Origin of the sequence: Sediminibacillus massiliensis, from assembly GCF_900156915.1 — a bacterium.
GTDB classification, from domain to species: domain Bacteria; phylum Bacillota; class Bacilli; order Bacillales; family Amphibacillaceae; genus Sediminibacillus_A; species Sediminibacillus_A massiliensis.
In genome coordinates this window covers 3,971,267-4,086,609 of record NZ_LT732535.1, presented here as the reverse complement: position 1 = coordinate 4,086,609, position 115,343 = coordinate 3,971,267, and the positions used below count along the sequence as shown (strand labels likewise).

At 43.9% G+C, this 115,343-nt stretch carries 91 protein-coding genes, 1 tRNA gene, 1 other RNA gene, 5 pseudogenes and 2 riboswitches (2 of these 100 running past the window's edge); of the genes and pseudogenes, 33 read left to right on the top strand and 65 right to left on the bottom strand.

Annotated elements, in window-relative coordinates; genetic code table 11:
* Nucleotides 1-259, top strand: partial view of a DinB family protein gene (locus CZ434_RS20835; protein WP_077624877.1) — the final stretch only. 269 nt of this gene lie to the left of the window's left edge; 259 of the gene's 528 nt are visible here — the last part of the coding sequence; its start codon lies beyond the left edge, outside the window; it ends in the stop codon at nt 257-259.
* A gap of 98 nt (nt 260-357) precedes the next feature.
* Here the strand turns inward: CZ434_RS20835 and CZ434_RS20830 are convergent, their stop codons facing one another.
* Both CZ434_RS20830 and CZ434_RS20825 read right to left on the bottom strand, forming a co-directional pair.
* Nucleotides 358-3,018 (bottom strand): MMPL family transporter, encoded by a 2,661-nt coding sequence (locus CZ434_RS20830; protein WP_077624876.1) that lies wholly within the window; start codon nt 3,016-3,018, stop codon nt 358-360.
* Complete coding sequence (locus CZ434_RS20825) at nt 3,015-3,476, bottom strand: MarR family winged helix-turn-helix transcriptional regulator (protein ID WP_077624875.1); 462 nt, start codon at nt 3,474-3,476, stop codon at nt 3,015-3,017. Before CZ434_RS20825 ends, CZ434_RS20830 begins: the two co-directional genes overlap by 4 nt.
* Nucleotides 3,477-4,303: 827 nt before the next feature.
* On the opposite strand from CZ434_RS20825, the pseudogene CZ434_RS20820 reads away from it, so the two are divergent.
* A pseudogene (locus CZ434_RS20820) lies at nt 4,304-4,620 on the top strand (YibE/F family protein); the annotation flags it as partial.
* 42 nt (nt 4,621-4,662) lie between these two features.
* On the opposite strand, the gene CZ434_RS20815 reads toward CZ434_RS20820, so the two are convergent.
* A complete protein-coding gene (locus tag CZ434_RS20815) occupies nt 4,663-6,087 on the bottom strand; it encodes a YfcC family protein (protein ID WP_095742946.1) in 1,425 nt (474 codons plus the stop codon).
* Between the two features lie 129 nt (nt 6,088-6,216).
* Between CZ434_RS20815 and CZ434_RS20810 the strand changes: the two genes are divergently transcribed.
* A complete protein-coding gene (locus CZ434_RS20810) occupies nt 6,217-7,401 on the top strand; it encodes a M20 metallopeptidase family protein (protein WP_077624874.1) in 1,185 nt (394 codons plus the stop codon).
* A gap of 109 nt (nt 7,402-7,510) precedes the next feature.
* On the opposite strand, the gene uvsE is transcribed toward CZ434_RS20810, so the two are convergent.
* A complete protein-coding gene (uvsE, locus tag CZ434_RS20805; protein WP_077624873.1) occupies nt 7,511-8,464 on the bottom strand; it encodes a UV DNA damage repair endonuclease UvsE in 954 nt (317 codons plus the stop codon).
* Nucleotides 8,465-8,944: 480 nt separating this feature from the next.
* Nucleotides 8,945-9,070: pseudogene (locus CZ434_RS20800) on the bottom strand (VOC family protein); the annotation flags it as partial.
* Between the two features lie 219 nt (nt 9,071-9,289).
* Between CZ434_RS20800 and CZ434_RS20795 the strand changes: the two are divergent.
* The 3 genes from CZ434_RS20795 to CZ434_RS20785 all read left to right on the top strand — a co-directional run bounded on the left by CZ434_RS20795 (nt 9,290) and on the right by CZ434_RS20785 (nt 11,270).
* On the top strand, nt 9,290-9,580 hold the full coding sequence (locus tag CZ434_RS20795) for a VOC family protein (protein WP_245831042.1): 291 nt from the start codon (nt 9,290-9,292) through the stop codon (nt 9,578-9,580).
* Nucleotides 9,581-9,895: 315 nt separating this feature from the next.
* On the top strand, nt 9,896-10,642 hold the full coding sequence (locus tag CZ434_RS20790) for an SDR family oxidoreductase (protein WP_077624872.1): 747 nt from the start codon (nt 9,896-9,898) through the stop codon (nt 10,640-10,642).
* A 217-nt stretch (nt 10,643-10,859) separates the two neighbouring features.
* A complete protein-coding gene (locus tag CZ434_RS20785; RefSeq protein WP_077624871.1) occupies nt 10,860-11,270 on the top strand; it encodes a MerR family transcriptional regulator in 411 nt (136 codons plus the stop codon).
* Between the two features lie 175 nt (nt 11,271-11,445).
* On the opposite strand, the gene CZ434_RS20780 is transcribed toward CZ434_RS20785, so the two are convergent.
* The gene (locus CZ434_RS20780) at nt 11,446-12,078 is read right to left on the bottom strand and encodes a hypothetical protein (protein WP_077624870.1); all 633 of its coding nucleotides are present in this window, start codon (nt 12,076-12,078) and stop codon (nt 11,446-11,448) included.
* Between the two features lie 292 nt (nt 12,079-12,370).
* Between CZ434_RS20780 and CZ434_RS20775 the strand changes: the two genes are divergently transcribed.
* The gene (locus CZ434_RS20775; protein ID WP_077624869.1) at nt 12,371-12,637 is read left to right on the top strand and encodes a DUF1292 domain-containing protein; all 267 of its coding nucleotides are present in this window, start codon (nt 12,371-12,373) and stop codon (nt 12,635-12,637) included.
* 173 nt (nt 12,638-12,810) lie between these two features.
* On the opposite strand, the gene CZ434_RS20770 is transcribed toward CZ434_RS20775, so the two are convergent.
* The 4 genes from CZ434_RS20770 to smpB form a co-directional block, all read right to left on the bottom strand.
* Entirely contained in the window at nt 12,811-12,999 is a 189-nt protein-coding gene (locus CZ434_RS20770) for a hypothetical protein (protein ID WP_077624868.1), read from the bottom strand.
* Between the two features lie 138 nt (nt 13,000-13,137).
* Nucleotides 13,138-13,275 (bottom strand): hypothetical protein, encoded by a 138-nt coding sequence (locus CZ434_RS22340; protein WP_179107335.1) that lies wholly within the window; start codon nt 13,273-13,275, stop codon nt 13,138-13,140.
* A gap of 22 nt (nt 13,276-13,297) precedes the next feature.
* Nucleotides 13,298-13,658, bottom strand: a transfer-messenger RNA (tmRNA) gene (ssrA, locus tag CZ434_RS20765).
* Between the two features lie 122 nt (nt 13,659-13,780).
* Complete coding sequence (smpB, locus tag CZ434_RS20760; RefSeq protein ID WP_077624867.1) at nt 13,781-14,248, bottom strand: SsrA-binding protein SmpB; 468 nt, start codon at nt 14,246-14,248, stop codon at nt 13,781-13,783.
* 155 nt (nt 14,249-14,403) lie between these two features.
* Here smpB and CZ434_RS20755 point away from each other — a divergent pair, with 155 nt between their 5' ends.
* A complete protein-coding gene (locus CZ434_RS20755; RefSeq protein WP_084778749.1) occupies nt 14,404-15,270 on the top strand; it encodes a GNAT family N-acetyltransferase in 867 nt (288 codons plus the stop codon).
* Nucleotides 15,271-15,349: 79 nt separating this feature from the next.
* Complete coding sequence (locus tag CZ434_RS20750) at nt 15,350-15,616, top strand: hypothetical protein (protein ID WP_077624865.1); 267 nt, start codon at nt 15,350-15,352, stop codon at nt 15,614-15,616.
* A gap of 27 nt (nt 15,617-15,643) precedes the next feature.
* Here the strand turns inward: CZ434_RS20750 and rnr are convergent, their stop codons facing one another.
* From rnr to secG, 3 genes are all read right to left on the bottom strand, one after another.
* Nucleotides 15,644-17,938: a ribonuclease R gene (gene rnr, locus CZ434_RS20745; RefSeq protein WP_425442107.1), complete on the bottom strand. Its 2,295-nt coding sequence runs from the start codon at nt 17,936-17,938 to the stop codon at nt 15,644-15,646.
* Between the two features lie 68 nt (nt 17,939-18,006).
* The gene (locus CZ434_RS20740; RefSeq protein WP_077624863.1) at nt 18,007-18,750 is read right to left on the bottom strand and encodes an alpha/beta hydrolase; all 744 of its coding nucleotides are present in this window, start codon (nt 18,748-18,750) and stop codon (nt 18,007-18,009) included.
* Nucleotides 18,751-18,918: 168 nt separating this feature from the next.
* A complete protein-coding gene (secG, locus tag CZ434_RS20735) occupies nt 18,919-19,155 on the bottom strand; it encodes a preprotein translocase subunit SecG (protein WP_077624862.1) in 237 nt (78 codons plus the stop codon).
* Nucleotides 19,156-19,433: 278 nt separating this feature from the next.
* Here secG and CZ434_RS20730 point away from each other — a divergent pair, with 278 nt between their 5' ends.
* From CZ434_RS20730 to ptsP, 6 genes are all read left to right on the top strand, one after another.
* A complete protein-coding gene (locus CZ434_RS20730) occupies nt 19,434-20,384 on the top strand; it encodes an alpha/beta fold hydrolase (RefSeq protein WP_077624861.1) in 951 nt (316 codons plus the stop codon).
* A gap of 1,121 nt (nt 20,385-21,505) precedes the next feature.
* A complete protein-coding gene (locus CZ434_RS20725) occupies nt 21,506-22,252 on the top strand; it encodes a DeoR/GlpR family DNA-binding transcription regulator (protein ID WP_077624860.1) in 747 nt (248 codons plus the stop codon).
* A 3-nt stretch (nt 22,253-22,255) separates the two neighbouring features.
* Nucleotides 22,256-23,182 (top strand): 1-phosphofructokinase, encoded by a 927-nt coding sequence (gene pfkB / locus CZ434_RS20720; protein WP_077624859.1) that lies wholly within the window; start codon nt 22,256-22,258, stop codon nt 23,180-23,182.
* Between the two features lies 1 nt (nt 23,183).
* Nucleotides 23,184-25,079, top strand: coding sequence for a PTS fructose transporter subunit IIABC (locus CZ434_RS20715; RefSeq protein ID WP_077624858.1), 1,896 nt, complete (start codon nt 23,184-23,186; stop codon nt 25,077-25,079).
* Between the two features lie 63 nt (nt 25,080-25,142).
* Nucleotides 25,143-25,409, top strand: coding sequence for a phosphocarrier protein HPr (locus tag CZ434_RS20710; RefSeq protein WP_179107334.1), 267 nt, complete (start codon nt 25,143-25,145; stop codon nt 25,407-25,409).
* 5 nt (nt 25,410-25,414) lie between these two features.
* Entirely contained in the window at nt 25,415-27,130 is a 1,716-nt protein-coding gene (gene ptsP / locus CZ434_RS20705; protein WP_077624856.1) for a phosphoenolpyruvate--protein phosphotransferase, read from the top strand.
* Between the two features lie 108 nt (nt 27,131-27,238).
* Here the strand turns inward: ptsP and CZ434_RS20700 are convergent, their stop codons facing one another.
* Entirely contained in the window at nt 27,239-29,278 is a 2,040-nt protein-coding gene (locus CZ434_RS20700) for an iron ABC transporter permease (RefSeq protein WP_077624855.1), read from the bottom strand.
* A gap of 4 nt (nt 29,279-29,282) precedes the next feature.
* A complete protein-coding gene (locus CZ434_RS20695; RefSeq protein WP_077624854.1) occupies nt 29,283-30,284 on the bottom strand; it encodes an ABC transporter substrate-binding protein in 1,002 nt (333 codons plus the stop codon).
* 347 nt (nt 30,285-30,631) lie between these two features.
* Here CZ434_RS20695 and CZ434_RS20690 point away from each other — a divergent pair, with 347 nt between their 5' ends.
* A complete protein-coding gene (locus CZ434_RS20690) occupies nt 30,632-30,970 on the top strand; it encodes a PadR family transcriptional regulator (protein WP_077624853.1) in 339 nt (112 codons plus the stop codon).
* Nucleotide 30,971: 1 nt separating this feature from the next.
* Nucleotides 30,972-31,313 (top strand): DUF1048 domain-containing protein, encoded by a 342-nt coding sequence (locus tag CZ434_RS20685; protein WP_077624852.1) that lies wholly within the window; start codon nt 30,972-30,974, stop codon nt 31,311-31,313.
* Between the two features lie 362 nt (nt 31,314-31,675).
* Here the strand turns inward: CZ434_RS20685 and eno are convergent, their stop codons facing one another.
* The 10 genes from eno to metX form a co-directional block, all read right to left on the bottom strand.
* Nucleotides 31,676-32,962 (bottom strand): phosphopyruvate hydratase, encoded by a 1,287-nt coding sequence (eno, locus tag CZ434_RS20680; protein WP_077624851.1) that lies wholly within the window; start codon nt 32,960-32,962, stop codon nt 31,676-31,678.
* Between the two features lie 26 nt (nt 32,963-32,988).
* Nucleotides 32,989-34,527, bottom strand: coding sequence for a 2,3-bisphosphoglycerate-independent phosphoglycerate mutase (gpmI, locus tag CZ434_RS20675; RefSeq protein WP_077624850.1), 1,539 nt, complete (start codon nt 34,525-34,527; stop codon nt 32,989-32,991).
* Nucleotides 34,524-35,282 (bottom strand): triose-phosphate isomerase, encoded by a 759-nt coding sequence (tpiA, locus tag CZ434_RS20670; RefSeq protein ID WP_077624849.1) that lies wholly within the window; start codon nt 35,280-35,282, stop codon nt 34,524-34,526. Before tpiA ends, gpmI begins: the two co-directional genes overlap by 4 nt.
* A gap of 15 nt (nt 35,283-35,297) precedes the next feature.
* Complete coding sequence (locus CZ434_RS20665) at nt 35,298-36,479, bottom strand: phosphoglycerate kinase (RefSeq protein ID WP_077624848.1); 1,182 nt, start codon at nt 36,477-36,479, stop codon at nt 35,298-35,300.
* A 171-nt stretch (nt 36,480-36,650) separates the two neighbouring features.
* A complete protein-coding gene (gene gap, locus CZ434_RS20660) occupies nt 36,651-37,658 on the bottom strand; it encodes a type I glyceraldehyde-3-phosphate dehydrogenase (protein WP_077624847.1) in 1,008 nt (335 codons plus the stop codon).
* Nucleotides 37,659-37,701: 43 nt separating this feature from the next.
* Complete coding sequence (locus CZ434_RS20655) at nt 37,702-38,721, bottom strand: sugar-binding transcriptional regulator (protein WP_077624846.1); 1,020 nt, start codon at nt 38,719-38,721, stop codon at nt 37,702-37,704.
* 200 nt (nt 38,722-38,921) lie between these two features.
* The gene (locus tag CZ434_RS20650) at nt 38,922-39,167 is read right to left on the bottom strand and encodes a glutaredoxin family protein (RefSeq protein WP_342745723.1); all 246 of its coding nucleotides are present in this window, start codon (nt 39,165-39,167) and stop codon (nt 38,922-38,924) included.
* A 136-nt stretch (nt 39,168-39,303) separates the two neighbouring features.
* Nucleotides 39,304-40,539 carry a homoserine dehydrogenase gene (locus CZ434_RS20645; RefSeq protein ID WP_179107333.1) on the bottom strand — a complete coding sequence of 412 codons (1,236 nt, stop codon included), beginning with the start codon at nt 40,537-40,539 and terminating at the stop codon, nt 39,304-39,306.
* Nucleotides 40,540-40,713: 174 nt separating this feature from the next.
* Nucleotides 40,714-42,507, bottom strand: a complete 1,794-nt coding sequence (locus CZ434_RS20640) for a PLP-dependent aspartate aminotransferase family protein (protein WP_077624844.1) — start codon at nt 42,505-42,507, stop codon at nt 40,714-40,716.
* A gap of 101 nt (nt 42,508-42,608) precedes the next feature.
* Nucleotides 42,609-42,717, bottom strand: a riboswitch (SAM riboswitch).
* A 70-nt stretch (nt 42,718-42,787) separates the two neighbouring features.
* Nucleotides 42,788-43,882, bottom strand: a complete 1,095-nt coding sequence (gene metX / locus CZ434_RS20635; RefSeq protein WP_095742945.1) for a homoserine O-acetyltransferase MetX — start codon at nt 43,880-43,882, stop codon at nt 42,788-42,790.
* A gap of 87 nt (nt 43,883-43,969) precedes the next feature.
* A riboswitch (SAM riboswitch) is annotated at nt 43,970-44,075 on the bottom strand.
* Nucleotides 44,076-44,323: 248 nt separating this feature from the next.
* Between metX and CZ434_RS20630 the strand changes: the two genes are divergently transcribed.
* The 4 genes from CZ434_RS20630 to clpP all read left to right on the top strand — a co-directional run bounded on the left by CZ434_RS20630 (nt 44,324) and on the right by clpP (nt 47,197).
* Nucleotides 44,324-45,148 (top strand): manganese catalase, encoded by an 825-nt coding sequence (locus CZ434_RS20630; protein ID WP_077624842.1) that lies wholly within the window; start codon nt 44,324-44,326, stop codon nt 45,146-45,148.
* 699 nt (nt 45,149-45,847) lie between these two features.
* Nucleotides 45,848-46,015: an aspartyl-phosphate phosphatase Spo0E family protein gene (locus CZ434_RS20620; RefSeq protein WP_179107332.1), complete on the top strand. Its 168-nt coding sequence runs from the start codon at nt 45,848-45,850 to the stop codon at nt 46,013-46,015.
* 82 nt (nt 46,016-46,097) lie between these two features.
* A tRNA-Arg gene (locus tag CZ434_RS20615) sits at nt 46,098-46,173 on the top strand.
* Between the two features lie 436 nt (nt 46,174-46,609).
* Nucleotides 46,610-47,197, top strand: a complete 588-nt coding sequence (gene clpP, locus CZ434_RS20610; RefSeq protein ID WP_077624839.1) for an ATP-dependent Clp endopeptidase proteolytic subunit ClpP — start codon at nt 46,610-46,612, stop codon at nt 47,195-47,197.
* Nucleotides 47,198-47,239: 42 nt separating this feature from the next.
* Here clpP and CZ434_RS20605 read toward each other — a convergent pair whose 3' ends face one another.
* From CZ434_RS20605 to CZ434_RS20555, 11 genes are all read right to left on the bottom strand, one after another.
* Entirely contained in the window at nt 47,240-47,758 is a 519-nt protein-coding gene (locus CZ434_RS20605; protein WP_245831041.1) for an RDD family protein, read from the bottom strand.
* 12 nt (nt 47,759-47,770) lie between these two features.
* The gene (gene sppA / locus CZ434_RS20600; protein ID WP_077624838.1) at nt 47,771-48,769 is read right to left on the bottom strand and encodes a signal peptide peptidase SppA; all 999 of its coding nucleotides are present in this window, start codon (nt 48,767-48,769) and stop codon (nt 47,771-47,773) included.
* Between the two features lie 170 nt (nt 48,770-48,939).
* Nucleotides 48,940-49,200 (bottom strand): HPr family phosphocarrier protein, encoded by a 261-nt coding sequence (locus tag CZ434_RS20595; RefSeq protein WP_077624837.1) that lies wholly within the window; start codon nt 49,198-49,200, stop codon nt 48,940-48,942.
* A gap of 153 nt (nt 49,201-49,353) precedes the next feature.
* Nucleotides 49,354-50,301, bottom strand: a complete 948-nt coding sequence (gene whiA / locus CZ434_RS20590; RefSeq protein ID WP_077624836.1) for a DNA-binding protein WhiA — start codon at nt 50,299-50,301, stop codon at nt 49,354-49,356.
* Between the two features lie 31 nt (nt 50,302-50,332).
* Nucleotides 50,333-51,286 carry a gluconeogenesis factor YvcK family protein gene (locus CZ434_RS20585; protein WP_077624835.1) on the bottom strand — a complete coding sequence of 318 codons (954 nt, stop codon included), beginning with the start codon at nt 51,284-51,286 and terminating at the stop codon, nt 50,333-50,335.
* Between the two features lie 3 nt (nt 51,287-51,289).
* Complete coding sequence (gene rapZ, locus CZ434_RS20580; protein ID WP_077624834.1) at nt 51,290-52,177, bottom strand: RNase adapter RapZ; 888 nt, start codon at nt 52,175-52,177, stop codon at nt 51,290-51,292.
* Between the two features lie 80 nt (nt 52,178-52,257).
* Nucleotides 52,258-52,755 carry an NUDIX hydrolase gene (locus tag CZ434_RS20575; RefSeq protein WP_342745721.1) on the bottom strand — a complete coding sequence of 166 codons (498 nt, stop codon included), beginning with the start codon at nt 52,753-52,755 and terminating at the stop codon, nt 52,258-52,260.
* Nucleotides 52,756-53,013: 258 nt separating this feature from the next.
* Nucleotides 53,014-53,964, bottom strand: a complete 951-nt coding sequence (gene trxB / locus CZ434_RS20570; protein WP_077624833.1) for a thioredoxin-disulfide reductase — start codon at nt 53,962-53,964, stop codon at nt 53,014-53,016.
* Nucleotides 53,965-54,104: 140 nt separating this feature from the next.
* Nucleotides 54,105-55,118, bottom strand: a complete 1,014-nt coding sequence (locus CZ434_RS20565; protein WP_077624832.1) for a tetratricopeptide repeat protein — start codon at nt 55,116-55,118, stop codon at nt 54,105-54,107.
* A 211-nt stretch (nt 55,119-55,329) separates the two neighbouring features.
* Nucleotides 55,330-57,003 (bottom strand): acyl-CoA dehydrogenase family protein, encoded by a 1,674-nt coding sequence (locus CZ434_RS20560; protein WP_077624831.1) that lies wholly within the window; start codon nt 57,001-57,003, stop codon nt 55,330-55,332.
* A 13-nt stretch (nt 57,004-57,016) separates the two neighbouring features.
* A complete protein-coding gene (locus CZ434_RS20555) occupies nt 57,017-58,531 on the bottom strand; it encodes a class I adenylate-forming enzyme family protein (RefSeq protein ID WP_077624830.1) in 1,515 nt (504 codons plus the stop codon).
* 774 nt (nt 58,532-59,305) lie between these two features.
* Here CZ434_RS20555 and CZ434_RS21685 point away from each other — a divergent pair.
* A protein-coding gene (locus CZ434_RS21685; RefSeq protein ID WP_425442086.1) for an IS3 family transposase occupies nt 59,306-60,693 on the top strand; the annotation gives its coding sequence in 2 pieces (ribosomal slippage) (nt 59,306-59,759 and nt 59,759-60,693; 1,389 coding nt in all).
* Nucleotides 60,694-60,703: 10 nt separating this feature from the next.
* On the opposite strand, the pseudogene CZ434_RS20540 reads toward CZ434_RS21685, so the two are convergent.
* Nucleotides 60,704-60,961: pseudogene (locus CZ434_RS20540) on the bottom strand (phosphoenolpyruvate carboxykinase (ATP)); the annotation flags it as partial.
* A gap of 461 nt (nt 60,962-61,422) precedes the next feature.
* On the opposite strand from CZ434_RS20540, the pseudogene CZ434_RS22565 reads away from it, so the two are divergent.
* From CZ434_RS22565 to CZ434_RS20515, 3 genes and pseudogenes are all read left to right on the top strand, one after another.
* Nucleotides 61,423-62,606: pseudogene (locus CZ434_RS22565) on the top strand (IS3 family transposase); the annotation flags it as partial.
* Between the two features lie 493 nt (nt 62,607-63,099).
* Nucleotides 63,100-64,457, top strand: a protein-coding gene (locus CZ434_RS21680) for an IS3 family transposase (protein WP_095742943.1) whose coding sequence is annotated in 2 segments (ribosomal slippage) — nt 63,100-63,568 and nt 63,568-64,457 — 1,359 coding nt in all. Because the reading frame shifts where the segments join, the coding sequence is not laid out codon by codon here.
* Between the two features lie 446 nt (nt 64,458-64,903).
* Nucleotides 64,904-65,818 (top strand): ketopantoate reductase family protein, encoded by a 915-nt coding sequence (locus tag CZ434_RS20515; protein WP_077624825.1) that lies wholly within the window; start codon nt 64,904-64,906, stop codon nt 65,816-65,818.
* A 162-nt stretch (nt 65,819-65,980) separates the two neighbouring features.
* On the opposite strand, the gene CZ434_RS20510 is transcribed toward CZ434_RS20515, so the two are convergent.
* From CZ434_RS20510 to uvrB, 17 genes and pseudogenes are all read right to left on the bottom strand, one after another.
* Nucleotides 65,981-66,745: an HAAS domain-containing protein gene (locus CZ434_RS20510; protein ID WP_077624824.1), complete on the bottom strand. Its 765-nt coding sequence runs from the start codon at nt 66,743-66,745 to the stop codon at nt 65,981-65,983.
* Between the two features lie 4 nt (nt 66,746-66,749).
* Nucleotides 66,750-67,076, bottom strand: a complete 327-nt coding sequence (locus CZ434_RS20505; RefSeq protein WP_077624823.1) for a PadR family transcriptional regulator — start codon at nt 67,074-67,076, stop codon at nt 66,750-66,752.
* Between the two features lie 305 nt (nt 67,077-67,381).
* The gene (locus tag CZ434_RS20500; protein ID WP_077624822.1) at nt 67,382-69,043 is read right to left on the bottom strand and encodes a glycerol-3-phosphate dehydrogenase/oxidase; all 1,662 of its coding nucleotides are present in this window, start codon (nt 69,041-69,043) and stop codon (nt 67,382-67,384) included.
* Between the two features lie 141 nt (nt 69,044-69,184).
* On the bottom strand, nt 69,185-70,660 hold the full coding sequence (gene glpK / locus CZ434_RS20495; RefSeq protein ID WP_077625287.1) for a glycerol kinase GlpK: 1,476 nt from the start codon (nt 70,658-70,660) through the stop codon (nt 69,185-69,187).
* A gap of 625 nt (nt 70,661-71,285) precedes the next feature.
* Complete coding sequence (locus CZ434_RS20490) at nt 71,286-71,810, bottom strand: acyltransferase (RefSeq protein WP_077624821.1); 525 nt, start codon at nt 71,808-71,810, stop codon at nt 71,286-71,288.
* A gap of 4 nt (nt 71,811-71,814) precedes the next feature.
* A complete protein-coding gene (ppaX, locus tag CZ434_RS20485; protein ID WP_077624820.1) occupies nt 71,815-72,453 on the bottom strand; it encodes a pyrophosphatase PpaX in 639 nt (212 codons plus the stop codon).
* Nucleotides 72,428-73,387 (bottom strand): nucleoside recognition domain-containing protein, encoded by a 960-nt coding sequence (locus CZ434_RS20480; RefSeq protein WP_077624819.1) that lies wholly within the window; start codon nt 73,385-73,387, stop codon nt 72,428-72,430. The genes ppaX and CZ434_RS20480 overlap by 26 nt, the downstream gene beginning before the upstream one ends.
* 17 nt (nt 73,388-73,404) lie before the next feature.
* A complete protein-coding gene (gene lgt / locus CZ434_RS20475; protein ID WP_077624818.1) occupies nt 73,405-74,232 on the bottom strand; it encodes a prolipoprotein diacylglyceryl transferase in 828 nt (275 codons plus the stop codon).
* A 12-nt stretch (nt 74,233-74,244) separates the two neighbouring features.
* Nucleotides 74,245-75,183 (bottom strand): HPr(Ser) kinase/phosphatase, encoded by a 939-nt coding sequence (gene hprK / locus CZ434_RS20470; protein WP_077624817.1) that lies wholly within the window; start codon nt 75,181-75,183, stop codon nt 74,245-74,247.
* Nucleotides 75,184-75,343: 160 nt separating this feature from the next.
* On the bottom strand, nt 75,344-75,715 hold the full coding sequence (locus CZ434_RS20465) for a phage holin family protein (RefSeq protein WP_077624816.1): 372 nt from the start codon (nt 75,713-75,715) through the stop codon (nt 75,344-75,346).
* Nucleotides 75,716-75,910, bottom strand: a complete 195-nt coding sequence (locus CZ434_RS20460) for a PspC domain-containing protein (RefSeq protein WP_077624815.1) — start codon at nt 75,908-75,910, stop codon at nt 75,716-75,718. It abuts the gene before it with no gap.
* 3 nt (nt 75,911-75,913) lie between these two features.
* Complete coding sequence (locus CZ434_RS20455) at nt 75,914-77,005, bottom strand: DUF4097 family beta strand repeat-containing protein (protein WP_077624814.1); 1,092 nt, start codon at nt 77,003-77,005, stop codon at nt 75,914-75,916.
* 120 nt (nt 77,006-77,125) lie between these two features.
* Nucleotides 77,126-77,794: a bacillithiol biosynthesis deacetylase BshB2 gene (bshB2, locus tag CZ434_RS20450; RefSeq protein WP_077624813.1), complete on the bottom strand. Its 669-nt coding sequence runs from the start codon at nt 77,792-77,794 to the stop codon at nt 77,126-77,128.
* Nucleotides 77,795-77,812: 18 nt separating this feature from the next.
* Entirely contained in the window at nt 77,813-78,166 is a 354-nt protein-coding gene (locus CZ434_RS20445; protein WP_077624812.1) for a YojF family protein, read from the bottom strand.
* Between the two features lie 565 nt (nt 78,167-78,731).
* A pseudogene (locus tag CZ434_RS20440) lies at nt 78,732-79,505 on the bottom strand (excinuclease ABC subunit UvrA); the annotation flags it as partial.
* Between the two features lie 436 nt (nt 79,506-79,941).
* Nucleotides 79,942-82,821 carry an excinuclease ABC subunit UvrA gene (gene uvrA / locus CZ434_RS20435; RefSeq protein WP_077624810.1) on the bottom strand — a complete coding sequence of 960 codons (2,880 nt, stop codon included), beginning with the start codon at nt 82,819-82,821 and terminating at the stop codon, nt 79,942-79,944.
* 7 nt (nt 82,822-82,828) lie between these two features.
* Nucleotides 82,829-84,811: an excinuclease ABC subunit UvrB gene (uvrB, locus tag CZ434_RS20430; protein WP_077624809.1), complete on the bottom strand. Its 1,983-nt coding sequence runs from the start codon at nt 84,809-84,811 to the stop codon at nt 82,829-82,831.
* A gap of 284 nt (nt 84,812-85,095) precedes the next feature.
* Here uvrB and CZ434_RS20425 point away from each other — a divergent pair, with 284 nt between their 5' ends.
* Nucleotides 85,096-85,848, top strand: a complete 753-nt coding sequence (locus tag CZ434_RS20425) for a FixH family protein (RefSeq protein ID WP_077624808.1) — start codon at nt 85,096-85,098, stop codon at nt 85,846-85,848.
* Between the two features lie 171 nt (nt 85,849-86,019).
* Here CZ434_RS20425 and CZ434_RS20420 read toward each other — a convergent pair whose 3' ends face one another.
* The gene (locus tag CZ434_RS20420) at nt 86,020-86,316 is read right to left on the bottom strand and encodes a MerR family transcriptional regulator (protein WP_077624807.1); all 297 of its coding nucleotides are present in this window, start codon (nt 86,314-86,316) and stop codon (nt 86,020-86,022) included.
* A gap of 522 nt (nt 86,317-86,838) precedes the next feature.
* On the bottom strand, nt 86,839-88,425 hold the full coding sequence (locus CZ434_RS20410) for a peptide chain release factor 3 (RefSeq protein ID WP_077624805.1): 1,587 nt from the start codon (nt 88,423-88,425) through the stop codon (nt 86,839-86,841).
* A gap of 302 nt (nt 88,426-88,727) precedes the next feature.
* Here CZ434_RS20410 and CZ434_RS20400 point away from each other — a divergent pair, with 302 nt between their 5' ends.
* From CZ434_RS20400 to CZ434_RS20320, 5 genes are all read left to right on the top strand, one after another.
* Entirely contained in the window at nt 88,728-89,672 is a 945-nt protein-coding gene (locus CZ434_RS20400; RefSeq protein ID WP_077624803.1) for a carbohydrate kinase family protein, read from the top strand.
* A gap of 195 nt (nt 89,673-89,867) precedes the next feature.
* A complete protein-coding gene (locus CZ434_RS20395) occupies nt 89,868-93,074 on the top strand; it encodes a DEAD/DEAH box helicase (protein WP_077624802.1) in 3,207 nt (1,068 codons plus the stop codon).
* Between the two features lie 138 nt (nt 93,075-93,212).
* Nucleotides 93,213-94,040, top strand: a complete 828-nt coding sequence (locus CZ434_RS20390) for an alpha/beta fold hydrolase (RefSeq protein WP_245831039.1) — start codon at nt 93,213-93,215, stop codon at nt 94,038-94,040.
* Between the two features lie 263 nt (nt 94,041-94,303).
* On the top strand, nt 94,304-101,539 hold the full coding sequence (locus tag CZ434_RS21790) for a carboxypeptidase regulatory-like domain-containing protein (RefSeq protein WP_179107331.1): 7,236 nt from the start codon (nt 94,304-94,306) through the stop codon (nt 101,537-101,539).
* A gap of 495 nt (nt 101,540-102,034) precedes the next feature.
* Entirely contained in the window at nt 102,035-102,730 is a 696-nt protein-coding gene (locus CZ434_RS20320; protein ID WP_077624799.1) for a BMQ_0737 family morphogenetic spore coat protein, read from the top strand.
* 137 nt (nt 102,731-102,867) lie between these two features.
* Here the strand turns inward: CZ434_RS20320 and CZ434_RS20315 are convergent, their stop codons facing one another.
* The 7 genes from CZ434_RS20315 to CZ434_RS20285 all read right to left on the bottom strand — a co-directional run bounded on the left by CZ434_RS20315 (nt 102,868) and on the right by CZ434_RS20285 (nt 110,616).
* The gene (locus CZ434_RS20315; protein WP_077624798.1) at nt 102,868-104,058 is read right to left on the bottom strand and encodes a PDZ domain-containing protein; all 1,191 of its coding nucleotides are present in this window, start codon (nt 104,056-104,058) and stop codon (nt 102,868-102,870) included.
* A gap of 162 nt (nt 104,059-104,220) precedes the next feature.
* Complete coding sequence (locus CZ434_RS20310) at nt 104,221-105,723, bottom strand: S41 family peptidase (RefSeq protein ID WP_077624797.1); 1,503 nt, start codon at nt 105,721-105,723, stop codon at nt 104,221-104,223.
* 137 nt (nt 105,724-105,860) lie between these two features.
* The gene (locus tag CZ434_RS20305) at nt 105,861-107,345 is read right to left on the bottom strand and encodes a murein hydrolase activator EnvC family protein (protein ID WP_245831038.1); all 1,485 of its coding nucleotides are present in this window, start codon (nt 107,343-107,345) and stop codon (nt 105,861-105,863) included.
* 48 nt (nt 107,346-107,393) lie between these two features.
* Entirely contained in the window at nt 107,394-108,287 is an 894-nt protein-coding gene (ftsX, locus tag CZ434_RS20300) for a permease-like cell division protein FtsX (protein ID WP_077624795.1), read from the bottom strand.
* Complete coding sequence (gene ftsE, locus CZ434_RS20295) at nt 108,277-108,963, bottom strand: cell division ATP-binding protein FtsE (protein ID WP_077624794.1); 687 nt, start codon at nt 108,961-108,963, stop codon at nt 108,277-108,279. Before ftsE ends, ftsX begins: the two co-directional genes overlap by 11 nt.
* Nucleotides 108,964-109,301: 338 nt before the next feature.
* Nucleotides 109,302-109,706, bottom strand: coding sequence for a cytochrome c551 (gene cccB, locus CZ434_RS20290; protein ID WP_077624793.1), 405 nt, complete (start codon nt 109,704-109,706; stop codon nt 109,302-109,304).
* Nucleotides 109,707-109,749: 43 nt separating this feature from the next.
* On the bottom strand, nt 109,750-110,616 hold the full coding sequence (locus CZ434_RS20285) for a YitT family protein (RefSeq protein ID WP_077624792.1): 867 nt from the start codon (nt 110,614-110,616) through the stop codon (nt 109,750-109,752).
* 308 nt (nt 110,617-110,924) lie between these two features.
* Here CZ434_RS20285 and CZ434_RS20280 point away from each other — a divergent pair, with 308 nt between their 5' ends.
* Together CZ434_RS20280 and CZ434_RS20275 are read left to right on the top strand one after the other, a co-directional pair.
* Nucleotides 110,925-111,377, top strand: coding sequence for a VOC family protein (locus tag CZ434_RS20280; protein WP_077624791.1), 453 nt, complete (start codon nt 110,925-110,927; stop codon nt 111,375-111,377).
* 107 nt (nt 111,378-111,484) lie between these two features.
* A complete protein-coding gene (locus tag CZ434_RS20275; RefSeq protein ID WP_077624790.1) occupies nt 111,485-113,050 on the top strand; it encodes a phytoene desaturase family protein in 1,566 nt (521 codons plus the stop codon).
* Nucleotides 113,051-113,192: 142 nt separating this feature from the next.
* On the opposite strand, the gene prfB is transcribed toward CZ434_RS20275, so the two are convergent.
* Both prfB and secA read right to left on the bottom strand, forming a co-directional pair.
* Nucleotides 113,193-114,294, bottom strand: a protein-coding gene (prfB, locus tag CZ434_RS20270) for a peptide chain release factor 2 (RefSeq protein ID WP_143262150.1) whose coding sequence is annotated in 2 segments (ribosomal slippage) — nt 113,193-114,221 and nt 114,223-114,294 — 1,101 coding nt in all. Because the reading frame shifts where the segments join, the coding sequence is not laid out codon by codon here.
* 81 nt (nt 114,295-114,375) lie between these two features.
* Nucleotides 114,376-115,343, bottom strand: partial view of a preprotein translocase subunit SecA gene (gene secA / locus CZ434_RS20265; protein WP_077624789.1) — the 3' end only. The gene runs 1,546 nt beyond the window's last position; 968 of the gene's 2,514 nt are visible here — the last part of the coding sequence; its start codon lies off the right edge, out of view — the gene reads right to left on this strand; the stop codon is at nt 114,376-114,378.

The following is a 115,343-nucleotide window of genomic DNA, read 5'->3' as shown; positions in this document are numbered from 1 at the left end:
CATCGAGGAAAAGCTGCATGCTTTTAAAACGATAAGAGCCGAAAACCTTGTCAAACTACAATCGCTGATCAATTCTGATAAGAACACTTTAGAGAAGACAGGATTCCATCCAGCATTTGGCACAGTGAAAGTTCGTGAGTTGATTTCAACATGGGCGGTCCACGATTTAACGCATATCTCCCAGATCACCAGGATTTTCGCAGAAAGATACAGACAAGATGTTGGACCATGGAAAGAATATTTGGGCATATTAAAATGACAGGTTGTAATATCCTGACATAAAAACACCCCTGAAAGTTAGATATTCCACTCTAACTCTCAGGGGTTGGTACAAAAGATTTCTTTTTAATTAGTTTGTTACATTTCGCCTGTCTTATCTTTTTTTCTCGTGAATGGCCACCAGTTGCCTTCGCCCAATGTTACAACGATCGACGGGACAAGCAATGGCAGAATGACCAGACCGTATAGTAACAGACCGATGATGACGACAGATGCCACCTGCACTAATGTGAGTACGCCCGAGGGCATCATTGCCCCGAATGTTCCTGCCAGAATGATTGCAGCAGTGATAATGACTGTCCCCATTTTCGTCATGGCAGTCACCATCCCCTTGTCGATACCGGCTTTCACTTCTTCACTGAACCGATCAAGCAAGAAGATGGAGTAATCTATCCCCAATGCAACCAATATGACGAAACTAAAGAACGGAACGGCCCAACTGATACCGCTGTAATCCATTAAATTCACGAAAATCATTTCTGCTATGGAAATCGCGGTATAGTAGGTCAGCAACAGAGATGCAATCATATAGACCGGCATGATCATCGAACGGAAAAGTATGGTCAAAACGATAAACAAACCAACCATCATGATTACCATGGTTCTGGAAAGATCCGTTGTCGATAGTTCTTCCAAGTCTGCATTTGAGCTTGACACACCACCATAGGCAATTTCAGCATTTTCAAACGGCGTATCAATAATCTCGTTGTCCACAGCTTCCTTTATCTGTCTGACTGTATCAATTGCCTCTTCAGAGTAAGGATTAACTTCAAGTACGACATCCATGGTGATCCCTTCCCCATCGGCAAAAGAATAATTGTCAATGGATTGTCCAAAGTCTTCGTTCTCTAATGTTTCCTCTGGCAAGTAAATCCCGGTATCCCTGACTGTGGGACTTTCACTCATGTTATTTAATGTATCAGCAGCACTCGCCAATCCGTCAGATATTTCGGTAAGTCCGTTATTTGCACTTTCCACTCCTTCAGCAAGCTGATTAAGTGAGGATGTCAATTCGCCAACTTGTTCTTGTTGGCCAGCAAGCTGTGCATTTGCTTGTTCAAGTCCAGCTTGGACCTCACCTAATTGACCACTGATTGCCTGTAGCTGAGGCACCGCCTGTTGAACGTTACCGGTCTGCGAAAGCTGGGCAGTAGTACCCTGCAGTTGCTGGTTAATTTGGTCCAGTCCATTGGTCGCTTCTGATAAAGATCCGCCAGAACCGCTGCCGGCACCAGCCTGATCGGCAATTTGACTGAGTCCGTTCTGTACCTCGGTCAAACCACTCTGAACCTCTTTCATACCGTCCACTGCGTCATTTATACCATTAGATACTTCTCCGAGCTGGGAATCGATATATAAATCTTCTATTCTATCACCAGTAGGCTGGGTAATTGTCATAACAGAATCTACATTATCTACTTTTTCAATTGCCTTACTGATATTTTCTAAATACGGTATCGTCTCGGTGGTTGTCAACTCTTCATCCTCTTTTATAACCACCTTGACTGGAAAGGCTTTTCCTTCCCCAACTGCTTCACTGATTGCGTTTAATCCCTTGATCGATTTATAGTCACTGCTAATTTCCTCGGTGTTATCAAAGGAAACCTGTCCGTCATAAGTAAGCACGAATGGGACAGTGACAATTGCTGCGATAACAAGAAACAATACCGGCCGGGCAACAGAATTTCTGCCAAGGAAGTGCCAGAGCTTGTTGTTGCTGTGGGAAGCCACTTTTTTAGACGGCCAGAACAATTTCTCTCCCAGAGTGACCATGAAAAGTGGAAGCAGAGTAAACAAAATAAGAATCAGGATCCCCACCCCGACTGCTACACCGACCGCTGATTGGAATACAGCAAATTTTGCAAAGCCGATCGCTGCAAATCCGATCAACACGGCAATACCACTTATAAATAATGTTCTTCCCGCTGTGCGGTAAGCTGTTACAGTTGCTTCTACCTTATCATGCCCATTGGCGAGCTCTTCCCGAAATCTTGTTAAAAGAAGGATACAATAGTCCGTACCTATCCCAAACAAAATCGCAACCAAAAATGTCTGCGTAAAGGTCGAAATAGGGAAATCGACGTTTTCCACCAAAATCGCCAACAGCGATTGACTGATCAAATAGGTGAAACCTACTGTAATAAGCGGCACAAACGGAGTTATCAGTGAGCGGAACACTAGCAACAACAATCCTAAAATCAGCCCGATTGTTATAATTTCGGTTTTCTTCAAACCTTCTTTAGAACTATGGGCAAAGTCCTGATTGATGAGTGAAGAACCTGTAATATAAGCAGTAATATCGTCAGGAACAACCTCATAGATTTGGTCGGCAGTTTCCTCTATCTCTTCATCCGAACCCGAAACCGTTACTGGGATAAGGATCGTCTTCTCATCTTCGGACATAAGCTGTTCCCTTATATCCTCATCTTCAACAAATGGAGTTGTTACATCCTGAACTCCGTTAAATTCTTCGATCTCTCCGATCATATCTTCCAATTGTGTTTCCAAATCTTCATTCAATGTTTCGTCCAGGGTCACTACAACGCTGATCGTATTATCATCCAGGCCGGCATCCTCGAGGATTTGATTGGCCTGTGAGGAAGAAACATCAGATGGAAGCTGTGTTTGTCCTTTTTCATTTGCCAGCTCAGTCAAATTTGGAGCTGTCAAAGATAACGTAACTGTCAATGCCAATATTAAAACGGCAATCAACCATCTAAACTTAATGATAAATCTCATTCTCCGCTATCCCCTTTTTCGTTTAGCTTTTCTTTTACTATCAGAAGAATATCCATAAAGTTGTCTATTTTTTCTTCCTCGACATCATTCAGTAAATTTTCAATGATGTGATAGACAGCTTCGTCTATTTCCTTTATCACTTTTTCCCCTTCCGCTGAAAGTTTGACCAGCTTGGACCGTTTGTCTGCGGTCGCGGGGGGATTTTCCCATTCGACCAAACCTTTTTTCATCAGTTTCGTCAATCGGTTGGAAATCGCACTTTTATGAACGCCTTGCAATACGGCAAGGTTCCCTGGTGAGCTTGCGCCTTTTTTCTTTAGTATGTTCAGTAAATCTGTTTGCTCATTGGATAGATTCTGAAGGGAATCGAGGCTTACCTCTTTTCTGACAAGCTCCGTACCCGCTAGTAAAACGTCTCCGAACAGACTTACTGCTTGATGTAATTTCTTATCTCCCACTGCGCCACCTCTTTTCAAAAAAATAAGGTTTATATCTCTAAACTATTTTGCACGCTATTTAGTTTAGAGTACTAAACCATACTTTGTCAAACTTTACGTTGTACAAAGAGCTTGTAATAGAGCCTTATCAAAGAACTTATTACCTTTGCACAGTAAACATAAACTGCGACATAACTTCAGTTCACTTTCCCCATCCTGATTAAGTCGAGTGCTATACAACCGCTGCGGCAGAACACTTCGCTTTCCGCGGGCACGGCCTCAGCCTCCTCATCAGCAAAGTACGCTTCTTGCGGGGTCTTCGGACTCGTGGGACTGCGGTTACTCGCCCCATCGAAGACCTTTCGCTGTTCCTGCAGGAGTCTGCGTGTTCTGCCTTCGCTGTTTGGTATTTCTGCATTTTGGGTAGAAAAATATCTTTTAACACTTAAACTAGTATTTCTTCTTGCTTAAACAGAATGCCAATCCAAGCGGAGGAAAAATGCGAGACTCCTGTGGGAAAGGAACAGTCTGAAGATCCCGCAGGGGCGCTTTTTGCACCGAGGAAGCTGAAGCGTTCCCCACGGAAAGCGAGTATTTTTCCGCAGCGTCGGGTTAACACTCAATTAACATCAGAAGAAGAGAAATCTTCACAAAATAGAATTTTCGCTATGTCGCAGTTTGCCTCAATTGTGTATAAAAATACCTAAAATGATTCTGCGCGTATGATTCTATATGTACTAGTTGAGGTAATAAATCTTTGATAGTAGTTCGCTTTTTGTAGATAAATAAAAACTGTTTTTTATCAAACTAGGACATTTAAAACAGCCCGGTTAAGGAGGGATGCCTTTCCGGTGCGTGAAATATTAAGTCATACTCCTTCCATTTCCCGGAAAGCTTTGTTCACATCTGGAATGAATATCGGAAAAGATATCCTGGGCACCAGTGCCAACACCTTATTTTTCGCTTTCTTCGGCAGCTATCTAGGATTGCTTATCTGGTTCAAAGATTTAGAGTATTCACTCGGTGAAATCGTAAACTCGAAAGTTTTCAATGCTGAAATGATTACCATTCTTTGTGCAGATTTGGAGTTGCACTGGCAATTCCGATTACTGCTTGGATAACCGCTTCTTTCTTCCTAAAAACGAAAGAGAAAAATGAAGAGTAAAAGAGCGCTGGTCATCACGACCAGCGCTCTTATTTACCTGTTTTATACAGGACCCCAATTTATCAATACCCCAACACTGAGCATGATTACTGCTATTACTGTCCAGATTCCCAGCAAAGGAAGCATCCACCTTGCCCATTTAATCCATGGTACTCCGGCAACCGCCAGACTCGCCATTAATGGTCCTGATGTCGGAAAAATACTATTGGTGAAACCATCCCCGAACTGATAAGCCTGAACAGCAACCTGCCTGGTGATGCCGATCATATCTGCCAACGGAGACAGAATCGGCATGGCCATCATCGCCTGTCCACTTCCCGATGGGACAAGGAAATTCATGATTCCGTTGGCAACAAACATCCCCAAAGCTGCCAGGACAGGAGAAAGCCCTTCCAGAGGTACGGAAATGGCATGTACAAAAGTATCCAGTATTTCCGCGTTTTCCATGACAATTAATACCGCTCGTGCCACACCGACAATCAATGCACCGTATACCAGTTTTTGACAACCTTCCAAAAACGTCACGGCAATTTCGTTATAATTCATACCGGCAATGATTCCACAAACAATTCCTAAAATGATGAAAAAGGCCGCCATATGATTGATTGTCCATTTAAATTGTATTGTTGCAAAAATGAAGAATAATAGCCCGATTCCCACAAAACTTACAATCCATTTATGTCTGGCAGTAAAAGGCGCCTGCAGCTTATCTTGTTGAGAACTATCCTGATCCAACACCCCGACAAGACTTTTGGAAGGATCGTTCATAATTCTTTTTGCATAGCGCCATGTGTAAAGAATGGTGATTCCAACTATTACAACAAAAGCAATGATCCTGTATAACATACCGGAAAATAATGGAATGTCCGCAATCGATTGGGCGATTCCCACGGTATATGGATTGACGAAGCCAACATTGAAACCGGCAAATGTGGCTCCGAAGGTGATCGATACAGCCACAATCGCATCGAGTTTCAGCCCCCTCGCAATGATCAAGCCGATGGCAACAAACGGGATGATCGCGTTGGCTACTGCTCCGACAGCACCACCAATAGCAAATAATAAGGAAACAATTGCAATTAACCAGAATTCTTTTCCACGGGTTTTGTCGACAGCCCGGATAATCCCGCCTTTAATGGCTCCTGAACGTTCGACTACCTCGAATGCTCCACCCGCAAATAATACTAAAAAGATGATGCCTGCTGATTGGATCATTCCTTCCTGAAGTGCCAGAAAGATATCCATAAATCCTGCGGCACTGCCATCCACTTCACTAAATGTACCCGGAATTACCCGTTCTACATCGTCAACCACTTCCCTCTCGAATGAACCTGCCGGGACAAAATAAGTCGCAACGGCAGCGGCCAGTAGTACGAGAAAAAGGATTACGTAAGTATCTGGCATTTCCCACTTTCTTTTTGGATGTTTTTCTGGGACTTCAGATGTTTCTTTCAACTGTGATTCCATGTGTGTCAATTCCCCCTGGTTGATAAATTCTTTAGTCCCTGGTTGAAAGGAATAAAGTTATTGTCTAGTATAAGAGTAATTGCAAATTATTGCAAAATTCTATTTTTTACGACAAAAGTGGAGGGGAAAATGATTAACAACTTATTTGAAGAATTGAAACAACTAGAAGAAGAATTGATCACCATCCGACGGGACTTGCATATGCACCCGGAATTATCCAATGAGGAGAAACGTACTCCTGCATTTATCGCTGATCACCTCAAAAGTCTTGGCTTGGAAGTGAGAACCAATTTCGGCGGAAATGGGGTTGTCGGTTATCTTCGAGGGGAACAACCCGGAAAAACGATAGCATTGCGTGCAGATTTCGATGCATTGCCAATACAGGATGAAAAAAATGTCCCATATAAATCGACAGTTCCAGGAGTCGCCCATGCGTGTGGACACGATGTACACACAGCAGCATTGCTCGGAGTAGCCCGCGTGTTAAGCAGCAGGAAATCAACCCTTGCCGGAACGGTCGTTTTCATTCATCAATTTGCAGAAGAAGTTGCCCCAGGGGGAGCAAAAAGAATGATAGCCGACGGTTGTCTGGAAGGAGTTGACGCGGTATACGGCGCGCATGTCTGGTCGGAAAACCAAATCGGGGAAGTGCTGTTTAACGAAGGATATACGATGGCTGCAGCAGATACTTTCGAAATCACCATATCAGGCAGAGGCGGCCATGGCGCCATGCCGCACCTGGCGATTGATCCGGTGGTGGCTGCCAGTCAGCTGGTAATGAGCCTCCAGCAAATCGTCAGCCGCAATGTTGATCCTCTGAAAGCGGCAGTAGTCACAGTTGGTTCTTTACATAGCGGTCATGCCCTGAATGTCATACCCGACAGCGCCTCGGTAGGAGGAACAGTCAGGACGTATGACCCGGCAATCCGGGAGCTGGCAGAGAAAAAAATACGGGATGCCGTGAAAGCAGTTGAAATACATACCGGCGTCAAAGGGAGTATTGATTACGTATATGGGCACACCTCGTTGTATAACCATGCAGAGCCGACTCGACAGCTCAAACAATTAGCAGAGCAATATTTACCTGAAGTGTATGTCAAAAAGATGAATGCTTTCATGGGGGCCGAGGATTTTGCCTATTACCTCGAAGAAGTTCCAGGAACCTTTTTCTTCGTAGGAGGAAGAAATGAAGAATTGGATGCTGTTTATCCACACCATCATCCAAAGTTCGATGTGGATGAGAAAGCTATAAGCACGATAGGAAGGCTGTTTTTTCTTTCACTTTTAAATCATGGCGTGGTCTCGGCTGAATAAAAGAAGTAAAGTAAAGCGTGCTGGAAAACAACTTTCCTGGCACGCTTCTATAATTCCGTACTTCATTTATATAGGATTAAAATTATTACGTCTCTCATTACATCTGTCCCTATACCTCGATCGCCACTCCGTTAACCCTCTTATACCCTCGCACTTTCGCCAACTCATCAACAAGCTTCAAAGCCGCTTTGTCCTTCGCCTTTGCTTCAATCATGATGTCAGCTGATTCCCCATAGGCTTTTAATGCATGGATAAAATCGATCGCGAAATCCTTTTCTACATAATCCGCATGGGCCCTGTATAACTTTTCTGATTTAGGAGAAGACAAGTGGAACTTAGGCGGCTTGCCAGTGCCCTCCCATGTGGCAAAAATCCTGGGCAGCAACTTTTCATAAGCTCCCTCACCCGGATTAGCCCAGTGATGATGATAATCGAAAACAAAGGGAATCCCGTGCTTTTCACATACTTGCAAGGTTTCCTCTGCTGTGTAAGTTTTATCGTCGTTTTCAAGGGTTGTTTGCCGGAGAATATCTTTGCCGAGTTGAACAAAATTCCGGTCAAAGCGCTCGATTGCCTCCCGTTTATTACCATAGGCTCCTCCGACATGAATATTCATCGTTGCTTCCTTATGTAATCCCATCGCTTTCAGCATTTCATAATGATAGGTCATATCACCAATCGCGTTGGAAGTCACATGATCTTGAGGACTTGTGAATAATGTGAATTGATTAGGGTGAAAACTGACCCGTAATTCATTTTTTTGCACCATAGCACCGATTTCTTCAAAAAGATGCCGGAAAGGCGTAACAAAATCCCATCTGACTTCTGGATGGGTTGCTAGAGGCACAAGTGAAGAAGACATCCTGTAAATGTCAATCCCATGGGCAATATTGTAGTGTAGGGTCCGCATCGTATTGGTTAAGTTTTGCTCTGTAAGATGATATAGTTTTTCCTTCCTGCTGTTTTTGTCCAGCTTTTTCCAATTGGTGAACGTAAGTGTCCTGGAAGGCGATGCTTCCCATAAAGATAGTGCAGTTGAGACATAACCGAATCTGAGTATCATTATTTCACTCCAAGTTAACATTGTGGATGGTGATAGTATCTGTAACTTAATGGAAGCCATGCGAGGAATTGAGAGCAAAAAACTAAAGTACCGACATAGACCCTCATAATGGTTACAAACTATTTCCATAACACCTTCTACCCGTTTAGGCTTAATAGCAACCGTTCACTTGCAAGACACTTCTTCGTCGCTTGCAAATGCATTTAATCTATGTAGGAAATGGCATTATGAGTATTATAGTTAATGTATAATGAGAATATGAATTCATTGGATAAGAAGTTATTTTCATTCAAATAAGCTGCTTAGAGCACGTTCAACGAACGAGGCAGTAGAGTTAAAAAAGCGAAATTTTTTTAAAGGGGTAAAATATGAGAAAAATAACATTATCGAATGGAAATACAATTGAAGTCGAGTGCTTAAGTTGTGCTTTGACGGAGTGGATTGATTGATTCAGATGGAGGGGCAATATTTGAAACAGATCTTCATAATCAGCCATTTTTGATTAATATCGCCACCTAAAGTTCTAAAACCCAAGTTCTTGTAAAATGCTTTTGATCGATCAATATCCTTTACATTTAAACTTACAGAAAAAGCTCCCAGTTTCATCATGTCTCCTCCTAAAAAATAGATTAAATAAAACTTCTATTTTTTGTCGGTAATACCCTCCCCTGTTAATACAATATGTAATGTATTGCAATATTTTTATATGATTCGTAGATTCTTGTTGTAATTTGTTCCCTTTGACTAGAACCAAAGACAATTACTATGGATAATTGGAAATGATAAATTAACTAATACTGACAGTAAACAAAAAAGGAGCTTTCTATGATTAACAAAATTGGAAAAATAACTGTTTATGTAAATGATCAAGAACAAGCTAAAGACTTCTGGTTAAACAAAGTTGGATTTGTCTTAAAATTTGAACAAGCTATGGGAACAAACATATCATGGATTGAGGTTGGGCCGAGTGAAGACGAATACACCACTCTGGTTCTTTACTCGAAGTCAGCAATGGAAAAACAGAACCCTTCAGCTGTTGCTCCCCCTTCTATTCTCTTCAGCACAACTGATATAGAATCTGCTTCGAGAAAATGCAGCAAAATGGAGTGGAAGTAGATAAAATGCAAAGAATGCCATATGGCACAATGTTTTTATTTAAGGACCAAGACGGAAACAACTATCTATTGCGTGAAGATAAATAGTAATGTTCATCATAAAGAATTTTGCTAGTAAGAGCATGGTATGTTGAGAAGAGAATCCATGCCTATTTCCACATGCATTTCATTTATATTTGGTATCCTTTGTGGATACTTCCTTTAGTACCCCTCCATTAACTTTCAACTCTAGAACAAAAATTTACTTAAAACGCTTGCCTTATAGTTAACTCTAGGATTTAGAATAAAATCGTTAAGTTTGAAAGGAGGAAAATAAATGACAATTAAAAACAAAGTAATTGTAATTACAGGCGCAAGTTCAGGGATCGGAGAAGCTACAGCAAAACTGTTAGCTGATAAAGGAGCAAAAATTGTACTTGGCGCAAGACGTGAAGAGCGTTTAAAAGAATTAGCTACTGAAATCAAATCAAGTGGAGGCCAGGCGGTTTATCGCGCTACAGACGTTGTTAATCCTGATGATAGTCAGCAACTTGTCCAACTGGCTAAAGATACTTTCGGCGGTGTAGATGCAATCTTCTTGAATGCCGGGATTATGCCAAATTCACCACTTTCAGCATTGAAAACTGAAGAGTGGAACAGTATGGTTGATGTTAATATTAAAGGTGTATTGAATGGTATCGCTGCAGTATTGCCAACATTTACTTCACAAAAGCATGGACATATTATCACCACTTCTTCAGTAGCTGGACTTAAAGCTTACCCTGGTGGCGCTGTTTATGGTGCAACAAAGTGGGCGGTGCGTGATTTAATGGAAGTATTACGCATGGAATCTGCCCAAGAGGGCACCAACATTCGCACCGCGACTATTTATCCAGCAGCCATCAATACAGAATTGTTGGATACGATAACTGATGAAGATACTGCAGAAGGTATGACTGCTATGTACAAACAATTTGGGATTACGCCTGACCGAATTGCCAATGTTGTTGCGTTTGCCCTTGAACAGCCGGAAGATACGAATGTTAATGAATTTACAATTGGTCCAACAAATCAACCTTGGTAATATTTTCGCAATAACTCAGGCTGTCGGTAAGATATCGACAGCCTCTAAAATAATAAATAATGGACAAAATATAACTACATCATACCCGTCAGATACCAACAGTATTAAAGATACATTTCCTTAGTGGAGACTTTTGACGTTCAACAAAAACCATGATAAAATCCTCTCACAATAAGAGCTGACTCGAGGTCTATTTAATCGGAAAGGGAGATAAATGATGAAGACTTATTCTATCAGCGAAATAGCAAAAGAATTAAATCTTACCGTATATACCCTGCGCTACTATGACAAGGAGGGTCTCATGCCCTTTGTAGAACGGACAGATAACGGAACACGATTGTTTAAAGAATCCGATATAGACGCCTTAAAAATAATTGAATGTTTAAAATCCACCGGTATGCCTATTAAGGAAATTAAGAATTTCATTGATTGGTGTTCTGAAGGTGATTCTACGCTGGAACAAAGATATCACATGTTTATCGAACGAAAGCAAACTGTTGAAGCACAAATGGAAGAATTGAAAAAAACAATGGAGCTCATCGAGCACAAATGCTGGTATTACAAGACTGCTTTACATGCCGGCACGGAAGATGTTCATAAACAAGACAAGATAGAGATTATTAATTAATCTTCATTGGATGGGTAATATAGGTCTGCCACTAAATATGAGTATTACTCCACAATCCGGTCGTAAAAAATTAGCCCTGTTTAAAGGAAAGAACCTGATTGTGGAATAAAACTACAATAAAACTTAAACCAAGCAAGATACTTTGCACTAGTTGCTGAGCATCTTCAAATGCCCCTTACACCCCCTCTTTATTTCTTACATGCAAAATAGTCTTAGAGAACATAAGCAACAGTGAAGATGATGAAAGACTATATAAGTAGGACACAAACTGCCAGCCTTTTTCCTCACCAAAAAGTGACACCAGCATATGTTCATCCTCCAACATCGAGACATAAAGTGTACCACCATACCCGACTGCTCCGTTACTGGTTATCCAACTCATCAACAAGAAAAACACTGTGCATGCAATAATACCCCAAACAGGAAATTTTTTAGATGGAAATACTTTTTCCCCATAAAATGAAACTAGATAAACGATACACCAGAAAAAAAGAAGAAAAACAATCCAAAATACTCCGACTGATATTTTCAGACCGGGTATAAGTGTAATTATGGATGTAATGACCATTGTAATGGAAAGATAGCGATTATAAAGCCGCCTGTCATGTCTGTTGAAAAATGTAACATACAGCGCGAAAACAAGCAGTAATATCATCATAATTCCCACTGCGATCGTATGAGGCCGGGATTCATGCGGAGCCATTATACTGACAATACCAAAAAAAAGAGGAAAAAAATAAATGTGAAATGGATGGGGTCTTGTAAGTTCGTTAAATGCTGCTTTCTGTTGCTTCATTGTTTTGGCCATTCCCTCAACACCTTTTTCGTTATATATTATACACATATCATATGACTTGGTTTTGGTTTCGTATATAGGAAGATATGTTTCTAGACAACCGCAATCTATGTAAATTTACCAACTCCTGATTATGGAATTTCACTTATTGAAATCCTCTTTAAAAGATTGTTACTGTTATACGTAAGACATGCAAACCAGGTTTCATTTTCAAAAATGGCACATAGAACGTCAAATGCTTAGGAAGAATAAAGGCGGAGCTTATCCAACAATGTCTTTACAAAAGAAAGGAAGGGTAATGATAATGGAAGAAATCAAAGTAGGTGAAACTTTCACCATAAGTGATGAAACAAATGAGGATCAAACTGTTGAAGTTTTGGCAAAGGTCACCTTAGAAGGTACTGACTATGTGGCAGTCGGCTTTGCAGAAGATTTACAGAATGAAAACGAAGAAGATATAGATATCTTTTTCTTAAAGATAGACAATGAAGGTGATTTATCTGCGATTGACTCTGATGAGGAATTTGAAAAAGTATCAGAAGCGTTTGATGCAATAATAGAAGAAGACTAAAAAATTGATCCCCTGTTCCACAAAGCCAACAGGGGATTTTTTTCTGAGGGAGAGCAATATTCCTTTTATTTGTAAAAAGGATGTGTGGCGGATTCCAGCATGATTAATTATCGTTATACCCAATTTTTTTAAAAAAATCTGGCACATCGCCTTTTAACTGAAAAAAATCCCCATTATGAAACAACTTCAAATTTCAAGGTATTTCGTTTTACTGTTATATATTTACCTGTTGATTTATTCATTACTTGAGACACTTCCTTGGTATGTGTTATCTCAAGCCAATCATTTTGTATATCCACCAATAATTTTACTTCCACATCATTTTCTCCATATTTTAAACCACTATAATATAATTTCGTCATCGACAACTTTCCTTTCTAATTAGTCAAAACAATATTTCGGTTTTTTTCAACAACAGACTTACCGCATTGACAATAGATATCACACTGCTAATTACATTGCTATTTATAGGGTTAAATTAGAAGGTAAATGTTGACATGTCAATAAAATTCAAGTGCTAAAACAGATGCAATCAACACTTTATTTGCTATGTTATATCTTGTTTTCTCCACAAAAGCTGAACTGCTTATCTTTGTTGGAGAATTCAAAGTTTCTTCAAACAAACCTTCAAAAGACATTAAAAAACCACCAATTATGTATTGGTGGAGACGGTGGGAGTCGAACCCACGTCCAGAGATATCGGCACTCAGGCATCTACGAGCGTAGTTGGTATATTATCATTCGCTTCCTCTTCAGCCTACCAACAGGCTTCCGAGGAGCTAGTCTGATTAATCTCTTCTGCCATCCTCAGACGGTGGATGGACAGCGTAGCCCGCTTCATTTGAGACCCTTCATCTGCCACACGGGCGATGGCAGGAAGGATCCTTTAGGCTGCTTACGCAGCTGCTAAAGAGTAGTTGTTTTCTTTGCCAGTTATATTTAGGCGAATAACGTTTTACGAGTCGTAACCTCGACCCGCAGCCTGAGCTCGACCTATCCCTGTCGAATCCGTAACGTCCCCATGAAAAGTATCTCAGGGTCCAACGGAATTTATGATAGAATCAAGCACTATATTCTATAAAATTGTTGGGGTCTGTTGACCAGACAATTAACATTATAGCACATTTCATCGTTTTTTCAACCCTAGCCGCGGAATTTATCCTTAATGGCGCGGTCAATATCACGTTTGGCCTGCTTTTGTTTCAGGTCTTCACGCTTATCATATTTCTTTTTACCCCTGCCCAGTCCGATTAAAACTTTGGCAACACCATTCTTAATATAAATTTTCAGGGGTACAAGCGAATAACCTTGCTGCTGTGTCTCACCGATCAGCTTGTCTATCTCCTTGCGGTGGAGCAACAGCTTTCTTGTACGGGTCGGGTCGTGATTGAAACGATTGCCCTGCTCATACGGAGAAATATGCAAGTTGATCAAATAGGCTTCTCCCCTGTCAATCCGGGCGAAACTGTCTTTTAAATTCACTCTGCCCGCTCTTAATGATTTGATTTCCGTACCTTGCAGGACGATCCCTGCTTCATATGTTTCTTCTATGATGAAGTCATGGCTAGCTTTTCTGTTTTGTGCGATTGCATTGTTCTGACCTTTTGGCATAACGCTTTCCTCCTAATAATCCGTAAAGTTTATTTTATCAAAAACACCCAAGGATTCCAATTATCACGTGAATACCCCTTTTTAATATCCGTGCAAATTTCCCCGTTCTGTGAGAAAATATGAGCTGGAAATATATACAAGAAGGAGATAGTACGATGGAACAGGGGTTACTGCAAATAAGAAAACTCACAACCGATGACTGGGAAACTGTAAAACAGATGGAAACCAATATCGAAGATGATTATGTCTTGCATATATTCCCTCATTTAGTGGAATCAAGCAGCCAGGATGTATTTGGCATGTTTCATGAAAACAACCTGCTTGCGATTGCCGGCTATACGATTTTTCCAGGGGGATACGCAATGCTTGGACGCCTCCGCAGCAATAAAAAGTTCCTGTCCAAAGGTTTTGCGACAGATTTATTAGCCTACATTATTGAAGAGTTGAAAAAAAACCCTGATATAACTTGGGTTGGCGCCAACACAAACGTCGGCAACAAACCGGCCAGAAGGGTTTTGGAAAAACTGACACTGTCCCCCGTAACAACTCTTCATTCCATCCATGTCAAAAACAGACAGTTGGTTGGTGGCACATCAGGTGATTTGTGGCAGCCTGTCGAAAATACTGCAAAAAAGAGAGAACTGCTTGATTCAGTTACTCATAATGCTATAAACGTCTTTCCATATGAATGCTATTACCCGCTGCCATTCAAGCAAACACTTGTAACAGATGAATATCTGGAAGAATCGGCATTCTATCTAAGTCCTGACAAGCAGCGGTTTATGACAATCAGAAATGATCAAAAGCGCGATTGGTATGCACAGGTGAAATATTTCTGGGATGATCATTTTGAACAACCGGGCTTTTGGGAAACGGCCTTCCACTATGCTGATCGTCATCCGCTTCATCCAGCCGTGTGGATCGATTTCTCAGAAGAAGGGTTTAAGAAAATTCCCGATAAACAGGCTTTTGAACTTTCAGATCCATGGATCCTTTATGGAGATTGGATTGAACAAAAGTAATTCGGGGAAAATGATAATAGCTGCCAGCTTTCATTACTTTCGTAAGATAATAACACATCAAAGGTAGGGAGATGATCTTATGAGCAGTAATAACAAGCAATTCACCTTGAATTCCTTATATATTCCGCTGATTATCGCCATACCGGCGAATATCTTTTTCCTAATCAGGCTTCACTTCGGGCTGTTATACAGCTGGGGATGGGTTACTTTTGCAGTATTCACTCTGTTCTTGTTCATTACAGGCGGACTTTCTGTCAAAAAGCGTGAGCGCAAAGCGCAAATGTTAGGGTGGATTTATTTAATAGCTGCGGTAGTATTCCTTGTACTGGCCATTGTTATAGCCTAAAAAAAGTAGGTGCAGAAAATTCTGCGCCTACTTTTTCTTTTTCTTCTTTTTCGCTTTTGGATTGCTTTTCTTGCCAGGACCTTTGGAACCTTTTCCATTGGCTTTGCCATTTGCTTTGCCTTTACCTGGTTTGGCAGCCTTATGCTCTCGTTTGGCTGTAATGACTTTCGGGCGGTCTGGCGCAACTCTTTGCTTTCTCGGTTTCATCCCGACTATTTCAAAATCGACAACACGTTCATCGAGGTTGACGTTCACAACGCGCACCGTAATTTCGTCCCCAATGCGGAATATGTTACCGGTTCGTTCCCCGATCATGGCATATTGCCGCTCTTCAAAATGGTAGTAGTCATCGGTTAGATAACTGACATGGACAAGTCCTTCAATTGTATTCGGAAGTTCGACGAACAAGCCGAAGCCTGTGACAGAGCTGATGACACCATCGAATTCTTCTCCGATTTTATCTTGCATATATTCTGCTTTCTTCAAATCATCCGTTTCCCGCTCCGCATCTACTGCAGCACGCTCCATTTCGGAAGAATGCCTTGCTACTTCAGGCATCTTTTCTTTCCAATGGCTCCTTGTTTTGTCATCCAACTGTCCATTGATCAAATAAGTGCGGATCAATCGGTGTACGATCAAGTCAGGATACCTGCGGATCGGGGATGTAAAGTGTGTATAGAAATCAGTCGCCAATCCAAAGTGCCCGATGCTCTGCGGGTCATACTTAGCCTGCTGCATCGAACGTAACATCAATTTGGAAATAATCATCTCTTCCTGGGTTCCCTGGACTTCATCCAATACGCTCTGCAAGGCTTGTGGATGAATTTCATTAGAGGTTCCCTTCACCACATATCCCAAGTTGGCGATAAACTCGAAAAAGTGTTGGAGTTTATCCGGATTCGGGTCTTGGTGAATCCGGTGTATAAACGGAACGTCCATCCAATGGAAATGCTCGGCTACCGTTTCGTTGGCTGCCAGCATGAATTCTTCGATAAGTCGTTCTGCAACGGACCGTTCACGCAAGACTACATCGGCAGCTTTCCCTTCATTGTCAACCAATACTTGCGCTTCTTTGAAATCAAAATCGATCGCACCCCTGCCCATCCTTTTTCCGCGCAGAATTTGGGCAAGCTTTTCCATATCCTTGAACATAGGAACAAGCTCCTGGTAACGTTCCTTCAAATCCTGGTCTTCGTCAACCAGAATTTTGTTTACATCGTGATAGGTCATCCGTTCATTCGTTTTAATAACTGCCTGAAAAATCTCATGATTGACGACCGCGCCATTTCTATCGATTTCCATTTCACAGCCAAGTGTCAGACGGTCTACTTGTGGGTTCAAGGAACATATACCGTTTGAGAGTCTGTGAGGAATCATCGGGATTACCCTGTCGACAAGATAGACACTTGTTGCCCGTTCCATCGCTTCTTGATCGATAGGGGAATTTTCTTCGACATAATAACTGACATCAGCAATATAGACACCCAATTTATAATTTCCGTTGTCTAATTGCTTAACCGTGACGGCATCATCCAAATCTTTCGCATCTGCGCCGTCTATCGTGACAATCACTTCATCACGCAAATCGCGGCGGTTGGCAATCTCTTCTTCCCGGATGGTTTCCGGTGTATTCTCCGCCTGTTGAAGAACCTCATCAGGAAAGTCGACTTTAATGCCATGTTTATGGATGATGGAGATAATGTCGATTCCCGGATCATTCTTATGTCCGAGGATTTGAACGACTTCCCCTTCTGCACTCATTCTTCCTTCAGGGAATTTTGTGATTTTCACAATCACTTTATGGCCGTCTACCGCGCCTTTTGAAGCACTTTTCGGCACAAATATATCATTCGGAATCCGTTTATCGTCTGCAACGACAAAACCAAAATTGCCATTATCATCGTAAGTACCAACAAGTTCGGTCGTAGCCCTTTCCAAAATTCTGATGACGACGCCTTCCGGACGTTTGCCTTGTTCGTCTCTTCCTTCGATGCGGACTAAGACTCTATCATTGTTCATTGCTGATTGCAGATCTGAATGATTGATATACACATCGTCCTGATTTTCTTCATCGGGAATCAGAAACGCGAAACCCTTTGCGTGCATCTGAATCTTTCCGCGGATCAAGTTCATGCGCTCTGGTGGACCGTACCGGTTTTTCCTCGTCCGGACCAATTCACCGGCCTCTTCCAATTCATTCAGATTCTTCATAAGAATTTTAAACGAATCCGCATCCTGTAAATCAAGGATTTCCTCGATTTCCTGTACGGACAATGGCTTGGATGCATTGTCTTTGAAATAATCTATAATCTGTTGTTTCATTTCGGTTTCCAAATGCTCACCTTCCTTCATTATAATTTTGTCATTTTAATGTATAATCCTATTATGGCTTACGACCATGAAAGAGATTCTAAAAATTGATAAATGTCCTCATGGAGCTGGTCCTTCTCTTTGTCCAACGTTATGACATGGCCGGAATCCTCATACCATTTGATGTCCTTTTGATCTGATTCCACATTGTCATATATATAGGTGGCGCTGTCCGTGTTAATCATTCCGTCGTTTCTCGCCTGCACCACAAAAGCAGGTGCATATATATGATCAATATGGTCTTTAACTTCTGTAATTAAACCTCCAAGTCGCTGAAACATTTCAGCGGAGTTGTCCAAAAGGGCCTGTACTTCTGCTTCGATCGTCTCTTCATCTTTCTTTTCAAGTTGTTTGAATTCCTTTGAAAATGACTTAAAACCTTTCGTCAATTGGGTTTCATTGTCAAAGAACATCGGCGCGCACATCGGGATGATTGCTTTGATCGGCTGGGAATAGGCAAGCTTCAATCCGAGCACACCGCCTAAGGACAACCCTGCGACAGCAATTTCGTCATGCCCCAGTTCCTTCAGGTGCTGAACGGCAGCCTGCACATCCTCCCACCATTGATCTGGATTGGCTTTGATCAGTTCTTCCGGGGGCTGTCCATGTCCTCTGTAAATAGGCGCATGACATGTATAGCCTTTTTTCTGAAGGAATCTTCCGAGCATACGGACATCCGCTGAATGTCCTGTAAACCCATGTAGTAACAATACCGCACGGTCTCCTCCTTCAAACGTAAATGGTTCCGGCAATTTTATTTTCATGGTAGCTACATCTCCTCTTTCGATTAGGTGTTCATTCTATTTTTATCGTAACAAAGAAAGCACCTTTGTTACATATGATTAGATTTGATATTATGTATTCCCAATTTAGCTTTGTTTAAAATAAATAACCCCCTACCATGCTGCTGGTAAGGGATTATTAAAAGGGAATTAACCCTCTAACACGAATCCGACTATGAAGGTAAGAATGAAAAGAAGTACCGAAGCAACAATCGTCGCACGATGCAGTACCAAATCCATCCCGCGGGCCTTTTGTTTTCCAAACAGCTGCTCCGCTCCTCCGGAAATGGCACCGGAAAGTCCTGCACTTTTCCCTGATTGTAATAGTACTAAAACAATTAGTGCTATGGCATCAATAACTAATAATGTAACCGCAAGTCCATACATGCTGCGTACACCTCCTGATCGTGGAACTTTCCGTAAACGGGTGTAACAATTCCCACGGAAGATTATTGTTTAGCGTTGCGGCAATGCTGACCGGCCTGATAAACGATGGAAGCCGAATACACCGTCCTTGAAAACGCACAAATACATATTAGTAATGTAGCATATTTGTCCATATTTTAGCAAGTAAATGTTAGACGTTCCCTCCGTTAACTATTATAGTGAAAGTGACTGACAGAAAGCGTATTGAATGAATGGATAGATTAAAAGGAGTGAAGGAATTGGACAAGACTCACTTTTGGCTTGAAATGCCTGACAATCAGGAAGTTTTTATAAGAGAATGGAAGCCTGCTTCGGATGATATCCTTGCAGTTGTCCAGATTTCACATGGGATGGTCGAACATTCTGACAGATATGATGCTTTTGCATCCTTTCTCGCTGACAAGGGAATAGCTGTTTATGCCAATGATCATCGCGGACACGGGCTGACCGGGAAGAAACAAGGAACTATGGGGTTGTTTGCTCCACAGAGTGGGTTTGAAACTGCTGCAGAAGATTTACATCAGATCACCAAATACATAAAGGAACAACATACTGAAACTCCGATATTTTTATTGGGACACAGCATGGGATCGTTCCTTGCCAGAAGATATATCCAAAATCACAGCTCCTTCCTCGACGGAATCATCCTTTCCGGAACAGGAAGCCATCCTGGTCCGGTAACCATTCCAGCAAAATGGATCGCCCTTAGAGAGGCAGCAAGAAAAGGAATAAGCGAACCCTCGCCGTTGTTGAACAAACTGACATTCGGTTCCTTTAACAAACATACCGGCAGCAAGGAAACCGGTTTTGAGTGGCTTACAAGAGATAAGGAACAAATCCGCACATATGTAGACGATCCAATGACAGGGTTCACCCCCACGGCCAGTTTTTTTTATGATTTATTTTCCGGGTTCGATTTGATTGATAGGAGCGAGTATATCGACAATATTTCAAAATCGCTGCCTTTCCTATTCATTACAGGTACCAAGGATCCAGTCGGAAAAGAAACAAAAGGTGTTTTCAAAGTGATGGACCGGTATTACAAGCACGGCCTGACTAACATCATCGCCCGCTTTTACGAAGAAGGCCGCCATGAAATGCTGAATGAGACAAATAAAGAGGAAGTATATGAAGACATTCACCAGTGGATTAAACACACCCTCCATAAAAACTCTCCCAACAACGAGTAAAACTCGTTGTTTTTTTATTGCCTGTTTTGAAATTACAGTTGAGGGAAATTGTGAAATAGTGAAAACTGCCTCTCGTTCTGATTAAAATGAGTGGTATGACTTCGCTGCCGCAGAACACTTCGCTTTCCATGGGCACGGCCTCAGCCTCCTCATCAGCAAAAAGCGCTTCTTGCGGGGTTTTCGGACACGTGGGACTGCGATTACTCGCCCCATCGAAGACCTTTCGCTGTTCCCACAGGAGTCTGCGTGTTCTGCCTTCGCTGGTAGGAATTCTCTGAATTTTGATCGCGCATATTCCATTGTGGACATTTTGTGGGACCACTCTCGATTAACAAGAAAACCAATCTTAAGCGAAGGAAAAATGCGACACTACTTGAAAATAAATTCCAATTTTCTGCGTGAGATGTCAATGTATGGATGTCTTTTTCAAAATTCTCGTGGGTCCGTCAGGGAGTGCTGTTCCTGCAAGCAGTCACCGTGTTCTGCCTCTCGTTACGTAATGGTTTTTCTCCATTTTTGTTAGGGAGAACCCTGTTAGACACTTTTTAGGGCCACTTCTTATCTAATCAGAAAAAAATACCCAGCTGCGGAAAAATGCGAGACTCCTTGAAAATAAAGTTCGATTTTCTGCGTGCGGTGTAAATTCCCGGATGTCTTTTCAAAGTCCTGTGGGAAAGGAACAGTCTGAAGATCCCGCAGTGATGCGTCTGCGTCTTCTAGTATCGCTTCGTAGTAAGCTTCCTCGACGCATGGTTTTCGGTGGGACGAGTAATCGCAGTCCCAAGGGAGCAAAGGAGCCTACTCAAGTAGTACCCTAGCTGAAGCGTTCCCCACGGAAAGGGAGTATTTTTCCGCAGCGCTGGACTACCACTCAATCCGAAAAGGATGGTAGGAAGTGACATAAAAGTTATGTCGCAGTTTATATATTGCGTAAACAAGATCCTCTTACTTAACCAAATATATCGGAAACCAAAAATCCAGACGGCAGCCCTCCCCCAAAAATGTGTCAGTTTTTAAACAGGTCATGACCGTTTCTGAACGTTTTTGAAAGTTTATGATTGAAAACTGAAAGGGTTTCCGATATGATTTATATGTTTGGGTGAGACAAGGAGGTTGATTTCTTGCTGACACAAGAGCGCCATCAACTGATTTTACAACAGTTGGCTCAATACGGAACGGTTAAAATCAAAGAACTTATTTTGTTGACTGATGCCTCGGAATCTACCATTCGAAGAGACTTAAGCGAACTCGAAAACGCTGGGCAGCTGACAAGGATTCATGGCGGAGCCTCCACCATCAACACGATCAGTCATGAACTCAGTTTCCCGGAAAAATCGACCAAAAATCAAGTCGAAAAGATGGCTATCGCAAAAGCAGCAGCCTCGATGGTGGAAGATGAAGAATACATCTACCTTGATGCCGGAAGTACTACATACGAAATGATCCCTTATTTACAAAACAAAAAGATCGTTGTAGTGACAAACGGAATCACGCATATCGACGCGTTGAGCAATTATGAAATTACTACGTATCTAACAGGCGGTTATGTAAAACATAATACCAAGGCGTTAGTCGGACAAGGTGCAACAACCAGCATGGAAAGTTATCGGTTTGATAAATGCTTCCTCGGTGTCAATGGCGTTGATTTCAATTATGGATTCACCACGCCCGATCCAGAGGAATCTTTTATAAAGAAGACAGCCCTTCGTTACTCACAGAAAAGTTTTGCCCTGGCTGATTTCACAAAACTGAACAAAGTTTCCTTTTCCAAAATTGCTGACCTGGAAGATATGACACTCATTACAAATGAGACTGAGGATAACCGTTTATTACCTTATAAAAATTTATCTAATATAAAGGTTGTGTAACGAATGATTTATACTTGCACGTTGAATCCTTCCGTGGATTACGTCATCCATGTGGAGGATTTTCAGGCCGGCGGATTAAACCGCGGCACGAAAAGTTTCTATTATCCCGGAGGAAAAGGCATCAATGTTTCCAGAGTTCTCAACCGCTTGGAAATAACAAATACTGCTTTGGGCTTCTTGGGAGGGTTTACTGGAGACTACATCCAAAAAGAATTGGACAGTGAATCTATCAATCATCAATTTATCCAAGTTGACGGTACAACAAGAGTCAACATGAAGATGAAGTCTAATGAAGAAACGGAAATAAACGGACCAGGCCCCGCTATCTCTAAACAACAGCAGGAGCAGCTGCTCGAAAAAATCGGCGAACTGAAACAAGGTGACTTTTTAGTAGCGGCGGGCAGTGTACCCTCCACTATTTCCAGTGACTTTTATGTGAAAGCTGCTGAAATCTGCCAGCAAAATGGTGTTGAACTGGTTGCGGACACTTCCAGCGATGCTTTGAGAGAAATTGTCGGGAAAGAAGTATTCCTTGTAAAGCCAAATCACCATGAGCTAGGAGAGTTGTTTGATACAACAGTAGATTCCTTTGAAGATGCGGTTCATTACGCCAAGAAATTAAACGAGCAAGGTGCTAAACATGTCATCGTCTCAATGGGCGGAAACGGAGCTGTCTATGTCAGCAATGGCAAAGGCTTTCAAGCGAATGTCCCAGACGGTGTAGTGAAAAACACGGTCGGATCAGGTGATTCCATGGTGGCTGGTTTTCTCTCTGCCTACGTTAAAACCGGGGAACCGGAAGAAGCATTTCGTTACGCCGTTGCTTCGGGAAGCGCTACAGCTTTCAGCGATGATTTATGTCAAAAACAAGATGTCGATTCCCTTCTTGCAAATATTACAGTCAATCCATTAGATATAGGGAGGTATTAATTTGAACATTACAGACTTACTAAAGAAAGATACGATCATCCTTGATTTGCAGTCCACCTCCAAGTCTGAAGTGATCGATGAATTGGTTACAAAACTCGATGAGGCTGGTCGCCTTAATGACAAACAAGGTTATAAGCAAGCCATTTTGGATCGTGAATCTCAGAGTACTACCGGGATTGGGGAAGGGATTGCAATCCCCCACGCCAAAACGGCAGCCGTAAAAACACCTGCAATCGTTTTTGGGCGCTCTAAACAAGGCGTAGATTATGAAGCACTTGATGGGGCTCCTTCCCATTTATTCTTCATGATCGCTGCGTCGGAAGGTGCCAATCAGACTCACTTAGAGACATTGTCACGGCTTTCTACTTTTTTGATGGATAATAACTTTCGCCAAAAACTGGAAGCAGCAAACAGTGAAGAGGAAGTAATCGATATTATCAATGCCAAAGAGCAGGAAGAAAAAGAGGATGAACAAGAAGAACAATCCGACGGCTCAACAAGCATTCTGGCTGTTACTGGATGTCCAACCGGCATTGCCCATACGTACATGGCAGCAGATAAATTGAAAGAAACAGCAAAAGAAATGGGCGTTACCATCAAAGTAGAAACAAATGGCTCTGGCGGAGTCAAAAACCGCCTAACTAAAGAGGAAATCGAAGCAGCAGATGCGATCATCGTTGCAGCCGATACCAAAATCGAAACAGACCGTTTCCGCGGCAAACCGGTGATTCAGGTACCTGTCGGCAAAGCGATCCATAATCCGAAAGAGCTTCTGAATAAAGCAGTTAACAAAGATGCGCCTATTTTCGAGGGAGACAACCGATCCTCTTCAGACGACGAGTCCGGAGACAGCAAAGGCAGATCAGGCATTTACAAACACTTGATGAACGGTGTTTCCAACATGCTCCCATTCGTCGTGGGCGGTGGTATTCTCATCGCTATTTCATTCTTGTGGGGAATAAATTCAGCCGATCCAAACAGCGATGATTACAACCGGTTTGCGGAGATGCTGAATACCATTGGCGGCGGCAATGCTTTCTTCCTGATGGTGCCCGTTCTTGCCGGTTTCATTGCCTCCAGTATTGCTGAACGTCCTGGTTTTGCTCCGGGTATGATTGGTGGTTTAATAGCGATTACTTCAGGAGTCGAAGGTGCTGACGGCGGTTCAGGTTTTCTTGGCGGTTTGATTGCCGGTTTTCTTGCAGGTTACATTACGCTTGGTGTGAAAAAAGCATTGGAAGTGCTCCCTGCCGTTTTCGACGGGTTGAAAACCGTGTTGTTATACCCTGTATTTGCCATTGGTATTACTGGATTGATCATGTTGTTGGTCAATCCGCCGTTGACTACTATTTACACAGGCTTATCCAACTGGCTCGAAAGCTTGGGAGGGTCAAACCTCATCCTGCTTGGACTGCTGCTTGGCGGTATGATGGCCATCGACATGGGCGGTCCTATCAACAAAGCCGCTTATACATTTGGAATAGCTATGCTTGATGCAGGAAACTTTAACTTTATCGCCGCTATCATGGCTGGTGGAATGGTTCCACCGCTTGCGGTTGCTGTCGCGACGACTTTCTTCAAAAACAAGTTCACAAAACAAGAACGGGAAGCAGGTAAGTCTGCTTATGCGCTTGGCGCCTTTTTCATTACCGAGGGAGTAATTCCATTCGCGGCTGCAGATCCTGCCCGCGTGATTCCGTCTGTTGCAATCGGCTCTGCAATTGCAGGAGCCCTGACCATGTTGTTTGATATTGGACTAAGAGCCCCGCATGGTGGTATTGTAGTAGCTGGGCTTGTAGAAGGAAATCCGCTTCTTTACTTACTTGCGGTACTAATTGGAACAATAGTCAGTGCAATTCTGTTAGGATTCTTGAAAAAAGACCTTGAAACAGAGTAAAATATTATGTGGTGCATGCCCGTTTAACAAAAAATAAGGATTATTCAATAGGAGGATTTTATTATGGTAGAACAAACAATGACAATCACAGACGATACAGGAGTACACGCACGTCCGGCAACTGTATTGGTGAATAAAGCTGGTAACTTTGAGTCCGATGTGAAAGTAGAATACAACGGAAAATCTGTAAACTTGAAATCCATCATGGGTGTTATGTCTCTTGGAATCCCGAAAGATGCAGAAATCAAAATTACTGCAGAAGGTTCTGACGAAGAAGAAGCACTTAAAACAATCGTAGATACAGTCAAAAACGAAGGACTAGGAGAATAAAGCAAATGAGCAGTATAAATGGTATTGCAGCTTCCAGCGGTATCGCCATCGCCAAAGCATACAAACTGGAAGTCCCTGAGCTTACTTTCGATAAAGAAAAAGTCGATAATCCGGAAGCAGAAATCAAACGCTTGGACGATGCTCTGGAAATTTCGAAACAAGAGTTGGAGAAAATCAAAGAGAACGCCAGAAAATCACTTGGTGATGAGCATGCGGAGATTTTCTCCGCTCATTTGCTCGTTTTAAGCGATCCGGAAATGATCAACCCAATCAAGGACAAAATCAAATCCGAAAATGTCAACGCTGAATCTGCATTAGATGAAACAGCCAACATGTTCATCGATATGTTCAAAGCCATGGATAACGAATATATGAGAGAGCGCGCCGCAGATATCCAGGATGTCACAAAACGCGTCATGGCTCACTTACTTAATGTAACGTTCCCTGACCCTGCTTTGATCGATGAAGAAGTGGTCATTGTTGCAGAAGACTTAACACCGTCTGATACAGCACAACTTAACAAAAACTTTGTTAAAGGCTTTACGACCAACATCGGTGGCCGTACTTCCCACTCTGCCATCATGGCCAGATCCCTGGAAATACCCGCTGTAGTCGGTACGAAGAACATTACTTCAGAAGCTGACAAAGACGTTTTGGTGATTGTGGACGGTATCGACGGACAAGTCATCATCGACCCGAGTGAAGAGGAAATCAACACTTACAAACAAAAACAAGCAGAATTTGAAAAGCAAAAACAAGAATGGGCCAAATTGAAAGACGAGCCTACTACAACTTCTGACGGTGTTCATGTGGAATTAGTAGCGAATATCGGTACTCCTGAAGATGTTGAAGGTGTCATCAATAACGGCGGTGAAGGTGTCGGTCTTTACCGCACAGAATTCTTGTACATGGGCAAATCCGAGCTCCCTACTGAAGAGGAACAGTACGAAGCATATAAATCGGTCCTTGAACAAATGGGAGACAAACCGGTTGTCGTAAGAACACTGGACATCGGTGGAGACAAAGAGCTTTCTTATTTGGATTTACCAAAAGAACTAAACCCGTTCTTAGGTTTTCGTGCTATCCGTCTCTGCCTTGAAAGAGACGATATCTTCCGCGTACAGTTGCGCGCACTGTTACGTGCAAGCACTGCCGGAAATCTTAAAATCATGTTCCCGATGATTGCCACTCTTGACGAATTCCGTCAGGCGAAAGCAATTCTTCTAGAAGAGAAAGAAAACTTGATCAGCGAAGGCAAAGAAGTATCCGATGATATTGAAATTGGTATCATGGTCGAGATTCCTTCTACCGCAACAATTGCACGCCAATTCGCTAAAGAAGTAGACTTCTTTAGCATCGGTACAAACGATTTGATCCAGTACACAATGGCTGCAGACCGTATGAACGAACGTGTTTCATACTTGTACCAACCGTATAATCCGGCGATCTTGAATCTTGTCAATAACGTGATTGAAGCAGCACACGCTGAAGGCAAATGGGCCGGCATGTGCGGGGAAATGGCCGGCGATTCTATCGCTATTCCGATTCTTTTGGGTCTTGGACTGGACGAGTTCAGCATGAGCGCAACTTCCATCCTGCCAGCTCGTACACAGATTAGAGACCTATCCAAAGAAGAAATGGCATCATACAAAGATCAGCTTCTTTCCATGAATACCGCTGAAGAAGTTGAGCAATTCATTAAAGAAAAAACAAATCAATAAACAACAAAACTCCTGGAGCGTTTAATGCTTCAGGAGTTTTTCAATTCTATTCCTCTAAATCCCCTGTCCCCGAATCCATCCCCCTACTCAACGTCTCTTTCCACTTATTTAAGAGGAGGATATCTTGCTGGACTTATACATCAACCATAGAAAGTATGGTGCACCGATCAAGGCTACAAGAACGCCTGAAGGAATTTCTTTAGGCACAAGCAATGTCCTGCTTAATATATCAGCCAAAACGAGCAAAATGGCGCCAATCAAAGCAGAAGAAGGCAGCAAAAGCTTATGTCCGGGCCCAAGAAACATCCTGGCAGCATGCGGTGCAATCAACCCAATAAAACTTATCGTCCCCACTGCCGCAACACTTGCAGCAGCGACCATCGACGCAATCAATGCCATATAGAACCGGGTAAGCGTTACTTTCAATCCCAATCCCTTTGCTGTTTCATCTCCAAGAGCAAGTACATTCAAGTTCTTGGCCTGTATATATAAGATCGGCAAAAACAGAACCATCGGCCAGACCAAATACGTAAATAGCGAATTCCAGCTTTTCGCATACGTGCTTCCCGATAACCAGGTGAGAGCGGAAGCCACTGCCATATCTGCTTGGACAACCATGATTTGAATGATTGCTGATCCGAATGCGGACACCCCGATACCGAGCAATGCAAGTAAAGAAGGCTGAAAATTGGCCCGATAGGATAAAAGCATGACAACTAAAAAAGCAGCAATCGCACCGCTGAAAGCACCTAACGGAATGAATAGTGCAGGCAGACTGGAAAAAATGATCAACAATGCACCTACCCCTGCCCCAGATGTAATCCCGATCACCGAGGGGTCTGCCAACGGATTTCTTAATACTCCCTGAAAAACAAACCCACTTATTGCAAGCAATGCACCGCTAAATGCAGCAACAAGCAGCCTTGGCAGCCTGAGGTTGACGATCATATCCTGGAGGAACGAATTCCCGTCTCCAAAAACAGCCGCAAAGCTTTTTCCAATTTCGATGCCATAATTTCCTGTCGATGCACCGAGCACGAGCAATAAGGCTAGACATGAAATTAACAAAGGTAGAAAGTACTTTACCGAAAAAGGCAGCTTCAGGCTGCCGGCAAGTACTGCTGTATTTTTGGCCCCATATTGTCTGTTCTGTTTTTGCAAGACCAGCCAGACAAGCCATGGCGCCCCAATCAGTGCTGTAATCGCACCGACAGGAAGCTCGGAGAACGAAGGATCGATTATTCTGGCGAGGACATCTGCGCCGAGAAGGACATTTGCTCCCCAAATGAAAGATGCGATGAATAATGGGAGGTGCCGGCGAAAACCGATCAATTTAATCAGATGAGGTGCAATCAAACCGACAAATCCGATAGGCCCCACCACACTTACTGTTACGGCAGTCAAAAAAACGGCAATTATCACCGTAAAGAAACGCAGCCTATTGACATTCTGTCCTAGTGAAGATGCCACGTCCTCCCCCAGCCGGAATATGTCCAGCTGTCTGGCAAGCAGCATGACGGCAATGATACCAATTATAGTGAACGGCAGAGCAAACTGAACTCCACTCCAATTGTTCTGGACAAGGGTTCCTGAACCCCATAGAAACAATCCCGCTGTTTCATTTTCATAAAATATTTGCAAGATGGATGTAAAAGAGGAAAACATAATGGTTACAACCATTCCTGCCAGCACCATCCGGACTGGATCAGCAGAAGCTCCACCCGAAAGTCCATAAACCAAAAGTGCTGTGAGTACACCGCCGGCAAATGCCGCAAGCAAACCATTTCCCTGCAAAGAGGCAGGAAGAAACACAGCACTGCAAACCACAGCAAAGTAGGTCCCCGAATGGATGCCGAGAGTGCTGGCAGATGCCAGCGAATTTTTCGTAATGGTTTGCAGAATGGCACCGGAGACAGCCAGCGCACCACCTGCCAATATCCCGATTATCGCGCGTGGCAGCCTTAAATAACGAACGGTATGATGTTCCAGTATATCCCGCGGCGAAACAATAGCCTCGAAGACTACCTTTGCTGGCAGGTTAACGCTGCCCTGATTAATATGTATAAAGAGCAAAACAACTAAAAGGACGGTTCCAACCCCGAAGGTCAGAACCGCTTTCAGCCATATATGTTTGTCTGAATCATTCATTTTATCACTTCTCTTGTAATAACGCTTGTTTGATTTGTTCGGCAAATACTTCTGCTGACAATGGACCGCCAAATGTCCAAGTATCACCCGGAAGCTGGTAGGTTCTTCCTTCCTCGACAAATCCTAAGTTTTCCCAGGCTGGATTTCCCGCCAACTGGTTGCTGAAGATGTTGTCCTCTTCTTGAACGATATAGAAGAAATGGGCATCCTGGAAATTCTGAAGTGTTTCTACACTTGTTTCATCAAAGCCGTACACCTGGAATCCATCTGACTCATAAGCATTTTCCAGCCCGATATTTTCCATGATTTGGACCGCCATAGCATTATCCTTGAATAAACGGATGACAGGAGTATTTTCAGAACTGTAAGCTTGGGACAAAACAAAGGAATTGTTTTCAATCGACGCATCACTTATTTCCTGTTCCACTTCTGCATACGTTTCATCAAGACCGCTCAAGACTTGTTCTGCCTTCTCTTCTTTCCCGAAAAGCTTGGCCAGTTCATTGAAAGTTGTCGTCATTTCCTCATATTGATCGCCTTCTCCTTCAGCTGGATAAGGATTAAAAGCCAGTGTCGGGGCGATTTCTTTCAGACTGTCCATAATTGCTTCATGGCGGTAGCCCGCAGTGATGATTACATCGGGATTCAATTCAGCAATTGCTTCCAGGTTGGGCTCCTGGCGGGTACCAACATCTTTCACTTCTTCTGATAATTCCGGCTCAATATTGACCCAACTATGATAGCCTTCAATATCTGCCATTCCTACTGGCTGGATATCCAAAGCCAGCAAGTCTTCTCCATACACCCATTCCAGAACAACTACCCTTTCCGGTGTTTCTTCAAATGTTTGTTCCCCATAGGCATCTTTTACAGTGATAGATTGTGTATCACTTTCCTGGTTCTCACTGCCTTCAGTGTTATCTTCACCTGATTCACTCCCCGAATCACCGCAGGCAGCCAGGATTATAACCAAACTAAGACTGAATAATAACATGAGTTTCTTCATTGCTGTAAACCTCCTATTTTCACTTATATCAATGGCACAGCTAAGGGTATTGTTCTCTGCTTCTATGTACATTTCCTCCCTTGCCCTTACCGGAAATGATAATGAGAATCTTTATCATTTACATGTGTTATCCTACCTGAACTCCTGCTTTTTGTCAATTTCATTTTAAAACTATTTCGTCAATTATCACAGGCTATTAAGATTAGCAGTCTATAAGAAACTGAGTAAGCGTCTATCTGTTTAACATCTTGACATCCTCCACTATTATGTAATACTATATACCAGTAGTAAGTGTTGCAAAATACCGTAATGTTGAAAAATAGTAAAATACAAATGAGGGATAAAATGTGGAAACTAACAGAGAAATGCTGAAAGGAGTGCTTGAGGGCTGTGTTCTTGAGATTATCAGCCGGGGAGAAACTTACGGCTATGAAATCACTCAACAGCTGCGGGAACTTGGCTTCACTGATGTAGTGGAAGGGACAGTTTATACGATTACCATGCGGCTCGAGAAACACAATTTGGTGGATATTGAGAAGAAGCGATCCACTGTCGGGCCACCGAGAAAATTTTACACACTTAACGAAGCAGGTAGAAAACAACTTGAAATTTTCTGGAAAAAATGGGATTTCCTCTCAAGCAAATTGAACGAACTTAAAACAAAAGAAATTAAAAGGAGACGATAAAATGAGTTTTATGGAAAAAATCATCGGCAGTATATCTGATAAACGGGAATGGAAAGCGATGGAGGCTCGTGCGAAGGAACTTCCAACTGAATACTTCCACGCATACAAAGCTATTCAAAAATACATGTGGACCGCAGGCGGCCCCACCGACTGGAAGGATATCAGCCGTATCTTCAACGGCATTCTCGACCTTTTTGAGGAAGGCGCAGCGGAAGGCAGGAAAGTCACCGACCTTACAGGCGAGGATGTAGCCGCTTTTTGTGACGAACTTGTGAAGGATTCGAAGACATGGAAGGATAAATATCGTGCCAAATTGAACGAAATGATACGGGATAAACATTAAAGTCCTGGTTCCAAAACGAGCAAACTTAAATGAATATTCGTCTTACCTAGAAACGAAAAAATAATAATTAATGACGACTGAATGGTTGGTTTAAAACGTCAGTGCCTTCCCTTTTCAGTTATTCTTTTTATTCAGTAGTAAGTAATACAGAATATCGATATCACGAAGTAGTTATTGGCCAATAGCGCTCTAAGGTGCCGAACCGGTTTTTCCTTTAATGGAGGCGAGCCCTGATTACACCATTTTCTATAAAAAGGGAAAATATCAATCACGCATACAGGTACAAGAAGTTACGTTCAAATCACTTTTTATACCACAAAAAGGCGCCTCCTGATGGGGGCGCCTTTAAAATAATCATAACCTTATTTATTTAAGTTATAGAAAGAAGTAAGACCGCCGTAAACGCCAGTGCCTACTAATTCATCTTCAATGCGGAGAAGCTGGTTGTACTTAGCTACACGGTCAGTACGGGATGGAGCACCTGTTTTGATTTGCCCTGCATTTGTTGCAACAGCAATATCAGCAATAGTTGCATCCTCTGTTTCACCAGAACGGTGAGAAATAACAGCTGTATATCCAGCGCGTTTAGCCATTTCGATCGCTTCGAATGTTTCTGTAAGTGTACCGATTTGGTTCACTTTGACAAGGATGGAGTTACCGACACCTTGTTCAATACCTTGCTTCAAACGTTTTGTGTTTGTAACGAACAAGTCATCGCCGACAAGCTGTACTCTACCGCCTAAGCGTTCAGTAAGCTGTTTGTGGCCTTCCCAGTCGTTTTCATCAAGACCATCTTCGATAGAGATGATTGGGTATTTGTTGCACATTTCTTCAAACCAGTCAACCATTTCAGCTGAAGTACGCACAACGCCTTCGCCTTTAAGGTTGTATTTTCCATCTTCATAGAATTCGGAAGATGCTACGTCCATCGCAAGCTTAACTTCTTCATCAGGCTTGTAGCCGGCTTTTTCGATTGCTTCGATGATTGTTTGAAGGGCTTCTTCATTGGACTTCAAGTTTGGAGCGAAGCCACCCTCGTCACCGACACCAGTGTTGTAACCTTTTGATTTAAGCACACCTTTAAGGGCATGGAAAATTTCAGCTCCCATACGAAGTGCTTCACGGAAAGTAGGAGCGCCTACAGGCATGATCATGAATTCTTGAATATCCACGTTGTTGTCAGCGTGCTCTCCACCGTTAAGGATGTTCATCATTGGAGTTGGCAATGTTTTGGCATTGAATCCACCAAGGTATTTGTACAATGGTACACCAAGGTAATCTGCAGCAGCGTGGGCAACAGCCATGGAAACACCAAGAATAGCGTTAGCTCCCAATTTACCTTTGTTTTCTGTTCCATCTAATTCTAAAAGCAATTCATCGATGATAACTTGACGTGTTACATCAAGACCTAGAAGTTCTGGAGCAATGATTTCGTTCACGTTCTCAACTGCTTTTAGAACACCTTTTCCTAGATAGCGTTCTTTGTCACCGTCACGAAGTTCTACTGCTTCGTGTTCCCCAGTGGAAGCTCCACTTGGTACTAATGCAGAACCGAATGCTCCTGCTTCTGTAAACACTTCAACCTCTACTGTAGGGTTGCCGCGGGAATCAAGTACCTCACGAGCATAAACGTCTGTAATATATGGCATGAAAATTCTCTCCTTTATACCTGTTTTTATTTTTTAATTAAAGATCTTCCAGTCATTTCTTTCGGTTGCTCCAACTCAAGAAGTTCAAGCAATGTCGGTGATAAATCACCAAGGATACCGCCATCTCTCAATTCGATGCCTTCTTTGGTGACTATTACCGGAACCGGGTTGGTCGTATGGGCGGTCATTGGTTTGCCTTCCTCTGTCAACACTTCGTCAGAGTTGCCATGGTCCGCTGTAATAATGGCATGGCCGCCTTTTTCGATAATCTTATCGACTACTTTTCCAAGGCATTCATCAACGGCTTCGATTGCTTTGATTGTAGGTTCCAACATTCCGGAATGACCAACCATATCCGGATTGGCAAAGTTCAGGATGATTGCATTCTGATTGCCTTCATCCAACTCTTTCAATAAGGCATCCGTCACTTCGTATGCGCTCATCTCCGGTTTCAAATCATATGTGGCTACTTTCGGAGAATCGATCAGGATCCTCTTTTCACCAGGGAATTCTTTCTCACGGCCGCCGCTCATGAAGAACGTGACATGTGGATACTTTTCCGTTTCCGCAATACGGAGCTGGTTCAATCCGTTTTGAGAGAGTACCTCTCCCACTGTGTTGTCCAAGTTCACCGGCTCATATGCAACAAAACCGTCGACTGTTTCGCTGAACTGAGTTAACCCGACAAAATACAGGTTCTTCGGAACTTTATCCCCGCGCTCGAAATCACGGAAATCTTCATTTGCAAACGTACGGGAAATTTGAATGGCGCGATCAGGACGGAAGTTATAAAAGATGACAGCATCTTCGTCATCAATCGTCCCTTTAGCATTTCCATTCCCATCGACAATTACTGACGGGAGGACGAATTCGTCATAAATTTCATTTTCGTAGGAATCTTTGACGACTTCAAATGGACTCTTATATTTCGGTCCTTCTCCATATACCATCGCATCGTATGATTTTTTGACGCGATCCCAGCGCTTGTCTCTGTCCATGGAATAGTAACGGCCTGAGATCGTCGCGAACTCACCCACACCGTATTCTTCCATGATTTCTTCTGTTTGTCTGATATACTTTTCGGCAGATCTTTGGCCAACATCCCTGCCATCCAGAATACCGTGGACATAAACCTGTTCCAACCCTTTTGTGGAAGCAAGTTTCAATAAAGCAAAAAGATGTTCAATATGGCTGTGCACACCGCCATCTGACAACAAACCGAATACGTGCAATGCTTTATTGTTCTCTTTTGCATGGTTGACAGCATTTAGTAATGCTTTGTTTTCGAAAAAGTCGCCCTCGCGGATCGACATGTTCACTCTTGTCAAGCTTTGATACACAATCCGTCCGGCACCGATATTCAAGTGCCCAACCTCGGAGTTGCCCATCTGGCCTTCCGGAAGACCGACGGCTTCGCCTGAGGCAGTCAACTGTGAATGCGGATATTTATTGAAATAACGGTCAAAGTTCGGTGTATTCGCTTGTTTAACGGCATTTCCGAATTCCTCTTCCCGGTTGGCATAGCCATCCAGGATGATAAGAGCTGCTAACTTGTCTTGACTCATTTTGCACCAGCCTCCGCCAGTTTCAAGAAAGAGTCTGCTTCCAAGCTTGCTCCGCCTACCAATGCGCCATCAATGTCTGATTGAGCTAACAGCTCATCCACATTGGCCGGTTTTACACTTCCGCCGTATTGAATGCGGACAGCTTCGCCTGCATCTGTAGAAACAGTTTCTTTAACAACATTCCGAATGTGCGTACATACTTCATTCGCTTGCTCTGAAGTCGCTGTTTTGCCTGTTCCGATTGCCCAGATTGGCTCATAAGCAATGATAGTAGCTTTTACTTGATCATCACTTAAGCCTTCCAATGCTTTCTTCACTTGGTCTTCAACATGGCTCATTGTTTCATTGTTTTCGCGCTGTTCCAACGTCTCACCAACACACACGATAGGTGTAAGGTCATGGTTGAAAGCCGCGTGGACTTTTTTGTTGACCGTTTCGTCTGTCTCAGCGAACAATTCTCTTCGTTCAGAATGACCGAGAACGACATAAGTAACGCCTAAATCTTTCAGCATTACCGGGCTGACTTCACCAGTGAACGCCCCGTTCTCTTCAAAATGCATATTTTGTGCAGCAACTTTCAAATCAGTACCTTGTGCTTTTTCCACCAAAGCATGAAGGAATGGGTATGGTGCACAAACAACAGATTCTACTTGTTCACTGCTTGGTACGTTATTTTTTGTATCCTCTACAAATTGTGTAGCTTCTGAGAGGACTTTGTTCATTTTCCAGTTACCTGCAATTACTTTTTTACGCATGTTCTCACCTCTCCTTTATTTGTCGCTTAATGCATCGACGCCTGGAAGTACTTTTCCTTCCATGAATTCAAGTGATGCACCGCCGCCAGTGGATACGTGGTCCATTTGATCAGCATAACCGAACTTTTCGACAGCCGCTGCGGAGTCGCCGCCACCTATTACGGAATAACCATTCGTGTTAGCCATCGCTTCAGCTACCGCCTTAGTACCATTTGCAAAAGTATCCAACTCGAATACTCCCATTGGTCCGTTCCAGATGATCAACTTGGAATCAGCGATGATCTGGCTGTATTTCTCGCGGGTCTTCGGTCCGATATCCATACCTTCCCAATCAGAAGGGATGTTTTCGATATCAACCTCTTGCGTATTGGCATCATTGGAAAAATCATCACCGACAATGATATCTTCAGGCATGATCATATTGACGCCATTGTCTTTCGCTTTTTGCATGAATTCTTTGGCAAGATCGATTTTATCTTCTTCCAATAGAGATTGGCCGATTTCGAATCCTCTTGCCTTGATGAATGTATAAGCAAGTCCGCCGCCGATGATCAGGTTGTCTACTTTATCAAGAAGATGATCGATTACACCGATTTTATCTTTGACCTTTGCGCCGCCGATGATTGCGGTAAATGGACGCTCTGGATCAGATAATGCTTTGCCAAGGACATCTAATTCTTTTTGCATCAAGAATCCGGCTGCAGAAGGCAAGTGCTCGGCAATTCCGGCTGTTGAAGCATGGGCACGGTGAGCTGCTCCGAATGCATCATTGACATAGACATCAGCCATGTTGGCAAATTCTTTCGCCAATTCAGGATCATTTTTCTCTTCACCAGGGTTGAAACGCACGTTTTCAATAAGCAATACATCCCCGTCTGTTAATTGAGACAATGCTTCGTTAACTTCTTCCCCGTATACTTGATCTGTTTTGATGACTGTTTGGCCAAGCAAATCGCTTAAACGTTTTGCTACAGCATCTAGACGCAACTCTTCGACCACTTCACCTTTCGGACGTCCCAAATGGCTCGCAAGAATGACTCGTCCTCCTTGCTCGACAAGGTGCTTGATAGTCGGAAGTGCCGCTTTGATCCTAGTGTCGTCAGTGACTTCGCCGTCACTCATCGGCACGTTAAAGTCGACTCTGCAAAAGACCTTTTTCCCTTTCACATCGATGTCTTTAATCGTTTTTTTGTTCATTTGTGTCAGCCTCCTTACCTGTAATAAAGTTCCTTCATTAGTTTTCCCGTATGTATGGCACCTGTAACAGGAAAATACAGATTAAAGTGAAAAGAGGAAGGAGGACAATTCCCCCTCCCTGCTTATCAGATTACCATATTCATTTAACAGCCTGGTTCGGGCCTATTTCTATTAAAGTCCTTGGTTTTTAAGGAATACAGCCAAGTCTACACAACGAGTAGAGTAGCCCATTTCATTGTCATACCAAGTGATTACTTTCACCATGTTGTCTTCAAGCACCATAGTAGAAAGACCATCTACGATTGAAGAATGAGTGTTTCCTACGATATCTGTAGAAACCAATGGAAGCTCGCTGTATTGAAGTACACCTTTCAAGTCGCCTTCAGCAGCTTCTTTAAGAGCGCCATTAACTTCTTCAGCTGTTACGTTTTTGTCCAATTCTACTACCAAGTCAACGATAGATCCGTCTGGAGTTGGGACACGCATAGCCATACCATTCAATTTGCCTTCCAATTCAGGCAATACTAGGGAAACTGCTTTTGCAGCACCAGTAGTTGTAGGAATGATATTTTGAGCAGCCGCACGCGCACGACGGTAGTCTTTATGCGGTAAGTCAAGAATTTGCTGGTCGTTAGTGTAAGAGTGAACAGTAGTCATAAGACCGCGCTTGATACCGAATTTTTCGTTTAATACTTTAGCAGCTGGTGCTAGAGAGTTTGTTGTACAAGATGCGTTGGAAATGACATGGTGGCTTCCAGCATCATACTTATCTTCGTTAACACCCATTACCAATGTTAAGTCTTCGTTTTTAGCCGGTGCAGAGATAACTACTTTTTTCGCACCTGCATCCAAATGTTTCGCAGCATCGTCACGGTTTGTGAAACGTCCAGTAGACTCGATTACTACTTCTACGCCAAGATCTCCCCAACCAAGATTAGCAGGGTCGCGTTCAGACAATACTTGGATTTCTTTACCTGCAACAACAAGGTTTTCACCGTTTACAGATACTTCTTCTTCCAAGATTCCATGAACAGAGTCATATTTCAACAAGTGGGCAAGCATATTCGCATCAGTTAAATCGTTAACTGCTACTACCTCAACTTCATCATTTTTCAATGCTTGACGGAATACATTACGGCCGATACGTCCAAAACCATTAATACCAACTTTTACTGTCATCTAGAATTCCTCCTTGATTTTCATTTATATATAAAGGGATTGATTATTCCCTTATTAACTGTTTTGCTGCCCCTTCATCAGTTATCAGGACATTGCTTTTTCCTTGCTGGAAATAAGAAGTGATTGCTTGTGCCTTTGACTGGCCGCCTGCCACTGCGATGACACAATCGGTATTAGACAAATCTTCCAGTTGAAGCCCCACGGTTCTGACTTTGTGGATAACCTCCCCTGTTCTATTGAAATAATAACCAAATGCTTCACTGACAGCTTTTCCCTTGTTGATTTTCTCAATCACCTTTTGGGAAGCCTTTCTTCTTTTTGCCATCGTCAATGCTTCGCCTATGCCATGAATGACCACATTTGCTTCTTTGATCAAATGCATGATTTCTTTGACAGAAGGCTCGCCAATGATTGACTGATAGGATTCCTCGCTGAGCGGGTCCGGCACATACAGCAACCGGTATTCTCCGTTTGCTTTCCTGGCCATCTCTGCACAAATGGTATTGGCCTGATTCTCCACACGCTCTCCAAGTCCGCCCCGTGCCGGGACAAACATGCAATTCTTTGCGTTCTCTATCGGAGACATCATATCCGCTACCGCCGTCATCGACGTTCCACCGGTGACAGCAATTGTTTGTCCATCTTTCAGGATCGTACGCAAATACCCTATCACAGCTTTACCCATCTCTTGTTTTACCCAGTCAAGCTCGTCACTATTACCTGGAACAACTACAACATGGTCTAAATTTAATTTATCCTTTAAGGTTTGTTCTAAAACACTAAACCCGGAAACTTCCTTCATAAATTCTCCCAGCTGATGCAATACACTTTTCCCTTCCGGAGTCACATGCATACCTTTCGAAGTAATCCCCAGCATGCCATGTTGATTCAGAAAGTCTATTTCACTCCTGACCACCCTTTCAGCCATTTCGAGATTATCGGCAAGGCTTCTCCGGCCAATCGGTTCCATTAATTGGATAAAATGAAGGATTTTATACCTTCTCTGCATCACATCCAATAGATCCGGGAATAATTTTTTTTGTAGATCTATGAGCGCTCTCATACAATTACTCCTTTTTGCCATGCTTTGACAAGCCAAAATCTCGGCCAATTTCCAGGGTGATGTAAAATATGTATAGCAGGAAAGAGAAGGAAAGATTATCCTGGGTAAAAAATGTCCCAGGTAGACGTATTGTGTCCCAGTTATTCCAAAAAAATTCCTCTAACACAAGTAATTGTATCAGAAGCATTTCTTTCCCACAACTATTTCCTCTTACTTTTTATCTTTTCCTCCACCAGGCTGAGATTAATCTGACCATAGTCGACATCCTGGCCTTCCACAGCGACTACCGGAATCATCAACTGATATTCCTCCAGGAGCTGATCGTCTTGATAGATATCGACTTCTTCCAGCTCAAAGTCCTCTTCCATCCTCAATGCCTGCAACAACTCTTTAGCCTCGTCGCATAAAGGACAGTTTTCTTTAGTATATAAAGTGACAAGCACCATTGTGATAAAACCTCCCAACTTCTCTAAGGAAAGTACATCTTATTTTCCCATACTTTTGAGGTATGCAAAAGAAATAAGATCAGAATTGCCGATTTCCACAAAAAAAGAAAAGCCGCCGGCATTGGCCGGCAGCCTATCAAATGGAGACGAGGGCTGGTGTTGCACTTTGAGTTGGAAGACCTGCCAGCCGATATGCTTTTGTTTCAGGATATGTTTCCTTTAACACTTCTATCTGTTCCTCTGTAGCCGACAGTTGATAGCCGTACCACCCATCGATGTCTCCTTCGAATTTCCAATTGCTTGATACGTTTTTTCCTGCAAGGGAAGACTGCTGCGACAGGACAAACCATTGCTCTGCTCTTTGCTTGTCTCGAGACTTGAACTCTACTGCATCGTTCTGAATATTATCTTCCTTGTGCTGATAAATTTGTATTAAATCTTCTAAAATAGCACTGGCAGTTGGGTATGCCCCAGCTCCAGGACCTTGCAGTTTCACTTCCCCGACCAGATCTCCGTTTAAGTTGACAGCATTATCCACCCCGTCAACGGAATATAAAGGGTGGGAATCCGTGAGTGCCACTGGTTCAACCGAAGTCCATGCGCCCCCATCCGATGTCTCCAATAAAGCAAGATGCTTTATTTTCAATCCTGCCTGGTCCGCGGCAAGTATTTCTTTCAAACCTGTTTCTCTAATCCCCTTGACAGCGACTTGGTTCCAAGCAGGCTGTTTTTTAAAAAGCAAATCACTCAATACCATCAGTTTATAAAATGCATCGTAACCGTCCACGTCATTGGCGGGATCTGCTTCTGCATACCCCAGTTCCTGGGCCGCTTTGAGCGACTGCTCAAAACCGGTTTGGTTAGTCAATATGTCTGTCAGGATATAATTAGATGTACCATTCAGAATCGCTTCGATTTTTGTCATCGTGTTGACCTGAAGCAGCTGAGTAAGGGTGCCGATCAGCGGTATCCCTCCACCGACGCTTGCTTCGCACTTTAGCGATACATTGTGTCTTCTTGCTGCATCTCTAAGTTCATTACCTTTATGGGCAAGCATTTCTTTATTTGCAGTAATTACATGCAAACCCTTTTCTATCGCCTCGGTCAGGCATGTATAACCCGGTTCAACTCCGACAATAGCTTCGATAATCACATCCAGATCGGGAATATTCAAAATTTGCTGGTAATCAGACGTTATAACCACTTGATCAGCTACGTCACGCCGCTTTTGCTCATCTTTGACTAAAATGCCGGCCACCTCTATATTCCTACCTGTCAATTGTTTCAGTTTCTGTTGATGGGATTGAATGATTTCATATACACTGCTGCCCACTGTGCCGAAACCGAGCAGCGCTACTCTGATTGGTCTCATGTTTCCCCTCCCGACTCTTGTTGTCTCGTTTTTTCCTTCCATATGTAAGACCAGCCACAACGGACTGCTGATTGAGTCTGTAGCGGCCGGCCTTGTCTTCAAACAAGTCGTATATTAAACACCTTCTTACAGGTGTCGCTGATAATTGTTCGCTATTCAAAAATTTATGGTGATTTAGATTTCACAAGCGTATGTGGAAATCGTCCCGCGCAATCTTTGCGCCTCTTTATACGTGCATCGGTTATGGACAACTTGCAGCCCTGCTTCTCTCGCAATAGCAGCTGCTTCCTCTGAAACAACCCCTTCTTGGAGCCAGAAAATTTTCGGTCTTACTTCGGCTGCTTCTCTGGCAATCCCGATTGCCGCTTCCGGACTTCTGAATACCTGGACGATATCGATTTGTTCCGGGATACTCTTTAGATCAGGATAGGCTTTTTCACCGAGTATTTCCGTTTCTCTTGGGTTCACAGGAATTATTTTATAACCAAGGCGCTGCATTTTTCTTGCCAACCTATGGCTCGGTCTTGCTTCTTTCCCGCTTAATCCGACAATCGCCAGTGTTTTTTGTCTCGTTGTTTCCCGGCCATCTTGTTCTATTTTTTCATTTGGAGACTGAAGTGCCCAGCGGATAACCCCTTCGTCGTTAATAACAATCTCGTTGTCGTGTTCGTTGCCTTCTCCTGTCGCTTTGGCCAAGGCAGTATTCAGGTCATTGATGAGATCCCTGACAGATTCAATACCTACGGAAAGACGTACAAGTTCCTCTTTCACACCAGTTGCCGCCAATTCCTCGACTGAAAGCTGTTGGTGGGTGGTGGACGCAGGGTGAATAATCAATGATTTGGCATCCCCTACATTTGCCAGATGGGACCATAACGCCACATTGTTGATCAGTGTACGTCCTGCTTCTTTCCCGCCTTTAATACCGAAATTCACGATCGAACCATAACCGTTGTTCAAGACCTTGCCCCCCAAGTCGTGGGAAGGGTGGTTTTCAAGCCCAGGATAGGAAACCCATTCTACTGCCGGGTGATCTTGAAGGTATTCAGCTAGCTTCAAGGCATTTTCGTTATGTCTTTCCACACGCAAATGCAAGGTTTCAAGCCCTTGCAGCAGCATAAATGCATTAAACGGGCTTAAACTGGCTCCAAAGTCCCGAAGCAATTGGACGCGGACTTTCGTGCTGAAAGCCAATGTTCCGAAATCTATCGCATAACGGATGCCGTTATAACTTGGATCAGGCTCAGTGAATTGCGGGTATTTTTCCGAATTCCAGTTAAAACGCCCGCCATCGACAATCACCCCTCCAATCGACGTGCCGTGTCCACCGATCCACTTCGTTGCAGAATGAACAACGATATCCGCCCCTAGAGTAATCGGTTTGCACAAGTGAGGCGTCGCAAATGTGTTATCAATAATCAATGGCACACCCGCTTCATGCGCTATGCCGGCCACAGCTTCGACGTCCAGAACGTGCAGGCTCGGGTTACCGATGATTTCTCCGTAAACAGCTTTTGTTTTATCTGTAATCGCCGCTCTGAAATTCTCCGGTTCTGTCGGATCGACGAATTTCACTGTAATTCCATAGCGTGGCAAGGTCGTCGAGAACAAATTATATGTACCACCGTATAAATTGGTAGCAGCGACAATTTCGTCACCAGCTCCAGCAAGATTCAAGATTGACAGAGTGATAGCGGCCATACCGGATGATGTAGCAACCGCAGCTACCCCCTCTTCCAGAAGTGCCAGCCTTTTTTCGAACACATCTACAGTCGGGTTGCCGAGACGCGAATATATATTGCCTGGTTCATCCAAAGCGAATAAACGCTCGGCATGTTCCGTATCGTGAAAAACATAAGAAGTGGTCTGATAAATGGGTACCGCTCTGGAACCAGTAGTCGGATCAGGTGATTGACCACCATGAAGTGATAGCGTCTCTAAGTCGTAAGTATTGGTATTGTTAGTCATTTCTATATTCCTCCTTGGCATTTGCACAATTTAACTAAGGGAACCGGCACCCAATAAAAAAACCCTCTTCCTAAGAAGAGGGTTTTTATTAAAAATTCCTCCTCTTATCTGCCAGGATTTCTCCTGCAGGAATTAGCACCTTTTTGAGCGATCCTGCTCAATGGTTGCCGGGCATCTTAGGGCCAGTCCCTCCGCCTCTCTGGATAAGAGATTTGTTATTCAATTCGTGATTCGATAATTAATACTTTACTAATTTACACCCTATTTGTCAAAACATTTTTTATTTTCCAATAGAAGTGACACTGTCTTGGACGATATGCGCCCATTTTTCAAACTCGACCAAAAATCCATCATGACCGAAGCTCGTATCTATTTGATGATAACTCGCTTGTTTTCCTTCCTTCTGCAATTCCGTAACAAAATCATTCAAAGAAGAAGGCGGGAAAAGCAAGTCCCCGCTATAGCCGATTGCCGTAACAGGTGCTTTGATCAACCGGGCCGCTTCCTTCCAGCCATTTCTTTCCCGGCCGATGTCATGTGTATCCATCGCTTTCAATAGATAGAGGTAACTGTTCGCATCGAATCTTTTCGTCAACTTTTTCCCTTGATAATCCAGGTATGATTCCACTTCATAAGCAATTTCATCATGGAAACTGCCAGCGGGCGCCCGTTGTTTTCTGGAAAAGCGTTCATTGAACAAATCACCTGAACGGTAGGTGATCATGCCGACCATCCTGGCCAGACTGAGTCCGTTCTCCGGAATGGAATCACTTGAATAGTGGCCATTGTTCCAATTAGGGTCCCGCAGAATTGCAAGCCGGGCAATGTTGTTGAAAGCAATTGCGTAATCCGTCAAGTAAGGTGTCACCGCAATAGGTACAAGGCGGTCCATTCGATCCGGATACATGACTCCCCACTCCAATACTTGCATCCCACCAAGGGATCCACCGATAACCGTATCTAAATGATCGATACCGAATTTCTCCAGTGCCTGGTACTGGGCTTTCACCATATCCCTTACAGTAATGAACGGAAATTTGGACTGGTATTCCTCTCCAGTTGAAGGATTGGTGCTTTTTGGTCCTGTCGAGCCATTGCACCCTCCCAATACATTGAAAGAAATAACTTGGTATTTAGTTGTATCGATATATCCTCCTGATGCGATTAACCCTGACCAATAACCGGGATTTTCTTCGTTTCCGACAGCAATCTGGCTGCCAGTCAATGCATGGCAGACGAGAATCGCCGGTGCATCGGCAGATCCAACTCGTTCATAGGAAAGTCTAACATCCGGAAGGACAGTACCGGACTCCAAGGTCAAATCCCCGATTTCCACTTCACCGGTCTCTCTGTAAGCTGCAATCTCTGTTTTCATCTGACAGATCACCATCTTTCTAGCTTGTTGAAAAAATCCAATAAAAAAACCTCTCCAGAAGATAGAGAGGCAATTTGTATGCTCTTCGTCTTATCTTCCAAGCTTGCGCTTAGCAGGAATTGGCACCTTTTCAAGTAAACTTGATGGTTGCCGGGTTTCATCGGGCCAGTCCCTCCACCTCTCTAGATAAGGATATATTCAATTCATTAAATTGCGAATTTTGTTAACAAGAAGTCTAGCATGTAAACCTTCCCCTGTCAACTGGAAAAATATTGAGCTTTCTGACAAAAATAACCCCGGAATAGTTTGAATGTCATAAATACTGGGAAACCATAACTAGTCCCTGATAGTTCTACGGGCCCGTATAGAACAGGGATATTTTGATTCGAAAAGATTATAGACTCCAATTAAAAAATCTCAAAGAAAAGGTGGTTTTCTTAGATGTTTTTTCATAAAAAGGAACTTCAATTCCATGCGAAGCCAGACAAACCAGATCCAATGTTCGCTAAACATCTTCAAGAAATTCTAGGTGGACAGTTCGGTGAAATTTCTGTATCCATGCAATACTTATTCCAAGGCTGGAATACCCGAGGTAATGAAAAATACAAAGATTTAATCATGGACACCGGTACCGAGGAGATCGGACACGTGGAAATGATTGCCACCATGATTGCAAGACTGTTGGATAACGCTCCAATCAATGAACAAGAAAAAGCGGCAGAGGACCCTGTCATCGGTTCTATTCTCGGTGGAATGAATCCGCATCATGCGATTGTATCCGGATTGGGAGCTACACCTGAGAACAGTGCAGGAGTCCCATGGAGTGCAGGTTACATCGTAGCCAGCGGAAACTTGATGGCAGACATGCGCGCTAATTTGAATGCGGAATCCCAAGGACGTCTGCAAGTAGCAAGATTGTATGAAATGACAGACGACCGTGGCGTCAAAGACATGCTTTCCTTCCTACTGGCCAGGGATACCATGCACCAAAACCAGTGGATGGCAGCTCTTAAGGAACTGGAAGAAAAAGAAGGCGGAAATATTGTACCGACGACTGTACCAGATGAATGGGAAGCATTGGATTTCTCTCATAAACTATATAACTTCTCTGAAGGGGAAGACAGTTCCCGCGGCATCTGGGCTTCTGGCAATGCACCCGACGGCCATGACTTCCAATATGAAAGTACACCAGAAGGCTTTGGAGGAAAGCAAGAACTAAAACCGGCACCAACATATGTCCATGCCACACCTCCACTAGACAAGTAAATTTCCGAAAAAAGGTCCGGGCTGCCCCACAGCCCGGACCTTTTTTTGTTTTCAATTAAATATTGGACTTCGGAAATTAGGGAATGCTGTTCCACAAGAGTCTTAGGGTTCTGACATCGCCGGTAAAAGTTTTCTCTATTTTTTGTAGGGAGCACCTTGATCGACACATTGCAGGATCACTTCTCACCTATTCAGAAAACTATACCGAGCTTCGGAAAAATGCGAGACTCCTTGAAAATAAAGGTCAATTTTCTGCGTGCGGTGTATATTCAAGGAGGTCTTTTAAAAAGTCCTGTGGGAAAGGAACAGTCTGAAGACCCCGCAGTGATGCGCCTGCGTTATCTAGTATCGCTTCGTAGTAAGATTCCTCGGCGCATGGTTTTCGGTGGGACGAGTAATCGCAGTCCCAAGGGAGCAAAGGAGCCTACTCAAGTAGTACCCTGGCTGAAGCGTTCACCACGGAAAGCGAGTATTTTTCCGCAGCGCTGGATTACCACTCAATACAAAAAAGATGGGAGGAAGTCCCGTTAAATGAAGTTAGTTATGTCACAGTTTATATATAATGTGCAACAGCAAAGTTTAACAGGAAGAGCATTCCTGTTAAAAATACAGTATTATTTTTGACACATAATTGAAAGTTTTCCAACCATAAGAACGGGGAAGAGAGAAAATTGTACTTTAGTATACTGGAGGATGTTTATGGAAGAACTAAGGCTGTTAGAACAAAAGATAGAAAAGATTAGGCAAGAGATGTATGAGGCCTACGAAAAAGATCCAGACAACCAAGAGGTCCTCCATATCTCACAGGCACTTGACAAAGCGATCAATGACTTAAATACGATAAAAGTAAATTTAAAAAACACATGACTCATTCAAAATGTAAATCGAACAAAATTACCCCTTGCATTCCAACTGAGAAGAGGTTATAATAATCATTGCGTTTCAAGTTGCGCTCGTAGCTCAGTTGGATAGAGCGGTGGTTTCCGGTACCACGTCTGTCGGGGGTTCGAATCCCTCCGAGCGCGTTACTTCAAAACCTCCTGTATCTCGAATTACTCGATACAGGAGGTTTTTTTGTATCCCTCTTTTTGATATTCTGTTATTTTAATAGCAGGAAATTACACAGAAAAACAATCTATCTTGCTTTTAGCAGCCATCCTCTTTCTTCCGGTTTTGAGGATTTGCAATTCTTTTAGAAAATAGGAAAGAAAAGAAGGATTTATTCTATCAGATGTCAAAGAACACAGAGAAGGATAAACTTTTCACTTAACCGTAAGTACTAATGACGAACTAAAACATCCAAGGGTTTAATTATCAGGAAACAGGGAACGATGGAATTAGAATAAAAGGGTAATAAAGATAGTACATAATCAAATGGTTTGACCTTTATTGACCTTTTAGATAAGATAAAATTAGCCCTTGATGAAAGGGCATAAGAACCAACAAAGGAGGAAGTTTCCAATGAATTTAATACCAACAGTCATTGAACAGACTAACCGTGGAGAACGTGCATACGATATTTATTCCCGTCTATTGAAAGATCGCATCATTATGCTGGGGAGCGCCATTGATGATAATGTATCAAACACTATTGTCGCGCAGCTGTTATTCCTTGCTGCAGAAGATCCAGACAAAGATATTTCCTTATACATCAATTCACCGGGCGGATCGATTACAGCCGGTATGGCGATCTATGACACAATGCAGTTCATCAAGCCTAACGTTTCCACCATCTGTATAGGTATGGCAGCATCCATGGGAGCATTCTTGCTTGCTTCTGGGGAGCCGGGCAAACGTTATGCACTGCCGAATAGTGAAGTAATGATCCACCAACCTCTTGGTGGAACTCAAGGACAGGCTGCAGATATCGAAATTCATGCAAAACGAATCTTGGAAATGCGCAGCAAGTTGAACAAAATCCTTTCTGAGCGTACCGGCCAGCCACTTGAAGTTATCGAACGCGACACTGACCGCGATAACTTTATGGAAGCTGCCAAAGCGAAAGAATATGGTTTGATCGACAAAGTAATGGAGAAAAAGCCTGAATAATAACGATTAAAAAGGAAGCAGTTTTCGACTGCTTCCTTTTTTTTAATCAATATGGATTACCCGGGTTCCTGCGAACATATCATGTATGCCCTTCTTCTCGTCGGTGAAACCCACCACCGCATAAAGGAATACCATAAAAAATAGCACCCTATGTATGAACCTTCCCACTACCTCACGGAAAAACAAATCACTCCATTTCAGGGCTTTATGATCACTTCTGACAACTTTTAAGCCAAACAGCATTTTCCCTAATGTCTGATGGAAACGTTTGGTCATCAGCAGGAAGTAAACATAGAAGACAATAGAACCAAGTATGCCATTCAAAGTCCAGAATCCAATATCGATTATGTCTCCGCCGTTGACAAATTTCAGTGGAGTTAAGAGAATGCCGTTAATACTGAAAACGATGATCACATCTGTAAGATACGCCCAGAATCTCATCCAAAACCCAGCATAACGATGATCTTTTCTCACTGTGGAGTGTGCAGATGTGTCGATATCCGATTCGGAATTAATAACCTCTCGGGAGACTTGCTCATTCATTTCCTTGTCGTCTGTCATATCAGCACCTCCTTATCGAGTATATAAGTACATAGCCCGTGGACTATCAGATTCACGGATTAAATTAGCAAGACCAAACAACTCATGTTGCTCCATCCCTAAGAAGTTTTTGGCTGTGACACCTAAAAACTGATTGAATTGGAAATTGGAACGATACTGAATGACGCTTGCATTCTCGATATCCTGGTCTTCTTCCATCATGGCAATCGTATCGTCGAGTGTTCCCAGTTCATCCACCAGTCCATTTTCCTGAGCTTGTGCACCTGTATAAATCCGGCCATCGCCGAGTTCTCTTACTCTGCTTTCGTCCATACCGCGACCATCCACGATTACTTGGACAAAGTCTGCGTACATATCATCGACGATGGTTTGTAAAATTTCCTGCTCTTCTGCAGTCATTTCTCTTGAGCCGGACATGATATCTTTGAATTCGCCACTTTTTATCGTATTGAAATCTACTCCGTATTGATCAGCAAGCTCGGCATAGTTGATGCTTTCCATGATTACACCGATCGATCCGGTGATCGTAGCTGGATTCGCCACGATTTTATCTGCTGGCGCCGAAACATAATAACCGCCGGAAGCTGCAGTATTGCCCATTGATACATAGATTGGTTTGTCTGTTTCTTCTTTTACTTCGACGATTTTATCGTGTATTTCAGCACTTTCCACTACACCCCCGCCGGGAGAATTGACATTTAGGACGATACCTTTGATGCTATTATCTTCTCCGGCTTCTTCAATCATTTTCAAGAACCTCTGATGGTCGTAGCCTGAAGTATTCATCCAAGAATTGGTGCCTGTATCCTGAATTACCCCTTCCAGGCTCAATACGGCAATTCGCTGGGTCGGTGAACCTTCTTCTATGACCGTTTCATCAAATAACTCTTCACTTCCGCTGAACACGTCTTCAAAGTTAGTTGTTGCCACACTTGTAACTAATTGAAAGCCAATTGAAACTACCAGTAAAACGGCCGCAATCGCCAAGGCAATCCAACGTCGTCCATTCATACTTGTTCCCCTTTCTTTCTATCTGAGTTTGTATTTACCTAAAAAATGTTACATGATTGGGGATGAATTTTCCATACTTTCGGTAAAATTTTGGAAATGTTATTCAAGACACAAAAAAAAGCCTTCTTATCAGGAAGGCTTCATTCATGTCTTTCCGTATTCTTTACAGCCTAAGCACGTGCGGGTGTTACAAAGTCTGTCAGTTCCTTTATTGCTGCTTCTTCATCTCTCCCATCGACAATGATATTTATTTCTTCTCCTGTGGCGATCGCAAGGCTCATCAGTCCCATAATGCTCTTGGCATTGACGCGTCTGCCCTCTTTTTCTATAAATACGTCTGAATCAAATTGGTTGGCTTTTTGCACGAATTGTGCAGCAGGACGGGCCTGAAGTCCCGAAATCAATTCAATTGTCATTGACTTTTCTTTCATATTCCATCCACCTCTCACGCCCTCAAAAAGAAAGCGCTATCATTAAATGTTAAAAAAATACTCTCTTATTTTCAAGAGAGCTTAAACCTAAATCACTCGCTAAATGGTTCTGATTAGCAGTATTATAGCACACACTAATCGATAAAGAAACCTTTATTTTCCAACTGGGGTTCCCTGTCTTAATTTCTCTGCGAATTCGTCAATTTTACGCAGGCGGTGATTGATTCCAGACTTACTGATTTTTCCTGTGGAAACCAGTTCTCCAAGTTCCTTCAACGAAACTTCCTGATGCTGGACTCTCAACGCCGCTACCTCCTGTAACTTGTCCGGGAGAGCTTGCAAGCCTACTGTTTTATCTATAAATTTTATATTTTCCACTTGTCGGAAAGCCGCACCGATAGTTTTATTCAGATTGGCTGTTTCACAATTGACCAGACGGTTGACCGAGTTTCTCATATCTCTTACGATCCGGATATCCTCGAATTTAAACAATGCCTGGTGTGCTCCTATATTGGTCAGGAACTCCGTGATTTTCTCTGCTTCTTTTATATAAGTGATGTACCCTTTTTTTCTTTCAAGCTTTCTTGCACGCAGTTCAAATGTATTCATCAATTCACACAAAGCATCGTTATGCTCCTTGTGGAAATTGTAGATTTCCAAATGATAGGAAGACGTCTCCGGATTGTTTACAGAACCTCCAGCTAAAAATGCACCACGGAGATATGCCCTCCTGCAGCACGTTTTTGCCGTAAACTTTTCGGAAATATGATGATTAAAAGTAAACGGTCCGGTCAGAATGTCCAAATCAGTAAGAAACATCCTGGCCCCTTCTTTCATCCTCACAATATAGACATTGTTCTTTTTCAGTTTCATCTTCTTCCGGACAAGCAATTCTACCGGGTACGAGTATAGAGACTTCGTCAATGTATAAATTCTTCTGGCGATTGCCGCATTTTCGGTCTGTACATCCAAAATGTACTGCTGGCTTGATAAGGAGACGGCTCCGTTCATCCGTATCAACGCTGCCAGTTCTGCCTGTGCACAGCAATTTTCATGCGTGACTTTTGTTAATTCTTTTTTTATTTCTGACGCAAATGACAACTTTCTCACCCCCCTGACAACATCACTTTCATTAAATAAGCGAATAAAGCAATTTGGCTACTTTTGCAGTATCATGACGGAGCATTTTTTTCGAATGGTCGATGATATCTCCTTCGATAATTTCCAGCCCCATGTCACTCAGACGTTCAATATCATAAATCACCGGAGCGGCATTTTCTTCTGCATACAACTCGCGCACATCGCCTTCAATCGGACGATTATGTACAATTATCGAGTGAATGCATCCCTCTCCGATATGATCGGTAATTGCTTGAACATGATCGGCAGCAGTGTATTGGGATGTTTCTCCATATTGAGTCATCACATTACACACATATACGACCTTTCCTTTGGTCTTCCGGAGGGCATCGCCTATTTGAGGAACAATCATATTAGGAAGTGTACTCGTATAGAGACTTCCAGGTGCCACAATTACTAAATCTGCTTCCTCTATGGCTGTTACAGCTTCCGGAAGAGGCATTACTGGTTCCGGACTTAAAAACACCCGCTTTATCTGTTTATTCGCAAGCGGTATGTTGGATTCTCCTGAAATGATCTCTCCATCTTCCATCTCGGCGTGCAAGTACATGTTCTGGTTTGCAATCGGATAAATTCTGCCCTTAACATTCAAAACCCGGGAAATTTCTTTAATTCCGTTATAAAAATCGCCTGTAACAGAGGTCATTGCCGCCAGAAGCAGATTACCCATAGCATGTCCCGACAAACCATTTCCATTAGCGAAACGGTGTTGGAAAAGATCCAAAAGCATTGGCTCCGCATCGGACAAAGCTGCAATTACGTTTCTTATATCACCAGGGGCGGGAATGGACATTTCGGTTCTGAGACGGCCGGAACTGCCACCGTCATCAGCCACTGTCACAATCGCCGACAGATCGATAGGATAATCCTTCAATCCTCTCAACAATACCGGCATGCCTGTTCCGCCTCCGACTACCACTACATGTGGCTTTTTATCTTGAGTCATGAATTAATGTCCCTTTCTTTTATCAATATCACGATGGCTGACATGTGTAATATATTCAGCGGAAAATTTCTTAGCGAGATGTTCTGACAGTGCTACCGAACGGTGCTGACCTCCCGTACAGCCAATAGCCACAACAAGCTGGCTTTTTCCTTCTTTCTTGTACTGCGGAAGCATGAACTCCAGTAAATCGGTGATTTTCTCCAAGAACTTCTGCGTGTCAGACCATTTGAACACGTAGGAAGAGACCTCAGTGTTCAAACCTGTCAGCGGGCGCATATGCTCCACATAATGTGGATTTGGAAGGAACCTTACATCGAATACAAGATCGGCATCAATCGGGAGTCCGTATTTAAAGCCGAATGAAACCATATGCACCGAGAAGACTTCCTGTTCATGTTCTGCATAATTTTCCACTATTTGTTCGCGAAGCTCTTTAGGCTTCAGATTGCTCGTATCAATAATATTCTGCGCCCGTCCTCTTAATTCATCGAGGATGCGGCGCTCTTGTTCGATACCTTCGAGTGGAAGGCCTTCCGGGGCAAGCGGGTGTGTTCGCCTTGTCTCTTTATATCTGGAAACAAGTGCCTGATCTTTCGCATCCAGGAACAAAATATGGTCTTGCAGCCAGTCGTCCTCTTTTGCCAAGGCATCTAAAGCGTCGAATAAAGTATCGAAGAACTCTCTTCCCCGTAAATCCATCACGACCGCTACTTTTTGAATGTTGTTCGAAGAATCCTTCATAAGTTCCAAAAACTTCGGAAGCAGGGTTGGAGGAAGATTATCCACACAATAGTATCCCAAATCTTCAAAGCTTTGGACCGCGACAGTTTTACCGGCACCTGACATCCCTGTTATTATTACTAGTTTTGTTTCCTGGTTTTTGTTGGCCACAATATATCTCCCCTTTTAATCTCAACCATGTAAATGAAACGAACCACTACCTGACGTTTCATCTCTTTTCGAACGGTCCATTACGGGCTCGGCGGATCGAGTTCAAGGTCAATCAATTCATATTCCGGTGAATAATTAAACCTTCCGTACACAATGTCCTCACTGTTCAAAATATGACGGAGAATATGACGGTCCCCTTCAGCCATTTGTTTGTGCGGCAAGTCTTCCATAGCCACCCATTCCAATATTCCCTCAGGACTTTCCGCCAGAAGTGTGCCATTATAATCTTCGCAGAAAAAAGTGAACATCATCCATTCAAGCGTTACGTTTCCATCCTCTTGGACAAGAAAGGTAAATGCTCCTCTCATGTCGGGATTTATCAAATGCAGTCCGGTTTCTTCCCAAAATTCCCTCATTGCGGACTCTTTGATGGATTCACCTTGTTCCATCTTGCCTCCAGGCATAGCGTACCATCCCCGTCTTGGTTTTTTCAGCAGTAATATATGATTATTTTTCTTTAATATGCAGTTGGTCACTCTTCGCAAAAAATCACCTCTTTCCGGGAAAAGATCAATCATCAATCTACCCGCGGGCATCTCTTCCCATTATACACCGTATGAAACATATCCCACAATATACCCCTGAAAGGGAAACCATGGAAAGTGAAAGCATTGGCCTGTTTTTGCCCAAAAAAAGACACAGGGGACAACAACATCCACCTGTGCAAAAAATTCTATTATTAAAAGGGGGTCAATTAGTTATTTATATTATACCCCGCAAATGTTTCGTGCGTGTTACAACAGGGTTAAATTGTATTTACGTTCGAGTAGTCCTAATTATTTAACTGCTTTTAATTCTTCCACCAAGTTCTCGATATAAGCTTGGGCAGATTGGGCAGCGATACTTCCATCCCCTGTCGCTGTAACGATTTGGCGTAATTCTTTTTCACGGATATCTCCGGCTGCAAAAACGCCTGGAACGTTCGTTTCCATTTTTTCGTTCGTCGGGATATATCCTTGTTCATTGGTGATTCCCAATGATTTGAACGGATCGCTTAACGGTACCATTCCGATATAAATGAACACACCATCGATATCTTTATCGTATTCTTCGTCCGTCAGTTGGTTATGAAGGGTTACGCTGCCGACTTTTCCATCCTTGCCATTAATCGTCTTGACTGTTGTATCCCAGATAAAGTCGATTTTTTCATTGTCAAAAGCACGCTGTTGCAAGATTTTTTGTGCTCTCAAAGTGTCACGACGATGCACGATTGTCACTTTGCTGGCAAAACGGGTCAAGTAAACCCCTTCCTCTACGGCAGAGTCTCCACCGCCGACCACGAAGAGTTCCTTTCCTTTAAAGAAGGCACCGTCACATACTGCACAGTAAGATACTCCGCGGCCGCCTAGTTCTTCTTCTCCCGGTATTCCCAGTTTTTTGTATTGGGCACCTGTGGTGATAATTAAAGCTCGTGTTTTGAATTCTTTATTTCCGGCAATGACAGTCTTATATTCTTTGCCATCGATGACTTCTTTGATATCACCATATGCATATTCGGCCCCGAATTTTTTCGCATGGTCGAACATTTTGGTGGATAGGTCCGGTCCGAGTATATGATCGTAACCAGGGTAATTTTCTACATCTTCGGTATTAGCCATTTGCCCGCCGGGAATTCCCCGTTCAAGCATCAATGTATCCAAGTCAGCCCGGGAAGTGTACACAGCAGCAGTCATTCCTGCCGGCCCCGCCCCGGCTATAATAACATCATAAATTCTTTCTTCGGCCATTTGATCAGCCCCTTTTCTACAGCTCGTTAAGTTTAGTTAGGTTATCATCAACATTATCATATGATTTACCATGAAGGTCTAATATTCTGCTCAACAACATTGACGAAGTCTGAGAGTCCTTTTATATCTATAGTATGATTTTAATTGCCGAAGTGTATCCAAGGCCCTTCAAAATCGCTCATGTGGGGATGACGTTTACACCCTTCTTCCCACAAGGACAACGCTTTGTCGGGGTTGCCTGTATGGTAGGCAGCAATGCTGTACCATCTGAAGTATGTTGTGTGGCCTTTCAGCTGGGATTTTGACAGCATAGCAAAACGGGCTGCTGCTTCTTCATAGCGGCCTGTTTTCGCTAATGTACTGGCAATTTTCAGCTTTTGCTGTTCATGGATGGGATAAACGTTCGTGAGTGCATCAAGATGCTTTTGGCTTTTCTCCAGGTTTCCCAAGTAATGATGAAAAACTGCCAAATTAGTATGTCCGTAAAGCGATTGAGGACTTTTTTTCAACCACTGCTTTTCCAGCCTGATTGCTTCTGTTTGGCTGTCGGAGAAAAACAATGCCATACTGTATTCGTGCTTTGCCGGCATATGCTCCGGGAACAACGACATCAATTCCTCTAAAATCGGCAAAGCTTCCTCCCATTCTTCCCGCTCGAGATGATAAAAGGCCGTTTCCTGTAAAATCAACAATTCATCTTCTTCTTCAAACGTCCAATCCTCGTCATCATCTTCTATATCTATAAAGCCCAGTAAATCGATAGCTTCATCGTGGAAATCTCCATCCGGAGCTTTTTCCAGGTATGACTCTGTATATTTTTTGGCATCCTGCAGTAAACCTAAGTGCGCATAATTGTTGGCTATCAGGTAATAACAATCAATATAATCGTCGCCATGGTCAGCAAGCACCTCTGTAAGGATTTGATTTGCCAGATGATAAGCACCTATTTCCGTATAAACAATCGAAATCTGGCATTTAAACAAAGCCTCATCCGGTGAAGTTTCAACTGCTTTTTTCAACCATTTGATTGCGATATCAAATTTTCTTTTTTGAAAAGCTTCTACACCCTTCGTAAAATAAAAATCGCCCTCAGGGATAAAAGGGATGACTTTATCCATTTTTGGCTGTACATTTACACCTTGCGAAGTAGTCATGAGTCTCCCCCTATGTTCCTAAATTAATAAAGATAAGTTCGGGCAGTAAGCTTCCAACGAAAATAACTTTCACTCTACAAGCTTAGTAACCTGTGTATATCGTTTGAAGTATATCACATTTCTTAGAGGTATTATATAGGGGACAGTGGAAAAGTTGTATCAAGGCGCAAATTAAATGACCAAAAAAAAGAACCCGCTGTCACCAGCAAGGTCAGGCAGTTACAGGGTTACGGGCACCGACTATTAATTCAAAATATCGATTTGGCAATGGATCTGATTCCACTTTTTCTGGGCCGAATGCCTTTTCCACATATATCTCGGCAATGGCCTGTTTTCTCTCCTGACCGTCCTCCGCCTTCTCCAAAGCAATGACACTTTCGAATATAACCGCCATCTTTTCTGCGATTCTCTTACTGTAATAGGTTTGCAAATGCTTATCCAACTGTTTGATGTCGCCAATGAAAACAGCTAACTCTTCCAATTTAGATTGTAGCAGCTGCCGACAATAGCTGCTCGGGTCACCAGCTAGATTTTCCAATCTTCTATTCATTTCATCGAGAAACAACTTGTCCGCTTGATAATTATGGATGAGCCTGAGAACTTCCAGGCCAAGAATATTGGCAGTCCCTTCCCAAACCGTTAGCACTTGCGCGTCTCTTAAAAGCCTTGGTGTGACAAAATCTTCTATATACCCATTGCCGCCATGCAGCTCGATGGCCTGGTGCGAGAAAGCGATGGCTTGTTCTGCAGTTTCTTTTTTCATGATTGCTATGAAGAGGCGCAACAGAATTTTCTCCTGTTGACTTGCCTTGCTGTCGACAGCCATTACTTTGTCGAATAACTCGATAACGGAAAACAATGCATTGGTTTCCGTTTCTTGTTTGACAGCCAAGCTGGTCAAAGTCTCCCGAACCATCGGATACTCGTTTAGCCTTTTCCCGAACGCCTTGCGGGCATTTGCATAATCTCTTGCTTCAAGAAATGCTCTACGCATGATACCGAGCGAAGCTGCAGCATTGCAAACTCGAGAGAGATTCAATGCTTCCATCATGTAATAGAAGCCCCTGTCCGCTTCACCCACCAAATAAGCTGTCGTACCTTCGAACTCCACTTCTGCCGACGGGACCGCTCTCACACCAAGCTTATCTTTCAAACGCCTGATCCTGAGCCGTTTATTGCTGCGGTTTTCTTCCCATGGGACCAAGAACAAACTGAGACCTCTCGTTCCATCAGGTGCACCATCCTGACGTGCCAGTACCATGGCTACACCGCATGCACCTGCATTACTGGCAAAATACTTCTCTCCATGAAGAATGTAATGGTCGCCCTCCTTTACTGCCTTCACTTGATTTGCACCAACATCTGAACCGCCTTGCCGCTCTGTCAAAAAAGTGGCGCCTTCGTATAGTTCCCTGTCCCCCGTCGCCAGTACGTGCGGAAGATATCGGTCTTTAAGCTCCTTATCTGCGTAATGGTCTATCAAATATGCCGTCGCCATGGTCAACGTCACTGGGCAGTAAAAGCCGGGTTCTGCGTGAGACAGCAAATACCCTTGCGCAAATGAATATAGATAGCCGCCTTTATGTCCAAGTGTTGGAATCGATTTATGAATATAGCCGACGATCCCTGTTTTGTAAACATCGGCTATCGTCTGTTTGTATCCCTCGTTCAACCAAACCTCCGATACCTCTTCCCCCATCCGATCGTAGCGGATTAAACGGGGAGCTCCTTCTCTGTCGGTTTGGACAGCCCGTTCATCGACCGGTCCGGCACATAGTTTGCCAAATTCCTTCAATTCTTGATCAGCCCACTTATAAAACTCCTCAGACATCATGCTTTCCAGGATTTCCTGTAAATTAGGGTCTTGTTCATAAAAATTCGACATGATCCAAGCCTCCTCAAGCTTGAGTTGTTTGCCGCAAATGATTTTTCAGTAGTTTACCTGTAGCATTTCTCGGTAATGAGTCCACTTTTTCGAAAATACGGGGCAGCTTATACTCGGCCACTTTTCCCTGCAGAAAATCGCGGCATTCTTCATCCAGATTTTCGATATCCTGATTAAGGACAATGAAGGCTTTTACCGTCTCACCCCAATCGGGATTAGGAACCCCGACCACAGCAACTTCACTTATCGAAGGGTGCATCGCCAATTCATCTTCTATTTCCTTCGGATAAATATTGACCCCGCCGGATATAATCATGTCCTTTTTGCGATCGACTACCCAGTAATAACCGTCCTCATCCTGCCTGGCCATATCGCCTGTGTGGACCCATCCGCCCTTTAATACTTCGGCTGTTTTCTCCTCGTCCTTGTAATAACGTTTCATATTTCCTTCCCCTCTCAGGACGATTTCGCCGACAGTTCCAACCGGAACCTCAATACCTTTGTCATCGACAAGTTTTAATTCACAATTCAATGCCGCCCTTTTGCCGACACTGCCCGCTTTCTCCCGATGTTCTTCGAATCCAAGCAAGGTACCCGACGGACCCGCCTCTGTCAGTCCATATACACACATGAGTCTGTCCGTACCGAAAGATTGTTGGATATACTCTACTTCCTGTTTTCCAAGCGGTGCCCCGCCATAAACCCAATATTCCATCGAACGTAAGTCATATTCCCGTATCTTTGGGTGCTTAGCAGCAGCAAGATAAGCGACAGGTGCCCCAAAGAAATGGGTGGTCCTCTCTCTTTCCACCGTTTCCAAAAACAGTTCTGGGTTGAATGTTGGCACTACTACATGCGTTGCTCCCACATATGTGCCCGCCACCATAAATAAATGGAGGGGTGCTGAATGGCTGAGTGGCATCATATGAAGAATCCTGCTCTGCGTATTCATTGTCATTTCAATGCACATCATCGTGGCCACCGTCAAAATATTCCGGTAGGTGAACACGACACCTTTTGGATCTCCGGTCGTGCCCGAAGTATATAAGAGTGCGGCCTCGTCATCGTCTGTAAGCGGGCAGGAGATTTCGGCAGTGGAACCTTCCATCAGCAATTGTTCAAAGGAATGCCATTTTCCCGATTGTCTTCCTGTTTTTATGAACAATACTCCTGCTCTTTCCGGCATGTCTTTGACCTGGTCAAAGAGGAGCTCATGGGTGATGAAAATTTTAGCGTCGCTGTGGTCCAGTATGTAAGAGATCTCTTGTTGAACAAGTTTGGCATTTATCGGTACGATTATTGCACCGGTTCTTTGCACAGCGAAATAGCAGAACAGAAACTCTTTGGTGTTCGGCATATGCAGGACGACTTTATCGCCTTTCTCTAACCCAATCTCGATCAGGCTTGATGCAAGTTGATTAACCTTGTCATCCCACTCTTTATAGGTTACGCGTTCATACGGAGTGACAATCCCTTCTTTGTCCGGGTATTTCCTTGACTGGTGTGCAAGCAAGTTAGGAATATTCATTCCATTTCACTCTCCTTTTAGGATTAGGTCTATTTGAAACTATTGCACAAGAACCATAAACTGTGACATAACTAACTTCACTTAACTGGACTTTCTTCCATCCTTTTTGGATTGAGTTGTAGTCCAGCACTGCGGAAAAATTCTCGCTTTCCGTGGGGAACGCTTCAGCTTCCTCGGGAAAAGCGCCCTGCGGGGTCTTCAGACTGTTCCTTTCCCACAGGATTTTGAAAAGGCCTCGATGAATTTACACCGCACGCAGAAAATCGAACTTTATTTTCAAGGAGTCTCGCATTTTTCCTCCGCTTGGTATAGTTTTCTGATTAAGTGAGAAGTGATCCTGCAATGTGTCTATCAAGGTTCTCCCTACAAAAATGGAGAAAACTTTTACCGGCTAGGTCAGAACCCTGAGACTCTTGTGGAACAGCATTCCCTAATTTCCGAAATCCAATATTTTAAAAGGCATCCATCAATTTATACGGCAAGCAAAAAAATTGAACTACATATTCTAGGAGCGTAAATAATTACCCTTGCCTAAAATAGATTTTTGATTAATTGAGATGAAACCTATAATTTCGTTAAAATCGGTATTCCTAACATCAAAATTCAGAAAATCCCTAACAGCGAAGGCAGAACACGCAGACTCCTGTGGGAACAGCGAAAGGTCTTCGATGGGGCGAGTAAACGCAGTCCCACGAGTCCGAAGACCCCGCAAGAAGCGTTCTTGCACTGCCCCCCTATTGTTGGACACATCATCTGACAATAGGAGGTACCTAAATGAAAAAGTTTTCCGTGTTGGAAAAACATTTTGCTGTACAGCGATATCTAAACGAAAGGATTAGTTACCGGGACCTAGCGAAAGAATTGGGGATTGATGACTCTTCCTTACGTTATTGGGTCAAATTATACGAATACCATGGAGATACTGCTTTTCTATTTCCCTATACAAACTACACGCCTGCCTTTAAACTGAAAGTAATTCAGTTTATCGAAGAGAAAAATTATTCAATTCGAGAGGCATCGGCGCTCTTCCATATTCCGGACTCTTCCATGGTCCGGAGGTGGAAGAAAAAGTGGGAGACTGGCGGATTCGATGCCCTTAAACCAACCGGAAAGGGGAATTCCCGTATGACTTCCCAAAAGAAAAATTCCAAGAATGACCAACCAGATAAGCACTCTGTAGAGGAAATGCAGAAAGAACTGGAATATTTGCGTATGGAGAATGCCTATTTAAAAAAGTTGAGAGCCTTAGTTCAAAACAAGGAAAAATCACCAAACAAGACAAAGCGAAAGTAGTCTATGAACTAAGGGGCGAATTCTCGGTGAAAGAACTTTTAAAGCTGGCAGATATCCCTCGCAGTACGTATTATTACTGGGTGAGCACATTTGACTGCCCTGACAAAGATGCCGAATTAAAAACGTTGATTCAGTCCATTTATCATGAACATAAAGGGCGTTATGGCTATCGCCGTATTCAAGATGAGTTAGAAAATAAAGGACATAAGGTGAACCACAAAAAAGTGCAGCGATTAATGAAAGAGTTAGGTTTGAAAAGCATCGTCCGCATGAAGAAGTACCGATCATACAAAGGCAAAGTTGGCAAAACCGCTCCAAATATCCTGGAACGGAACTTCCAAGCAGACAAACCAAATGAGAAATGGGTTACCGATATTACAGAATTTAAATTACTAGGAGAGAAACTTTACCTATCTCCCGTTCTGGATTTATTCAATGGCGAAATTATCACCTACACCATTGGTTCACGTCCAACTTACTCCCTAGTCTCAGAGATGTTAGAAAAATCTTTTGAACGCTTGAAGGATAGGGATGAACTATTGATCCACTCGGATCAAGGCTGGCATTACCAAATGAAACAGTACCGGGATGCTTTAAAGGAACGAGGCATCACACAGAGTATGTCACGAAAAGGAAACTGTTATGACAACGCCGTTATCGAGAATTTCTTTGGCATTATGAAATCTGAATTTCTTTACTTAAATGAATTCGAAAGCATCGAGCAATTTAAAAAGGAACTGGAAGAATACATGGATTACTATAATCAAAAACGGATAAAGACCAAATTAAAAGGCAAGAGTCCGATCGAATATCGAACTCTATACCAACAAGCCGNTGTTGATCGGCACCTGCCAATCCGTCAAAAATAAAAAATTCATCTTTCTTCTGTAAATGCTGTACAACTTTTTTATAGAGTAAATCAAAATTCCCTTTACTGAAGGGTTTATTGACAGACCCCCAGTTGATTTGGCTGGAATGTGGTTCCTCATCTACGATGAATTTGTCGTTAGGGGAGCGTCCGGTGTATTTACCTGTCGACACACATACGGCTCCAGTGGAGGTTAGAATTCCCTCGTTTCTCTTTAATATCTTATGTTCTAGTGCCTCCGCAGATAAGTTCTCTTGTCGATTGCTCATACTTAAAAGCTTCTTTTGGAAATTCTTCTCCTCTATTTTGCCCATTCTTCCACATCCTTTACAATGTTAGAGTTTGTGCCGAAGACATGATGGCTGAATGTGTGATTAGTATAACACAAATAACCAATTGCAACATACTTGTCTATCGATTAATTCATAGTTACAACTTACTATTTATATATGTGAAAAAGAGTGTTTGTTTCGGGGGTATATACGGGAACAACCTTATAGAATGAAAATGATAAATATGCCTTTTCCAGAAGGAAGATGTTTCGCAAAACCATAAACTGCGACATAACTAGCTTCACCAAACGTGACTTCCTACCATCCTTTTCTGATTGAGTAGTAGTCCAGCGCTGCGGAAAAACACTCGCTTTCCGTGGGGAACGCTTCAGCCTCCTCGGGAAAATGCACTGCACCCCTATTGTTGGACACATCATCTGACAATAGGAGGTACCTAAATGAGAAAGTTTTCCGTGTTGGAAAAACATTTTGCTGTGCAGCGTTATCTAAACGAAAGGATTAGCTACCGGGACCTAGCGAAAGAATTGGGGATTGATAACTCTTCCTTACGTTATTGGGTCAAATTATACGAATACCATGGAGATACTGCTTTTCTATTTCCCTATACAAACTACACGCCTGCCTTTAAACTGAAAGTAATTCAGTTTATCGAAGAGAAAAATTATTCAATTCGAGAGGCATCGGCGCTCTTCCATATTCCGGACTCTTCCATGGTCCGGAGGTGGAAGAAAAAGTGGGAGACTGGCGGATTCGATGCCCTTAAACCAACCGGAAAGGGGAATTCCCGTATGACTTCCCAAAAGAAAAATTCCAAGAATGACCAATCAGATAAGCACTCTGTAGAGGAAATGCAGAAAGAACTGGAATATTTGCGTATGGAGAATGCCTATTTAAAAAAGTTGAGAGCCTTAGTTCAAAACAAGGAAAAATCACCAAACAAGACAAAGCGAAAGTAGTCTATGAACTAAGGGGCGAATTCTCGGTGAAAGAACTTTTAAAGCTGGCAGATATCCCTCGCAGTACGTATTATTACTGGGTGAGCACATTTGACTGCCCTGACAAAGATGCCGAATTAAAAACGTTGATTCAGTCCATTTATCATGAACATAAAGGGCGTTATGGCTATCGCCGTATTCAAGATGAGTTAGAAAATAAAGGACATAAGGTGAACCACAAAAAAGTGCAGCGATTAATGAAAGAGTTAGGTTTGAAAAGCATCGTCCGCATGAAGAAGTACCGATCATACAAAGGCAAAGTTGGCAAAACCGCTCCAAATATCCTGGAACGGAACTTCCAAGCAGACAAACCAAATGAGAAATGGGTTACCGATATTACAGAATTTAAATTACTAGGAGAGAAACTTTACCTATCTCCCGTTCTGGATTTATTCAATGGCGAAATTATCACCTACACCATTGGTTCACGTCCAACTTACTCCCTAGTCTCAGAGATGTTAGAAAAATCTTTTGAACGCTTGAAGGATAGGGATGAACTATTGATCCACTCGGATCAAGGCTGGCATTACCAAATGAAACAGTACCGGGATGCTTTAAAGGAANCGACTGATAATTCTGGCTCCTGTGCTGCTGCATCTTCCATCAACTGTTTTAATTCTGCATTGTCCTTCAGCCCGATCAGCACTGCTCCCATAGCTGTGAACAATAAAAACATGAGTGATCCTATCACTGTCAACACAATTTCTACGGTTCTTTTCATTCATTCCATCTCCCTTCCTAAACAATTCTTTCTCGTCAAAGGCTCAAAAAAACAGGCCTCTTTCTTCTTTTCCCTGTAACTTTCATCCGCTACCTGCTTTCGGTGAACTCCCATTCTTACTTTACGTGATAAATATGTAAAAGTTTCATCGCCAAATCATTTCTTTAACAAAACCCATTTAAATACAGTGTCCTTCGGTTTACAGTTGAGACAAACTACGAACTAGTGACAATTCTATTCTTTGAAGCTTATTCTTGTTCTGATTTTAGTTAATCTTATGTACTCGCTACGGCAGAACACTTCGCTTTCCGCGGGCACGGCCTCAGCCTCCTCATCAGCAAAAAGGTGCACTGCACCCCTATTGTTGGACACATCATCTGACAATAGGAGGTACCTAAATGAGAAAGTTTTCCGTGTTGGAAAAACATTTTGCTGTGCAGCGTTATCTAAACGAAAGGATTAGTTACCGGGACCTAGCGAAAGAATTGGGGATTGATAACTCTTCCTTACGTTATTGGGTCAAATTATACGAATACCATGGAGATACTGCTTTTCTATTTCCCTATACAAACTACACGCCTGCCTTTAAACTGAAAGTAATTCAGTTTATCGAAGAGAAAAATTATTCAATTCGAGAGGCATCGGCGCTCTTCCATATTCCGGACTCTTCCATGGTCCGGAGGTGGAAGAAAAAGTGGGAGACTGGCGGATTCGATGCCCTTAAACCAACCGGAAAGGGGAATTCCCGTATGACTTCCCAAAAGAAAAATTCCAAGAATGACCAACCAGATAAGCACTCTGTAGAGGAAATGCAGAAAGAACTGGAATATTTGCGTATGGAGAATGCCTATTTAAAAAAGTTGAGAGCCTTAGTTCAAAACAAGGAAAAATCACCAAACAAGACAAAGCGAAAGTAGTCTATGAACTAAGGGGCGAATTCTCGGTGAAAGAACTTTTAAAGCTGGCAGATATCCCTCGCAGTACGTATTATTACTGGGTGAGCACATTTGACTGCCCTGACAAAGATGCCGAATTAAAAACGTTGATTCAGTCCATTTATCATGAACATAAAGGGCGTTATGGCTATCGCCGTATTCAAGATGAGTTAGAAAATAAAGGACATAAGGTGAACCACAAAAAAGTGCAGCGATTAATGAAAGAGTTAGGTTTGAAAAGCATCGTCCGCATGAAGAAGTACCGATCATACAAAGGCAAAGTTGGCAAAACCGCTCCAAATATCCTGGAACGGAACTTCCAAGCAGACAAACCAAATGAGAAATGGGTTACCGATATTACAGAATTTAAATTACTAGGAGAGAAACTTTACCTATCTCCCGTTCTGGATTTATTCAATGGCGAAATTATCACCTACACCATTGGTTCACGTCCAACTTACTCCCTAGTCTCAGAGATGTTAGAAAAATCTTTTGAACGCTTGAAGGATAGGGATGAACTATTGATCCACTCGGATCAAGGCTGGCATTACCAAATGAAACAGTACCGGGATGCTTTAAAGGAGCGAGGCATCACACAGAGTATGTCACGAAAAGGAAACTGTTATGACAACGCCGTTATCGAGAATTTCTTTGGCATTATGAAATCTGAATTTCTTTACTTAAATGAATTCGAAAGCATCGAGCAATTTAAAAAGGAACTGGAAGAATACATGGATTACTATAATCAAAAACGGATAAAAACCAAATTAAAAGGCAAGAGTCCGATCGAATATCGAACTCTATACCAACAAGCCGCTTAACCAAAATCTGTCCAACTTTTCGGGGTCACTTCATCTTTGCTGATGAGGAGGCTGAGGCCGTGCCCGCGGAAAGCGAAGTGTTCTGCCGCAGCGAGTACATAAGCTTAACAAAATCAGAACAAGAATAAGCTTCAAAAAATAGAATTGTCACTATGTCGCAGTTTCCCTCAACTGTAATGCTGCTTGTTTAACAAAATTCTAGATGAAATCTGAGATTTGAAATTGAAATCCTCCTGCTCGGTATTTTTTACAGAGTCGAATGCTTTTGGGCCACAACCTCCTCTGTTTATAGGTAGTTGTTTCTTCAGTAAACACGCATACATATCTTATTCTGCACTTTTCTGAATTCTCCTTTGCATTTCTATATCTGGATATTCAGCTATGTTAAGATTAATTGGAAAGTGAATGGTCCTTTAATAAGGTAATGAAAAGAGGAGGCGTAAGGCATGAATATCGTAATCTTGGGCGCCGGTGCGCTGGGTGCTTATTTTGGTGCCCGATGGGAGGAAGCCGGACAAAATGTCACGTTCCTAGTCCGGGAAAAACGCGCCCGGAAAATGGAAGAATCCGGATTGTACATACATAACGAACAGGGTGACTATTCGATAGATAATCCGAAAATCGCACAGAAAGTGGAGGAAATCGAGAATCCTGATCTGGTGTTGTTGTCTGTGAAAGGATATCATCTCGAAGGGACATTGGAATCATTGGAAGAACTGGTTGCCAAAGGGGCCAAAGTGCTGCCAATTTTGAATGGGGTCGAGCACATTTCGACGTTACAAACAAGATTGGGGAAAGAAAACGTCCTTGGAGGACTTTCCTTTATCATCGCTACTTTGGATGATAATGGCGGTGTTCTCCATTCAAGCAAATTCCATGATTTGGTGTTTGGACCATTGGATTCTTCACAAAGAGAATTATGTGAACAATTGCTTTCCGTTTCCGAAAGGGCGAATTTCCAGGCAAACCTTTCTCTTCAGATAAATGAAGCGATGTGGAACAAGTATATGTTCATCAATGCTTTCTCCGGAATAACTGCCGCTGCGAATCTTCCAATCGGGGAAATCAGAAAACACCAAGAAACTTTTAGAATAGCAGAGTTGGTATTAAAGGAAATGAAAGATCTGGCGAATAAGCACGGAATCGAGCTGACAGACGACCATATCAACCATGCCGTGGAAAATTTGAAGAGTTTGGGAGACGAAGCCACCTCTTCCATGCATCAAGACAGGAGAAAACGCCTGACATTGGAAGTGGAACATCTGCATGGCGGTGCTTTGAGGCTTGCCGATGCGGTTGGCATGACTCTTCCATATACAGAGACTATTTATGCATTGATCAAACCTTATGAGAATCAATGACACGCCACCGTTATGGTGACGAGTTCGGTTTTGGAGTACAAACACAAAAACTGGCATATTAAAAGGAGTTTGGAAACCAAACTCCTTTTGTTACGAATTAAATGACCTTTTATTCAAGTAAAGCCCCCTTTAGTTTAAGGGTAAGAATTCATAATCTTACTATTAATTACCATTCTTTTCACCTTTATTTTTTTCTATTTTCATTGCTATAAAAAAGTAAATACCAATGCATAGTGGAATAACAATTCCCGAAATTGATAATTTTAGTTCCTCTTTTAAGTTAGTGAGGTTCATAATAAACTCTGGTAAAAATAAAATTAATGGAAGAATAATAGAAACCCAAGTTTTACTCCAGATTGATATTCCTATAAATACTACTATCGCAACAATAATAGCAATAATATTACCAGTATCACTAAATTCTACAGTAGGAGTTTCATAGTATCTATCCAAATAAATTAATCCAAAAAACAAACTAATAGGGCTGAAGCCAAGAATTGCAAATAATAGATATTCCTTTGTTTTAGATAACTCCTTACTTGCGACATACTTAAAAATAACTAACGTGAGTGATAAAAACAATAATAGGATAAATAAATTCCCACCCAATTCCAACAATGAGTACTCTATTCCGCCACGGATGGCATTTCCTAATAAATCATAAGCAAAAAGACCAACAATAAGAATTGGAATGTATTTTAGCCAACTTTTTAAATCAAATGACATTTCACCCGCAATTTGTTCCATATATTCTTTAGGAGTTCCACCAATAATATCTTCTACACCTTTGCCCTTTGCTTCTGCTACAGATAAGTGGTCTTTCAATTCTCCGATAATCCCCTCAATTTCCTCTTCATTTTTTCCGCTTGAGAACAAGTACAATCTCAAATTTTCCAAAAATTCTTTGCTTTGTTTTGATATGTGCATTATATTAACCTTCCTTCCCCAATAAAAGTTCTACACTCTTCGAAATCTCAAACCATCTTTCTTTAAATACTTCTAATTCTTCTATTCCTTTTTCCGTCAATGAATAATATTTTCGTTTCGGACCACCTGAAGGAAGTGCTTTTTGACTGGTTACAACTAACCCTTCTTTTTTCATACGAAGTAATAGAGGGTAGATACTTCCTTCGCTTACCATTGTAAATCCGTAGGAATAGAGTCTCTCCATCATTTCATATCCATAGGTTTCCCCTTTGGCAATAATTGACAGAAGGCATCCTTCTAATATCCCTTTTAATATTTGACTTGAAGACACTAAATTCACTCCTTTTAAGGAACTTTAACTAACTTGTTATGCAATATAGTTGTACAAAAAAAGGAAGCACAACAACTAGCTTGTTATGCAATATAGTTTATATATTATCAAATACCATAATATAGTCAATAGGTTTTTGCCAACTTTGTTAAACTCTTCTGACTCTTTATTTGAACAATTTTCCACCTTGATTTCTATATCAAAAATAACAAAAAGCCCAATTTAGCTATAGAGATGGGCTGCCTGTTAGAGTGTTATTACGAACTACCAAACCGAAGCTGTAACCGTTATGGGTCAGCTTTTTTTTACACTGCCGGATGTACCGCCTCATGAAGAAGCTGGTCTATTTCTTTTATGAAAGTCTCTCTCTGTTCCTCAGTCCAATGCAGGACCTTTTCCATATAACCAGTCACAGCCTGTTTGTTCTGGCGCACGGTTTCGATTTGGAAAAAGAGTGCTCCAGTCCGCCTTACGAAGAAGTCTACCGGTTTATAGACCATCTCGTGATGTAAGGCATAATACAATTGGGAAAATAAATACGGATCCAACCCCGCTTCTGCTGCTTCGTTTTGCAGATCGGCATATGCATCGAACAGTTTATTTACATTGGAGCCATATGTCCTGACCAGATAATCTGCTTCTTCCGGTGTCATTCCAAGAGCTGTCCCCTCTTCTATCTTTTGCTTTCGATAAGTAGCAAACCCTTTTGCTCCACCGACTTCTCCGCCTGATACCGGTAGATGTTTGGTTTCCGATTCAGAATACAGGATACCTTGTTCCTGTTTAAAATCTTCCACAATCATATCTACCACGTTTTCCGCCATTTTTCGATATCCAGTCAACTTTCCGCCAGCCATTGAAATCAAACCGGATTTAGAAATGAAAATTTCATCTTTACGGGAAATCTCTCCCGGTTTTTTCCCCTCTTCAGCGATCAATGGACGCAAACCGGCCCAGCTGGACTCGACATCTTCGGCGCCGACTGATATTTCCGGAAACATATAATGAATCGCATTAAGCAGGTAGTCCCGATCTTCGACTGTCATCGTCGGATGGGCGATTTCTCCCTCATAAGCGGTATCTGTTGTCCCTACATATGTTTTGCCTTCCCTCGGTATGGCGAATATCATCCGGTCATCCGGTGCATCGAAATAAACAGCCTGGGTCAACGGGAATTTTTCCTGGTCGAAAACCAGGTGTACACCTTTGGTCAACAGAAGTCTTTTCCCTTTGTTGGAGCCATCCTTTTCGCGAAGCGTATCGACCCATGGCCCGGCGGCATTGATGATCTTTTTAGCATAAATCTGGTGTGTCTTTCCCGTTTTCTCTTCTTTCACGACTACACCGGCCAATTTGCCTTTCTCATCATAAATAAAGTCTGTTACTTTTGTGTAATTTACTGCTCTTGCACCATATTCCACCGCTTTTTTCAATACCTCGAGTGTGAGCCTGGCATCATCTGTCTTGTATTCGACATAAAAACCTGCACCCTTCAACCCTTTTCTTTTAACAAGCGGCTCTCTTTGCAAAGCTTCAGCAGCAGAGAACATCGACCTTCTCTCACTTTTCTTCACACCTGCCAAAAAGTCATATACTCTCAGCCCCAGGCTGGTGGTAAAAGGTCCGAACGTGCCTCCTTCATGGAACGGAAGCATCATCCATTCTGGCGTGGTGACATGGGGCCCATTTTCATAGACAATCGCCCGTTCCTTCCCTACTTCTGCTACCATTTTCACTTCAAATTGTTTTAAGTAGCGAAGACCGCCATGGACGAGTTTGGTGGAACGGCTTGAAGTACCCGCTGCAAAATCCTGCATCTCTACCAGTCCCGTTTTAATTCCCCTGCTGGCTGCATCAAGAGCGATGCCAGATCCGGTGATTCCGCCTCCTATAACCAATAAGTCAAGCGATGTATGCGTCAGTTCTTCGAATATCTCTTCCCTGTTAAGATTTGAAAATGCAACCATCTTCCGACACCTCTTCGTTTTCAGCTTTTTATAGAATCCTTTTATTCTTTACCCTAAAAACGGAAACTTCATGTAAGGAACGGGATTGAATCTACAATCATAATCTTACGGTGCAGCCTGAAACCGGCTGCCCTCTATCTATTATTTAAATGTCCTTGTCGCTTCGACCGCTTTCTTCCATCCATCGTAGTGTTTTTCTTTTGCCTGTTCATCCATTTTTGGTTCGAATTTTCGTTCAAGCTTCCAGTGGGTTTTCAGCTCCTCTTTGCTCTCCCAATAACCTACTGCAAGTCCAGCAAGGTAAGCGGCCCCAAGGGCTGTTGTTTCGTTCACTTCCGGTCGTTCGACTGCGACACCCAGGATGTCGCTTTGGAACTGCATAAGCAAGTTATTTTTTACTGCTCCGCCATCCACTCGCAGCGATTTTAAATCTATTCCGGAATCTGCAATCATCGCATCGACGACGTCTTTTGTCTGAAATGCCAGTGAATCAAGCGTCGCCCTGATGATATGCTCTTTCGTCGTCCCTCTGGTCAGGCCGAACATCGCTCCACGTGCGTCGCTGTCCCAATATGGGGTACCAAGACCGACGAATGCGGGTACCATATAAACCCCTTCGGCATCTTTGACTCTATCAGCCAAATACTCACTTTGAGAGGAGTCTTCGATAATTTTCAACCCGTCCCGCAGCCATTGAATGGCCGACCCAGCGACGAAAATGCTTCCCTCGAGTGCATATTCGACTTTCCCGTCTATTCCCCAAGCCAAAGTCGTCAATAGACCATGTTTCGATTCAACCGCTTTTTCACCGGTATTCATCACCACAAAACATCCAGTACCATACGTATTCTTAGCCATTCCTTCCTGGAAGCAAGCCTGTCCGAACAGAGCGGCATGCTGATCTCCTGCTGCCCCAGCAATCGGGATTTCATGACCAAAGAAGTGATAATCCACTGTTTTCGCATATTCTGCCGATGAATCACGTACCTCAGGCAGCATGCTTTTCGGAACGTCTAATATCGATAACAGGTCATCATCCCATTTTAATTCATGAATGTTGAACATCAGGGTCCTGGAGGCATTGGAATAGTCGGTGACATGGGCTTTACCGCCTGATAACTTATAAATGAGCCATGTATCAATGGTGCCGAATAAAAGCTCCCCGTTATCCGCTTTCTCCCTTGCTCCGTCTACATGGTCAAGGATCCATTTCACTTTTGTCCCTGAGAAATACGGATCGATCAACAGGCCGGTTTTGCTGCGGAATGTCTCGGCATGGCCTTCTTTTTCCAGTTGGCTGCAAATGTCGGCTGTCTGCCTGGACTGCCAAACGATTGCTTTGTATATCGGTTTTCCGGTATTTTTATCCCAAACAACGGTTGTTTCCCGTTGATTGGTGATTCCGATTGCGGCGATTTGATTTGGTTCTATGTCTGACTTTCTCAATACTTCTGCAATGCAGGAGATGACAGATGTCCAAATTTCATTGGCATCATGCTCGACCCAGCCCGATTTCTGGAAAAATTGTTCAAATTCCCTTTGAGCCGTCTCGACTATCTCCCCTTTATGATTGAAAATGATTGCCCTTGAACTGGTGGTACCTTGATCGATGGCCATAATGTATTTTTCCACTTAACTTTCCTCCTAGTCCATAAAGTGATGAAAATGGCAGCGTTAACAAATTATCCTATTTAAAGTGTAAAAAAAGAAAGCCCCCTAAACAAGTCAGAGGGCTTCGTATGTTAATAAAGGTTTTATGAATCACCGCTTTGGCGCATTATCTATATACTGCGACATAACTTTTATGTCACTTCCTACCATCCTTTTCGGATTGAGTGGCAGGCCAGCGCTGCGGAAAAATACTCGCTTTCCGTGGGGAACGCTTCAGCCTCCTCGCTGGCAAAAAGCGCCACCTGCGGGGTCTTCAGACTGTTCCTTTCCCACTGGAGTCTCGCATTTTTTCTCCGCTTAAGATAGATATCTGATAAAGTGATAAGTGATCCTAAAGTATGTCTAACTTGAGATATTCCTAATCAAAATTCAGAAAGCCCCTAACAGCGAAGGCAGAACACGAAGACCCCGCAAGAAGCGTACTTTGCTGATGAGGAGGCTGAGGCCGTGCCCATGGAAAGCGTGTTCTGACGCAGCGAAGTCATACCACTCATTTTAATCAGAACGAGAGGAAGTCTCCCTAGAATGAACTTACTATGTCGCAGTTCCTCTCAAAGTGAATCTTTAAAGATCATTGGAAAAACGGATCTTGTTGGTTTCGTTTGTCCATTTCTTCTTTGGTGTAGATTACCTTCATCGGGTTTCCGCCGGCAAATACTCCTGGCGGGACGTCTTGGTGTACGAGGGTGCCGGCAGAAACGATGGCACCGTCTCCGATCGTCACTCCCGGAAGGATTGTCGTGTTGGCACCGATCATCACATCATCCCCGATCGCCACCCTGCCCAGCCGGTATTCTTTGATTAAATACTCATGGGCGAGGATGGTCGTGTTATAGCCGATAACCGTATTTTTACCGACAGCTATCTTTTCGGGAAACATGATATCAAGCATCACCATCAGGGCGAAGGCCGTCTTATCTCCGACCTCCATCCGCAAAAAGGTACGATAAAGCCAGTTTTTCACCGATAACCATGGTGTGTACCGGGCAATTTGGATTACGGCAAAGTTTTTGACGACCTTCCAAAATGGAACCGTCTTATATATATGCCAAAGCGAATTTGCTTCTTCGACCTGATACCGCTCCGTTTTACGCATTGCTTTACACCTTCAGGATGGTCAACAAGTCACTCATTTGTTCCAGCATATAATCAGGCTTATATGCTTCAAGCGTTTCACGCCCTTTTACAGTCCAGGCGACGCCGGCAGTATGTGTTCCAGCGTTCTGTCCAGCTTCAATATCATGGTAGTTGTCACCGACCATCAAAGATTCAGAGGCTTTTCCGCCTATCTGCTGCAAGGCTTTGATGATTGGTTCAGGGTGAGGTTTTGCATTGGTGACATCCTCAAGTCCGATGACCACTTCAAACAAACTTTCCAGCCCTGTCAATTCCAGTCCCATCAAGGCCGTACCTTTTATTTTCGTCGTGACAATGCCTAGCTTGTAACCAGCCTCTTTTAGTTGTGTTAAGGTGTCGACGACTGTCGGATAGGCCGCCACGTAGGCATTATGATTTTTCAAATTATGTTCACGGTAAGTTTCCATCATCACGTCGGCCCGTTCAGGGTCAATTTTCACAAAGCTTTCCCGAAGGGGCGGGCCGATAAAATCAAGGATTTCTTCCCTTGTGTAGTCCCTGTCCGCATGCTCTTTCAGTGTGTGTATGAAAGAAGCGATGATCAGCTCGTTTGTGTCGATCAATGTTCCGTCAAGATCAAAAAGAATGGTTTGTATGTTCATGTAAAGGCTCCTTTCGTTTCCGTGCATCCGCCCTGTTCCAGACAAAGGCTATTGCAGCCGTCAAAAGTATGGCGGTGACCAGCCGAATGACTAGTAAAGGCCATACTGGTATACCAAGCGGAATGAAGACCAGCGTATCCTCGACGACTGCGTGGCAGGATACAAGAAAAATCAATGCCAGATACATATCTTTTTTGGACACTCCGTCTTCTTCTACTGCTTGAATCATCAGACCTGCCCCATAAGCAAGCCCCAAAACAAGACCAGCCACCAAGGTCATCGATGCATTTTTTTCCATTCCGAGAAATTTGGTGAATGGAGACAGCCAATCTGAAACCTTATCCATCCAGCCCAGTTCCCGGAAGAATTGCATGAAAATCATCAACGGCAGCACGATCAAGGCAAGCTGGACTACTCCCATCAAGGCAGTCTGCAACCCTTGTATGATTATTTCCGTCCAGGCATCCGGTACTTGATCTGCTTTATTGATCAAGCCGTATTCGGCCATTTCGCTTCCGCCCTTCCACAGCCAATTGATCAGTGCGGCTGAAAGGAGTGCCAACGAAACCCGTACCCCAATGACGACCCACCAGCTGACCCCTACTTTGGAAGCAACGGTGGATTCGATCAACAAATTATGTGAAAAAGACATCATGATCGCCATGATGAAAACTTCCTTTACGGAGAAATCGAAGGAAACAATCGCCCCGATACCGGCATAGAGGTTCAAGAGATTGCCAAGCACTAGCGGCACAGCAGCTTCTCCGGAAAGCCCTATCCATTTCATCATTGGTGTCAACAAATCCATCAACCATGGAAGAACCGGTGTATAACGAAGGATGGTGACAATTAACGTGACAGGAAAGATGACTTTCCCTAGTTTCCAAGTTAGCTCCAATCCAGCTTTAAAGCCCCGTTGTATCGTTCCCAGCATGTGTCTCACCTCTTTCTTCAGGCTTTTTTGCCGTTATATCGTCTATTTGCCATGCCTGTTTTCCGGCGGTAGATAATCAAAACAACCGCAAGCACTACAAGCAATATGGAGATGACCTGGGCAGTCCTCAAGTTTCCGATGATGTATAAACTGTCTGTGCGCATGCCCTCGATAAAGTAACGTCCGACAGAATACCAAATAACGTAACTTAAGAAAACTTCCCCGCGTTTCGGATTGAACCTGCGCAACACTAGCAAAAAGATTAAACCGAGAATATTCCAAACCGATTCATACAAAAAAGTCGGGTGATACAATACTCCGCCGATGCACATTTGGTTGTTTATGAAATCCGGGAGATATTGAATGAAATTATTATAGGCAGTTTCAGATACAGGACCGCCGTGTGCTTCCTGGTTCATGAAATTGCCCCAGCGGCCGATGGCCTGACCCAGGATGATGCTTGGAGCAGCAATATCGGCAATCTGCCAAAATGAGACTTTTTTGACTCTCGTAAAAATGACAGCCGTAATAACCGATCCAATCAAAGCCCCATGGATGGCGATTCCGCCTTCCCAAATTGCGAAGACATCCCACCAAGGACCGCCGACATAACGGTCCCATTCAAACAACACATAATAAATTCTGGCACTGATGATGGCCACCGGAATGGCAAACACGACCAGGTCGACAAATAAATCCTTATTAAGCCCGAGACGGTCCGCTTCTCTTGTGGCAAGCCATAATCCCAGGAATGCGCCTGTGGCGATAATGACGCCATACCAATAAACAGAAAGTGGCCCCAATTCGAAAAAGACCCGGTCAAGGGCTGGTGCACTACAAGTCACAATTCTCTCCCCCTAGTCGATATCCTCGGTTTTTTCCTGATTGATCATGTTTGTCAGCCGCTCGGAGAACTCTTCCGCTGCGTTGACACCCATCCGTTTAAGGCGGAAGTTCATAGCCGCAACCTCGATAATGACCGATAAGTTACGTCCCGGTCGAACAGGGATTACTGCTTTGGGCAGCTCAACGTCCATGATTTTCATTGTTTCTTCTTCCAATCCCAGGCGGTCATACTGTTTCTTTTGGTCCCACAATTCCAAATGGATGATCATCGCTATTTTTTTATGACTTCTGACGGCTCCTGCTCCGAACAGTGTCATAACATTGATGATTCCCAGACCTCGAATTTCAAGCAAGTGCTCAATTAACGGCGGCGAGTTACCAATCAAGCTGTCATAATCTTCCTGACGGATTTCCACGCTGTCGTCGGCCACGAGCCGGTGGCCGCGTTTAACCAATTCCAGGGCGGTCTCACTTTTACCCACACCGCTCTGGCCGGTAATCAAGACGCCGATCCCGTATATATCGACGAGAACACCGTGAATGGCCGTGAATGGAGCAAATTTCGATTCCAAAAAATTGGTCAGTCTGCTTGTCACCCTTGTAGTCTTGTGAGGTGAACGCAATAATGGTACCCCGGAAGAGTCAGCAGCATCTATAAGAATCTCCGGAATGTCCATACCGCGGGTGATGACAATACCTGGTGTGATATCTGTGCACAAATTGGCGACCCGATTGCGTTGCTCGTCTGGCTGCAATTCATTGAAGAAAGACATTTCTGTTTTCCCGAGTACTTGCAGCCTGCTCTTCGGATAATATTTAAAGTATCCGGCCATTTCCAACCCCGGCCGGGAAATATCACTCATGTAAATTTCCCTATGTACTCCATCTTTCCCAGCAACAAGTTCCAAATTAAATTGTTCCAGCAAATCCTGTGTGCGAACTTTCGCCATAAGTATCCCTCCATCTTGCTGCAAAGCGTTGTATTATCTAACTTTAAGTTCAATTCTCAATCACTGTAACCTATTGTAGCATTTTTTTTATGAAGGGGCATTACAATCCTCCCAACCTGAAAAAAATCGGCGCAAGCCAAGGGCTCAGCACCGACATTCTCTATCTCGTCTTATTCATGTCTACAGTATCTCTAATCAGCCTGTTCAATAATAGATTCAGCAAGGAAAGCACAATCGCCGCAATAATCGCCACACCGAAACCATCAATCACAAAGTTGCTGCCTAGCAGTCCCTGGGTTATCATCAATGTCACCGCATTGATGACGAACAGGAATAATCCCAGTGATAGCACGGTTATTGGCAGCGTCAGCAAAATCAGGACCGGTTTCACGATAACATTCAATATCGATAGAATAATACTGGCAAGAATCGCCGTCCCGAAACCTTCCAATTGAAAGGAATCAAACAACTGTGCGACGACTATCAAAGCAACAGCATTCAAGAAAATGGAAAGCAGCCAACGTGTCAGCATCTACTTTAACCTCTCTTTCGGCATGATGATTGCCGCCAGGATATAAATGATCAGCAACGGAAATACGCCAGTAAAAACCAGTCCGATCACAAAGACCAAGCGTAACAATGTTGCATCGACATGAATATATTCGGCAATCCCGCCTATGACCCCGGCAAGTTGGCGATTTTCACGCGGACGTACCAATTTCCTCAAAGTCTATCCCTCCTGTGAGGGCAGCACCCAAATCGAACCTGTTTTTGTTTCGGCTTCTACGTGCATTTCTCCGGTTTGTTCCGTATTTGCTTCGAAGTGCATAGATTTGTTGATCATTTCCTTTTTTTCCTCGATAATCCGGTAGTTATGCAAGTCGCAGTGGATACCGCCGATTTTTGTTTCCAACTGACCATCGATCCGGACACTGTCAGGCAACCTCAATCTGATGCTGCCGGTCGCCGTTTTCAAAAAACCGACTGTCGCCGTCTTCGCGTCATCCCAGTCACAATGGATACTGCCGTTGACAACCTGGGCGTCAGTTTTACTGAACCGTCCCTGCAGCCGGACAGATCCATTTATCGTCTCGGCATCGACATGGTCCCATTTTCCTTTCCGGATTTTCACAGAACCATTAACCGTCTCTGCTTCGATCATATCACCCTGGCTTTCTTTGATATCGATCGTACCATTTGTAGTTTTCCCTCTAAAGTGGGTTACATGTAAGTTTTCCGCGCGGATTCCACCATTAAACAATTTGGCGGAAACTTTTTGGTAGAGCTGGGATGGTATTTTGATCTTCACGTCTGTTTTCACTTGCTGTGATGGGATATAAAATTGGAGGATTCCCTCCATTATGCGAAATTCGGCCTCACGCAGAAATTTCTCCCGGGCTTTTTCCCGATCGGCTACCTGATAGACTTTGGCTTCACATTCAATCCTGATATCCGACTCGTTCCACGGAATGATATCGACTTCTCCGTTTGCGATGTCGATGTCCAGTTTGGACAGTTCTGCCGATTGGTGGTGAAAAATATGCGAAACAGGATAATGAGTACCGAAATTGAAATCAAGATCTACATTCTTTATTTTATTAAATGCCTGTTCCACATAGCTGAAAAAGTTGTTTCTCTTTTTAGAGGTAGTCGGACCCTTGCCTTCCTGCTCGTTGTTCCAATTGACATTGGTCGATACCATCCCCGCTTGCTGCTGTGCTTTATCAGCCTGGTCCATTGATTCCAGTAGTTCTTCTGCTTCTTCTGAGGTGACAATTCCGTCTTCCAGCATCTTCAGGATTTTTCTGCGTTCTTCATTCATCCATATCACCTTCCTGCCCTATAGTTCATTTATATGCAAATGCCTATCTAAAACAAACCCGCTGCGATAAGAAAAAAGAACATTGCTGTACTTTTTTCATCTGCAGCGGGAGTATGCCACTTAATCAAATTTCCATGTATAAAAACTTTCGGTGCCGAGCCGTTCCATTGCAATAGCTTCTAAATCTGTTTCGGCTTCTGGATCGTCCTTCATTTTACCCAGTACTCCCTGTGCCTGGGAACGGTGGGCCATGATTGTTTGCATTTTTTGTTTAAAGACAGGCCGCACATTATTTACTACGTCCGGCTCGCCTAAAAGTTCCAAATGATTGTTACTGATTGCCTGCGCCCATACTTTCGGACGCTTGGATTCATCGATACGTTTTACCGCTTCGATTGCAGCTGCTCCCATTGCATTGTGGTCTGGATGAACGGCATGTTCGGGATAATGGGTAATCACGAGGGAAGGTTCGATCTCTTCCAGAATTCCTTTCAGGTGTTCGGCAACTTCATCACGTTCTTCAAATTCCAATGTTTTGTCACGGTAACCGAGCATGCGAAGTTCTACATCCATCACTTCACAGGCGTCGATCAATTCCTGTTTTCTGAATTCGGACAGTGTTTCCCTGTTGGCAAAAGCAGGGTTCCCCATGTTCCTTCCCATTTCACCCAGGGTACCGCAAAGATAAGTAACCGGGACACCCTGTTGTCTGAATTGTGTAATGGTGCCCGATGCGCCAAATGCTTCATCATCTGGATGCGGATATATGACAACTACGTGTTTTTCCATTCGATCAACTCTCCTTATCTAGTATTTAAACGGTTTTTCGCCAATCTGCAGGGCTACCATCAACCGGCCTTCCCGGTCATGGCCGGCCATCAAGAGACGGTTGTTTTCGTCGACTTCCCAATCGGACAATCCTTCTCCATAAACCCAGCCCATATCCAGCTTCAATCCGACGCGATATGTACCATTGACGCCGACGATTTTGCCGTGCAGGTAGTTGACCTTCGCATTCCGGATGAATGCACCGACGTTGTATGCATTTTTATCAAAGTGGCTGGCATAAGCTCCGTTTGTTGTTTCCAAATGAACGTACACTTCTTTATTTGCTAAACGATCCAGTTCTTTCTGGACCTTTTCCATATTAATTGGTTCCATATACCTGATCCCTTCTTTCAGAGTATGAACTAATTCAACCATACCCAAAATCACAAAAAGCGTCAAAGCATTGCAACTAAGCGGCACAAGATTAGGCTGTTTTTATAGAGTGTTGTATTAAACAAGATTCATAAACTACGACATAACTAACTTCACTTAACGGGACTTCCTTCCATCCTTTTTGGATTGAGTGGTAGTCCAGCGCTGCGGAAAAATACTCGCTTTCCGTGGGGAACGCTTCAGCCTCCTCGGGAAAAGCGCCCTGCGGGGTCTTCAGACTGTTCCTTTCCCACTGGAGTCTCGCATTTTTCCTCCGCTTCATTCGTTTTTCTGATCAAGTGAGAAGTTGTTCCAAAGTATGTCTAACATGAGGTATTCCTAACATCAAAATTCAGAAAATCCCTAAAAGCGAAGGCAGAACAGCATAAGCTTCAAAAAATAGAATTGTCACTATGTCGCAGTTTCCCTCTACTTTGAACCTTAAAAGTAAGTAAAAAGCGGGACGAGTACACCCTGATAAGTATGCAAAAATGCCCCTCTATTGGAGAGAGGGGCTGGTTATTTGTTAATTATTTTGTGCGACTTTTTCCTGTTTGGTTATTCTGTCTTCCATTCTTTTTCTGTCCCGTTCCAAAATAGGCTTCAAGTACTTGCCTGTATAGGATTGTGGATGGTCGGCTATTTCTTCCGGGGTGCCTGTTGCGATAATCTGGCCGCCTTTGTCTCCGCCTTCCGGGCCGAGGTCGATGATGTTGTCGGCAGCTTTGATGACATCGAGGTTATGCTCGATGATCAATACTGTATCGCCATTGTTGACGAGACGCTGCAATACTTCAAGCAGACGGGAGATATCGTCCACATGCAGCCCTGTTGTCGGTTCATCCAGTATATACAACGATTTACCGTTGGAACGGCGATGGAGTTCACTTGCCAGTTTGACACGCTGTGCTTCTCCGCCTGATAAAGTAGTTGCCGGTTGTCCGAGCCTGATATAGCCAAGCCCGACATCGAAAATCGTTTGGAGCTTGCGCTGGATTTTCGGGATGTTGGCAAAGAAATCAAGAGATTCTTCAATCGTCATATCCAACACATCGGCAATGTTTTTGCCTTTGTACTTCACTTCCAATGTTTCCCTGTTGTACCTTTTGCCGTGGCACACTTCGCAAGGGACATAAACGTCGGGCAAAAAGTGCATTTCGATTTTGATGATTCCGTCGCCGCGGCATGCTTCACAGCGTCCGCCTTTCACATTGAAACTGAAGCGGCCTTTTTTATAGCCGCGGATTTTCGCTTCGTTGGTCTGGGCGAATACATCCCGGATATCATCGAATACCCCGGTNATAAACTGCGACATAACTAACTTCACTTAACGGAACTTCCTTCCATCCTTTTTGGATTGAGTGGTAGTCCAGCGCTGCGGAAAAATACTCGCTTTCCGTGGGGAACGCTTCAGCCTCCTCGGGAAAAGCGCCCTGCGGGGTCTTCAGACTGTTCCTTTCCCACTGGAGTCTCGCATTTTTCCTCCGCTTCATTCGTTTTTCTGATCAAGTGAGAAGTTGTTCCAAAGTATGTCTAACATGAGGTATTCCTAACATCAAAATTCAGAAAATCCCTAAAAGCGAAGGCAGAACAGCATAAGCTTCAAAAAATAGAATTGTCACTATGTCGCAGTTTCCCTCTACTTTGAACCTTAAAAGTAAGTAAAAAGCGGGACGAGTACACCCTGATAAGTATGCAAAAATGCCCCTCTATTGGAGAGAGGGGCTGGTTATTTGTTAATTATTTTGTGCGACTTTTTCCTGTTTGGTTATTCTGTCTTCCATTCTTTTTCTGTCCCGTTCCAAAATAGGCTTCAAGTACTTGCCTGTATAGGATTGTGGATGGTCGGCTATTTCTTCCGGGGTGCCTGTTGCGATAATCTGGCCGCCTTTGTCTCCGCCTTCCGGGCCGAGGTCGATGATGTTGTCGGCAGCTTTGATGACATCGAGGTTATGCTCGATGATCAATACTGTATCGCCATTGTTGACGAGACGCTGCAATACTTCAAGCAGACGGGAGATATCGTCCACATGCAGCCCTGTTGTCGGTTCATCCAGTATATACAACGATTTACCGTTGGAACGGCGATGGAGTTCACTTGCCAGTTTGACACGCTGTGCTTCTCCGCCTGATAAAGTAGTTGCCGGTTGTCCGAGCCTGATATAGCCAAGCCCGACATCGAAAATCGTTTGGAGCTTGCGCTGGATTTTCGGGATGTTGGCAAAGAAATCAAGAGATTCTTCAATCGTCATATCCAACACATCGGCAATGTTTTTGCCTTTGTACTTCACTTCCAATGTTTCCCTGTTGTACCTTTTGCCGTGGCACACTTCGCAAGGGACATAAACGTCGGGCAAAAAGTGCATTTCGATTTTGATGATTCCGTCGCCGCGGCATGCTTCACAGCGTCCGCCTTTCACATTGAAACTGAAGCGGCCTTTTTTATAGCCGCGGATTTTCGCTTCGTTGGTCTGGGCGAATACATCCCGGATATCATCGAATACCCCGGTATATGTCGCCGGATTGGACCTAGGCGTACGACCGATCGGGGACTGGTCAATATCGATGACTTTTTCCAGGTTGTCTATCCCTTTGATTTGCTTGTGCTTGCCGGGCTTTTGTTTGCCGCGGTGCAGTTGCATGGCCAAAGATTTGTGCAAAATTTCGTTGATCAACGTACTTTTACCGGAACCGGAAACACCGGTCACGGCTGTAAACAATCCAAGCGGAATCTTGGCGTTCACTTTTTTCAAGTTGTTTTCTTCCGCCCCGATGACTTCAATCGCCCGTTTATCCGGCTTTCTCCGTTCCGTTGGCAGCGGGATGAATTTCTTTCCTGATAGATATTGGCCTGTCAGGGAATTTTTATCCTTCATCACTTGTTTCGGTGTCCCGCTTGAGACGATTTGACCGCCGTGCTCGCCGGCGCCGGGACCGATGTCAATCAGCCAGTCCGCGGCCAGCATGGTGTCCTCATCATGTTCGACGACAATGAGCGTATTGCCGAGATTCCGCATGCGCTGCAATGTACCGATCAAGCGGTCATTGTCCCGCTGGTGGAGGCCGATCGACGGCTCATCAAGTACATACAGTACACCGGTAAGTGCAGAACCGATTTGAGTTGCCAGTCTGATCCGTTGTGCTTCCCCGCCAGACAATGTTCCGGCCGCACGTGATAAGGTCAGATAATCAAGTCCGACATTGTTCAGGAATGTCAACCTGTCGCAAATCTCCTTCAAAATCATCCGGGCGATTTGTTCTTCTTTCTCGGACAACTGCAAGTCATCAAAGAAAGCATATGCCTCGTTCACTGCCATCTCGGTCACATTTCCGACATGAAGCCCATTCACAAGTACCGCCAGTGCTTCCTCTTTCAAACGATATCCTTTACACTTTGGACAAGGCTTCTGGGTCATGAACTTCTCCATTTGTTCACGGATGAAGTCGGAGCTTGTTTCTTTGTATCTCCGTTCGATGTTGGCAAGAACGCCCTCAAAGATAATATTATTTTCTCGTACCCTGCCGAAATCATTTTCATATCGGAAGTGAATTCTTTCTTTGCCGCTCCCGTGAAGTATTTTGTCCATTTGTTGTTTCGGAATCTGACTGACAGGAACTTCCATATCGATGCCAAAGTGGTTGCAGACACTCTCAAGCAGCTTCGGATAGTACTGAGAGCTGGTCGGTTCCCATGCAACGATCGCTCCTTCTTTCAACGATCTGTCCCAGTCCGGGATGACAAGATCCACATCTACTTCCAGCTGTGTTCCAAGCCCGTCACAACGTTGACAAGCTCCAAAAGGACTGTTGAAAGAGAACAACCGAGGTTCTAATTCCCCGATCGAAAAACCGCAGACAGGGCAGGCATGATGTTCACTGAATAAAAGCTCTTCTTCGCCGATCACATCAACGATGACATTTCCTTCTCCTAGTCGCAATGCTGTTTCAAGAGAATCGGAAATCCTGCCTGTAACCCCTTCTTTAACGACAACACGGTCTACAACGACTTCGATGGAATGTTTCTTGTTTTTTTCCAACTTGATTTCATCGGAGACCTCATACATTTCCCCGTCCACCCTGATCCGGATATATCCTTCTCTTTTCAGGTTTTCGAGAACTTTGACATGCTCGCCTTTACGTCCGGAAACTACCGGGGCAAGAATTTGCATTTTGGTTCGTTCCGGGTATTCCATTATTCTGTCGACCATCTGCTGGATTGTCTGAGAGGTGATTTCGATACCGTGTTTCGGACAAGTCGGATGTCCGACACGGGCAAACAAAAGCCGCAGATAATCATAGATTTCTGTTACTGTACCAACTGTGGATCTCGGGTTCCGGCTGGTGGTTTTTTGATCGATCGATATTGCCGGGGACAAACCTTCGATAGCATCCACATCCGGTTTATCCATTTGACCGAGAAATTGTCTGGCGTATGCAGATAACGACTCGACATAACGCCGCTGGCCCTCAGCATAAATGGTATCGAAGGCCAGTGACGACTTACCTGAACCCGACAACCCTGTCAGGACAACCAGCTGGTCTTTGGGTATGTCGACATCTACATTTTTCAAATTATGGGCACGCGCCCCTTTAACCGTTATCGATTTTTTTGCCATTCCAAGGTCATCCTTCCGCTTTTAGTTCCAATACCAAGTCGCGAAGTTCGGCAGCTTTTTCGAAATTCAGATCGCGTGCTGCCTGCTTCATTTCTTTTTCCATATCTTCGATTACTTTCTCGCGTTCTTTCTTGCTCATCTTGGAGAGTTTAGGTGTTTCTGCTTCATATGCTTCGGTCTCTTCAGCCGCCACAGTGGCCCTGATCACATCGCGGACTTCCTTCTTGATCGTTGTCGGCGTGATACCGTGTTCTTCGTTATAGGCCTGTTGTTTTTCCCTACGTCGATAAGTCTCTTCTATCGCTTTTTGCATGGAGTCCGTTATTTTATCTGCATACATGATGACACGGCCGTTTTCGTTACGGGCCGCCCTTCCCATCGTCTGGATCAGTGACCGCTCAGAGCGGAGGAATCCTTCTTTGTCGGCATCAAGGATGGTTACAAGCGATACCTCCGGAATATCCAGTCCTTCCCTAAGCAGGTTAATACCGACTAATACATCGTATTTACCCACTCTCAGGTCCCTGATAATCTCGATTCTTTCGAGGGTTTTTATTTCAGAGTGAAGATAAGCCACTTTTATGCCGATTTCTTTCAGGTAATCCGTAAGGTCTTCCGACATCTTTTTCGTCAATGTTGTAACGAGGACACGTTCATTCCGCTCAATCCGTTTGTTGATTTCACCAATCAAATCATCGATTTGTCCTTCGATCGGACGGACTTCCACTTCCGGATCAAGCAGCCCTGTCGGCCGAATGATTTGCTCGGTCATCTGCGGAGTATGCTCCAATTCATAAGGGCCCGGCGTCGCAGACACATAGACGTTCTGGCTTGTCTTTTTTTCAAACTCCTGAAATGTCAAAGGCCTGTTGTCCATCGCTGAAGGCAGGCGGAAGCCATGGTCGACCAAAACCTGTTTCCTTGCCTGGTCACCGTTATACATTCCGCGGATTTGCGGCAACGTGACGTGGGACTCGTCGATGACGATCAAGAAGTCATCCGGAAAATAATCCAGCAGCGTGTACGGGGTCGAACCAGGTTCACGGAAGGTCAGATGCCGGGAGTAATTCTCAATCCCAGAACAAAAGCCCATCTCGTTCATCATTTCCAGGTCATAATTGGTTCGTTGTTCAATACGCTGTGCTTCTAATAATTTATTTTGTTCGCGAAGTTCTTTCAGCCGGTCAGCAAGTTCAGCCTCGATGTTTTTGATGGCCCGCTTCAAGTTCTCTTCACGGGTCACAAAGTGGGATGCCGGGAAAATGGCGATATGTTCCCGGTCACCGAGGATTTCGCCTGTCAGGGCATCCACTTCCCTGATCCGGTCGATTTCGTCTCCGAAAAATTCGATTCTCACGCAATGCTCTTCCCTGGAGGCCGGGATGATCTCTACCGAATCACCGCGCACCCGGAACGTACCGCGTTGAAAATCGATATCATTTCGGGCATATTGGATGTCGACCATCTTGCGCAGTAGCTGGTCCCTGTCCATTTCCATGCCTGTTCTCAATGATAATACCTGACTACGGTATTCTTCAGGAGATCCCAAACCGTAAATACAGGACACACTTGCTACAATCAGCACATCATTCCGTTCGAACAGCGATGATGTCGCTGAGTGGCGAAGTTTATCTATTTCATCGTTGATGCTTGCATCCTTTTCGATGAAGGTGTCGGTGGAAGGCACATATGCTTCCGGTTGATAATAATCGTAATAACTGACGAAATACTCTACAGCATTGTTCGGAAAAAATTCTTTGAATTCACTATATAACTGGCCGGCAAGTGTCTTGTTATGGGCGATCACCAGTGTCGGCCTGTTGATTTCTTTGATGACATTGGACATCGTGAAGGTCTTTCCAGTCCCGGTGGCACCAAGCAATGTTTGATGCCTTTTTCCGTTATGAATACCTTCGACGAGTTGTTCTATCGCTCTTGGTTGATCTCCCTGCGGTTGATACTTAGACACAAGGTCGAATTTGTTTTCCACGATCCAACCAACCTCCGTTCTTTTTCTTCCATTTTAGCACAATCTATTACTATGATAACACAAATACGAACAAACATTCGATATAAATGTATCTGTTATTCTACATTATGGCGTATAGCCGCCATCCCTAACCATAACACGTCCGTTCAACCGATTTAAGAAATATGTTCATCGTCAACAATCGGTCACAAACCGGCCTGTTCCATCCATTGTCGTCTCTCATTTTCTTCTTTATAATCAAAGTAGTCCACCTTACATAATGAAGAGAGAGGAAGTTATTATAAATGAAAAAAGGTTTATTTACATTATTATTGCTCGCATTTGCAACAGCCTGCGGTCAATCGGAAAACCAGGACTCCAATACCGGAGAAGAGGCTGTACCTGCACCGATTGAAGTAGAATTAGAGGCTCCCGGGTCACTGGATGTAGATGAAAACGCAGAGTTCCGGGCAACAGTAACTCAGGACGGCGAGAGCGTAGACGATGCAAGTGAAGTAGAGTTTGAATTTTGGGCGGAAGGCAGTAAAGACGACAGTGAGATGATCGAAGCGACTCATGAAGGTGAGGGAGTTTATATAGTAGAAAATTCTTTCGAGGAAGCCGCCACTTATATGGTTCAATCCCATGTGACTGCACATGAAATGCATGTTATGCCGAAACAGGAAGTCATTGTAGGAGAACAAGAAACTGAAGAAGAGCATGAAGAAGAGGCAGAGTCTGAAGAAGAACACCACCATCATGATGACGGAGTGACGGTTGACTTAGTAAGTGACGATTCATGGACTATGGAAGAAGAAAAAGAAATGACGGTGGCTATAAATCAGGATGGAACCCCGCTTGCGGATGCAAACGTCACCCTTGAAGTAAACAACGACCAGTTGGAAAACCCGCTCTGGATCAATTTAACAGAACAAGAGGATGGCCAATACGCCGGTCCGGCTGCATTCCCTGAAGCCGGAACATACACCATCACCGTCCATGTGAAAAAGGATGACCTCCATACACATAAAGACGTAGATTTAGAGGTTGCCGAATAAATTGGTTTTGGACACTAGTTTTCAATCACCGCTGATAGAAAACCCGCTATGACAACAGAATAGGAATTCCCTCTAGTAATTGAACGTGATGGTAAATGTTCATCATAAAATTTATTGACTCAGAAAAACGATCAGAGTCTTTCTCTCTGATCGTTTTTTAATACCCGAATCTTATCCACTCAATTCCAACAGCCATTTACGCAGCTTTTCTTTCGGGTAGTAAATTTTGTTATTAATCATGATGTGTGGTATATCCGGATGTTCGTCGATTAGAGACTTTGCATCTTCTTTTGATATACCCATGAAGTTGTGTACTTCCTTTTCATTAATCAGTTCGTGATCTTTCTCATCGTCTAAGTAATCCATAAGGCTTTTATTGTTCGGATTATTAAAATTTTTCAATCCGTCTCCTATACAATAACCTGCGATTGCAATTCCTATAGCTAACCAAAAAAAGTCATATTCCAAATCACTTTCCCCCTAACTGCACCCCGTGATTCTTACGATCTGAAGATACCAATAGTTATCTGATCCCGAAGCCAACCGTTAGACAAACAGTTGAAGTTTTCATTTTTCCGACACCGGAACATACTTTGTAAAATAAGCCCCTAAAATCAACAAAAAAACCGTAAGCGACCAACTCAACAAACCCAGGAAGTCGAACCAGTAAGCAAAAAGGTTCGTGACAGCAATCAAGTAGAGACAAATAGAACTTAATGCGCTTTTCACACCTGTAATGCCAGCCTTTTTCCTTTTGCGAACGACAACTGTTATGGAGAATATCAAAGAGATTACCAGGATAATCGATAGTATGAACTGTAAGATAACTCACTCTCCCCTTTCATAAGTCCTTGCCATGTTCTTCTCCTTGTAATACGGATGAATGGCTAAAAAGTTCCATCATTTGATCCACGATAAAATGTGCGGTCTATAATTCCCATTAATAAACAAGCCCGTCAACTTTTTCTTTTGACGGGCTTCACTCTTTGATTAATAACTTTGATCGTATTGGTTCACTTCGAACAAGTCGATCAATTGGATATCAGGATTTTTGTCTTTGAACCAGCGCAGGGCAAAATCGTTTTTGAACAGGCAAAGGAATTCCCCTTCCCTGTCTTTAACGAGCATGCTCCGTTCGTCGAACAGCTTCTGATCGACCTGGTCGGCTTTCAACCAACGCGGAATCCGTTCACCGATCGATTCCAGCATGACTTCTACGTTGTATTCATTCTTCATCCGGTATTCAAACACTTCGTACTGAAGTTCCCCAACCGCTCCAAGAATATAAGCTTCATTGCTCTGCCCTCTGAACAGCTGAATCGCACCTTCCTGTACAAGCTGTTCGATTCCTTTTTTAAACTGCTTTGCTTTCATGACGTTTTTGGCCGTCACCTTCTTGAACAGTTCGGGTGGGAATTGGGGCAATTCATCGTATTCGAATTTGTCCTTGCCTTCAATCAGCGTGTCGCCAATACGGTAGGCGTTCGGATCGTAAATCCCGATAATATCCCCGGCAAATGCTTCCTCGACCGTATCCCTGGAAGATGCGACGAACTGCTGTGACTGCGATAGTTTGATCGGCTTATCGGTTCTGGCCAGTTTTACGCTCATTCCGCGCTGAAACTTACCAGAGCACACCCGCAGGAAGGCGACCCTGTCACGGTGGGCAGGATTCATGTTTGCCTGGATTTTGAAAACAAAACCGGAAAAGTCAGGGTTATCCGGACTGATTAAGCCTTCTGTCGATTTTCTCGGAGTCGGAGCAGGCGCCATCGATATGAACGTATCGAAAAACGTCTGGACACCGAACGGGGCAAGTGCGCTCCCAAAGAATACTGGCGTCTGTTCACCGCTCAAGACGGAATCAAGGGAAAATTGGTCGCCGGCTTCATCCAGTAAAGCAAGCTCGTCTTCCGTATCTTTATATGCTCCTTGTTCCACTAAATCCTTGTGTTCCGGGTTATCCAATTCAGCATACGGGATATAGGTTTCTTCTTCGTTTCCATTGAACTTCACGAATTGTTCTCCGTGTCTGTCGAAAATTCCCAGGAACCGTTTCCCCATGCCGACCGGCCAATTCATCGGGTATGTCTCGATATCAAGCACTTCTTCAATTTCTTCCAATAGCGCAAGCGGTTCTTTGCCTTCACGGTCCAGTTTGTTGATGAAAGTGAAAATCGGGATCCCTCTCATCCGGCATACTTTGAAAAGCTTGATCGTCTGGGCCTCAATACCTTTCGTGGCATCGATAATCATGACCACACTGTCGACAGCAGTCAATGTCCGGTATGTGTCCTCACTGAAGTCTTCGTGACCCGGTGTATCCAGAATGTTGACTTGATGCCCTTTATAAGGAAAATTCATGACACTTGATGTAACAGAAATACCACGCTGCTTTTCGATCTCCATCCAGTCGGAAGTGGCAAATTTACCTGATTTCTTCCCTTTGACGGTACCTGCCGAACGAATCAAGTTACCGAACAACAACAGTTTTTCCGTCAATGTCGTTTTACCGGCATCCGGGTGGGAAATGATCGCAAACGTTTTTCGTTTATTTACTTCTTCATGATAAGACATTATTAAAATCCCCTTCGATAATTAAATTTTTTGAATGATAGTAGTATAAAGGGATTTATTGTTTACATTGGATGATTCTCCTTTTCGATAAAACGGTATGGAACGGGATTTTCGCTAAGTTGTTTTTGGTCCTTCCCACTCTTTTTCACAAGCTGGAATATTACCGGGACAATAGCGTATGCAACTTGAGTGGCGTTTGATATAGTATAAATACGAACAAAGAGGTTCCATAGTTCCTCTACTATAATAGCTAGCATGGGGATAATTATCAACCATGAATCCATAGGAAAGGTGTGCAAAAAATGACCAAAGGAATCATCAGTTTGGGAGAAGCGTTGATCGATTTCATCCCGCTCGATCCGGACAATACCCAGTTCCAGAAGAGCCCTGGCGGCGCACCGGCCAATGTCGCTGTCGGGCTGGCAAGACTAGGTGCGAAAGCTTCGTTCGTCGGCAAAGTTGGAGACGATGTATTGGGGACTTTTTTGAAACGCACTCTAGAAGACTACGGTGTTGATACGGAAAATATGTATTTGACAAAAGAAATCCGGACAGGTGTTGTTTTCGTCACTCTTGCAGAAGGCGGTGAAAGAAGCTTCGATTTCTACATCGACCCGAGTGCCGACCGGTATCTTCATGAAGCAGAAGTTTCAGAGGAACTGTTCAAAGAACATAATGTGTTTCATTTTGGATCTATTTCGATGATTGACGAACCGGCAGAGTCCGCGACCAAAAAAGCTGTCCGGCTCGCCAAAGAAAACGGGCTGATCATTTCTTATGATCCCAATTTAAGACCGATGCTGTGGAAAAGCCTGGATGAAGCCCGCACCAAAATCACCTCGATGCTAGGAGAAGCGGACCTTGTCAAACTATCAGAAGAAGAATTGGAGTTTCTCACCGGTGAAACAGACATTCATAAAGGGGTCGAAAAGTTAAAAGAATACCAGATTCCCCTCTTGTTCGTGACATTGGGCCATGAAGGCAGTTACGTTTTCCATAAAGGACAAGCTGTCCATGTTCCCGCCAGACAGGTGAAGGCAGTAGACACAACCGGGGCCGGTGATGCCTTTGTATCCGGGTTGCTGTACCAATTGAGTGAACGGGAGAAAGATGTCACAGACTACACACTTGATGAGCTAAAAGAAATCACCGTATTTGCCAGTGTTTCCGGTGCATTGGCCGCTTCCACAAAAGGAGCCATGTCTGCACTGCCTACGATCGAAGAAGTGAAAAAATATTTACGATGACAAAGCATCGGGTCCAAACGACCCGATGCTTTTGTTTATATGCCCCTTCCGCAGCGCCGGTTTAGCACTCAATCCGAAAAGGATGGAGAGAACGTCACTTATAGCTCCAAACATCCAAAAAACTTCCTCATCATCCAGCCGCTATCTGGTATAATAGAGGGATGACTAAGATTTTCAACAGGGGATGAGATCGATTTGCGAACATTTTTTCTAGACAAGCAGGATATCGTGAGAATCACCGGTGAACGGTTCTATAAAAGAGGCTACGACTATTACAAAAAAGGACGGGTCCATGGCCTAACCTACAATCCGTCTATAAATACCTGGCGCGGAACAGTACGCGGGACAGAGACATACAGTGTCAGACTGTTCTTCTTTGATAACGACGATCTAGAAGGAAGCTGCGACTGCCCGGCTTATGCCACCCACTATACGTGCAAGCACATTGCTGCAGTGCTGCTGGCCGTCAGCCAGGAGTCGTGGAACAAAATCGGGAGCGAAACCGAATCCAGAGAACCATTAACCAACCATAACTTTGACCTGTCTTCAAGGATGATCAAAGCTTTTTCGCGGGAGGAAGCAAGCCAAAAGCAGCTGATCCGTATGGAATATTTCTTGAAAGGTGGAGTCAATACCTATAACTCCAAGTTCTTTCTCGAAATAGAAGTGAAATTGGGACCGGCAACATCCAAAAGAACATACGTAATCAAAAACATCAGGGAGCTTTTATCCTATATCAGGCAGGAAAAAGCCTATGAAGTGACCCCGTCCTTCACATTGCAGCCGGGAAGCCATATCTTCACTCCCGAAGATAAAGAAGTGATCGATATATTGATCGATGCCCATCAAAACGAGTTTTTGTATGAAACTTCTTTTGGCAATCCTTCGTTGGACAAACGGACGATCATGCTGCCGCCGAAAACGGCTGATCAGATTTTGCCTAAATTATCGGAGCTGGAAAGTTACCATCACATAAAGAATGACAAACCACAGCCTTTTCATGTGGAAACGGAAGGTCCGGACTTGTCATTTGATTTAGAGACGCAGGAATCAGACTCGGAAACATTTCAAATAAATTTATCTGAATTAGGCAAGTACAGTTACTTTGACAGCTACGGATACTTGTTTGCGGAAGATACGTTTTATTTCTTAAACTCCGGCCAACAAGCAGTGATGAACCAGATCTATCCCCTGCTCCCTTACCGGACGGAACAAAAACAGCAGATCAGGAAAAAGGAAATGGAATCTTTTATCACCCATGTCGTCCCGAATTTGGAAAAACTCGGGAAAGTGAATTATTCTAAATCAACCCGGGATCATGTCACGATTACTCCTTTGAAGCCGAAGATATATTTAGATGAAGTCAATGACTCCCTCCAATTAAAATTGGAGTTCCACTATGGAAATGATGTGTTTTACCCTTATCAAAAAGACGGGCTTGCGACAAGAGTCGTCAAACGGGAAGCACATAAAGAGCTCAAATTGATCGGCATGGTGGAAAAAGCGGAATTCGTCTTTCTGAACCAGATGTATCAATTGTTCAAAAATGAGGCGATTTACCGGTTTCTGCACGAAACACTTCCAGAACTGGAAAAAGTGGCTGAATTATATGTATCCGGCCGGGTCAAAGCAATGATTTCCGAAAAGCAGACGTCGCTGACCAGCGCTATTCAGGTCAACGAAGCGAGCGGAATGCTGGATATCACTTTCGATATTGCCGGCATCTCTCCTCGTGATATAGACCAATTGCTGCAGGCGTTGATCGAGAAGAAAAAGTATTTCCGAATACCGGAGGGTGCCCTTGTATCCCTGGAGGGCGAGGAATTTGAATCTTTCCGCCAACTCAGCGAAAAGCTTCATCTCCAGAAATCTGAGGTCGCGGATGGAAATCTTCATGTACCGATGGCGCGCAGCTTGCAAGTTGAAGATGCCCTCCAAGTGAATGACAACACCTTCAGTGAGTCGTTCCAGCATTTGCTCGATCAACTGAAGAATCCAGGCAATTTGGATTTTCCGCTGCCGGAAGGATTGAATGCCGAACTCCGCGACTATCAACTAGTCGGATACCAATGGTTCAAAACTTTGGGACATTATTATTTAGGCGGAATATTGGCTGATGACATGGGACTTGGTAAAACGATCCAGACAATCGCGTACCTTCTGTCTGAAAAGGAAAACAACCCGAATGGGCAGAACCTTGTCGTGGCTCCTGCTTCCCTTTTATACAACTGGAAAAAGGAATTCGAAAAGTTTGCTCCTTCCCTTGGAGTGGCGGTTATAGCCGGTAATAAACAACAGCGAAAGCAGCAAATCCAAACAAACAGTGATGCCGATGTACTGATAACCTCTTATCCACTTTTGAGGAAGGATGCCGAGGAGTATCAAACATGTTCGTTCGAAAACATGATTCTTGATGAAGCACAAGCAATCAAGAACCATCTTACCCTAACGGCAAAAGCAGCGCGGGCAGTGCCATCCAAGAAACGGTTCGCCCTCAGCGGAACCCCGATCGAGAATTCGCTCGAAGAATTGTGGGCGATTTTCTATACGATTTCACCGGGATTGTTCCACAACAAAAAGTCGTTTTTAACCCTTAAGCATGACTATATCGCCAAGATTACCAGACCGTTTATTTTGAGAAGGATCAAAAAAGACGTCCTTGACGAGCTTCCGGATAAAATAGAGTCCGTGCAATACTCCGATTTGACCAAGGAACAAAAAGAAGTTTATTTGGCTTATCTTGGAAAAATGCAGCAACAAGTCGCAGAAACGATTGAAGAAAAAGGATTCGACCGGGGTAAATTGGAAATATTGGCAGGATTGACGAGACTCCGGCAAATCTGCTGCCATCCAGCTTTGTTCCTCGAAAATTACAGGGGCAAATCCGGAAAACTCGAACAGCTGCTGCAGCTCGCCGATGAGTTAAAAGCAAACGGAAAAAGAGCGCTTATCTTTTCCCAGTTTTCCAGTATGCTTGGCATTTTGAACAACAAACTTCAAGAGGAAGGCTTTGATACCTTTTACCTGGACGGCTCGACGCCTTCTCTTGAACGGATGGAAATGTCCGAGCGGTTCAATAATGGAGAAAAAGGCATATTCTTGATTTCCCTAAAAGCCGGTGGAACCGGTCTTAACCTTACCGGAGCCGACACGGTCATTTTATACGACCTGTGGTGGAATCCTGCGATAGAAGAACAAGCGGCAGGCCGTGCCCACCGGATCGGGCAGAAGAACGTTGTCCAGGTCGTTCGGCTGATCACGGAAGGTACGATCGAAGAGAAGATTTTCGAGCTGCAGCAAAAGAAACGCGAGCTCGTCGATCAAATCATCCAGCCTGGAGAAACGATGCTGTCCAAACTGTCGGAACAGGAAATCCGGGAACTTCTGGAAATGAAAGTATGACCTGTGAGGATTGCCGTACATTGCGGTGGTCCTCTTTTTTGTGCAAAACTTGCAACAGTACTTGTTTATGGAGCGTATTTTATTGAATATTATGATAGTATTTAATCAAATAATAGCTCTTTCAAGGAAGGTATGATGGTGGGGAAATCTATCGAAATAGATGGCCAAAAAGTATATGTAGAGATGGTGGGCGACGGAGAAGCGATTGTGTTTCTTCATGGCGGCCCGGGAAGTGAGCACGGCTTTTTTCTTCCATATGTCCTGCCACTGTCCAAGAAATACAAATTGATTCTATACGATCAGAGAGGCTGCGGAAAGTCAGAACCAAGAACGGATAACGATTACTCGATGGAAGATGAAGTAAATACGCTGGAATCATTAAGATCTGAACTGAAACTGGAAAAGATGAACTTGTTCGGCGAGTCTTGGGGAAGCATTCTGGCATTGCTTTATGCCACTACTTATCCCGAGAAGGTTCATAAACTATTTCTGACTGCTGCCATCGGGGTGTCGGCTGAAGGTTATCGGACATTTGAAAAACAACTAATGAAAAGAATGTCCATTAAGGACAAGTTCGAGCTTTTCAAAGTAAGCAGAAAGATTCAAAAAGGGCGTGCTTCGGGTGAGGAACTATTAAAAATTCTCGATCCTTATTACGTTTATTCTAAGACTACCCTTCATAAGAAAAAGAATACAAGGATGAATCATACGGTCAACCAAATTATCGGCCAGGACATCAAAGACAACTATGATATCACCAGTCAAGTTCATAAGTTGGCAGAAATCCCTGTAAAAGTAGTTCAAGGAAGCCATGACATTATGCCGCCAAATAAAGTGGATGATTTGTTAATCAAATATATCCCGCATGCTGAATTGCACACAATAAAAAATTGCGGCCATTGGACGGTGGTGGAACAAACATCGGAAACCATTTCTATTGCAGATTCGTTTTTTGAGACTACGTGATAATGCGATTTATCATGCAAATGTGGAGACATAGCCGCATACCAACAATTAAATAGTTATTTAGTTGGTTGACGGAACTTGGATACGGAAAGCTGGCAAACTATCGTAAGGAAGCCTCTGCTCTAAAAGGCTGTCGAGTTGCAACTGAATTCGACAGCTTCTTTTTTCTATAAACATCCAGTAAAACTAGGTTATTGTACAGCCGTCCTCTCACCCTCCTTAATAAACTAATAAGAATACTTTTTATACGGAGGAGGATGTCAATGGCCTTTCCAGATAACGCGCAATATACACCAATCCTTATCGGCGGTTCACCACTGTTTGACCTGACTGGAGATGAAAGCCCGGTCTCAACGGATATCGTTGGAAACTCCTCATTTCCAGCCGCCTTCTTCGCTTATGATGGGATAAATGTGTATTTTCGGTTGAGATTGAACGGAGATCCCCGAAATCCTCAACTTACCGGATTTCGTAATTTCAGTTGGGGTGTGCTGCTTAATACACAAGGAGTACCGGGCACTTATGATTGGTTATTCAATGTCGATGGACTGAATAACCGTATCAGTTTAATTCGCAACACAAATAAACAAGTCAATTCCTGGAATGATCCAGCCGAAGGCACCGGTGGCGGGAACCCGAACTTCGTCCAGTCTATCACTAATTTTGATTTTGCCAGGGTCACGCCAGCTAATTCCAATTTTGGAGGAGATCCCGATTTCTTCCTGGACTGGTTCTTGCCTGCCAGTACTTTTTTCTCCTTTTTAGGAATCAATGCTACTTCCCAATTGCAGGCTGTTTTCTTTACCTCTGCAAATGCAAATAACTATAACAAGGATTCTTTGAGGACAAATGAAGGGTTTTCATTTTCAAACTCGCTGAGCAATCCCGTCTCTCCTGAGGAGGTCGATGTGCGAGCGGAATTATCCGTTACGAAAGCTTTGACTTCTGGCCCTTCAAGCGTCTTGACAGGTCAGCAGGCGATATGGGCTGGAAGAATCACAATCACAAACCCTGGGTTGTCCCAGGCTAATACTGTCTTTTTAGAAGACGTACTTTCCCTTGACATCATTACTTCTTTTACGGTAAATAGTGTTACCCAAGGGCTGACTGCATACAACAGCAGCTCGAGGACCTTGTCATGGAATGTCGGCAACCTTCCAAGTGGAGGAAGTGCAACTTTGACATTTACCATAAACGGGCTGTTTACCAATAATGGAACAAGAACATTAGATAGTATTCAGGGAACTGGCTTTGATAGTTTCACAGGGACGGCGATAACATCCAATTCAGCAGCCATCACTATATCTGTTCAATCTGCCGCTTCGATAAACGGGACCATATTCGACCAGTCATCAGGCTTAGTGTTGGCTAATACCACAGTTCGGCTTCTGCAAGGAATGACTGTCATCTCTTCTACCATGACTAATGCAAATGGGCTTTATACCTTTGCGAATGTGAGTCCTGGAAATTATACAGTAGAAGCATCCCGAACCAACTATGCCACCAACACTGCAAGCGTGACTGCTACGAGCGGTACCTCAACCACTGCCAATATTTCTCTAGCCCCTCTGCCTGGATCGATTTCAGGTAACGTTTCGAACGGAGGGCCAATCAGTAATGCAACAGTTAACCTGACCAGCCAGGAAGGAGTTATACTTGCAAGTACTACGACTAATGCGGCAGGAAATTATACGTTTGCCAGTGTGACACCCGGTTTTTATCAAGTCGGGGTGATAGCTGCAGGTTTTCAATCTCAAGTAAGATCTGTTCGAGTAGAACCCAACCAAGCCACTGTCGAAAATTTTGTCTTGCAAGGGAGCCCCGGAGCAATCACAGGTGAAATAAGAGACGCCATGACAAATGCCGTCATATCTAATGCTACGGTGGAATTATTGACCCCGGCCGGCGTCTTCCTCACTTCAACTACTTCAAATGCCGGCGGAGAATACACTTTCAATAATCTTTCTGCAGGAAGCTATCTTGTCAGGGCTTCCGCAGTGAATTATGCAGCTTCACTCGTTTCCTCCACTGTCATTACAGGGTCTAGTACAACGACCAATATATTCTTGCAGCAACAACAAGGTTCGATTACAGGTACGGTGAGCGATGATGACAACCAAAGTCCGATTTCTGATGCAGTCATACAGGTAATAAATGCCCAAAATATTGTTGTCGCCACAGCCACTACCGACGCAAGTGGTGAATATACTGTCGAACAACTTTATCCTGGTTCCTACTCCCTGGTTTTCACAGCTAATGGTTACTCCAATCAAACCCTCGGTGCAATTGTTGCATCCAACAGTACCACGGTGGTCAATGCGAATTTGTCCCGACTTGCCGGTGCCTTGACTGGAAATGTCCAAAGCAGTGGAGGAGATCCAATCAGCGGGGCCCAGGTATCCGTTTATCAAAACAACATTCTTGTTATAACAGCTTTAACCGATAACAACGGAGATTATCTGATTACCGGTCTGGCGCCGGGAACTTACACCGCGGTAATAAGCGCTGCCGGTCATTCAACGCACACTGCCGCTGCTGTCATTACCAATGGGGAAACTACCACCGTCAATGCAAGTTTGAATGAAAACCCGGGTACATTGACAGGGGTTGTATCCGACACGGATGACAATCCGGTCGCAGGCGCGGCTGTCACCGTCCGGTTAAGTACCGGAACCGGCATTATCATCGCCACTACAGTAACGACCACAGATGGAAGCTATACTGTCGAGGGTCTTGCCCCCGGGAACTATACGGTTGTAGTCACAGCACCAAACCTGCAAACGACCACCAAAGGTACGACTATAATATCCGATAGTACTTCTACGGTTTCCTTCACATTGGAACCAGATCCGGGCTCCCTCGCCGGTCAGGTCACCAATGCACAAACAGGCGATCCGATTACTGGCGCCAATGTCCAGGTTCGGATTCTCGATACAAGCGGAGCTGTGATGGCTGTTATTCTTACAGACAACAATGGCCAATATGAAGTCAATCAATTAGCCCCTAGCATTTATACGGTAATTGTATCTGCTGCAAATTTTCAAACAAATATTGCATCCTTCCAGGTTAATTCTAACGATACAACAACTGGAAATGTGGCATTAGAGCCGACCCCCGGACAAATCTCAGGATTTGTTACTGATCAAGGAGGAAACCCCATAGCAGGAGCCCTGGTCAATGTGACGAACAATATCGGCGCACTTATTACAACTGCACTGACTGATAGTAACGGGATGTTTACCGTCGTCGGGCTGGCACCAGGTCAATATACGCTGAATGTGTTTGCGCCGAATTTCCAAAATGGGGTAATAGGAGCTCTTGTCCTGGCAGGGCAAACGACACCAGTGGAAATCGCGCTTGTGCCCAATCCCGGTGCTATCGCGGGAAGTGTGACACCGATCGTGCCAAACACAACGATTCAGCTTCGTGATGCCAATGGACTGCTTGTCGATTCTGCTACAGCTAATGACGATGGAAGTTTTTCTTTCAACCATTTAGCTCCCGGTATTTACATTGTGTCAGCTTCTAGCCCGAACTACTCGACAGCCCAAGCTGGTGTTACTGTAGAGGCTGACCAAACATCGACTGTATCATTGACAATGGTCGCAAACCCTGCCTCTGTGACAGGCATTGTCAGAGACGATCAAGGAAATCCGGTTGTAAATGCCACTGTTGAAATCTTTGATTTGAACGGCACGCTGATTGCCATTGGTTTCACCGATGCCGGAGGAAATTACACAGTCGGAAACCTACCGAGCGGTTCCTTTACCATCGTAGCCAACGCACAGGGATATGGGCAGGTTATTGCCGGTATCAGTTTAGAAGCAGGCCAGGAGTTAACAGGCATCAATTTCTCTTTAGTTCCTAATCCTGGGGCTATTAACGGACAAATCACAAACAGGAATACCGGTGATCCGCTGGAAAGCGTGACAGTAACCATAATTGACAGCAATTCCCAGCTTCCTGTTGCCGTAACAACGACCACCTTGTTCGGTAATTATACGATAGACAGTTTAGCACCAGGATCCTATATCGTTACCGCATCGAAGGCGGACTTCGGGACAGAACAGACTGGGGCTATCGTGACGAGTGGAACTACGATGACGGCTGACTTGTCCCTGGCACCGAATCCCGGCCGGATTACGGGTATTGTAATCGATTCAAACGGCAATCCGATTACAGACGCCCGAATACAAGTGACAGTTTATAGTGAAGGGAATATTCTGGTTATAAGCCTGCTGGCAAACACAGATGGCACTTATACGGTTCCTTTCTTGGCACCTGGAACGTATTTTGTTACTGTCAGTGCGCCTAATTACAGTTCCTCGACGGTTACAGCTTTTGTAGAATCAAACCAGACAACCGAATTAACAAGTGTGCTGACACCGAACCCTGTCACTCTAACCGTTTCTGTCACCAATTCCTCCAATGGCACAGCAATTGAAGGGGCTGCGGTTACCGTCAGATCACAAAACAATATTCCCATCATATCAGGGATTACTGATCAAAACGGAAATGTCAGCTTTTCAACCCTGCCGTCAGGTGTATTGAATGTCTCGGCGGATGCTGTAGACTTCGGAACAGAAACGGCAACAATCATCAGCAGCCCGGGCGATATATTATCAATTCAATTAGCCTTAACTCCGAACCCTGGTAATATACAAGGGTTCATCACCAATATTGAAAATGGAAACCCAATAGCAAATGCGGCAATCCAGCTGTATAACATTGCAAATGTATTGGTTCAAACTGCCGTTTCTGATGAGTTTGGTGCCTATACCTTTGCCGGGGTTACTCCTGGAGTTTATACAGTTGTGGCGAACAGCAGCGGCTTTGGACCGGAGACAGCCGGAGCTATTGTGGAAGCTAATCAAATCAGCACAGTAAGTTTTGCTTTATTTCCGAATCCGGGAATTGTCCAAGGATTTGTAAGGGATCCACAAAATAATGCTCCAATTCCGGGTGCAACAGTGGTCGTCAGAGAGTTCTCCGGAACTGGCCCCATTGTCTTTACAATCCTTACCGATCAAAACGGCTTTTTCCAAACAACCACTTTGGCCCCAAGAACGTATGTATTAATAGCAAGTGCCGAGGATTACGGGGCAGGCAGTGTATCTGTCAATGTTGCGAGCGACACGGTGACAGATACAGAAATATACCTTTTGAGGGATCCAGGTGTTCTTCAGGGAACTGTACGAGACACCGACACCTCCACTCCTTTGCCGGGCACGTTAGTCAGAGTAATAAACAATCAAGGCATTGTTGTGGGAAGTGTGCAAACAGATGTAAACGGTTTTTACTTGATTGATCGTCTTGAAGAAGGAGTCTACTCTGTTACGGCCATTAACACAGATTACCAGACGGCAATCCGCACGGCAGAAATAGCAGCAAATGAAACAACCAATCTCGACTTTGCCCTGCAAGGGAACCCTGCTGTATTAAGTGGAACAGTCACTGACTCGGAAACGGGGATACCGTTGACAGGAGTAGTCATCGAAGTCCGCTTAAGCGGGACAGATACGCTCGTCCGAAGAACGTTGACAGACGAGAACGGGAACTACTTGATTGAAGGGCTTCCCCAAGGAACCTTCGATGTAACAGCACAACTAAGAGATTATGCTATAAGTGTCAACACTACATTTCTGTCGCCGAATGAAATGGAAGTTTTAAATATCACTTTATCTCCATTCCCTGCCGCCATTCAAGGAACAGTAACTAGTTCGGAAACAGGCAGCCCGATCAGCGGCGCGCTTGTATCGGTTGTTTTTGCTAATACAGATATCGTTGTTGAAAGTATTGTGACAGGATTCGATGGAACCTATACGATAGGCAATTTACCGACAGGCAATTTTGATATTGTCTTTTCGGCCTCTGGTTTTGGAAATGTGGTTGTGCCAGTCATATTGTCGCCAAATGAAACAGAAACGGTCAACGCTTCTCTCCCTCCGAATCCGGCCGGCATAAATGGACGCGTGACCGATGGCGAAACCGGGGCAGCAATTGAAGGAGCACTTATAAGGGTATTCGATTTGTTTGGAACTTTTATTACAAGCAGCTTAACTGATGCAAATGGAGACTATATCATTTCTAACTTGGCTTCTGGAACATATTCGGTCATCGCCACCGCTGACGGGTATGGTAACCAGATAGGGGTCATTACCTTAGATTCTGGAGAAGTAGAAACGCTAGATTTCGAACTATTTCAGCAGAGCGCATCCCTCAGCGGTACGGTGCGGGACGCTGCGAATGGCATGCCTCTCCAATCGGTATTGGTGCAGGTATTCCGGATTGGAACTGAAATACCGGTTGCTTCGGTATTTACAAATGAAAGCGGGGAGTATGTAATCACTGGATTAGAGCCTCGGGAATACCGGGTTCTATTCTCTAAAGAAAATTATGCCAGTGAAGTTTTCCGAATTTTTCTGGAGGATGGCGAAAGCAGAATTCTGGATGTTGACCTGCAAAGAAACCCGGCATTAATCCGAGGGCAAGTTACGGATGCAGTAACCGGAGAACCTGTAGTAAGAGCAAATGTTACTGTTGTAATCACAAACAGCGGCATCATTGTTGCTTCAGCTGAAACGGATCAGAATGGAAACTATCTTCTCCCTAACCTGCCGCCCGGCAGCTATGATGTCATTTTTTCCAGAGAGGGATACGTTACCCAAACAACATCAGTTTCCCTTGCCCCGAACGAATCGGTTGTTTTAAATGTAAGACTGGAGCCGAATCCAGGTACTGTCTCTGGAAATGTATCTGCCGCGGATTCGCTTGCTCCGATAGAAAATGCTCTAATTCAGGTCTTTACGGAGGACGGAACTTTCCTGGCAGAAACGCTGACCGACTTAAATGGAAATTACACAGTCACCGGTCTCCCTGCAGGTAATTTAGTGGTCATTGCCAGGGCAATAGGATACCAGGCTGAATTCCGCAATGTTTACCTTGATCGGGGAGAAAACGTAACAGTCGACTTTCTGTTACTTCCAAATCCAGCAACCGTCAGTGGTTTTGTCACAGACTTGTGTACTGGAGAAGCATTAGTCCAAGTACTGGTTCAAATTTTTCCGGAAGAAGAAGACTTTCCAATCCGGTCAACCTTAACCGATGTCGATGGGTTCTACATTCTCACCGGCCTGCCGTCCGGCGATTTCCGAGTACGGTTTTCGTTATCCGGTTATCCTGTCGAAGAGTATGAAATAGAGCTTGAAGATGGTGAGGATGCCAGCCTGAACGCAATGTTAGGAGAATTGCGCCTGACTTGCCCGAGGAATGTCACTGTTTTCAATGACCCAGGCAGTAACGGAGCGATTGTCCATTTTCCACCGCCTGTAGTGTTTGGCTGCGACGATATTACAGCCGAATGCAGCCCGGCCTCCGGCTCCTTCTTCCCAACAGGCAGAACCCGGGTCAGTTGCAGCGCGACAGATGCAGCAGGCAACACTGTTTCATGCTCGTTCAATGTAAGAGTAATCGTAGACCCTTGCAGATTTTTCAGCTGATTTGATGAAAGACGAAATATGCAGAATTACCATAAACTGCGACATAACTAGCTTCACTTAACGGGGACTTTCTTCCATCCTTTTCTGATTGAGTGGTAGTCCAGCGCAGCGGAAAAATACTCGCTTTCCGTGGGGAACGCTTCAGCCTCCTCGGGAAAAGCACCCTGCGGGGTCTTCAGACTGTTCCTTTCCCACTGGAGTCTCGCATTTTTCCTCCGCTTCATTAGTTTTTCTGATCTATTGAGAAGTTGTTCTAAAGTACAGGAGGTATTCCTAACATCAAAATTCAAAAAATCCCTAACAGCGAAGTGTTCTGCCACAGGGAGTATATAAGCTTAACTAAAATCAGAACAAGAATAAGCTTCAAAAAATAGAATTGTCACTATGTCGCAGTTTCCCTCTATTGCAAATAGATAAAATATCTCGGAGTAATTGTAAAACAATACAGTTGGCTAAGATAATCTTAATTAAAACAATGAAAGGAGGCTGCAGTGTGTGGGTTTTGCTGGGATTCAACAAAACGAACTCATTTGTATAAAAGTTCCCATTGTATATGACTGGATTGTTAGTCAAAGCCGTCTTCCAAGTCAAATTTTCAGAGGAACTGCAGGACTGGAAAGACTCAACTTCACTTGTGAAGGAATAGCCGGTCAATTTCAAGAAGACCAATTGAGTGTGGAATGTATTCTGACAAATGCCGAGGGTAACCCGATTGACCCGTTAATGGAAGGATCCATCTCCTGTACAGAATCTCCCCGAGGGCGTGAAAATGTCGAAGCAGTGTTGCCCGATGGCCAAATTGCTAACCTGCAAAAAGTAAGGCTAACGAATAGAGGATATTTCGTAATTAGATTGGAAAACACAAATGGAGACATTTGTGTTTCTTCCCCGCAACGATTCACCCTATGCGAGGAATTTCTGCTCTGTGCCCCATCAGGTACCACCTTGAAATGTGAAATAATAGATTTCGACTGCAATTCCTGTTTCAATTGCGTTCTTGATGAAGAGGGCAACCCTTCCTTTCAAGAGGCAGTGATAGATTTGACTATATGTAAAAGCATCCAACTAGAGAGTCTTGTCACGATAGAAGTGGATGCCTCTGTTTGCAGGCAACGACAACAAATTGAGACGGAATGCCCTAGTAAAGATATTCCAAGCTCCTGTTTTCCGATATTCCCTGTTGGAGAATAAAACAGCTATTTAGAAACTAGGATGGCTGGTAAACAGAGTCATGCAGGCACTTAGAACAGATTGATGGAAAAATAGGCGTAATACTAAATTTTATATTCAATGACAAAGACCGCCCTTTACAGGCGGTCTTCTGCTTTCTAGCCAAGTTCTTCTTTTTTGGTCCTGCGGTATTGTTCTTTCGCAAACACAATTCCAAGTTCGTGTGGTTCACCCTGGTACATCGCTCTTTGCAAGAACCTGATTTCCCTTTGATCATCCCTTACTTCCAATTTACAATAAGCACTTTTTTGCTGTAGTGCTTCATAGAATTCCTGTTCATTGGATACGGCAAATCCATTGACCTTTTCGATCTTTTCGCCGACTTGGAGCCCAAGCCTTGCAGCAGGTGTTCCGGGAATAATGCTCAGGATTTGCACACCATTTGTAGTAGAATAGAAATAAGATTGTCTTTGTTTGTCTTTTGTCCGGAAACGGTAAGAAATATACTCTCTTCCCACCACAGCCACTGCCATAGCTGCCAAGGATAAAATGGATACCCAATAACTCGAGGCTGCGAGCGCCAGGGTAATGACAGCCAGACCCAAAACAGCAGATCCAAGTTTCTTTGCACCGATGGCCGGCTTCACCCCTTTGACTGCATGGTCAAATCCTGTGATAAACGGCAATAGTACCAGACCGTAACTGTTGCTGCCGATGTCAAAAAACGGCCACCAATCAGCAAATGGTTCGATCGTACCCGCTGGCACCAGGCAGAAAAAAGGAACGACAGCGAACTTCTTCAACCGATGTCTCCCGACCAGCTTCCCTCTGTTTCCCTTGATTAACTCCGGAAAGGTTTCCGAACTCTTAACACGCAGAAACAACAAGGACTCGATCAACAGAAAAGCAGACAACAGCAACGTCAAACCCGTAAAGTTAACGTTCTGTAACTGATCGGACCAGAGAAAGGAGATGTTCTCGGTTAGAGCCGGCACCAACAGTAGAACCGCATAAGCCAGACCGAAAGTGTAAGCAGGGGAAAGCAAGGTGAACCTCCCCGCCAGCGTCATCAAAATCATACTTAACGATACCAATAGCAGTACAGGGTAACTAAACACCACCCCACCTGCTACTGCAGCCAGAGAAATCAGCAATCCGCCGGTAAGTGAAACGGCCCATGTCGACTTTAGCTCGGAAAACACATCAAATACTTTGCTTCCGAATTGGCTGCGTTCTTTTTTTATCCTGCGGACAGAAGCCATCAAGGCAAGAATGAAAATCCAATAAAACAACGGATTCAAAAATAGTTTTCCTATGCCTTTCGCCGATTCTATCAACCAAACGTCCATCCAGACACCCTCCCCCTATTCCAACGTCCATATATATGGTAGTTTCTCTATCATTTACCATTATAGTTTACCTCTCATTATAGCATAGGCAAGCTTTGTTAAATAGATTCCCGTCACAATCCTCATAAAAAAACCCGCCTTTACGGCGGGTTTCATTCTGTTTTATTCAAATAGAGAATCAATTGCAGCTTGTTCCTGCTTATCGTTCTTACCGCTTCTAATCTTTTCGACGATGTCGGCTTGCAATTTTTCGGCTGTTTGTTCGTCTATTTTGCCTGTTACACCTAGATCATTGTCCCGTTGATAACTTTCTACGGCGGATTGTGTCTGTTCATCAAATTGACCTTCTTGATTACCCGGTTCGTATCCCAATCCAGTCAGCATCAACTGGGCGTTTTTCACTTTATCGTTATCTTGATGCAATTCCAATGGCTCCTCCAATTGGATCGGATTCGTATAGAAATAATCAGGCTGTTTCACCTCTATCGTCGGTGCCACACCTTTTTCATGGATCCAGTTGCCATCAGGAGTCAGCCATTTAAACAAGGTCATTTTGATTGTGCTGCCGTCGCCCATCGGAATGGCCTGCTGGACAGTACCTTTTCCGAAACTTTGCGTACCGACGATATCGGCATTGCCTGCCTCTTTCATAGCACCGGCCAGAATTTCAGAGGCAGAAGCACTTCCCTCATCGATCAGGATGCTGATCGGATAATCTTTTGTTTCCTCGATTTCCGAGAAGTAACGGGACTTTTCCCCGTTTCGGTCTTCTACTTGCACATATGGTTTATCTTTTGGAATAAAGTTTTTCAGAATATCTTCCACAGCTGTGAACAAACCGCCCGGGTTCCCGCGGACATCGATAACAAGGCCTTCCATGCCATCGTTCTCCAGTTTGTCCAGCTCTTCATTGAAACGGTCTGCTGTGCCTTCTGCGAAGGAAGTAATTTCAATCAACCCTACCTTTTTGTCATTGACCGTCTTCATTTCGGAGTAGACTGTTTCCAGCGGAATGTCATCCCTGACCAATTCAACAGTCAACGGGTCTGTCACACCGGGCCGGCTGACTTGCAAGGTCACTTTCGATCCCTGTTCACCCCTGATTTTGGACACTGCTTCATACAAATCAAGACCTTCTACACTTTCATCGTCCACTTTCAAAATCTGATCATTCGGTTTAAGTCCTGCTGCTTCAGCAGGAGAGTCTTTGATCGGGGCTATGATGGTCACCTTGCCGTCAACCATGCTTACTTCCGCTCCGATCCCTTCGAAAGAAGATTCGATCGAATGATTGAATTCCTCGACGGTCTCCTTGTCCATATAAACGCTGTATGGATCCTCCAACGTTTCCAACATGCCCTGGATCGCACCCTCGATTAGCTGGTTCTCGTCAACTTCTTGCAAATAACTTTCCTGGATCAAATTATAAGCTTTCGTCACCTTCGCCATTTCTTCAGTACCCTGCATGTTTTCCAAGAACTGTTTCTGTTCTTCCTCGCTCATGCCGGCAAACGAATCTGTCGGCTGTTCCCCTGTCTGCTGCTCACTTGCGGTGTTTCCATTGTCTTCCGGCTTGGCCAACTGTATCCCTGCATATGCTCCAACCGCACCAAGCAATAAAGCAGCAACCAACAATACCGCTATATAGCTTTTTTTCAAGTTCATGGTCTTCACCTCAAAATAGATTTAATTCTTCCTGGTGACTTGTCTCCCTATGTATGGACAAAAAGGCATCACACCCTGATGTGCGATGCCTTTCTCTGTTTAGTTTATGCCATACATGTTTTCTTCATGATAACACTTTATCGGATATATGGATACGGGTCTACAGAATTTGATCTGCTTCCATTCCAGGAGCCGATGTGAAGTTCGAAGTGAAGATGTTGTCCGGTGGAACCTCCCGTATTACCCATGATGCCGATTTGCTGGCCTTGCTTTACCGTTTGGCCTGGTGATACATTAAATGATCTTAGATGGGCATATACGGTAGTGTACAACTGTCCATCAATATAGTGTGTAAGGTACACTGCGTTTCCATACGATGAAGAATAAGATGCATTCAGCACCACACCGGATGCAGAAGCATAGATTGGGATTGTCCCAGCCTGTGCAATGTCGATTCCCGTGTGCGGACGGATATCTCCAGTGATTGGATGTCTGCGGTTCGGATTGAAGCTCGAAGTCACATTCCTGGTTCCTGCCGGCCAGATAAAGTTTCGGCCGCTGTTCGAACTTGCAGACGCCTGGCTTGAACTACTGCTGCTATTACTGCTGCTGGCACTACTGTTATTACTGCTGCTACTGCTGGCGCTAGCCTTTTTCTTGGCAGCCTCTTGTTCTTTCCGTTTTCTTTCTGCTTCCTCACGTGCTTTCTCTTCCGCAAGCTGTTCAAGCCTTTGTTGCTCTTGCTGTGCTTGTTCCATCGCTTTTTGGATGGTTGCTTCCTGCTTGCTCAAGATTGCCTGTTCTTCGCTTAGAGACATTTTATATTCTTCCAGCTCTTCTTTCTCGCTTTCCAAATTCTCCATCATCTGTTCTTTTTCATTCATTTTCTGGTCAAGACTGGCTTTCAGGGATTCTAATTCTTGTTTTTGCTGTTCAAGTGCTTGTTTTTTCGATTCCAATTCTGCCTGTTTTTCTTCCAGCTGTTTCTTTTTCTCTTCTACTTGTTTCTGCTTTTCTTCAAGTTCTTGTTTTTCGGCTTGGTGTGTTTCCATGATGTCTTTATCCTGGTCCATGATTTTATTGACTGCAGTGGCACGGTTAATAAAATCGCCGAAATTCTGTGCTCCCATCAACACTTCAAGATAACTGATATCCCCGCCGTTTTCCTGCAATGCAACCAGACGGTTTTTCAACAGTTCTTCTCTTTTTGCGATACGCTCTTTCAATTCTTCGATATCTTTCTTCAATTGAGTGATTTCTGCTTCCGTTTTTTCAATTTCAGAAGTTGTCTGCTCAATTTCCTGGCTTGTCGTGCTTATTTGGGTTTCTTTTGCTGCAATTTTTTCCTGTGTATCGGATAACTCGGCATCGATTTGTTCCATTTCACCGGAAACTTTATCCTGATTTTCCAAATTCTCGTCGATCTTTTCCTCGGTGTTTTCTTTGTCGCTGCTTATGTTTCCTTGTTTTTCTTTAACGCTGCTTTTTTTGTCTTCTAATTCATTGAGTTCTTTTTTGACGTCATCGATATCATCTGCTTTAACATAATTCGTACTTGGTGCAATCAGTCCAATGGTTAGTGCTGAGATTAGTGTAAAGTTAAGTAACTTTTTCATCTGCATCTTCCCTTTTCCCCCTGTTGAATCTCTCATTCTAGTAAACGAATTTATTTAAACTTTCAAGAATTTCCTTACGCTCATCACGCTTCCCCAGACGCCGATCACCGCTCCAATTGCCAATACGAGCAGTGCCAGCTGCCATGCGAACGGATTGAACGGCAGGAGTTCAATGAAGTCAAATTGAATCAATCCACTGACATTCCGGTCAAGATAGTAGTAACCTGAGATAATCACCGCGATCGGCAGAATGCTTCCCAACACACCCAGCAACAGTCCTTCAATGAAGAACGGCCAGCGGATGAATCCGTTTGTAGCACCGACGAGCTTCATAATCCCTATTTCTTTGCTTCTTGCCATAATCGTAATTTTAATAGTGTTCGAGATTAGAAAGATTGCTGTGAACACAAGGGCCGCAATCAGAACCAATCCGATGTTCCGGGCATAATCGTTGAAACGGAACAAGTTTTTGACTACTTCTTCGCCATAGTTAACTTCTTTAATATTATCGATTGACTTTACCTGGCTCGCCACCTCAAACGTGTCGAGCGGATTTTCTGTTTTTATGATATAGGCGTCGTTCAATGGGTTGTCCTGCTCAAACAATTCCCAGGAGTTACCTTCTTCTCCCATACTTTGAATTAGGGAGTTTAACTCCTCCTCTTTTGAGGAATACTCAACTGAGGAAACTTCCGGGATTTGTTCGATTTCATGTTGGATGCTCTCTACTTGTCCCTGTTCGGCAGTTACTTCCACGAGCGCCTTTATTTCTACATCTTTTTCGACATTGCCTGCCACCTGGTTCAAATTGAGCATAAGCGCCAGGAATGCACCGACTAAAATCAATGTCGTTGTAACGGCTCCGATGGATGCAATCGTCATCCAGCCGTTTCGCCAAATATTTTTTCCACCTTCACGGAAGTGCCTTTTCATAGTGCTAAATTTCATAGCCGTATTCACCTCGATGTTCGTCTCGTACCACTATGCCGCCTTCGATGGCGATTACACGCTTTTTGATCGTATTAACTATCTCTTTGCTGTGGGTGGCCATGATTATGGTCGTACCAGCTGCATTAATATCTTCCAGGATTTTCATGATTTCCCAGGATGTATCGGGATCAAGGTTTCCTGTCGGCTCGTCCGCTATGACTACTTTCGGATGATTGACAATCGCCCGCGCAATGGCCACACGTTGTTGTTCCCCTCCGGAAAGTTCGTCCGGAATAAACCGGGCTTTATTTTTCAACCCGACGGATTCCAACACTTCCATTACTCGTTTGCGGATCACCTTAGGCGATTCCTCTATTACTTCCAATGCGAATGCTACATTTTCGTAAACGGTCAATTTGGGGAGTAATTTGAAGTCTTGATAAACGACTCCGATATGTCTTCTTAAATGGGGAACCTTCTTCCATTTCATCTTTTGTAGAGGGGTGTCATTTACGACTACCGTACCTTTAGAAGGTCTTTCTTCTCTGAAAATCATCTTTATAAACGTGGACTTTCCTGCGCCGCTGGGACCCACGACATACACAAACTCACCCTGTTTGATGCTCACATCGATTCCGTTCAATGCTGTGACACCATTCGGGTAAGTTTTGTAAACTCCCTTCATGTCTATCATATATATATCACCTTTATCTTTAATTTCTGTTTCTGAATCAACCTATGTAATAGATTGCAATGCGCTGAATTTTTTGTCGAATCAGCAAGTCTTTTATATTATAACATCTCTTTTTGGTTTTTTTAGCTATAAAATTATTACATTTATATTTCAAGCAAGCAGGAAACTTTACAAGAAACGACTTTTCCTGTAATTTTTTGCAAAAAATCCCGTTTTAGACAACTTCCATCAGGGTATATGAAATAATTTAGAGAAAACTGTCAACAAAAATAAAAAGGAACGAATGACTTGCATAAAAAAATCCCTTCACCGTTTTGAGCGGTTTAGGGACTTTTCCTTTATTTTTTTTCGGCCAGCCATGAAGCAATCATTTCTGCATCTTCTCCAGTTGCTTGTCCTCCTGGCATGGAGCCTTTACCGTTTTGGATGATTTCCAAAATCTCTTCTCTTGAATACTCAGAGCCGACTGCCTGCAAAGATGGTCCGACCTGGCCGCTTAAATCAGCGCCATGGCAGCTTTGACAGCTTTGCTGGTATGCTTCTTCTGCGGCAGCCGTATCGACAGTTCCGCCACCGCCTTCATCGCCTGCATTTTCATTTTCGTCAGCCGGCGCCTCGTTTTCTGCTGGTTCTTCTGTCGCTGTGTCATTGTTTTCATTGTCGGCGTTTTCTTCGTCATTTCCGCCACAAGCACTAAGTACCAAAACGGTTCCAAAAATAGCTGTCATCAATAATTTTTTCATTAAAGGTCCTCCTCGAAATGTAGTCAGACCTTAGTATATACTATTAATGAGATTTAAAACCTTCACCGAGCACTTCCGTGGCATTCATTGCGACTACGAAAGCATTCGGGTCGATTCTGCGCACGATTTGTGTCAGCTTCGTAAATTCGTTTTGGGCGACAACGCACATAATGATCCGGCGTTCTTTATCCGTATAGCCGCCGGTAGCGTTCAGGACAGTCACACCGCGGTCAACATCCTCCAACAAAGCTTTCCGTACTTCTTCGACATGGTCGGAAACAATCAGCACGTTTTTGGATGTGTTCAACCCGACCTGGACAAAGTCGATCGTCCTGCTTGTGACGAACAATCCAATCAATGCATACAGCCCTTCTTCGACGGAAAAAACGAATGTCGCCGTCAGGACAATCATTCCGTCGAACAAAGCCACACAAACACCTAGCGGGAGATGGGTGAACTTATGAAGGATTTGGGCCGCAAGATCAATGCCTCCTGTCGATGCCTTGCCGCGAAAAACGATCCCGAGACCGAGACCGACACCCATCCCGCCGAAAATCGCTCCCAATAATGGATTGGGCGTTGCTGCCGGAAGCTCTTTCGTCAAGAAAACGAAAAAAGGCAGAAGAATCGTCCCGACAAGTGACTTTATCCCGAAATTTTTGCCAAGAATCAGCACTCCGGCAATAAACAAAGGAACGTTCAGCAAGCCTTGCACGAGGGAAGGTTCCCATCCGAATAGCGACTTCGTTATCGTACTGATGCCAGCCACCCCTCCGGATGCGACATCATGGGGCAGTAAGAACACGTTAAAAGCCATTGCGACAAAAAACGAACCAATCGCCACCAGAGAATATTCGATAATGTTCAACAACCAAGACGGCATAGGTTCCCGTCTGTATCTCGCTATCATAAAAACACTCCGTTCAAGTAATATATCCTTCTCCGAATGGCCGCCGCTCTTTTTCTTGAATGGGCGGATGCTTCATTCTGAAAAATCTATCTTCGTACAACCTTATGGAGTATATCATGTGAAATGTACTGGAACAAGCTAATCAGCTATGGTAGTGTTCTACCACTCTAACGCGCTAAATCACGAACAAAAGCTCTCGGCTCTTTTAGGTTTGACATTGTCCGAGATGGGAATCAAAACAATATAGTAATGTTAAAAGAATTTAACCGCACTAATAATCATCGATAAAAAAACAAAGGAGGTACACCATGGCAGCAATCACCCAGATCGGGCTCACGGTCCCTGACATTGACAAAGCTGTCGACTGGTATAGTAAAGTGCTCGACTTTAAAGTGATCGTCGCACCTTACGATACAATCGAAAAAAAGCAGCTGACAGACTTATCGCGTGATTTATATGGAGCACCATTCAGAAGAGCCAGGCTCGCCCAGTTGAACGATCCCAACAAGATCGGAATTGAGTTGTTTGAGTTTGAACAAACGCCATCGCCGGCAGATGCAAACTCCAGACCCGGTTTATTCCATCTTTGCGTCACATCACAGGACCAACAGGCACTTGCCGACAAAATTGTCCGGAATGGAGGAAAGCGCAGGAACATATCGGGACTGCACTCCCTCATTTACTGTGAAGACCCATTCGGCAACGTCATTGAAGTATATCCGGAGCAAACGAACTCCGCCATTTTTGAACAAAGCCAATAAAACAACAACCGGACTGCTAATCCTGCGGTCCGGTTGTTTTTGTGTTTGATTACTATAGATAAAAGGGAACAAACCATAATACCGATTGATACAAAGGAGGTTGACCGATGGATTATGATGCGATTGTGATAGGCGCAGGTCATAATGGACTGGCTTCGGCAATCATGCTTGCCGACAAAGGCTGGAAGGTGCTCGTGCTCGAAAAAGGAACCGAACCAGGAGGAGCAGCCAAGACCGGACAAGTGACCATTCCAGGCTTTCAACACGATTTATTCTCGATGAACATCAAATTATTTTTGAATTCCCGTTTCTATAAAAAGCATCAAGATGAAATGCACGAATACGGTTTTGAACCTGTGATAAGCGATAAACCATATGCCTGCGTTTTCCCGGATGGAACCGGCATTGCCGCTCATCAAAACCGGAAGAAAATGTTCAAAAGCATCGCCCGCCATTCTGCCAATGATACATATGCCTGGAACGACCTTGACCATCTTTACGATCAAGTCGCTCCACATTTGTTATCCTTGATGCAGACAGAAATCCCATCGATTCAATCAGGAAAAGTACTGATGAAGGCTTTTAAAGAGTTAAAACTGAAACGTTCCCTTGAAGTCGGAAGCCAGCTGTTAAAATCGCCGAGACAATTTGTCGATTCTTGGTTCGAAAACGATAAAGTCAAAGCATTGTTTTTTCCATGGGGTTACCAAATGGATTTCGGACCGGATATTTCGGCTGGTGCGGCTTTCCCTTTAATAGAAGCAATCGACAGCTTCCGTCATGGGACTCCTTTTTCCAAAGGCGGGGTGAACAAAATCATCAAAGCCATGGTCAAAATGCTGGAAGCAAGAGGCGGGCACCTTCAGACGAATCAACAAGTAGACGAAGTAATCATCGAAGGGAAAACGGCTAAAGGAGTCCGTCTCGCCAATGGGGAAACCATTTATGCCAAGAAAGCGGTGATCGGGAATGTCACTCCGACCCAGCTTGTGAATCAGTTGATTGATAAACACAAACTCCCAGACAGCTATTTCGAGAAAGCCAACGACTTTCATTACGGGCCGGGAACCATGATGATCCACTTAGCACTTGACGAGCCGTTGGAATGGAAAGCAGGAGAAGAATTTTCCGAATCCGCCTATGTCCATATCGGCCCATATACAGAGGATCTGGCCAGAACACACGTCCAGGCGATGAACGGAATCCTGCCAGACAGTCCTTTTTTGATGGTTGGACAGCCTGACACTATCGATCAGACAAGATCACCCGAAGGAAAAGCGACCATCTGGCTGATGGTGCGTGTGCTTCCCGCCCATCCCAAAGGAGATGCACTAGGCAAAATTAACTCTTCCAGCTGGGATGAAATGAAGGAGCAATATGCTGACCGGATCATCGACAAGCTCGCAGAATACACAACCGGTACTAAGGAGAAGATTTTGGCAAGGACAGTCTTTTCCCCCGAGGACTTACAAACAGAAAATCCCAACCTGGTCGGCGGCGATTTAATGGCAGGAAGCATGCAGATGTTTCAAAACTTTGTCTTCCGGCCAGTCGCCGGATATTCACGCTACCATACACCTGTAAAGAACTTGTACATGATCGGCGCTTCCACATGGCCTGGCGGCGGGTTGAACGCTGCATCCGGCTATTTGCTTGGGGAGAAACTTGGGTGAAAGACAGGTGTACGGCATTTTTCTTGGAAAAAGTGCTGATTTGGAAGAAAGGGAACTGAACGGTCTGGAGCATAATATGTGCAACTAGAGCACCATGATAAAAAAGAGGTTACCTGGCAAAGCCTGGTAACCTCTTTTCTTATTAATCCATCCTGGAACGAAGATAAGAATTGATGAACGGATCCAAGTCACCGTCCATGACCCCCTGGGTATTTCCGATTTCATGGTTTGTACGATGGTCCTTCACCATGGAATATGGGTGGAATACATATGAACGGATCTGGCTTCCCCAGCCGATTTCTTTCTGTTCTCCACGGATTTCATTCAGTTCTTGCTGTTGCTTTTCGATTTCCAGCTGATACAACTTCGCTTTCAGCATTTTCATCGCCTGTTCCCTGTTTTTTATCTGAGAACGTTCCGACTGGCAAGTCACGACCGTATTTGTCGGTGTATGGGTGATCCGCACTGCAGAGTCGGTAGTGTTGACGTGCTGACCACCGGCACCGCTTGAACGGTACGTATCGATTTTCAAGTCTTCGGTGTTGACATCAATATCGATATTGTCATCAAGCTCAGGCATCACTTCGCAGGAAACAAAGGAAGTATGACGTCGACCGGATGAATCGAACGGTGAAATCCTTACAAGACGGTGGACGCCTTTTTCCGCTTTCAAATAGCCATAAGCATTGTGGCCTTTGATCAGCAATGTCACGCTTTTCACTCCGGCTTCATCTCCCGGAAGGTAATCCATTGTCTCGACCTTGAAGTTCTTCCGTTCAGCCCAGCGCGTGTACATGCGCAGCAGCATGCTTGCCCAGTCTTGGGATTCCGTGCCGCCTGCCCCTGGGTGAAGTTCAAGGATGGCGTTGTTTTTGTCATATGGTTCACTCAACAAGATGTACAACTCGAAGTTGTCCAAATCGACCCTCAGCTGCTGCACTTCAGACTCGAGCTCTTCCCTCAAATCCTCATCCGCTTCCTCTTTGACAAGCTCATAGGAAACGTCGAGATTCTCCAATGTTTCTTCATGTTTATCAAAATTGTGGACCAGTTCCTTCAATCCGTTCACTTCATTGATAACCGTCTGTGCGGCTTGCTGGTCATCCCAGAATTCCGGAGCGGTCATTTCTTCTTCCAGTTCTGCAATTCGGGCTCTCTTTTGATCTAAGTCAAAGAGACCCCCTGAAGTCCGCTATTACCTTAGCCATTTTATCTAACTCTTGCCGTATTTCTACTAATTCCATATGGTCACCTCATTAAATAATAAGTACTGCTTCTATCATAAAGGAAAACACTCCCGGAACGGAAGTGTCTTCCTGTTTCATTTACCGTCCATGACAGTTTTTGTATTTTTTGCCGCTTCCGCATGGGCAAGGATCGTTCCTGCCGATGTCCTCGCCTTTCACGAATGGCTGCTTTGTTTTCTTCTTCTGTTCGTTGTCTCCGCCGGAAACAGCTTGCGTATTTTTAACGACTTCCTCACGCTGCAGGTTTTCGCGGATTTGCGCCTTCATCACATACCGGGAAACTTCTTCCTCGATGACAGAGATCATTTGCTCGAACATCGAGAAGCCTTCCATTTGGTACTCGCGGAGCGGATCGTTCTGTCCGTATGCCCTTAAGTGGATACCTTGACGAAGCTGATCCATCTGATCGATATGGTCCATCCATTTCGTATCGACCGTACGGAGCAGAATGACCTTTTCAAATTCGCGCATTTGTTCAGGAGTCAACTCTTCTTCTTTGCGGTCGTATTTCTCACGGACTTTTGTCATGATCAACTCGGTCATTTCTTCCGGATCATTGCCGCGCAGATCGTCGACAGTAATGGTTTCCGGATCAAGCAAGTTGCCTTCAAGGTAGTCGACCAGCGACTGCAAATCCCAGTTTTCATCGAGTTCATCCTGAGTATGGGTCTGAACGACTCTTTCCACTGTCGACACTATCATCTGGTCGATGATTTCACGAAGGTTGTCCGAGTCGATTACGTCAAAACGCTGTTTATAGATGATTTCACGCTGCTGGCGCAAAACATCATCATAGGAAAGGATTTGTTTCCGTGCATCGAAGTTGTTCCCTTCGACACGTTTCTGGGCAGATTCAACCGCACGGGAAACCATCTTGCTTTCAATCGGCTGGCTGTCGTCCATGCCGAAGCGTTCCATCATCGCCCGCATGTTGTCGGACCCGAAGCGGCGCATCAGTTCGTCTTCCATAGACAAATAGAACTGAGTGACACCAGGGTCTCCTTGACGTCCGGAACGTCCACGGAGCTGGTTATCGATACGACGTG

What these genes read in the sequence shown, in the direction of transcription:
- CZ434_RS20830 (WP_077624876.1), bottom strand. Translation starts at nt 3,018, where the DNA reads ATGAGATTTATCATTAAGTTTAGATGGTTGATTGCCGTTTTAATATTG.
- CZ434_RS20815 (WP_095742946.1), bottom strand. Translation starts at nt 6,087, where the DNA reads ATGGAATCACAGTTGAAAGAAACATCTGAAGTCCCAGAAAAACATCCA.
- CZ434_RS20810 (WP_077624874.1), top strand. Translation starts at nt 6,217, where the DNA reads ATGATTAACAACTTATTTGAAGAATTGAAACAACTAGAAGAAGAATTG.
- uvsE (WP_077624873.1), bottom strand. Translation starts at nt 8,464, where the DNA reads ATGATACTCAGATTCGGTTATGTCTCAACTGCACTATCTTTATGGGAA.
- CZ434_RS20795 (WP_245831042.1), top strand. Translation starts at nt 9,290, where the DNA reads ATGATTAACAAAATTGGAAAAATAACTGTTTATGTAAATGATCAAGAA.
- CZ434_RS20790 (WP_077624872.1), top strand. Translation starts at nt 9,896, where the DNA reads ATGACAATTAAAAACAAAGTAATTGTAATTACAGGCGCAAGTTCAGGG.
- CZ434_RS20785 (WP_077624871.1), top strand. Translation starts at nt 10,860, where the DNA reads ATGAAGACTTATTCTATCAGCGAAATAGCAAAAGAATTAAATCTTACC.
- CZ434_RS20780 (WP_077624870.1), bottom strand. Translation starts at nt 12,078, where the DNA reads ATGGCCAAAACAATGAAGCAACAGAAAGCAGCATTTAACGAACTTACA.
- CZ434_RS20775 (WP_077624869.1), top strand. Translation starts at nt 12,371, where the DNA reads ATGGAAGAAATCAAAGTAGGTGAAACTTTCACCATAAGTGATGAAACA.
- CZ434_RS20770 (WP_077624868.1), bottom strand. Translation starts at nt 12,999, where the DNA reads ATGACGAAATTATATTATAGTGGTTTAAAATATGGAGAAAATGATGTG.
- CZ434_RS22340 (WP_179107335.1), bottom strand. Translation starts at nt 13,275, where the DNA reads ATGTCTTTTGAAGGTTTGTTTGAAGAAACTTTGAATTCTCCAACAAAG.
- smpB (WP_077624867.1), bottom strand. Translation starts at nt 14,248, where the DNA reads ATGCCAAAAGGTCAGAACAATGCAATCGCACAAAACAGAAAAGCTAGC.
- CZ434_RS20755 (WP_084778749.1), top strand. Translation starts at nt 14,404, where the DNA reads ATGGAACAGGGGTTACTGCAAATAAGAAAACTCACAACCGATGACTGG.
- CZ434_RS20750 (WP_077624865.1), top strand. Translation starts at nt 15,350, where the DNA reads ATGAGCAGTAATAACAAGCAATTCACCTTGAATTCCTTATATATTCCG.
- rnr (WP_425442107.1), bottom strand. Translation starts at nt 17,938, where the DNA reads ATGAAACAACAGATTATAGATTATTTCAAAGACAATGCATCCAAGCCA.
- CZ434_RS20740 (WP_077624863.1), bottom strand. Translation starts at nt 18,750, where the DNA reads ATGAAAATAAAATTGCCGGAACCATTTACGTTTGAAGGAGGAGACCGT.
- secG (WP_077624862.1), bottom strand. Translation starts at nt 19,155, where the DNA reads ATGTATGGACTTGCGGTTACATTATTAGTTATTGATGCCATAGCACTA.
- pfkB (WP_077624859.1), top strand. Translation starts at nt 22,256, where the DNA reads ATGATTTATACTTGCACGTTGAATCCTTCCGTGGATTACGTCATCCAT.
- CZ434_RS20710 (WP_179107334.1), top strand. Translation starts at nt 25,143, where the DNA reads ATGGTAGAACAAACAATGACAATCACAGACGATACAGGAGTACACGCA.
- ptsP (WP_077624856.1), top strand. Translation starts at nt 25,415, where the DNA reads ATGAGCAGTATAAATGGTATTGCAGCTTCCAGCGGTATCGCCATCGCC.
- CZ434_RS20700 (WP_077624855.1), bottom strand. Translation starts at nt 29,278, where the DNA reads ATGAATGATTCAGACAAACATATATGGCTGAAAGCGGTTCTGACCTTC.
- CZ434_RS20695 (WP_077624854.1), bottom strand. Translation starts at nt 30,284, where the DNA reads ATGAAGAAACTCATGTTATTATTCAGTCTTAGTTTGGTTATAATCCTG.
- CZ434_RS20685 (WP_077624852.1), top strand. Translation starts at nt 30,972, where the DNA reads ATGAGTTTTATGGAAAAAATCATCGGCAGTATATCTGATAAACGGGAA.
- eno (WP_077624851.1), bottom strand. Translation starts at nt 32,962, where the DNA reads ATGCCATATATTACAGACGTTTATGCTCGTGAGGTACTTGATTCCCGC.
- gpmI (WP_077624850.1), bottom strand. Translation starts at nt 34,527, where the DNA reads ATGAGTCAAGACAAGTTAGCAGCTCTTATCATCCTGGATGGCTATGCC.
- tpiA (WP_077624849.1), bottom strand. Translation starts at nt 35,282, where the DNA reads ATGCGTAAAAAAGTAATTGCAGGTAACTGGAAAATGAACAAAGTCCTC.
- CZ434_RS20665 (WP_077624848.1), bottom strand. Translation starts at nt 36,479, where the DNA reads ATGAACAAAAAAACGATTAAAGACATCGATGTGAAAGGGAAAAAGGTC.
- gap (WP_077624847.1), bottom strand. Translation starts at nt 37,658, where the DNA reads ATGACAGTAAAAGTTGGTATTAATGGTTTTGGACGTATCGGCCGTAAT.
- CZ434_RS20655 (WP_077624846.1), bottom strand. Translation starts at nt 38,721, where the DNA reads ATGAGAGCGCTCATAGATCTACAAAAAAAATTATTCCCGGATCTATTG.
- CZ434_RS20650 (WP_342745723.1), bottom strand. Translation starts at nt 39,167, where the DNA reads ATGGTGCTTGTCACTTTATATACTAAAGAAAACTGTCCTTTATGCGAC.
- CZ434_RS20645 (WP_179107333.1), bottom strand. Translation starts at nt 40,539, where the DNA reads ATGAGACCAATCAGAGTAGCGCTGCTCGGTTTCGGCACAGTGGGCAGC.
- CZ434_RS20640 (WP_077624844.1), bottom strand. Translation starts at nt 42,507, where the DNA reads ATGACTAACAATACCAATACTTACGACTTAGAGACGCTATCACTTCAT.
- metX (WP_095742945.1), bottom strand. Translation starts at nt 43,882, where the DNA reads ATGAAAACAGAGATTGCAGCTTACAGAGAGACCGGTGAAGTGGAAATC.
- CZ434_RS20630 (WP_077624842.1), top strand. Translation starts at nt 44,324, where the DNA reads ATGTTTTTTCATAAAAAGGAACTTCAATTCCATGCGAAGCCAGACAAA.
- CZ434_RS20620 (WP_179107332.1), top strand. Translation starts at nt 45,848, where the DNA reads ATGGAAGAACTAAGGCTGTTAGAACAAAAGATAGAAAAGATTAGGCAA.
- clpP (WP_077624839.1), top strand. Translation starts at nt 46,610, where the DNA reads ATGAATTTAATACCAACAGTCATTGAACAGACTAACCGTGGAGAACGT.
- CZ434_RS20605 (WP_245831041.1), bottom strand. Translation starts at nt 47,758, where the DNA reads ATGACAGACGACAAGGAAATGAATGAGCAAGTCTCCCGAGAGGTTATT.
- sppA (WP_077624838.1), bottom strand. Translation starts at nt 48,769, where the DNA reads ATGAATGGACGACGTTGGATTGCCTTGGCGATTGCGGCCGTTTTACTG.
- CZ434_RS20595 (WP_077624837.1), bottom strand. Translation starts at nt 49,200, where the DNA reads ATGAAAGAAAAGTCAATGACAATTGAATTGATTTCGGGACTTCAGGCC.
- CZ434_RS20585 (WP_077624835.1), bottom strand. Translation starts at nt 51,286, where the DNA reads ATGACTCAAGATAAAAAGCCACATGTAGTGGTAGTCGGAGGCGGAACA.
- CZ434_RS20575 (WP_342745721.1), bottom strand. Translation starts at nt 52,755, where the DNA reads ATGATTGATCTTTTCCCGGAAAGAGGTGATTTTTTGCGAAGAGTGACC.
- trxB (WP_077624833.1), bottom strand. Translation starts at nt 53,964, where the DNA reads ATGGCCGAAGAAAGAATTTATGATGTTATTATAGCCGGGGCGGGGCCG.
- CZ434_RS20565 (WP_077624832.1), bottom strand. Translation starts at nt 55,118, where the DNA reads ATGACTACTTCGCAAGGTGTAAATGTACAGCCAAAAATGGATAAAGTC.
- CZ434_RS20560 (WP_077624831.1), bottom strand. Translation starts at nt 57,003, where the DNA reads ATGTCGAATTTTTATGAACAAGACCCTAATTTACAGGAAATCCTGGAA.
- CZ434_RS20555 (WP_077624830.1), bottom strand. Translation starts at nt 58,531, where the DNA reads ATGAATATTCCTAACTTGCTTGCACACCAGTCAAGGAAATACCCGGAC.
- CZ434_RS20515 (WP_077624825.1), top strand. Translation starts at nt 64,904, where the DNA reads ATGAATATCGTAATCTTGGGCGCCGGTGCGCTGGGTGCTTATTTTGGT.
- CZ434_RS20510 (WP_077624824.1), bottom strand. Translation starts at nt 66,745, where the DNA reads ATGCACATATCAAAACAAAGCAAAGAATTTTTGGAAAATTTGAGATTG.
- CZ434_RS20500 (WP_077624822.1), bottom strand. Translation starts at nt 69,043, where the DNA reads ATGGTTGCATTTTCAAATCTTAACAGGGAAGAGATATTCGAAGAACTG.
- glpK (WP_077625287.1), bottom strand. Translation starts at nt 70,660, where the DNA reads ATGGCCATCGATCAAGGTACCACCAGTTCAAGGGCAATCATTTTCAAT.
- CZ434_RS20490 (WP_077624821.1), bottom strand. Translation starts at nt 71,810, where the DNA reads ATGCGTAAAACGGAGCGGTATCAGGTCGAAGAAGCAAATTCGCTTTGG.
- ppaX (WP_077624820.1), bottom strand. Translation starts at nt 72,453, where the DNA reads ATGAACATACAAACCATTCTTTTTGATCTTGACGGAACATTGATCGAC.
- CZ434_RS20480 (WP_077624819.1), bottom strand. Translation starts at nt 73,387, where the DNA reads ATGCTGGGAACGATACAACGGGGCTTTAAAGCTGGATTGGAGCTAACT.
- hprK (WP_077624817.1), bottom strand. Translation starts at nt 75,183, where the DNA reads ATGGCGAAAGTTCGCACACAGGATTTGCTGGAACAATTTAATTTGGAA.
- CZ434_RS20465 (WP_077624816.1), bottom strand. Translation starts at nt 75,715, where the DNA reads ATGCTGACACGTTGGCTGCTTTCCATTTTCTTGAATGCTGTTGCTTTG.
- CZ434_RS20455 (WP_077624814.1), bottom strand. Translation starts at nt 77,005, where the DNA reads ATGAATGAAGAACGCAGAAAAATCCTGAAGATGCTGGAAGACGGAATT.
- bshB2 (WP_077624813.1), bottom strand. Translation starts at nt 77,794, where the DNA reads ATGGAAAAACACGTAGTTGTCATATATCCGCATCCAGATGATGAAGCA.
- CZ434_RS20445 (WP_077624812.1), bottom strand. Translation starts at nt 78,166, where the DNA reads ATGGAACCAATTAATATGGAAAAGGTCCAGAAAGAACTGGATCGTTTA.
- uvrA (WP_077624810.1), bottom strand. Translation starts at nt 82,821, where the DNA reads ATGGCAAAAAAATCGATAACGGTTAAAGGGGCGCGTGCCCATAATTTG.
- CZ434_RS20425 (WP_077624808.1), top strand. Translation starts at nt 85,096, where the DNA reads ATGAAAAAAGGTTTATTTACATTATTATTGCTCGCATTTGCAACAGCC.
- CZ434_RS20410 (WP_077624805.1), bottom strand. Translation starts at nt 88,425, where the DNA reads ATGTCTTATCATGAAGAAGTAAATAAACGAAAAACGTTTGCGATCATT.
- CZ434_RS20400 (WP_077624803.1), top strand. Translation starts at nt 88,728, where the DNA reads ATGACCAAAGGAATCATCAGTTTGGGAGAAGCGTTGATCGATTTCATC.
- CZ434_RS21790 (WP_179107331.1), top strand. Translation starts at nt 94,304, where the DNA reads ATGGCCTTTCCAGATAACGCGCAATATACACCAATCCTTATCGGCGGT.
- CZ434_RS20315 (WP_077624798.1), bottom strand. Translation starts at nt 104,058, where the DNA reads ATGGACGTTTGGTTGATAGAATCGGCGAAAGGCATAGGAAAACTATTT.
- CZ434_RS20310 (WP_077624797.1), bottom strand. Translation starts at nt 105,723, where the DNA reads ATGAACTTGAAAAAAAGCTATATAGCGGTATTGTTGGTTGCTGCTTTA.
- CZ434_RS20305 (WP_245831038.1), bottom strand. Translation starts at nt 107,345, where the DNA reads ATGCAGATGAAAAAGTTACTTAACTTTACACTAATCTCAGCACTAACC.
- ftsX (WP_077624795.1), bottom strand. Translation starts at nt 108,287, where the DNA reads ATGAAATTTAGCACTATGAAAAGGCACTTCCGTGAAGGTGGAAAAAAT.
- ftsE (WP_077624794.1), bottom strand. Translation starts at nt 108,963, where the DNA reads ATGATAGACATGAAGGGAGTTTACAAAACTTACCCGAATGGTGTCACA.
- cccB (WP_077624793.1), bottom strand. Translation starts at nt 109,706, where the DNA reads ATGAAAAAATTATTGATGACAGCTATTTTTGGAACCGTTTTGGTACTT.
- CZ434_RS20285 (WP_077624792.1), bottom strand. Translation starts at nt 110,616, where the DNA reads ATGATAGCGAGATACAGACGGGAACCTATGCCGTCTTGGTTGTTGAAC.
- CZ434_RS20280 (WP_077624791.1), top strand. Translation starts at nt 110,925, where the DNA reads ATGGCAGCAATCACCCAGATCGGGCTCACGGTCCCTGACATTGACAAA.
- CZ434_RS20275 (WP_077624790.1), top strand. Translation starts at nt 111,485, where the DNA reads ATGGATTATGATGCGATTGTGATAGGCGCAGGTCATAATGGACTGGCT.